We start from the raw sequence: 115,343 nt of genomic DNA on the forward strand, positions 1-115,343 counted from the left end.
CCGGGGGCCGCGCTGACGCGCGGCCCCTTTTCGTCGGGGGCGCCTCGCTACGCTCGGCGATACGGTGTCGAGGTGGGAAAGACCGACAGCGGCGCGCGTGTTGCGCCGCCGGGACATAACTTCTTGCCTCCGGCGGGGATATTTCGGACCGGAAAGCGGGCGGGGCCTGCCTAGTTACCCTTTGGCCGCACGAGGATGGCGCGGAAATCGTTCACGTTGGTCCCCGTCGGCCCAGGTGCGAACAGGTCCCCGAGGGCTTCGAATGCCGTGTAGGCGTCGTTGTCGGACAGGAGGGCAGCAGGGTCGTGGCCCGCTTCGCGCAGGCGCGTGGTGGTGGTCGCATCGGCATAGGCGCCCGCGTTATCCTCGCTGCCGTCGATGCCGTCCGTGTCCGCCGCAAGAGCGACGATGCCATCGGTCCCGTCAATCTCAAGCGCAAGTGACAGCAGGAATTCCGTGTTGCGGCCCCCGCGCCCCTGCCCTTTCAGCGTCACCGTCGTCTCGCCCCCGGACAGGATGACCACGGGCGGCTCAAAGGGCCGGTTGCGGGTCGCGCATTCGCGGGCGATGGCGGCGTGGACCCGGGCGACCTCACGCGCTTCGCCCTCAATCGCGTCGGACAGGATCACGGCGGGCAGGCCCCGGTCCCCGGCGCGGGTGGCGGCAGCCTCCAGCGATTTGGCGGCGGAGGCGATGACGCGCACCTCGTTGCCCGCGAAGACCTGGTCGGAGGGGTCCGGTGCCCGGCAGTCGCGGATCGCCGTCACCATACGGTCCGGCAGGTCGATGCCGTAGGTCCGGATCGCCGCGAGCGCTGCACGCGCGTCGGTCGCGTCGGGCACCGTCGGGCCCGAGGCGACCTGCGCCGGGTCGTCCCCCGGCACGTCGGACACGATCAAGGTCACCACTTTGGCCGGGTGCGCAGCGGCGGCGAGGCGGCCGCCCTTGGCGCGAGAGAAGTGCTTGCGGATGGCGTTCATGGCCGAGATGGGCGCGCCCGAGGCAAGCAGCGCTTCATTCAGGGCCTGTTCGTCGGATAGGTCGAACCCTTCTGGCGGCGCGGGCAGGAGTGCGGAGCCGCCGCCGGTGATGAGGGCGATCACAAGGTCGTCTTCGGTGAGGCCGGAGACGGCATCGAATAGCGCCGCGCAGCCGTCGAGGCCAGCCTCGTCCGGGACCGGGTGCGCGGCCTCCAGCACCCGGATGGTCCGGGTTTCGGCCCCGTAGCCGTAGCGGGTAACGACGACACCCTCGAAGGGCGCCTCCCACATATCTTCGAACGCGGCAGCGAGCTGGGCCGCCCCCTTGCCTGCACCGATTACGATGGTGCGGCCCTTTGGTGGGGCCGGGAGATGCGGGGCCAGTGCGCGGGCAGGATCGGCCGCGTCTATCGCAGCGTTGAACAGGTCGGTCAGGAGCGCGCGGTCGTCCGGGTCGATCATGCCGGGCAATCCCGTTGTCTAAATATGTATATAAGATTCAGGTACATATGCAGCCACATGGTGGGAAACCACCAATTGCATGTACCAGACATATCAATAGGTTTGGGAACGCTACGCGTCTTTTGGTCATGTGAGTGGTTCAATACCGAAAACGCGAAATGGAGTGCTCCCGGGTCGGGCAATTCGGTCTTCTGATCCACGGTCACGCAAAACCCCCTTCAGTCGTCATCGTTCGATCCGGGCGCTCCACCCCTGCCCTCGGGGCGTCACTCCTTGACGTAGGGCGAGCCATTGGCCGCCGGCGGCTTGGACCGCCCGATGAGGCCCGCGACCACGATGATCGTGGCGATATAGGGGGCCATCGAGAGGAATTCCGACGGGATTGGCGTGTTCAGAAGCGCGAGCTTCTGCTGGATCGAATCCGCGAAGCCGAAGATCAGCGCGGCGGACAGCGCCCCGACGGGATGCCAACGGCCGAAGATCATGGCGGCAAGTCCGATGTAGCCGCGCCCGTTGGTCATGTTCTCGTCGAACCGCCCGACGGAGCCCAGCGTGAACCACGCGCCCCCGAAACCCGCGACCATGCCCGCGAGCGTCACATGGATGTAGCGCGTGCGATAGACGTCGATGCCAAGCGTGTCGGCGGCGCGGGGATGCTCCCCCACCGCGCGGGCGCGCAGGCCGTTCTTGGTGTGAAAAAGGTAATAGGTCGAGACCGCCACCAGTATCAGCGCGCCGTAAACGAACAGGTTCTGGTTGAACAGCATTGGCCCGATCACCGGGATGTCACCCAGAAGCGGGATCTTGAAGGCCCGGAAAGTTGGCGCGTTGTTCAGGAAGCGGTACTCGGAAAACACCTGTGACGAGACATAGGACGTCACCCCCAGAACAAAGAGATTGATCACCACCCCCGCGATGATCTGATCCATTCGGTAGGTGACGACCAGTGCGGCCAGCAGGAGGCCGAAGCAGCCGCCCGTGAGGATCGCGGCGAACATGCCGACCCATCCGCCCAGGAGCGAGCCGACGAGCGCGCCAGCAAAGGCGCCGGCGAGAAGCATCCCTTCGATGGCGATGTTCACCACCGCCACGCGCTCGGACAGCACGCCGGCGAGACCGCCGAGGGCGATGGGCACGGCGCGCACCATCGTCGCCTGCAACATGCCGGTGAGCGAGAACGACTTGCCCGCCGTGGCCCAGACGAGGAAGGCCATGACGAGGATGGCGAGGCCGATGCCGAGCGAGATGTTCGTCCAGCGCGTGCCGCCCTTGAGGAACTGACGCACACCGAGGAAGGCGAGGAGCGCGGCGGCGATCATGTTGAACGGTCCGCCTGGAACGACGAGCGGGCTCATCTGGATCGCGTCGCGGGGCGTCGTCAGGCGGAAGGTGGCGCTTTCGCCCGGCGCCACGTCGAGGGCGAAGAGCACGAGGAGCGCGAGGGCGATGAGCACGCCGCCCATGATCCGCGCACGGCGCGAGGACGCGCTGTCGAGTTTCTCGGCCCGTTTCTCGGCGCCGGTGGTGGTCGTATCGCTCATGCCTCGCCCGCCTTCTTGCCGCGCTTCCTGAAGCCCCACGGGAAGATCGCCCGCACCAGAAGCGGCGCGGCGATGAAGATGATGATGAGGGCCTGGATGATGCCAATGAGGTCGATGGACACGCCCGCGTCCACCTGCATCTGCCGGCCGCCCGCCTCGAGCGCACCGAACAGGATGCCCGCGAAGAGGATACCGATCGGGTGCGAGCGGCCCAGAAGTGCCACGGCGATGGCGTCGAAGCCGATACCCGCCGAAAAGCCGGGACTGGCGCGGCCCAGAACGCCCGTGACCTGCGTGGCGCCCGCGAGGCCCGCGAGTGCGCCCGCGGTGCCCATGGCGAGGACGATGACGAAGGCCGCGTTCATGCCCGCGTAGTTCGCCGCGGACGGGTTCTCGCCCGAGGCGCGGAAGGCGAAGCCGATCTTCGAGCGAAACAGCATCCAGTAGACCAGCGCCACGGCGGCGAGCATCACGAAGATACCCGCGTGCAGGCGCAGGTTCACGTCGATGAAGTCGAGGATGCGCGGCAGTTCGGCCGAGGGCGGCACGTCCTTGGAAATCGGGTCCGACCGCCCCTCGCGCTGGATGAAGGGCTGGCGCAGCAGCCAGTCGAGCAGTCGGTAGGAAATGAGGTTGAGCATGATGGTCGAGATGACCTCGTGCGCGCCAGTGGTCGCTTTGAGAAAGCCCGCGATGGCGGCATAAAGCGCGCCGACAAGGGCACCGATGAGGAGCGTCACCGGAAGGTGGATGATCCACGGCAGGCCTGACAGGGTGAAGCCCGCGACCACGGCGGCGAGTCCGCCCATAAGGAGCTGGCCCTCTGCCCCGATGTTGAACAGTCCCGCGCGAAAGCCGAGGCCAAGCCCCAGCCCCGCGAGCACGAGGGGGATGGAGGCGGTCAGCGTCTCGGACCATGCCGAGAGCGAGCCGACGGACCCCACGGCCAGCGCCACGAAGCTGCGCCCGATCGTGGGCAGATCGACGGCGGTGGCAAGCATGATGAGCGCGCCGAAGACCAGCGCGACGACCACGGCGAAGAGCGGCACGATCACGAGATCCTCGAAATCGTCGCGCCCGTGGGTCGTGCGGGCCATCAGGCCGCGCATGCGTTCGTTCACGTCCTTGAGGTCAGGTCGCTTGTCGCTCATGCCGCCTCTCCTTCATACGACCCGGCCATCGCAAGGCCCACGGCGTTGCGGTCGGCCTTGCCGTCGGTGTTGTCGAATTCGGCGACGATCTTGCCGTCATACATGACGTAGATGCGGTCGGAGAGGCCCATGATTTCGTCCAGTTCGGAGGACACGATCAGCACCCCGTCGCCCTCGTCCCGGCTCGCGATGAGCCGTTCGTGGATGTATTCGATGGACCCGACGTCCACCCCGCGCGTGGGCTGCGACGCGATGACGAGCTTGGTTTCGCGTTCCAGTTCACGCGCCACGACCATCTTCTGCTGGTTGCCGCCCGACAGCGAGCCACCGGGCAGGAACACGGAGGGCGTGCGCACGTCGAATTCCACGCAGTAGCGCGCGGCAGTCTCATGCACCTTGGGCCAGTCGATGGCCCAGCCCTTGGAATATTCAGGGGCATAATAGCTGTTGAGCACCATGTTCTCGGCCACGGTGAAGCTGTCGACCATCCCCGACTTGTGCCGGTCCTCGGGGATATGGGCCATGCCCATCCTGTGCCGTTCGCGCACGCGGGCATAGGAGATGTCTTCGCCGTCGAAGGTGATGTGGCCCGAGGCGATGCGCTCCAACCCCGTGATCGCTTCGACGAGTTCGGTCTGGCCGTTGCCCTGCACGCCCGCGACGCCTACAACCTCGCCCGAGCGGACGGTGAGCGAAACATGGTCGAGCACCATTTCGTCGGTCTCATCCAGCATGGTTACGGCGTCCATTTCGAGCATGGTGCGACCCGGCTCGGCGACGTTCTTGGCGGTGGTGAAGGACACGGGGCGGCCCACCATCATCTCGGCAAGGTCCGCTTCGGTCAGCGTCTTGGGGTCGCCTTCGCCGGTGATCCGGCCCTGTCGCAGCACGCTGATCCGGTCGGAAATTTCCAGAACCTCATGCAGTTTATGCGTAATGAAAACAATGGCTTTCCCGGCCTTCTTCAGCGTCTCCACGATCCCGAAGAACTCATGCACCTCCTGCGGGGTGAGCACGGCGGTCGGCTCATCGAGGATGAGCACGTCGGCGGAGCGGAACAGGACCTTGAGGATTTCGACCCGCTGCTGGATGCCGACGGGGAGTTCCTCGATCAACTCGTCGGGGGGGACGTGGAGGCGGTATTTCTCGTTGATCTCCTCGACCTGCGCGCGCGCCTTCTTGATGTCGAGGGAGCCGAGCCTGCCGGTCGGCTCCACCCCAAGCACGACGTTCTCGGCAACGGTGAACACGGGCACGAGCATGAAGTGCTGGTGGACCATGCCGATCCCCGCCTCGATCCCGTCGCCGGGGCCGTCGAACTTCACGGGCTTGCCGTCGATCAGGATCTCGCCCTCGTCGGGCGTGTAGAGCCCGGAGAGCATGTTCATCATCGTGGACTTGCCCGCGCCGTTCTCGCCGAGAAGGCCCAGGACCTCGCCCGCGCGAATGTGCAGGTTGACGTTGTCGTTCGCGACGACAGAGCCGAAACGCTTGGTCAGACCGCGCAGTTCGACATCCATTGGCTGCCCTCCCCGACTGGACAGGTTTTGGACGAAAAACCGCCGCCGGAGGACCTCCGGCGGCGGCGATGGTTCAGATTACATGCCGACGGTGATGGACCCGTCGATGATGCCCGCTTTCACGGCCTCGATCTCGGCTTTCAGCTCATCCGGCACGGTGTCTTCGAAGGCGCCATACGGGGCAAGGCCCACACCTTCGTTTTCGAGCGTGCCGACGATGAGGCCGCCCTCGAAGGAGCCGTCCTGCGCCATGTTGATGACCTGCGTCACGGTGGAGTCCATGCGCTTGAGCACCGAGGTCAGGTAGACATCGGCCTTTTCCGGGTCGGTCTGCGTCTGGTCGGCGTCCACGCCGATGATCTTGAGTTGATCAGTGCCCATCTCGTCGGCGAGCTGAGCAGAGCCGAGGCCCACGGGACCGGCGACCGGCATGATGATGTCGGCGCCTTCCTGGCTCAGGTTCTCGGCGAAGGCCCGGCCGTCGTCGAGGCTGTCGAAGTTGCCGGTGAAGAGGCCTTCTTTCGATTCCGGGTTCCAGCCCAGAACCGATACGTCGGTGCCTTTCTGTTCGTTGTAGTAGTTCACGCCGTAGTAGAAGCCGTCCATGAACGCGGTGACCGGCGGGATGTTGATGCCGCCGAAGGTGCCCACGACACCGGTTTCGGACATGCCTGCCGCGAGGTATCCGGCGAGGAACGCGCCCTGCTCGGTCGCGTAGACCTGGCCCAGCACGTTGTCGATGGTCGGGTCATAGGCGAAGTCCACGATCGAGAACTTCTGATCCGGGTTGGCTTCCGCGGCCGCCTTGGTCGCGTCGCCCATCAGGAAGCCGACGGTGACGATGATGTCGCAGCCGCCTTCGATCAGCGAGTTCAGGTTGGCCTCGTAGTCGGTCTCGGCCTGACTTTCGAGGAAACGCCCTTCGACGCTGTCGTCGGCGGCCATCGCATCCTGAACGCCCTTCCAGGCGGTCTGGTTGAAGCCGGCGTCGTCGATGCCGCCGGTATCGGTCACCTGGCAGGCGGTGAAGGCCGAAGCCGTCATCACCGTGCCGGCGAGAAGCGCCGCGGCGAGCCCGGTCCGGGTGGTCATCTTATTGAGAAACGTCATGTAAACCTCCATGTCGCACCGCGCCCAGACGTGGGGGCCCGGCAGGTTGCTTTATTTTTTGGCAGGCAATGCGCGACCAGCGCGGCAGCGATTCCCCCTGCAGCCATGCGAAAGCCTAGCACGGGTTTTTTCAAGGTGGTTGATAGTTTTTGGCTTTTTCGCGGTATTTGACCCGACGTTCAAAAATTCACGAGCGCTTTCAAGCTGCTTTCAGCGCCGGACTGCCCGCGAAACCGGCAAGGTTGTCACCGGCGCGTCGGGTGACGTTACTTCCCCTTGCCGTCGCCCGGCCCGTCATCCACCCAAAAGCGCAGCCCCCGGTTGATCCGCGCCTGCATCCGCCACGGCAGAAGCGACTGGAACCGAAGGCCCCAGCGCAGGTGTCCCGGGAAGTCGATCTCGGACCGGCCACGGGCCAGCCCGGACAGGATGACCTTTGCCGCGCGGGCGGCCGGCATGATCCCCGGCAGGGGGCCGCGATGCACCTCGGTCTGGGGTGTCTCGATATGGCCCGGATGGGCGATGGCCACGCGCACGCCGTCGGGCGCGAGGTCTTCGCGCAGCGCGCGGGCGAAGGCGGTGAGCCCGGCCTTTGAGGCGGAGTAGCTCGGCGCGTCGGCATGCGCGGAAAAGGCCCCTAGTGAGGAGATAAACAGGATTGTCCCCTGCCCTGCGTCGCGCATGTGATCGGCAAGCCGCAGGCCGAGCGTCACGGGGGCGGTGAGGTTGGTCTCAACCTGAACCGCCGCGCGCATCGGGCTTTCAAGTGCGCCGTCGCGCCCGCGCCCGTCGAACATGCCCGCGTTCAGGATGGCGAGGTCGACGGGCTGCACGGCGCAGGTATCCACCCAGTCCTGCGCAGCAGCGACGTCGGTGAGGTCGACAAGCGCGGTCTCGACAGTCGCGCCCGCGTCCCGCAGTTCCGTCGCCACCGCCTTCAATGCGTCGGCGCGCCGCCCGCAGAGCAGGAAGGCCACGCCCGGACCGGCGAGGTGCCGCGCCATCTCCCGCCCCAACCCGGAGCTCGCCCCGGTCAGCAGGATGCGGCGCGGGGCGGTCAAGACGCCTTGCTCCCCATCGGCCAGTCGACCTTGATACCCAGCGACATGGCCTTGTCCACGCGTGGCGGGCGCGGCTCGTACAGGCCGTGCTGGTTGATGATCGGCCGCTCCAGCCGGTCGATGGCGTTGCGCACGAAGGCCGCGCGGCCCTCGGACCCATAGACCGCGCCGCGCACATGGATGCCATGCGCCATCGCGCGCACCAGCGCCGCGTGCATGTCGCGTGACGGTTTCTGCGGATTGGACCAGAACCCGTCAAGGTCGCCCTGATGGGTCAGCCCCTCCATGTCGTAGACGGCGACGCCCAGCACCTTGGTCGGCACGGACCGGCGCAGCGCGATGAGGCCGGTGGTGGAGTTTATGACGACGCAGCCCTGCACCAGCGAAAAAATCTTGGGCAGTTGCCCGCCGTCGAGAAACCTGACCCGATCACTGAGGCCGTATTCGGCGGCGAGCCGCGGGACGACCCGCTCCCACCGCTCGAGCCCGTTGTCCATCGGATGCACCTTGAACACGAGCTCGGCCTCGCCCGGCGCGTGGTCGCGGAACGAGGTCATCACTTGCCGGATGAAGTCCGTCTGAAACCCCTTGGGTGCGTTATCGCGCAGCTGGTAGTCGTTCTGCATCTGAAGCGGGACGAGGAACCGGGGACGCCGGTCGGTTTCGAACCCGTCCACCAGCGCCTCGGCCCGCGCGGCATTGAGGCGGCGGCGAAACAGGCGCGGAAGGTAGGCGGGGAATTCCACGAAGACCGGATAATAGCGGTCCGGCGTGTAACGCGGTGTCAGCCAGCCGAAGGCCCCGTTGGAGACGTGGAAGGCCGTCTCGCGGATCATTTCGTCGATGCTCGGGATGTCGTAAATCTGCGCCTCGTCCACGGGGTCGAGGTCATCCGCGATGGCGCGGATCTTGCCGGGATCGCGGGGGAAATGGGAATAGGTCGACTGCCCCCCTTCCTCGAGGATCAGCCAGTCGGGGCGCAGGTAGCCGTATTCCATCGACACGCTGCGCACGCCCTCGGCCCGCGCAACCTTTTGCGCGGCTTTGTGGTAGGGGAAGCGGTCGGCGAAATAGATGATGTCTGTCACGCCACGCTCGGCGATGAGCGCGCGCAGGTGATCGGGCCAGTCGTCGAGGGTGCCCTGATACATCTGGGTGTCGGACCCGCGCCAGAACAGCCAGTCGCCGGGGCAGAAGTTGACCTTGAGCACCTTGTGTCCGCGCTTGGCCAGCGACCGGCCCAACTCGCGAAAGACGCCCGAGGTCGGCCCCTGGAGAAACAGGAAACTGCGCGTCTCCGATTGTCCCTCCGCACCGCTCATTGGCTGTTCCATTTTCCGCTGTCGTGTCGCATTAAGGCTCCGGCCCTTTAATCATGACCGGGAGGCAAGATGCCAGACCTTCTCCGCGCCCACGACTCATTTGGCAAGCGGGTTTTCGGCTTTGCGTTCCACATGTTCGACCTCGCCGCCTACGAGGTGCTGTATCGCCTCTCTCCGGCCCGTCGGATGTGGTTCTTCAACGGCGGTTACCTGCCGGTCGACCCGGATTTCACCTCATACCCCGAGTTCGCGGGCGAGGATCATTCGGCCATGATGTATCATCAGGCCGGGCATACGATGGTGAAGGATTACGATCCGGCGCCCAAGAGCATCCTCGACGTGGGCTGCGGTCAGGGCGGCGGGATGGTCTACCTCTCGCGCCTGTACCCCGAGGCGAAACTGACCGGCACCGAACGCTCCGCCGCTGCGGTCCGACTCGCCAAGCGCCGCACCAGGCCGCATATCGACGCGACGATCGAGCGGGGGATTTCGGGCGGGCTGGCCTATGGTGACGCGAGCTTCGACATGATCGTAAGCGTGGGTGCGCCGACCTATTTCGGCCTCACGCTCTTCATCGAGGAAACCGGCCGGGTCGTGAAACCCGGCGGGATCATCAGCTTTTCCGGCGGCTACCGGCAGGGCGACCATGACCATGTCGAGGGCGAGATCCGCGAGGCTGCCGCGCGCGAAGGGCTGGAAATGCTCTCATATCGCGACATCACCCCGCATACTTTCGCCTCGCTCAAGGCCGACATTCCGCGTCGAAAGGCCGCGCTGAAGCGTGTGCCGTGGCCCTTCAGCCTCTATGCACACCGCTGGGCGGACATGCCCGGCAGCCCGGAATACGACGAATACGAAAAGGGCCTGCGGACCGACTTCGCGGCGGTGCTGCGCAAGCCGGCCTGAGCGCTCAGAAACGTCCGCGCGGCAGCTTGAAGAGTTCGTTCCAGCGGTCGCGCTGACGCCGGTCCTTGAGGTCGCGCGCGAGCGTGTCGAAATGGGATTTCGGCGTCAGGCCGTAGCGCGCACAGACCCAGAATGCCCGCAACATGATCGACCAGAGCGAGCCTACGCGGCTGCGGTAGAGGATATAGGCCTCCGCGCTCGGCGTCTTGGGCGCGATGTAGTCGTTCGCCCCGATGTTGTTCGGCATCGGCACGTAAGGAAAGCGCAGGGGCTTTTTCCAAAGCCGGGTAAGCCATTGAAAGTGCTGGCCGATGAAGCCGCTCACCGACATCCAGACCATCGCCGGGACCGAGGTGTCGAGCGGCGCTGTCGTCCCGGCCCGCGTCTCGGGCAGGTCGTCCGGCGCGAGTTCCTCGTAAGCCGGCATCCGCGTGACGCGCTTCATCAACCGCATGTGCCGGCTCTCGCCGTCCTCGCCAAGGGCCGTGTCCGCGCCCGCCAGCACGTCCTCGATGGCATGAAGGACCATGTCGGCGGTCCGGTAGCGGTGCTGGAACAGGAACACCATGCAGTAGCCCAGGAGGTAATAGGCCGCGGGACGCCAGACGAGTTCCGGATAGAGCGTCGCCACGAACAGGCGGTTGCGCATGTTGTAGTATTCGAGCCAGTCGCTCGTCTTGTGCTGAAAGCTCTCGTGCCAGACCGCGACGCCGGGGAGCGAGATCGTCTCCACCCCGCCCTGCGACATGAGGCAGCCATACTCGATGTCGTCGCCCCGGATGAAGATCGGGGTGGGCAGGCCAAGTCGGCGGATCGAGGCGGTGGGGATCACGCAGAACCACCACGCGTTGTAGTCGATCCGCGGGGCGTCGTGGAACAGCGCCAGCTCCTCCGGCGTGCCGAGCGCCACGTTCTCGCCAATCGACTGGACGTAGCGGGTGGGGTCGAGCTTGGCGCCGAATTCCCGCAGCGTGGTCGGGTCGTCGAGGTCGATCATCTGGCCGCCAAGCGCCAGCTCGCCATCGACATAGGACAGGAACTTGAGCCCCCGATCCACCACGCGTGGGTCGAGCACGATGTCATCGTCCATCAGGAGGTGATGGGTGGCCGTCTCATCGTCTGCCGTCGCCTCGGCCATCGTGCGGGTGAAGCCGCCGCAGCCGCCAAGGTTGGGCTGTTCGATCACGGTGATACCGGGTCGGGTCGCGAGGTCGGCAATCGTCGGATCAGTGAAGGACGCGCCCTGATTGGCAACCCAGATATGGCCGACCGCCGGGTTCGCAGCCTGAAGGTCCGCGAGGGCGGACAGGGTTACGGTGAACTCCCGCTCGCGGTTGAAGGTGCACAGGCCGACCGAAAGCGTGGGTGTCGTCACCGGTGCCACGTCCGTCACCCAGCCGAGATCGGCGAGTTGCGCATCCTTCTCGGCCGTCAGGCGCAGGACCACGCGACCCTCACGGGCCACATCGTCGAGCCAGAGCACGTCGCGCCCGTCGACCACCCGTTCGAGGAGCGGCTTGGGCGCCTGCGTTCCCTCGACGATGTCCACGCTCACACGGACCGGGCCAGTTGTCTCGACCTCAACGCCAAGGCTCCCGATCTGGGTGTGCTTGTGCCAGCTTTCCGGGAAGAAAGCATTGAAATAGCTGTTGAAATCGAAAGTTTCGCCCGCGCGGATCGCCCACGGCATCGGCCCTTCCACGGCGTCGCCCGCAGCGCGGTAGAGCACGGCGGGACGGCCGAAATCCGGCCCGATCACGTCCTGAATCCTGTAAGCGGTCATCCCCGTCCCTTCACGTCTTGCGACGGTGATATCCCGTCAGATCGTGTTGGATAGGGATTTCATCAGATCCTGCAAGGGCCCTTCCCGAAGGCGGGCGAGGATCTCGGCTGTCGTGGTCAGCGTGTGACGGATCTGGTCCTCGGTATGCTCCGAGGTGATGAAGTACCTGATCCGCGCCTGGTTCATCGGCACGCCCGGGAAGGCGATGGGGAGCGCGTTGATCCCGGCTTCGAGCAGCTCTTTGGAGGCCGCCGCCGCGAGCGGCGAAGACCCCACCATGATCGGTGTGACCGAAGAGCCCACGGAAGCGCCGGTGTCGAGGCCCAGCGACCTTGCGACGTCGAGGAAATACGCGCCGCGGGCGTGAAGCCGGGCCACACGCTCGGGCTCGGCATGCATGATCTGGAGCGCGGTGTTGCCCGCAGCGGCCAGCGCGGGGGCGAGGGCCACCGAATAGACCGAGCCGGGGGCTTCGTATTTCATCATGTCGATCATCGCGGCGCTGCCGGCCAGATAGCCGCCGGTGGAGCCGAGGGATTTGGACAGGGTCCCCATCCACACGTCGACCAGATCGCCGGGGAAATCGTAATACTCCCGCATCCCACCGCCGGTCTTGCCGATACAGCCAAGGCCGTGAGCCTCGTCCACCATGAGCCAGAAGCCGAAGCGCTGTTTCAGCTCGAGGATGCGCGGCAGGTCGGGGATGTCCCCGTCCATCGAATAATGCCCTTCGACCACCAGCAGCGTGTAGCGATAGCGCCCGGCCGTCTCGACAAGGATCGTCTCGAGCGCATCCGTGTCGTTGTGCGGAAAGCTGCGGCGCGTGGCGCCCGAGAGCGTCGCGCCAACGGAGGCGGAGTTGTGGATGTAGCTGTCGTAGATGACGAGGTCATCCTTGCCCACCAGCGTTGCCACAGCGGACACGTTCGTCGCATGGCCGGACACGAAGGTCAGCGCGTCCTCGACTTCGTAATGCGCGGCAAGCCGCTTTTCGAGTTCGCGGTGGATCGGACGCTCGCCTGCCGTGAGGCGGCTGGCGGAGGCCGACACGCCGTAAAGGTCGATGGCCTCCTTGGCCGCCTCGGCGGGCCTTGGGTCCGCGTTGAGGCCGATGTAGTCATAGGAGCCGAAGTTAATCACGTCGCGCCCGTCGATCCGCGACATGGCGCGGGGATGGCCCTCATGCTGGCGGAAGCTCGGGTCGCCCAGATCGTGCAGCTTGGAGATCTGGCGCAGCGCCAGCCGCTCCTTGAAGCCGGAAAGCTGGTCGAACGGCGGGTTCGGCTTGTGGTCGACAAGCGGCCCACCCTTTTTCGTGGACTTCTTCTGCGCCGCGCGCGCCGCGCTCAGAGCGCGGGCCCGTGCGTCACCGGACAGGGCGTTGGAGCCGCCGGAGGTCATTCCGCCGCCGCGCTCCGCGCCTGGCCCATGTGCGGGCTTGTGAGGGTCTTCACCGCAGCCGCCGTGTCGTCATCCTCCGCCCCGGCGCCCGACTGGATGTGCGTGACGAAGATACCGGCGATCTTGGTGATCGACAGGTCGTCGCCGAGCGAGGGCACCGGAAGGTCGTCGCCCAGAACCTTCTGCGCGGCGAGCGTGAGTTCGACGCCCATGAGGCTGTCCATCCCGTATTCGGCCAGTGGCCGGGTCGGCGAAAGTGTGTTCTCGGGCACCCGCAAGATCGCCGCGATCTCGGTCTTGAGATAAGCGGTCGCGCGTTTGACGGCCTTGTCGAACGGCAGCTTTTCCAAGTCCGCGCGCAGGGTGCCGAGGCTTTGCGACGCACCACCGGATTCGCCCATACGGCGCAGGAGGCTGAAGGTTGGACGTCGCAGGTTGCCAAGCGTGCCGATCGACGGGCCCCAGCCCATCGGTGTGACCGTGACGGCGTGGCCCCGCAGGTGCTGCGTGAGTGCCAGTTCCTGTGCCCGAAGTGCCTGATCGGCCGAGAATTTCACGTTGCCCGACATCTGGAGCAGCATGTTGCGCTTCTGCTCATCCCGGCGCAGGTAGCCCACGTCGGTAATCGCGCCCCAGCCCATCGCCTGAGCGTGCTGGCCCTCGGCGGCGCGCGCCTCGATCACCGCTTCCTGGAAGGCGTTGGCGGCGACATAGGCGGCCTGACCGTGGTTGCCGATCAGGTTGGCGAGGGACGTGTAGGCCACGAAGCACTGAAGGTTGTCGGCCCGCGTCGCCGTGTCGAGATTGGCGAGGCCCTTGGTCTTGACCGGCAACACCTTGTCCAGTTGCGCCTGATCGATCTCGGCCATCGCCCGGTCTTCGAGCACCATCGCGGTATGGAACACCCCGTGGATCGGGGCGCTCTTGCGCAACTCGTCGAGCGTGGCGTTCAGGCTGTCCATGTCGGTGATGTCGCAGGACATGACCTTAAGGCCCTCGAGGCTCGCCTCGAGCTTGTCCACGACCTCCTGCGTCTCGGCGTCCAGTTTGGTGCGGCGGCCGAGGAGCGCGATATGCGTCGCTTCGCCCCGCACCAGCCACTTGGCTGTCTCGAGCCCCATGCCGCCAAGGCCACCGGCCAGAACGAACCAGCCGCCTTGCTTGGGCTTGAACAGCGGTTCCCAGTCCACGGCGGCGTCGTTGGGGCGCACGACGATCTTGCCGATATGACCCGAGCGCTGCATGAAGCGGAAAGCTTCGATGACGTCTTCGCCCGCGAACTCGGTATAGGGCAGCGGCGCGTAACGCCCTTCGCCGATCCCCTCCATCACGCGGCGGAACTCGCGGCTCGCGATGTCCGGACGGTCGGCCAGAAGGCTGTCCACGTCGATGCCGTGGTAGGCGATGTTGTTCTTGAGCGGGCGCAGGCCGATGCCGGTATTGGTATAGTAATCCTGCTTCCCGAGCTCCAGGAACCGCCCATAAGGTCGCAAAAGTGCAAGGCTCTGTTCCATCGCCTGACCGGCGAGGGAGTTCAGGACCATGTCGACGCCCTGCCCGTCCGTGATGTCGCGCACGGCCTGAGCGAAGCCCGACTCGCGCGACGAGACAACGTGTTCAACACCCATCGAGCGCAGGAGTTGCTGCTTCACCGGGCTGCCCGCTGTCGCGATAATGCGCGCGCCGATGTCGCGGGCGATGGCGATGGCCGCGAGGCCCACGCCGCCGGCGCCACCGTGGATCAGCACGGTTTCCTCAGGCTGGAGGTTGCCCAGCGTCACGAGCGAGTAATAGGCGGTGAAATAGGCCACCGGCAGTGTCGCGGCCTGGCTCAGCGAAACGCCATCGGGCAGCTTCGCGACCCAGTGTTCCTTGCTGACAAGATGTGACGAGAAACAGGACGGGCCGAAGGCCACGACCGGGTCGCCCACCTTGAATGTGGTCACGCCCGCGCCGACCCGTGCCACGCGGCCCGCACATTCGAGGCCGAGTGTCGGACCGGCGAAGCCGGTTTCCAGCGCCTCTTCGGGAAGGAGGCCCATCGACCACATCACGTCGCGGTAATTGAGGCCGGTCGCCGCGATCTCCACCTCGACCTCGTCGTCGGCGATGTCCCCACGCTCGACGGATTCCCAGTTCAGGGCGTCCAGGCGTCCAGTGACGGATTTCGTCAGGCGCGTGCCCATGCTGTCGTCCCGCGCGGCATTCGCAGCAGGGTCGACCGGGAGGCCGGTTTCGACCCTGAGGCCCAGAACGCCTGTTGCGCCCAGAACGATCTCGGTCTCACGCGGTGCTTCGGCCTCGATCCGCCCGAGGAGGGCGGCGAGCGAGGCCGGTCCGGCGACACCGAGTGCATCGGGATCGATGGCGCGGATCGCGAGGCCCGGGTTTTCGTTGGCAGCGGTGCGCAGCATGGCCCAGATGGCGTGCTGAACCGGGTCGGCCACAGGGCCGCCGGCATATTGCGCCCCTTTGGGCAGGACAGCGATCAGGCCGCGACCGTGACTCACAGCCTCGGCGACGACGTCCCGTGTCTGCAGGACCCGCTTGCCGAGCGTGTCTTCGTCAGCGCCCGGCGCACCGATCAGCACATAGGGCGCGGCGGTCGCATCAGGGACGAGGACCGTCAGCTCTCCATCGCGGGTTTCAACGGCGCCGTACATATGCGTGACCGTCTTGGTCCAGAGCGGCTCGGTCTCGAGCCCGAGTTCGTCGGGCGCAGTGGCGGAGTCCTCCGCACCCTGCCCATCCTTGAGACGGGCGATCACGAGGCTGCCGCCCCCTGCCCCGTCCGGCAGATCGTGCGTCAGGACCGCGGTGAAGCCAAGCTCGTCCAGATGCTTCAGCAGCCGGTCCTGATCAGCGCTGCGCGCCAGATTGGAGCCGCCGAGGCGAACGGCGCGCTGGAAAGCGGACATGGCGGGCACGACGACCACGAGGTTGCCTTCCGGACCCATCAGACCTGCGAGGCGTTCATCCATCCCGTCTTCGAAGAGCTGGAGCGGCTGGGTCACGAGCACAGCGTCGAGTTTCGCCGTTTCGCCCCATTTCACCGCGCGCATCTGAATCGAAACCGGCCCCTCTTCGCCATCGGCGGACATGATCTGAACGCGTTCGAGGCCGGGATGCCCGGCGGTCACACCATCTTGCAGAACGTCGAAGCCGGACATGGCGCCGATCTGGACGCGCGCGCCCTCGGGCACGCTTGTGATGACGGTATCAAGTGCGGCGGCAACCATCCGGTTGCGGCGGGCCATGTGCGGGCCGGTGTCGAGCGCCTGAACCGCTTCGCGCCCGAAAAGCACGTCCGGCGTCGGCGCGGCCGCATCGGCGGCCACGGCGGCGAGCACATCGTCCAACGCGCCCGGAAGCCGCAGGATCAGCGCGATGAGGCCGATGAGGTCGGGCCGTTCTTCGAGCAAAGCCTGCCCGATCAGGTCGGCATCCGGCAGATCGCAATCTTCCGCGATATGCCAATCGCCGAGTGCGGCGCCCTGGCTGGCGAGGTCGAGGCGCGCGAGGACGTCGATCAGACCCGCTTCCACCCCGTCCTCGGGGCGGCGCAGCTTATAGATACCATCCTTGTCCACGACTTTGCGGAACGCGCTCCACACAGCCTGTTGCGCGGCGGCGTCGAGCAGGAGCAGCGCGTCGTCTTCGGCAAGGTCGTCCGGCAGGACGTCGCCCAGTGCCGCCTCGAAAGTGGCCGCGGCAATCTCGCCCGGCTTGCCGAGGATGGGATGCGCGTCGACGTGGAAGCCCTGACGGGCGAAGTCGATCTGCGGGACTATCTGGGTCGCGCGCAGGCGCAGCCCCTCGATCACCAGCGCGACCTCACCCGACGGGCCGAAACCGGTCACGTCGGCGTGGATCGACTGGTCGCCCCAGCGGCGGATGTGCACCCGGCCCGAGACGAGCTCGACCCCCGGCGCATGAACCTGAAGCCGTCCGATCCGCACCGGCAAAAGCGCTTGGCGGGCATCGGCAAATTCGGTGTTCGACGCGGCAGCAAGAAGACCGTGCAGGAGGCAGTCCGCCTGAACGGGGTCGAAGCCGTGAATCGCCGGGTCGGTCGCGATGGACAGACCCTCAGCGAGGATCACGTCCACGTCCTTGCCGCGCATGCGCGCATGTTTCAGGCCGCGGAAATTGGGGCCGTAGTAAAGACCGATGCGGTCGGCGTCGTCATAGAGCCAGCGGGCGAGGTCGTCGCCTGGCGCAATCTCGCCCGGTGCCACGTCTTCGGGCGCCGCCGGCGGCTTGGCATGCATGACGAACCGGGCGCGCATGTTTTCGCGGAACGGGTCTTTGGACAGGCGGGCGCGCGACAGGATTCGCAGCGTGCCGCTGTTCGCATCCGCTTCGGTCTGGATTTCGACGCCGGTTGACGTGGACAGCACGATCGGCGCGAAGAGGTCGAGGTCGTAGACTTCGACCGTCTGCCCTTTTGCTTCGACCGAGGCCGCCGCATAGGCCATTTCGGCGAAGGCCGTCGCGGGCAAAAGCACGCTGTCGCCGACCTTGTGATCGGCCAGCGCCGGGAAAAGGTTGTCGTCGAGGTCGCGACGCCACACGCCGGATTCGCCCGCAACGGGCGCGCCGAGAAGCGGGTGGTGGTCGCCGTCGGTGCCGAGGATCTTGCTCAGTTCCGGGCTGTTCGTGGCGCGCAGTTCCTCGTTCTGGAACGGGTAATGCGGCAGGTCGATCTTTGCGCCCGTCGTGGCGGCGAACGCGGTGTTGTCCTCGGTGCGGATGCCCGCAAGCACGGCCCTCAGCGCGCCGCGCGCGATCGGGTTCTCGCTGTCCGGGTCGCTCTTGGCCAGCGTGTGGGTCACGGCGCAATGGCGTGCGTCATCGTCCAGCGAATCCGAGATGTAGTTGGGCAGCACAGGCTGCGCGCCGACCTCGAGGAAGGCCGAATAACCGGCTTCGCGCGCCGCTTCCACGGCGCTCTTGAAAAGCACGGTCTGGCGCAGATTGGCCCACCAGTATTCCGCGTCGAGCGCGGCGCCGTCGACGACCCCGCCCGTGGTCGTCGAGAACATCGGCACCCGCGTCTCGGTCGGCGCCAGATCGGACAGCACGTCCAGCAGTTCCTGCTGCGACGGCTCGAGGATGGCCGAGTGGTACGGGTAGTTGATGTCGAGGATCACGCAGGCCTGACGGTGCGTGCGCTTGGCCCAGCGCGCGAAATCCTTCAACGCGTCCTGCGGGCCGACCAGCGTGACGCTGCGCGGCGAGTTGATCGCGGCGATATCGAGGTCCGGAACCCCGAACTCGGTGATGAGGGCTGCGGCCTGTTCCGCGCTCGTCTGGAGCGCGGCCATGTTGCCTTGCCCCGCGAACTGGCGCTGTGTGCCGGAACGGCCGACGGTCAGTTGCACCGCCTGTTCGAGTGTGAGGGCACCTGCGGCCCATGCGGCCGAAACTTCGCCGCCCGAATGCCCGATGACCGCCGCGGGGCGGATGCCCCGGCGGCCCAAAGCTTCGGTCTGAGCGATCTGATCGGCGATCACGAGGCCCTGGATGACCATGCAGTCGCCCCAATCCTGGGCGAGCGTGTCCGAATTCACCTTGTCGAGGATCGACCAGCCGGTGAGGTCGGTGAAAATCTCGTCAAATGCCTTGTAGGTCTCGCGGTATGCCGCGTCGTGGCGCAGGGCCAGCCGGCTCATGCCGAGGTATTGGGAGCCGTTGCCGGAATAGGTGAAGACCGGCGCTTCGTCGCGCTGGCGCCCCTCGAACTCGACCACGCGCGGGTCTTTCTGGCCGCTCGCGAAGGCACGCAGAGCTTCGGCAGCGCTGCCGCCATCCTCGGCCAGAACACCGATGCGCTTGGGAAACAGCCCGCGATGGTGCCACGCTTGTTCGACGAGCCCGCCCGGCGCCAGCGCCGCGGGTGCCTCCACCCGGTCGGCATAGGACTTCGCGAGATCCTTGAGGGCCGCTTCGGAGAAAGCGGAGGTCACGAGGATACGGTCGGGGCTGGTTGCCCCGGCGGGTGCCGCTGTCTTGGCGGGCGTCACGCCTTCGAGGATGACATGCGCGTTTACGCCGCCGAAGCCGAAAGAACTGATCCCGGCGACGAGCGGGCCGTCACCCAGATCGACCGCTTCGCGGGCGAGCGTCAGCTTCTGCTCTTCGAAGTCGATATGCGGATTGAGATTGTCGGCATGGAGCGAGGGCGGAAGCCGCCGGTCCTCGAGCGCGATCAACGACTTGAGCATCCCCACAAGGCCCGACGCGGGTTCCAGATGCCCGACGTTCGACTTGGCCGAACCGATGGGCAGCGCGGACTTGCGGTGCTTTGCGACGGCACGACCCAGCGCATGCGCCTCGATCGGGTCGCCGACCAGCGTGCCGGTGCCATGTGCTTCGACGAAGGACAGATCGTCCGGGGAAAGGCTCTGGCGGTCGTAAAGGCGCGCAAGCAGTTCGTACTGCCCCTCTTCCGCCGGGAGCGCCACGTTCATCGTGTAGCCGTCGGCGTTGGTCTCGGAATCGACAAGGCGGGCCTTGGCGGTCGCGGGCATGTCCGATGAGTTCTTGAGCACGAGCGCCACACAGCCCTCGGCGCGGACGTACCCGTCGGCCTTGTCCGAGAAGGACTGGCACAGACCCGTGGGCGACAGCATCCGCGCGGCGGAGAAGCCAAGAAAGCTCGACGGTGTGAGCAGGATGTTCACACCGGCCACGATGGCCGTGTCGATATCGCCGGCGGCAAGCGCCTGACGCGCCTGATCCATCGCGACGAGCGAGGAGGAACAAGCGGTATCCACCACGAAGGACGGACCGCGGAAGTCGAAGCCGTGCGAAATGCGGTTCGCCACGAGCGACAGGGTGTTACCCGTCATCATGTAGCTGTCCACGAGCGACGGATCGCGCCCGAGGATCGAGCCGTGGTCCATGCTGGAGGCGCCGACATAGACGCCAACGCGCTGCCCTTCGAGGTCGGCCGGATCGATGCGCGCGTCTTCCAATGCCTCCCAGACGACCTGAAGCAACAGGCGCTGCTGCGGGTCCATCTGGATCGCTTCGCGCGGCGAGAATTTGAAAACGGAAAGGTCAAAGCCCCAGATGTCGTCGAGGACACCGGCGCGGAACGTGTAGGACTTACCCGCCACGCCCTGCTTGGGATTCATGAAAAGGCTGTGCGCCCAGCGGTCTTGCGGAACCTCGGTCACAGCACACCGGCCGTCGCGCAGCAAACTGCGAAACGCGGAAACGCTAGACGCCCCCGGCAAGCGACACGCCTGTCCAATTACATAAGTGGCATCCATCGGCCGAACTTTCTGGCCCCTATCTTATTCCGATCCGGTTCGGATTCGTCTGCTGCGATATGAGTGGCATCTGATATCCCGGCTTAATGAAGATATCCACACAATCTGCCAAGACCCAGATCTCGTTTTGACGAACTCTTTCCGGCTGTCTATCAAACTCAGCGTGTTTCGCCCAGTCATGTCAACCAGATATGATGCACGGGCGCATCACTCGGCGGGTAACCCCGCGCAGTCATTGGGATCGGCATGAAAGCTCTACGAATACATATCCGCGTGATTCTCGCGCTGGTGCTGCGGGAGTCCCGCGTGCGCCACGGGCGGTCCCGGGCGGGATACACCTGGGCCATCGTCGAACCGGTGCTCCAGATCACAATTCTCACGCTTTTGTTCAGGGAGTTCCGGGGAGGCACCGGCGGCGGGACCGAATTCGCGATCTTCTTCGCAACCGGCGTGCTGTCGTTCAACATGTTCAAGAACACGGCGGGCTACGTCATGCACGCCTTCGAGCAGAACCGGCCATTGTTCAATTATCCAATGGTCAAACCGGTCGATTCCGTTCTCGCCCGGGTCCTTCTGGATGTCGCGACGAACCTTCTCATCATGTTCATCGTGATTTCGTTCCAGGTCTTCGTGCTGGGCGCGCCGGGGCCGAAACACGTCCCGCTCATGGCCCTGCCGCTTTTTCTGCTCGCGTCGATGGCGCTCGGGGCGGGGCTTTCACTGGCCGTCATCCGCCGCTTCCTTCCCTCGATCCTGAACTTCTATCACATCATCATGGGACCGGCGTTCTTCGTCTCCTGCATCTTCTATTCGATGTCGAGCATCCCGACGCGGTATCGCGAACTTCTCGCCTGGAACCCGTTGGTGCATGGAATCGAGGGGTTTCGCATCGGCTACTTCGCGGAGTATTCCGCCCCTGACGTCGACCTGTTTTACCTGTTCACATGGGTTGCCGTGCTCAATTGCTTCGGCTTCGTGGGCGAGAAACTGACAAGGTTCCGGCAACAATGATCGAGCTTCAGAACGTCTCAAAGACCTACCCCCTTCGAAAGGGCCGGCGCATCATCCTGAACGGTGCGACCATCACGCTGCCGTGGAAGAACATCGGCATCCTCGGGCGCAACGGTGCGGGCAAGTCCACGCTCCTGCGCATGATCGCGGGCATCGAAGAGCCTGATGGCGGGATCATCCGGCGCTCCAAGACCGTATCCTGGCCGTTGGGCTTTCGCGGCAGTTTTCATCGTGACCTGTCGGGACTTGAAAACGTGCGGTTCGTCGCCCGAGTCTATGGGCAGAACACCGAGGAAATGATCGAGAAGGTCCGGGACTTCGCCGAGCTGGGCCAGTTTTATTACGAGCCGTTGAAGTCCTATTCCTCAGGCATGGGCGCGCGGCTCGCTTTCGGCGTGTCTATGGCCGTCAACTTCGAGGTCTATCTCGTGGACGAGATCATGGCGGTGGGCGATGCCCGGTTCAAAGCCAAGTCGAAACAAGCCTTCATGGAGCGCCTGCCCCACTCCCGGATCGTCATGGTGTCTCACGCGATGAACAACCTTCGCGAGTACTGCGACACCGGACTCGTTGTTCACGAGGGAAAAATGACCTACTATGAAGACCTTGAAGAGGCGATTCAGGTTTACAACAAGCTCAATGAAGAATGAGCGCACGGACCGCGCAGTGGTTGCGGCAACACCCCAACATGCTTAGATAAAAGCGGTTTCGAACAAGGACCAAGGTCATGGCGGCTGACGGCCAGACGCAAAAGCGCGTAGAAGAAAACAAACCTGCGGAGGAGAAAAAGCCTGCTCCGCAGCAGAAACTTCACGTCATCAACGCCAACGAGGCCAACAAGCGGACGATGAAGGCGCAGCGGCGTCGGCGCGTTTTCGCTTGGGCCAGTTTCGTGATGTGCGTGATCATCCCGGCCGCGCTCGCCGCCGTCTACTGGTTCCATTTCGCCGCCGATCGGTATGCGGTCGAGACCAAGTTCGCCGTACGCTCCCCGTCGAGTTCGATGCCCTCGGGCGACCTTCTGAGCATGATGACGACGATGTCGTCCGCCGGATCTACGATGAGCGACAGCTACATGCTCGTCGATTTCATCGAGAGCCGTGACCTGATCGACCGGCTCAACGACAAGGTCGATCTGCGCGAAATCTATCAGACCGACAAAGCCGATTTCCTGACCCGCCTGCCCGACGACGTGACCGTCGAAGAGTTGCAGGACTACATGGGGCGCTGGATTTCGGTCTATTTCGATACGGCCTCGCAGATCCTGACACTTGAAGTGCAGGCGTTCGAGCCCGAAAGTGCGCGTCAAGTGTCCGAGGCGATTCTGGAGGTGGCCGACGACCTCGTTAACGAGGTGTCCGAGCAAGCCAGGTTCGACTCGATGGCCAGCGCCGAACGGGAAGTCGCCAGGATCGAAGAACAGCTTCAGGAACACCGCCGTGCCCTCGTCGCTTTCCGTGACGAGCGTCAGGACGTCGATCCCGAGGCCTCGGCCGGGGCCCAGATCGAATTGCTCGGGCAGTTGGAAGGCGACCTCGCGGCAGCGCGGACGCGCCTCAATTCGCTGCTGAATTACCTGAGCGACGACGCGCCCACGGTTCGGGTGCTGCGCAACGAAATCCAGTCGATGGAACGCCAGTTGGAAGAGCAGCGCGAGCGGCTCGGGACCGGTAGCTCCTCGAACGTGACGACGGACCCGGACGCGGTCGGCGAGGATGGGACGCAGAACCTCACGCTGTCCGAGCGCCTCGGCATGTACGAAGGGCTGTCGGTGGACCTCGAGTTCCTTCAACAGGCTTATGTGACCTCACTCGCCGCGCGCGAGGCCGCCCGGCTGGAAGCGGACCGTCAGCAACGCTACATCGCGTCTTTCGTGCGCCCGTCCCTGCCGGAGGAATCGCGCTACCCCAAGCGTGTGCAGAACATCCTAGTCTTCATCGGCTTCGCCGTGATGCTCTGGGGCATCGCTCTGATGATCGTCTATGTGGTGCGTGAACACTCCACCTGACGGATCAGGCGTCCAGTGCGCCCGCGATGCACATGGCTGTCATCAGGTCGAGATGGGCCCCACCCCCGTTCTTGTAGAGCGTGATCTCGTCGGCCCCTGCCCTGCCCGCGTGCGAACCGGGCACCAGGTCGTAAAGGTCAGCCACGAGGTCGGCTTCCCCGATCACGCCAGCCTTGAGTGGGATCAGGTACTCGCCGATGTGGTGCAGGGTCGTGTCGCGGCTATCCGCGAACAGCGTCGCGCGGGTGATGAGCGTATCGTCTGCCTCGCGCATATCTGCCTTGAACGCGCCGATCAGGTCCACATGGGTTCCCGGCGCGACCCAGTCCCCCTGAAGAAATGGCACCCGGGCCATCGTGGCTGACGCGACGATGTCCGCGGAGCCCACAGCCTGCGCGAGGTCCGTGGCCGCCGCGATCTCCACGCCGCCGCCGCTCAGTTCTGCGGCCAGCGCCTCGGCCTGTTCCGGGCGACGCGCCCAGAGCGTAATACGTTCCAGCCCCGGAAACCCTGCACTGTAGGCATGGACGAGACTGCGCGCGACAACGCCAGCCCCGGCGATGACGAGGTGGCGGCTCTCGGGCCGTGCAAGAAGCCGCGCGCCGAGGACGGAGTCCGCGGCAGTCTTGTATTCCGTCACCAGCCGGCTTTCCACGATGGCAGTCGGCGCGCCCGTGTCTGGCGCAAAGACCGTCATGGCGCCCTGCACGGTCGGCAGTCCGCGCGCGGCGTTGGCGTCCACCACGGTCACGGCCTTCACGCCATATCCCAGCCCCTCGATATAGGCCGCGCGGTTGAGAAGCGTGGCCTCCGCCGGGCCTAGAAACAGGTCGCGAATCTCGGCGCGCGGCCGCCTGTGACCCGCCTCGAGCGCAGAAATCACGTCGGGCCAGGATACTTTGCCCGCCGCGTCCTCGTAGGTAATGAACCGTGTCTGCATGTCTGCCCCCTTGTCCCCCTTGGATCGCCCGCCAGGCGCAAGGGGTCAAGCGGTCAGCCCATACGTTCGGACCGGTAGCTGTCGGGGCTTGCCGGAAAGACGACTGTCTTGTCGTCGTTGAGGAAGGAGCGCCGGTTGATATGGGCGTGAACCGCACGGGCGAGGACCTGGCTCTCCACGTCGCGCCCGAGCGAGACGTAGTCGCCCGGAGACTGCGCATGGGTGACGCGCACGGTGTCCTGCTCGATGATCGGTCCCTCGTCGAGGTCGGCGGTGACGTAATGCGCCGTCGCTCCGATGAGTTTCACGCCACGCTCGAACGCCTGCTTGTAGGGGTTCGCGCCCTTGAAGGACGGCAGGAACGAGTGGTGGATGTTGATGATGCGACCCGACATCTGCTGGCACAGGCTGTCGGACAGGATCTGCATGTAACGGGCGAGCACGACGAGGTCGGCGCCGGATTCCTTCACGACGTTCAGAAGGTGCGCCTCGGCCTCGGGCTTGTTCTCCTTCGTCACCTTGATGTGGTGGAAGGGAATGTCGTGATTCACGACGACCTTTTGATAGGTCATGTGATTGGAAACGACGCCCACGATGTCGATCGGCAGCGCCCCGATGCGCCAGCGGTAGAGCAGGTCGTTCAGGCAATGGCCGAAGTTGGACACCATGATGATGACCTTCATCCGCTCTGCACTGTCATGCAGTCCCCAGTCCATGTCGAACTCCGCCGCGATCGGGGTGAACCCTTCGCGCAGCGCGTCGAGCTCAGCGCCGGTCTCGGGGCGGAAGCTGATCCGGGTGAAAAAGCGGTCGGTCTCGGCGTCGTCGAACTGCGCGGCGTCGGTTATGTTGCAGCCGGTCTCGGCAAGGTAGCCCGAGATTGCGGCGACGATGCCACGGCGCGACTTGCAGCGGACGGTGAGCACATAGGTGGGCATGAGAGGGTCCAATGGGTTGAAGGTCAGTCCGGCTGACCAAACAGCGCCCGCCCGGTTTGGTCAACGCGCGCAGCGACACGAATCCGGCATGCACCGACGTTTGAACGAATGGAACGGCCCCACGCGTCGCCCAAGGGGGAATTCCGTTCCGATAGGCGTCCCGCGTTTCGCCGCGGTTACTCGCCGCGCTGGTCCTCGTGCTCGACCCCGGTGCCGCCCGGCGGGTCTTCGTAGACCGCCCAGCCATAGGCGCGATCCGTCTCGGGGATGTCCTCGGGCTTCACGTTCTGGGCGAGAAAGGTCTTGGCGATGAAGTTCGCCGTGATCGGAGCGGTCAGGAAGAGGAAGATCGAGATCAGCAGCTCGTGAAAACTGAGCGACTGCCTGATCAGCCCGAAATAGAGCATCGAGGCGATGAGCACGCCGCCCACGCCAAGGGTTGTTGCCTTGGTCGGCGCGTGAAGGCGCTGCATCGTATCGCGCAGCTTCACGAGGCCATAGGACCCGGCGAGCCCGAAGATGCCCGCGATGACCAGAAAGGCCGAGATCAGGATTTCCGCGAATTGCTCCATGTCGTCCTCACTCGATGATGTCGCCGCGCAGCAGGAACCGGCAGTAGGCCACGGTCGAAACGAACCCGACCATCGCCACCAGCATCGCCGCCTCGTAGTAAGTCGCCGTGTTCGCCTTGATCCCGTAGAGGATCAGGAGCGCGATGGCGTTGATGACCATCGTGTCCAGCGCGAGAATCCGGTCCGCCGCCTGCGGGCCGCGCAGGATACGCCAGAGGTTGAAGAACAGCCCGGCCCCATAGCAGGCCATCGCGAAGATCAAAGCCATTTCGATCATTGGAAAATCTCCTTCAACCGGCGCTCATACCGCTGCTTGATGTCCGCGCGCACGCTGTCGGGATCGTCGGTGTCGAGACAGTGGACGAGGATATTGCCGCCGTCCGCCGACAGCATCGCCGAGACGGTGCCGGGGGTCATGGTGATGGTCCCGGCCAACACGGTGATCGCCTCGGCCGACGTGAGCTCCAGCGGGACGTTGATCCAGTGGCTCTCGATCTTCTTGTTCGGTTTGAACAGGATGATCAGGGCCACTTCGACATTGGCCACGATGATGTCCCACAGGACGATCAGGATATATTCGAGCACCTTGAATGGGCGGTGGACCGTGGGCCGGTCGGGCCAGTACGGCGCGGTGATGACAGGGACGGCGAGCCCGAAGATCGCACCGAGGAGGAGATTGCCGACCGTGACCTTGTTGACCAGCATGATCCAGACGATGAGCAGGAGGACGCTGATGATCGGGTGCGGGACGAGACGTCGTGCAAGCATTGTCAGTGCGCCTCCTCGGTCGTGTGGCCCTCGGCCTTGGCCGCGTCCTCACCATACCCGGCTTCCTCGTCGCCGTGCGATTTGGGATAGGGTTTGAGCCCGTCGGGATTGCTCAGGACGGCGGCGACATAGCCGGTGCGATCGATGATCTGGTCGGACGTCGCCTCGAGGTAACGCGCGGCGGGACCGGCAAAGATCGAAAGCGCCGCCAGCGCGCCGATGGCGGCCATCGTGGGGGCGACCTCCCAGGCGCGCGCGGGTTCGTGGGTGATCGGGACTTCCTCGTCCTCTTCGCTCTCGGTGATCGTGTTCTCCGGCAGGACGAAGGCCGTGGATTTCCAGAACAGCGCACTACCTGCGCGCGCGAAGCCGACGATGGTGACGAGCGAACCGATCAGGATCGCGCTCCACGCCCATGCCATCTGACCGGGCGCGCGCAGGTTCTCGAGCACGAAGAGCTTGCCGAGGAACCCCGACAGCGGCGGCATCCCGGCCATGCCGATGGCCGCGCCGAAGAAAAGCGCCGCGAACAGGCCGTTCTGCACGGTGGCCGGCAATGTGGTCAGCGTATCGCCCGGTCGCCGTGTAATGACGAGATCGGCGATCAGGAACAGCGCGGCGGCCGCGAAGGTGGAATGGACGAGATAATAAAGCGCGGCCGTAGTCGCGCCGGGCGTGAAGGCCGCGATGGCGAGCATGAGCGTGCCCATCGACCCCAGCACGGAAAACGCGATCAGCGGCATCAGACGACGTGCGCCAAGAACGCCCATCGCGCCGATGGCGACCGTCACGATGGCGGCGGCGAACAGCCACAGCCCCGCCATGTCCCCCGTCGCCTCGATATCCGGGCCGAAGACGACATTGTGGATACGCAGGATCGCATAGGCCCCGACCTTGGTCATGATGGCAAAGAGCGCCGCGACCGGAGCGGGCGCGTTGGAATAGGCGCCGGGGAGCCAGAACTGAACCGGGAAGAGCGCGGCCTTCACCGCGAAGACGATCATCAGAAGCATCGCAGCCACGCGCACGAGTCCGGCCTCTTCCACCGGAATCTCCTGAAGCCGCACGGCGAGGTCGGCGATGTTGAGCGTGCCGGTTGAGGCGTAAAGCGTCCCGAGGGCGAAGAGAAACAGCGTCGAGCCAGCGAGGTTCATCACGACGTATTGCAGCCCTGCCCGCATCCGCGCGCGTCCGCCCGAGTGGATCATCAGGCCGTAGGACGCGATAAGCAGCACTTCGAAGAACACGAACAGGTTGAAGACGTCACCGGTGAGAAAGGCACCGGCGATCCCCATGAGCTGAAACTGGAACAACGCGTGGAAATGCACGCCCTTTGCATCCCAGTTCGTCGCGACCGCGTGGATCAGGACGATGAGCGCGAGGACGGAGGTGAGCAGCACCATGAGCGCCGAAAGCCGGTCGAGCACCAGCACGATCCCGAACGGCGCCGGCCAGTCGCCGAGGCGATAGACGGAAATGTCGCCACCGGCGGCGGTCACGAAAAGGCCGGCGGCAATGGCAACCATCGCCACGCTCCCGGCGATCGAGCCGATGCGCGCGATCGTCACGTCGTGACGCATGACGTAGCCCAGGATCGGGGCGAGCAGCGCGGGCAGGATAATGGGCGCGATGATCCAGTGGTTCATTTCACCGGGTCCTCCACGTCGCGGTCTTCCCGCGAAATGTTCACCTTGTCTGTTCCGCTATCGAGGAAGGCGCCGATCGCGATCATCACGAGCACGGCGGTCATGCCGAAGGAAATCACGATAGCCGTCAGGACGAGCGCCTGCGGCAGCGGGTCGGTGTAGCTCGCGTCACCGTACTTATCTAGGATCGGCGGCAGGTTCACGGCAAGCTGGCCCGACGCGAAGATGAAGACGTTCACGGCATAAGACAGGAGCGATAGACCGAGGATGACCGGAAAGGCGCGCAGACGCAGGACGAGGTAGACCCCTCCCGCTGTCAGGACACCGATTGCGCTGGCGACGACGAGTTCCACGTTATTCGCTCCCTTCCCGCTTCTTCACCCGGTCGGCCGGGTCGTAGTCCATCGGTTCGAGGTTCACCTGCTGACCCGCGTAACGCGCGATCCGGCTGAGGCTGTAGAGCATGAGCATCACCGCGCCGAGCACCGTGAGGAACACGCCAAGGTCGAAGAAGAGCGCGGTGGCCCATTCGAACTCCTCGATCGGCGGGCGGTGGATGTAGCCGTAGGCCGAGGTCAGGAACGGCTTTCCCGCGAGCCATGCGCCCGCCCCGGTCAGCCCCGCGATCACGACGCCGAAGCCGATCATGGCGTGATACTGGATTCTCTGGCGCATCTGGGTCCAGGCGAAGCCCGAGGCCATGTATTGCATGAGCAGCGCGATGGCGATGACCAGACCGGCGACGAAGCCGCCGCCCGGATAGTTGTGGCCCCGCAGGAAGATGTAGATGCCGACCATCACGGCGATGGGCATCATCACACGGGTCGCCACCACCATCATCAACGGGTGACGGTCACGCGACAGATCGCGGGTGAAATCGGTATTGCGCAGCTTGCGCCCGGCGGGACCATTCAGAAGCGCGGTCATCAGCGCATAGATGATGAGACCCGCGATGCCGAGCACGATGATCTCGCCATAGGTGTCGTAACCACGGAAATCCACGAGGATCACGTTGACCACGTTGCTACCGCCGCCTCCTTCGTAGGAATTGTCGAGGTGGAAACCCGAGATCGTGTCCACGTCGCGCAGCATGAACGTGTAGGCGAGCGCCCCGGTGCCAAGACCGGCGACCGCCGCGATGACCCCGTCGCGTGCGCGCAAGAGGCCGCTGGATTCTTTCGGCGTCTCCTTCGGGATGAAGTGAAGCGCCAGAAGGAGCAGCATGATCGTCACCGTCTCGACCGAAATCTGCGTGAGTGCGAGGTCAGGAGCGGAGAGATAGACGAAACCGGCCGAGATCATCAGGCCGATAATGGACAGCACGACGAGTGCGCGGAAACGGGTGCGGTGGAACACCACGACCGCGCCGACACCACAGACAAGCGCGAACCATCCGACGCCGACGAGGGGCGGAATGGGAAGCATCGCGCGCGTCTCGGGTCCGACGCCGCCGCCGGAATAGGCAGCGAAGCCCAGCGCGACAGAGGCCACGGTAAAGATCGCGACATAGCGCGAAATGGCACCGTTATGGGAGATTTCGGTGATCCAGCGTGACAGCGCCGCGAGCTTCTCAACGATCCATTCGAAGATGGCTTTCGCCTCGGGCCGGGGGGCGGCGAGCCAGACCCGGTCGAGCGGGCGGTGGATCAGGAGGAACACGATCCCGCCCCCGATGGCCGCGAGCGACATGAACAGCGCGGGGGTCACGCCGTGCCAGATCTTGAGATGCGGATGCAGCGCTTCGCCCGCGACGGCCGAGGCCGCGACGGTCACCAGCGGCTCGGCCAGGAAGGGCATGAGCCCGATCAGCACGACGAGCACCGCGAGGAGCGCGGGCGCGGCGTACATGCCGAAGGGCGGGTCATGCGGTTTGTGCGGATAGTCGTCGCGCACCGGCCCGCCGAAGGTGTGGAAGATGAAGCGCAGCGAATAGGCCACCGAAAAAAGCGCCCCGAGCGTGGCGAGCGCGGGCACGATCCACGGGTTCTCGAACCAATAGGTGTGCGACGCCTCTTCCAGCATCATCTCCTTGGACAGGAACCCGTTGAAAAGCGGGATACCAGCCATCGAAAGCGCAGCGATTGTGCCGATCGTGGCGGTGATCGGCATGAGCCGGGCAAGCCCGCCAAGCCGCTTGATGTCGCGCGTATGCGCTTCGTGGTCCACGATCCCGGCGGTCATGAAGAGCGCGGCCTTGAACGTCAGGTGGTTGATGATGTGGAACACGGCGGCGACGGCGGCGGCGGGGGTGCCGAAGCCCAGAAGCATCGTGAGCAGACCGAGGTGGCTGACGGTCGAGAAGGCGAGCAGCGCCTTCAGGTCGTCCTTGAAGAGCGCGATGACCGCGCCCAGAACCATCGTGATGAGCCCGACCGAAGCCACGATGTAGAACCAGATTTCGGTGCCCGCGAGCGCCGGCCACATGCGCGCCATCAGGAACACGCCCGCCTTCACCATCGTCGCGGAGTGCAGGTAGGCCGAGACAGGCGTGGGCGCGGCCATCGCGTGCGGAAGCCAGAAGTGGAACGGGAACTGCGCAGACTTGGTGAAGGCCCCGAGCAAGATCAGAACAAGCGCGGGCACATACCAGTCTGACGACTGGATCAGGTCGCCCGATGCGAGGATGTCCGTCAGGTTGTAGCTGCCCACGATATTGCCGAGGATCAGCATCCCGCCGATCATGGCCAGCCCCCCGGCCCCGGTCACCGCGAGCGCCATGCGCGCACCCTGCCGCCCTTCCGGCAGATGCTTCCAATACCCGATGAGCAGGAAGGACGAGAGCGACGTCAGCTCCCAGAACACCAGCAAAAGCAGGATGTTATCGGACAGGACGATCCCCAGCATCGCGCCCTGGAACAGCAGCAGGTAGGTGTAGAATTGCCCCATCGGGTCCTCGCCCGACAGGTAGAAGCGGGCGTAAAGGATGATGAGCAATCCGACGCCGAGGATCATCCCGGCGAAGAGAAGCCCCAGCCCGTCCAGGAAGAAGGAGGCCGACAGGCCCAGTTGCGGGAGCCACGAGAACTCGGCCTGAATCACCTCGCCCGCCATGACGTCGGGGGCCAGAAGCCCCAGCATGACGAGCGCCAGGATCGTGGGAATGGCCGTAAAGGTGGCGCAGGCATTGCGCCCCGCCCGTATCATCCATCCCGGCACCAGCGCCCCTACGAAAGGCAGGAGCGCCATGATGACCAGCAGATTACTCCCGTCACCCATCCAGTATCCCCGTGTCTGTCGACCGTATTCTTGTTATCCGTCGGAAATACTGGTTTGCGCGCCGGAAACCAATCGCAATCGGGGCACTTTTTCGATGAATTCTCCGTCAGATGGCCGTTTCCGGAGTCACGCGGTCGCCGACCGGACCATTCGTATTCTTACTTAGGAGCGCAAACTTGAACCCGTGGGTTGCCCCGGCTATTTTCGCGCGAGAACGGCGGATGGGTGACGGGAAGACCCTCTGGCGGGCCGCAAGGCACCTTCGATTTCAATAGAGAAAGAACGGAACATGCAGAAAGTCTATGAATCTGCGACGGCCGCGCTGGATGGCCTGTTGCGCGACGACATGCTGATCGCCGCCGGGGGCTTCGGCCTCTGCGGGATCCCCGAGCTGCTGATTGACGCGATTGTCGACAGTGGCGTCAAAAACCTCACGGTCGCCTCGAACAACGCGGGCGTGGATGGTTTCGGGCTGGGCAAGCTGCTCGACACGAAGCAGATCAAGAAAATGATGTCGTCCTACGTTGGCGAGAATGCCGAATTCATGCGGCAATACCTGTCGGGCGAGCTCGAGCTCGAATTCAACCCGCAGGGCACACTGGCCGAAAGGATGCGCGCGGGCGGTGCGGGTATCGCGGGCTTCTACACCAAGACCGGCTACGGCACGCAGATCGGTGAGGGTAAAGAGGTCAAGGTGTTCAACGGCGAGCACTACATTCTCGAAGAAGGCATCTTCGCGGACCTCGCCATCGTCAAGGCTTGGAAAGCCGACGACACCGGCAACCTCGTGTTCCGCAAGACCGCCCGCAACTTCAATCCGCCTGCCGCCATGTGCGGCAAGGTCTGCGTGGTGGAAGTGGAAGAAATCGTGGAGCGCGGCGCGCTGGACCCCGACCAGATTCACCTGCCGGGCATCTATGTGCATCGCATCATTCAGGGCGACCACGAAAAACGCATCGAGAAAGTCACCACACGCAGCCGGGAGGACGCATAATGCCTTGGGATCGCAATCAGATGGCGGCACGGGCCGCGGATGAACTCGAAGACGGCTGGTATGTGAACCTCGGGATCGGCATCCCGACGCTCGTCGCCAACTATGTGGGCGACAAGGACATCACGCTTCAGTCGGAAAACGGTATGTTGGGCATGGGCCCCTTCCCGTACGAAGGTGAGGAAGACCCGGACCTCATCAATGCGGGCAAGCAGACAATCACGGAACTCAACCGCACGTCTTATTTCGATTCAGCCATGTCCTTCGGCATGATCCGGGGCGGCAAGATCGCCGCCGCGATCCTGGGCGCGATGGAAGTGGCCGAAAACGGCGACCTCGCGAACTGGATGATCCCCGGCAAGCTCGTAAAGGGCATGGGCGGCGCCATGGACCTCGTCGCCGGTGTCGAGAAGGTGGTGGTCGTGATGGATCACACCAACAAGGCAGGCGAGTCGAAGCTTTTGAAGGAATGCACGCTGCCGCTCACGGGCACCGGCGTGGTGGATCGCATCATCACGGATCTTGGTGTGTTCGACGTGGTCGAAGGCGGCCTGAAGCTCGTCGAATGTGCGCCGGACGTGACCGAAGACGAGATCCGGTCCAAGACCGAGGCGACGCTGGTCTGATACGGTCGCAGCCGAAGGAACAAGGAAGGGGGCCACGCGGCCCCCTTTTTATTGCGGCGTATATCAGAGCAGCTCGCCGGTCGAAGTCACGCGGATCCGCTCGTGCCGGTGATCGGCCAACGCAGCACCTCTCGGCCACCGGCGCGACCGGAGGCGAGGCGCTGGGTCCGGAAAAATTCACATTGCGTCAGTTTCCGGCCAGTCTCCGCGCCCCTGCGGCCGTTCCGCCCCCGATAATCGCGTCCAGAGGGCCGTCGTAGAGGCCGCGGGACTGGAGGATCTTCTGGAACTCGAGCGCAGTGTCGCGGTCCCAGGTCGCGGGTGCGCCGTTACGCAAATCGTCGAAGGCCACCTTGCCGCTCTCCATTGCGCGGGCATAGAGCCCCGCAGCCACCGCCGGGTCGTAGTCCACGCCGCGCCCTGTCTCGTAAAACGTCCCCATCTGCGCAATGGCAGGCGGGTGGCCGGTCGAGGAGACCATACGCGTGAGCCGCACCTGTTCGTCGGGATCGTCCGGGAGACCGGATTCGGGATCGGCATACAGTGCGGAGAGTTCCAGAGCCGCCGAGAGGTTTCCGGCATCCGCCGCCATCGTGTAGTAGCGGACCGCCTTGGACGTGTCGGGTATGCCCAGCGCCGTGCTCGTGCGGCCCGGAATGCCGTCTCCTGAAAGGTAGGTCTGGGCGAGCCGGTATTGCGCGAAGTGATACCCGAGATCGGCGGCGTCGGTCATCAGCTCGACCATCCGCGTCGGGTCGCGCGGCACACCGCGACCAAGCTGGTAAAGCAACGCCAGGGTGGTCATGCCCGCGGCATCACCTTTTTCCTGCGCGGCCTGATAATGACCGACGGCTTTGGTCACATCTTGCCCTTCCGGTCCGACCCCGAACAGGAAGTAGTCGCCGAGCCGCGTCTCTGCCGCACCAAGACCGGCCTTGGCGGCGCGGGTGAGAAGATCGAACGTGTCGCCCGCCGCGCCGCGCGACTGCGCAATGGCGGCGGCGTGGAACAGAACTTCCGGGTCGGCATCCTCGGCCGTGGCCGCCTCGGTACAGGCTTCGGCAGCACGCGCGAGGGTGGCTTTCTGCGTGGCGGCATCGACCGCAGCGGCCGGAACGCCCGCATTCGCGGGACCCGCGATGTCGAGACAGGTCGCCGCGGCGACGTCGAGCGGATCAGGTTCTGTCGGTTCGGCGTCTGCCATCTCAGCTTCACCCGGGTCCGACCCTGTGTCTTCTGAGGCTGACGGCGCCTCGGCTTCGGTGGTGACGGTCGTGTCCGGCTGTTCGGCGTCGCGCGTTGGCGCTTCTTCGGCGGGCGGGTCCGCGACAACGGTTTCGTTCTCGGTCTCCGCCGAGATCTTATCAGTGGCGGCTTCCTCATCTGCGATGTCGCCGGCGTCTTCGGCCAGGTCTTCGGCTTCGGCGTTCGTCGCATCGGATTCGGTCGGCTGCGCTTCGTCGGCCATCGTCTCGTCGCTCGACCCCGCCATGTCCGATGTTTCCGCGTGAGCGTCTGTTGTCGCCTCATCACCGAGGGGTTCGGCAATTGCCGCACCAGCGTCGTCGTCTGCGGTGTTGGCATCTGCGGGTGACTGGACTTCCGCATCCGCCGTCTCTGCCACCGGCTCCGCTGTCGTATCCATTCCCGCATCCGAGCCAGCCGTTTCGGTGGCGTCGGCCTCGGCGGGTTCGGCCACATCCTCTACGGCCTGCTCGGACTCCTGTGCATCGGCGCTTTTTCCGCCGGGCGTAATGCCAAGGAGCTCTGCATCGGCATAGACGCCGTCCGACTTGCGCGGATCGCTTTTGACCTGATCGCGCCCGCCGAGCGTCGCGGGGGCAGGCATGACGTCACCTGCCGCGGCCGGCGCGCCCTTCAACTCGTCCGCAACGCGAGACACGTCCTGTGTCATGCCTTGGGCAGGACCGGTCTTGAGCTCTTCTGCAATGTTGGGCGCGTCTTGCGTGGTCATAGGCTCGCCCTGCCCGGCAGGCATCTCCCCCCCCGCATCCTGCGCAAATCCCGGAAGCGACCAGACAACGGCAGCGGCGGCGGCGAACCCTCGAAATTTCACGGCAAATCCCTCATGCAAAACACCCTCAATTGCTAGCCCGACCGTGGCCGCAAGTCTACAACTCCGCCTGCACGAACGCGGCAATCCATCCCCTGCATTGTCAGCACCGGCAGCGCACGGCAGGTTGAGCCGGACGCGCCAATCCTGAACCGTGACATATGAACACGACTTTCCGCCCCGGGGCCGAGGCCCTCGTGATCGACCTCGACCGCGACCTTCTGCGGGGCAATCTGGGTGCCGAGATGTTCTGGGCCGCGGCCGCCCACGACTGGCGCCACCTGTTCCAGAACGCCCGAGGCCCTCTGCCGGACGCCCGGCGGCTCCCCTATGATCCCGCGACCCTGACCGCGTGCATCGCCGCGCAGGAGGCCGGGCGCGAAGTCGTTCTGGCTGACAGCGGGCGCCCCCGGATGGCCGCAGCGGTCGCCGAGCATCTTTCCGTCGTTTCGCGCGTCGTGCCCGGGAGAACGCCGAAAGCCGAAGGGATCACGCCGACACGGGGACCGGTCGTCGGCGAACTTGTGCGCCAGCTGCGCCCGCATCAATGGGTCAAGAACGTCCTCGTATTCCTGCCCCTCGTCGCGGCCCATGCGTTCGGATACGAGCCGCTGATCAACGCCTTTCTCGCCTTTATCGCGTTCGGCCTGACCGCCTCGGCCGTCTATGTGCTCAACGATCTGGCCGATCTGGACGCGGACCGGCGTCACCGGACCAAGCGCGACCGGCCCTTCGCGTCCGGCCGCCTGCCCCTGCGCTACGGCGCGCCGGTCTTCGCGGCGCTCCTCATCGCGGGATTCGCGGTGGCGTTTTCGACCAACCCACCGCTGGTGTTCGTGCTCGCCGGATACTTTGTCCTGACGACGGCCTATTCGATGCGGCTCAAAGGGATGCTGGCACTGGATATCGTCGTGCTGGCGATGCTCTATACCATGCGCATCGTGGCCGGTGCTGCGGCGACCGGGATCAACCCGTCGGTCTGGCTACTGTCCTTCTCTATCTTCCTGTTCCTGTCGCTCGCCGCCGTCAAGCGCCTCGCCGAACTCGTCGAGCTGGATGCGAAGTCCGGCCCGAAGGGCGCCGCCGGGCGCGCCTACACCGTCGAGGATCGTCCGATCATCGCAATGATTGCGACGACGTCGGGTTTCATCGCGGTGCTGGTCCTTGCACTCTATCTCGATACGCCCGAGGTGCGCGCCCAATATGCCGAGCCGATGGCACTCTGGGGGATCGGGTTGATCCTGTTGTTCTGGGTCAGCCGGATCGTGTTGCTCGCACACCGCGGTTTGGTGAACGAAGACCCGGTGGTTTTCGCGCTGACGGACCGGATGTCGCGAATCGTCGGGCTGGCGATGGCCGCGCTTTTCGTGGTCGCGCTGATCGCCTGATCGCAGCGAGACCGGCGAAAACCGGCCTGAACTGCGACAGCCAGTCGCGGTTCGCACCTGTTTCCCGCCGGGTGTGAGCGGATTCGCGGCGGGTTTTCGCCAATGGGCCAAAAACCTCGCCCACACGGCGTCGTCCGTTTATTGTCATCTTAACTTTGGGGCGATACGAGCGCGGACCATGATCCGACTGAAACACGATGTTAAAGACACCGCGCCTGTACGCTTGCGCCCGACGCCCACAATCGCCCTTGCGGTCGTTGGCGTGCTGGCTGGCCTGGTCGTCTCCGCCTGGGGTAGCCTGTTTGCTGCGCACACCCTCTATCCCTCTTATGTCACGGCCTTCGTCATGACCGAGACACCGGGAGAAGAGACGCGCGCCGCTGCGCCTGACCTCGACCTTGCTGCCCAGACCGACAAAGTGTTGAGCGGGCTGCGCCTCGACGAGGGCATTGCGCCCGCGACGCCGGAGGTGGAGCTTGCCGCGATGCCGGGTCCCGTGACCGAACCCGCCCCCCTGCCGGCGGTGGAGGAAGGCGACACGACCTCGCCGCAAGCAATGGCCCGGTTGAGCGAGACCGACGCTGAAACCCGTGCCGCGGCTTCGCTGGCAGCAGGACAACGTGCCGAAACGGCCGACAGCGAGAGCCAGGCCCCGGCCACGTCGACCATCGATCAGGCCAGCGGCGCCGACGAAGCGCCCGGGGCCGACCCTGCCACGGGCCAACCGGACACAGAGCGTGCCATTGCGGAATCGCCGCGACCGATCTGGCGCCCCAGCGTCGAGGCGGAAGCTCCGTCCGACCTCGCCGAAGCGGAGACGGATGGCACGATCACCACCTCGTCCATGAACAACGCGACCGAACTGGCCGTGCTGACGTCGCCACGTCCGCGCGCTCTGCCCCGGACGCTGCGTATGTCGGCGCTCGCGCCGACCGCCCCGTCGCGCGACACAGTGGTCGAGGCTGCTGCACAGGCCGACACCGACACGCGCGCGGCTGCACCCCGTGTCTCGGGCAACGGCTGCGGCCGCAACCACGCGCGCAACATGCCCAATCGCCGTGCTGGCGCGCCGACCGGCTCGGCCTTCCTTGCTGCCGTCGGGAACGGGAGCGGCGGAAACCGCGACAATGCCATCATCAATGAGTTGGCGCGCGGCAACATGCCCGGCTTCCTCAAGGAACTGCAACCGGTGGTCTTCCGTGGACGCGATGCACGCGGCGCTTCGACGGAGATCGTGATCTGCGTCACGCCGGACTACCTCGCCCTTGGCTCCGACAGCGATTTCGTGCGGGTCCCGCTGGGCCTGCCGGCGGCCGCGACCATCGCAAAGCGCTTCGGCATGACGCTTCCGACCTCGCGCATGGTCGATGCGATCTACGCCCAGGCGCGGGTCAAGCTCAGCCCCGCGCCCATGCAGGCCGGTCCCCAGATGTCTTCGACCAACTATTTCCTGCGCCACAACGCGACCATCGAAGGTCAGCGCAAGGGACGCGCCGGGCTCATCTCCGGCCACAAGAAGGACGTGGTGATCGCGAGCCGTATGGCCTCCAACCCCGGTCGCGTCGCGATTTATGGCTGGCACCGCTCGCAGGGCAACCCAATCCAGCCGGTCTCGACAGTGCATGGTGCAAGCTATGCGGACTACAGCCACGGCATTCGCCTGGTGAGCCGCACGGCCTACCTCAACGGGCGCGCCGTGGATCTTGATGAGCTTCTGGCGTCGAACCGCTACGCCTACCTGCTCAACAGCGATGGGCCGCTGCCGGGCCCGGTGATCCGGATCGCCTCGCGCTGATCTCTTGTCACGCGCAAAGACAAAAGGCCGCGCTCCCAGCGCGGCCTTTCTCGTTCCGGCCGTAACACACCAACCGAAAAGCCCTGTGCCCAAAACCCCAGAGGGGAGCACCTTGCGCCGCTGTTATCGGCCGGGTGCCAGTCCGCTTGCCGGCGTCAGGGCGCCGGCAAGCTTGACTTGCGCGGCGCAGCCGCACCTTTTGGCAGTGCGCGTTACTTCACGTCGCGGAAGCAGCGAAACCCGAGGTGGTAATTGCGGTGCGATCCGGTCGAGAGGACGCGGGTGCCATGCCAGAACGGCGCACGCCAGCGTGCCCATTCTTCATGTGCACGGATCTTGTCCCAGATGAACCAGCTCCCCTTCATCTCGGTCACGCCCAGCGTGGTGGAGCCTCGGCTGGCCATCTGACCGGGCGCCAGAGGCAGGTTCATGTGTTCTGCCGCATTCCCTTCGAGGTCATAGACACCCAGCCCCGAGCGGCAGTTCGGAAAGCTTCCCACCGGATAGGTGTTGGTGCCACAACCCGACCAGCTACCGCCGTTGCACCCGGGACTCTTCGAACTGTTCTGCGCGCAAATCCCGCGCCGCCACTGCGGCCCATATGTCCATGACTTCGACTGCCCCCACTTCGCATTGTGCCACGACCGCATCGCGCCGTGAGAGCCCAGATCGAACCGGTAGTCGGGCGCGAGCAACGCCCCGGCCGCCGCGCCTTCCCACTCATGCGCGTCTCCAATCCGCTTGCCTTCCGCCGCGCAGGTCAGCGCGGCTTCACGCGCCGAAATCCATGTAACCGGATAGGCCATGGGGACGTTGGGATATTCGAACATGTCGATGCAGACGGTCGCGTCTTGCGGCCGCTCTGTCGCGGGATCGTACAGCGGCGCCATGTATTTGCGCCCGCAGATCCGCTCGAACTGCGCATTGCGGTAATACTGATAGGGATCGCCCGGCACCTTGGCCGCGGCCTGCGCCGGGGTCATCGGATGACGGGTGACGGCCGGATTCCCCTGCCCCGCCATGCCGGAGGCGTTGAAGATCTGGCGGATCCGGGAGATCTGCGCGGCCGTGACACCGCGCTTTTCCTGCATCAACCGGAACATGGCCTCGTTGTTCTCGGCCAGCGTCGCGGATGCCGCGGGACCACCCGCCAAAACCGCAAGACAGACCCCGATTGCCGCAATCGCTTTCCGCATCGCCCTATTCCTTTCTGAGCAGGTAGAAAAAGTCCCGGTTGTCCGCGAAGCCCACGAAACGCGGGATACGCCCGTCGTTCACCCACGGGTCGCTTTCGGCCATGTACCGGTTGAGGTGCATCGGCTCGAGCCCGTCACCATTCGAATTCTGCCGATAGACCGCCATGTAGGTCAGCTCAGGCGAGTTCATGTCCAGCAACATCGCGTAGTCGCATTCATAGGCCTGAAACACCCGCGCCATGGCCGAGGGGGTCACCGACGAGAAATAGGCGTAGAGCAGGAACTGTCGACCGCCCGCCTCCTTGAGGCAGGCGCCCGAGCGCAGCGTACGAAGTTGCGCATCCGCAGAACCGGACCAGTTGCCGCCGCCCCAGCTCGACACCCGGTCGCCCGGCACGCTCGCGCCCGTTTCCGCGTCGCGGGTGACGACCGCGACCCCGTTCTGGCGGGCATACATCAGGTCCGGCACGCGGGCATTGTCCGCGTCAGTCCAGGTTTTCATACCGATCTCGCCATCCACCGTGACGTAAAGCGTCGCAAGGTTCGGCACGAGGCGCGAAAAGGTGACGCCGTTGGAGATGAACCCGTAATGATGGCCCTTGTTGAATGTCGCATAGTCCGAGAACCGGTAAGCGCCGTGATCGCGTTTGAAGCCGCCTGCGAAGGCCGCGACCGCGCGGCCCGTCAGCGATGGCGAAAGCATCCCGTTGCGCACCAGCGGATCGGCCCGGTTGAACCCGTCAGGCCCCGGCAGTTGCCAGTCGCTCCCCGACCGCGAAGGCCGGGACGACCAGCCGACGCCCGGATGATCCGTGCCGAGTTCATATCCCAATTCGAATTGGGCGAGGTCGAAGGCCACGAGATAGACATCGGCATTCTGCTCGACACCATCGAGCCAGTTGGCCCCATTGCGCTCCTTCAGAATGTCCGCCGCGACATAGCCCGGTTTCATGACCGAGGCGAAGACCCCCTCGGCCCCGTCGACGGCATACCAGGCCCCGGCCTCCATGCCGCCTTCCGCGCCGGTGACTTCGATCGACATGTTCGGCCGCATGACCGGCTGGCGGTCGAGCCGGGCGGTGCCCAGCGCAGCCACCGCGTCACCCGCATCGCCACCGTCCACGGCTTCCGCATCTTCAAGGAAGGCATCCTCGAAAAAAGCGCCCTTGATGAGGTTCACAAGCTTGTCGCCGAAGACCACGTTCTTGCGCAGGAAATCCGACACGGCCTCACGGTTGGTGCGGCTTCCGGCGACCCGGTTACGCAAGTAGATCTTGCCGGCGCAGACCGGCGCATAAGGAAGCCCGCTCGCCGCCGCCGTCGCGAGCTCGGAGGTCTCTCCGGCCCAGGGCGTGCAGGTCTCTTCCCCGCCGTTGCCGGAAATCACGAGGCCGGGTGTCCCCCCCGTGCCAAGCGACAGGGTCCAGGCCTGCGCATCCGCGTTCTCGAAATGAAAGGTCTGCGCACGGCCCTCCGCCGGAGCAATCTCGAGCAGGTACCAGCGGTTCGCGTCTGGATGGAGGGATGTCAGCCGAAGCGTGCCCCCGTCGGCCATCGGTGCTTCCTGCGTCTGACGCATAGGTGAAAATGCCACCACGGACGCTACCGACGACTGGTTGTATGTTTCCCATTGTGTGGCGAGCGTATCCGCATCCGCGCCGGTCATCCCATCGGCCAACGCGGCCTGAGTAAGTACCGCGATCATACCTGCCGCCGCGAAGCCCCGCCCCGCGCCGGCCATTCGTCCCATTATGGTCAATTCCAATTGCCTCTCAAATCCCGGTCCCGAAGCGGAAGAGCATCACGGTCCGGCGGGTCAGGCCAAAAGGCGTGACCAACAATGCGGGCCTTCGGTGCTCGACCTCCCCAATTCACTGAAAAAGTGAATCATCACTATGCCGACCATATTAAGGCAGATCATCCGCAGGCCAAGCCCGTGCCAATCACTTTCCCGGCGTCAGGGACATGTGCTCACCCGCCGGCCAGTGCCGCAGCAGCCCGCGCAATAACCCGTTCCTCGTTGGTCGGGATCACATGGACCGTGACCGGCGCACCGTCGCGGCTGATGACTGGCGCGTTGTCCGCGTTACGCTCCGGGTCGAGCGCGATCCCGAGCCAGCCAAGGTCGGCGCAGACGGACGCGCGGATCGCGCCCGCGTTCTCGCCGATGCCACCGGTGAAGACGAGAGCGTCGAGCCCCTTCAATGCAGCGGCCAGCCCGCCGAGTTCGCGCCGGATACGGAAACAGAAATAGTCGATCGCCTCGGCCGCGTGCGGATTGTCCGAGGCCAGAAGCGTGCGCATGTCATGGCTTTCGCCGGACATGCCGAGCAGGCCGGATTCCTTGTAGAGCAAGCGCTCGATGGCATCAGCGTCCATCCCCTCGGCCGTCATCAGGTGGAGGACCACTCCGGGGTCAAGCTGGCCCGACCGCGTGCCCATCGGCAGACCGTCAAGGGCCGAGAACCCCATCGAGGAGGCGACCGATTTTCCGCCGTGAAGCCCGCACATCGATGCCCCGTTGCCCAGGTGCGCGATGACGACACGACCCGCGTGGTCATCAGGCGCACGCTCACGCAGGGCCCCGGAGACGTAGTCGTAGCTGAGCCCGTGAAACCCGTAGCGGCGCACACCGGACTCGTAATACCGGCGCGGCAGGGCGAAGGTGTCGTTCACGAACGGGTGGCCCCGGTGGAACGCCGTGTCGAAACAGGCGACCTGCACCGCCTGCGGAAAGGCCTCAAGCGCTGCGCGAATCCCGGCGAGGTTGTGGGGCTGGTGAAGCGGCGCAAACGGAATGAACCCCTCCAGATCAGCAAGGATTTCGGAGGTGAGCACGACGGGTTCCGCGTAATCCATACCGCCATGCACCACCCGGTGCCCGACGGCACTGATACGAGCATCGGGAAATCGCTCACCGATGGTCTCGAGCACGTCGGCGAGCGCTCCGGCGTGATCGACCGCGCGCTCCGGCGAAAGCTCGCGGGTGGTCAGCCGTTCGCCTTCCGGCGCGCGCAGGGTCACTGTGGCGGCGCCACCAATCCGGTCGACAAGCCCTCGGCACAGCATCTCCGGCTCGGCCCCTTGGTCATACAGCCCGAATTTGAGCGAGGACGACCCGGCGTTCAGGACCAGAAGATGGGCCATCACGTCGCCCCCGTCACCCGCGCATGATGGAGCGCGGCGACGGCGCAGGACGCAAGACGCGCCATTTCGTCATCAGCGCGGGAATTCAGGATGATCGGCACCCGCGCCCCGATGACCAGCCCGGCCGCTTCGGCATGGCTGATGTAGCTCAGTTGCTTGGCAAGCATGTTTCCGGCGTCGATGTCCGGCACGACCAGCACCTCGGCCCGCCCCGCGACCGGCGAGGTGATACCCTTGGTTCGGGCGGCAGCAAGGTCCACGGCATTGTCCATCGCGAGCGGCCCTTCCACCAGACCGCCGGTGATCTGGCCGCGTTCGGCCATTTTGGAAAGAAGCGCGGCATCGACCGATGACGCGATATCGGGGTTCACGGTCTCGACCGCCGAGAGGACGCCCACCTTCGGCTCGGTAATCCCGATGGAGATCGCGAGGTCGATGGCGTTCTGCACGATGTCCATCTTGGTCCTGAGATCCGGCGCGATGTTGATGGCCGCATCGGTCACGAGGATCGGATGCGCGATCCCCGGCACGTCCATCACGAAGACATGGGTGAATCGTCGCCCCGTGCGAAGCCCGTGGGTCCGGTCCACCGCGGCGCGCAGAAGTTGGTCGGTATGCAGATGGCCTTTCATCACGGCCTCGGCCCGCCCCTCATGCACCAGCATCACGGCCCGCGCCGCCGCCGCGTCGTGGTTGGATTCCGGCACGATCTCGATACCTGTCAGGTCCGCGCCAATCGCAGCGGCAGCGGCCGCGATCTTCTGCGGGTCGCCCACGAGGATCGGCTCGATCAGCGTGTGCTCGCGCGCCTTGAGAGCGCCACCGAGCGAGTTTTCCTCTTCCGGGCAGACGACCGCCGTCACCAGTGCGGGCAGCGGCTCGGCCTGTTTCAGGAGCTTTTCGAAATGACGGTGCCGCTGCACGATCAGGCCCGGGAGGTCATGGCTCGAATAGCTGAGTTTGCGTCGTGGCGCTTCCACTTCGGCCACGCCAGACAGGATCAGCGCATCGTCCGACACCCGCCGCACCTCGGTCGCAAGCGTCACGGTGTAGTCCCGGTCGTTCTTGCCGGTTACGGTCACACGGCTTTCGAGTTCGTCGCCCGCGTGGGCGCGGTTGTGAAAGGTGAAGCTCTGCGCACGGTAAAGCGTCCCCGCACCGGGCAGGATGTTTCCCAGGATCGCCGTAACGAGAGACCCGACGAACAGCCCTGGTGCGACCGCTTCGTTCACCCCGTCGCCATCCCCGTCCGCGTCGAAGATGTGCATCGGGTTGTGGTTGCCCGAGACATTGGCGAACACGAGCAAATCATCCTGCGTGCAGAGCCTGCGCAGGGTTTCCGTGTCTCCCGGCTTCAATTCGTCGAAAGTGCGGTTCTCGATCTTCATGCGTCAGTCCCTTTTCGCCGCGCCCTGCGACGTCGCCAGAAATACATGAAGCGAGAGGCGGATTACAGGGGCGTGTCGTTCGATTGTCCTGCCGTCAGGGGAATTGGAGCGCATCTCTGGAAAATGTCGGGAAAGTATAACTCGCAAGCCTATCAGAGCCACAAAAAGTGCCAATAACGTAGAGATCGTATAATGCATGGTTCTGCGCTATCCCTCCGGCGCCGCCTCCCGCCCATCCGTTACGCCGCTGATGAGGTTCGTTTCCACGAGCCGTTGCGCGAGCGAGCCGCGCGGTTTGCCGATCTCGTCAAGCGACCTCCGACGCTCCGCCAGTGCCACGCGCGCCAGTGCGACGGCTTTCTCCGGATCGACCAGTGCAATGCGCAGCGTGTCACCGGGACGGGCCTGCGCCAGACGGTCCGTCTCGGTCGACAATAGAGTGGCGATCTTGGGATAACCGCCGGTGGTCTGATGGTCCGCGAGCAACACGCTCGCCACCCCGTCGCCCGCGACCTGCACGGCCCCGCGCAGGAGCGGCTCCGACGGGATCGACAGCGCATCGCGCAAGGGCAGCTCGGGGCCGTCGAGCCGCACGCCCATCCGGTCGAAGGCGGAGGTCACGCGGAACGTCTCGCCGGTCAGCCGGTCGAGCGCGCCGGGCGCGAAAAGGGCTTCCTGCGGGCCGGCGACCGCCGAAAGGCGCAGGGGGGCGGTGGGCGGACCCGGCGCGGGGATGGCGCCCTCGCGGTCTTGCGTAACCCACGCGTCCCGCACGATCACGTCCTGCCCTGCCACGAGCCTGCCCCCACCGAAGCCCGACACCGCATGGGTCGCGGCCCGTCCGAGCCAGCGCTCGCAGACCAAATCGCCCGCCACGGCAACATAGCACCAGCTCCCCCAGGTTCCCGCGCGGATGGCGAGGGTTTGTCCGGGCTCCAGCCGCAGGACCGCCCATCCGTCGCGCCGCGTACCGTCGTGGTCGAGTGTGAAACCGCCGCCGCAGACCGCGATACTTACCGCGCCCTCACGACAGGACAGGGAGAGACCGCCCATCGACACCTCGATCGCCGTCGCGCCAGAAGGCTGGCCGAGCGCAAGGTTCGCGGCGGCATGTGCGAAACGGTCCATCGGGCCGGAGGCAGGCACGCCATAGCGCATCCAGCCGAACCGTCCCGCGTCCTGGAGGCTCACATGAGGTCCGGCCGCCTCGACCCTGAGCCGCGCTTCAGCCATCGGTCCGTCCGTTCAGCGCCCTACGCTCCACACGCTCGAACCGGACCCTGTCGCCCACGTCGAAGAGAAAGGGGTGGTCGGTGTCGTCGGTCAGGATGCGCGTGGGCGAGCGTCCGATCACCGACCAGCCCGTCGGCATGGTCAGTGTCGTGACGAGGCATTGGCCGCCCGCAATGATAACGCTCCCGGCAGGCACGTCGCGCACGGCTGCGGATTTGCGTGGCACCCGGATCGCCTCGGGCACCCCCGACATATAGGCATAGCCGGGCGCGAAGCCGTACATCCTGACGCGGTAGTCACCCGCGAGATGAGCCTCGATGACCTGGTCCGGCGTCAGTCCGGTGGCCTCGGCAACCCGTGCGAGGTCGGAGGCGAAGTCAGCGTCATAGCAGACCTCAACGACCCGGTCCTGTCCGGCAACCGGGGCGTCCTCGATGTGCCCAAGGCGTCCTTCGACCTCCTGCTGCACGCCCGCGTGGTCCGTCACTTCCGGGTCGAAGTCGATGAGCAGGTTGACCATCGCCGGGATGCACTCGGTCATCCCCTCGGGCGGCGTTTCTCGCAGAACGCGGTCGAGCGCGAAGACCTGCGCGCTGACCGTATCCGAGATTTCGTCGCCGAAACTCACGAGCAGCCCGTGATCGGCCACGGCGCGGAACCGGGGCCAGTCGCTCACGATTGCTGATCCCGCGCGATGAAGGGAGCGATGGTGAAGCCTTCCGTCGCAAGCGCTGCGCGGATCGTGCGCGCGGTTTCCACCGCCGAAGGGTTGTCGCCATGGACGCAGATGGAATCGACGTTCAGCGAGATATCTCCCCCGTCCTTCACCGGCATCTTGCCGGTCTTGAGGAAGTCGACAAGGCGCCGGGTCGCCTCCCGCGCGTCGTGGATCACCGCGCCCTCTTCCGATCGGGGCACGAGGCGACCATCGGCGCGGTAGGCGCGGTCCGCGAAAACCTCGCTGAAGACCTCGAGCCCGGCCTCCCGCGCGGCATCCTCCAGGGCGGTACCGGAAATCGCCAGAACCCCGAGGTCAGCTTCCATTCCCTTGATCGCGCGCACCACGGCGGCGGCGATTTCGGGCTCCTCACAGGAGAGGTTCGACAAAGCCCCGTGCGGCTTGACATAGCCCACGTCGGCCCCCGCCAGAGCGGCGACGCCCATGAGGCTTCCGATCTGGGCGGCGACCATTCGCGTGATGGCGTCCGCCGACATGGGAATCACGCGTCGCCCGAAGCCTTCGCGGTCGGGATAGCCCGGATGCGCGCCGATGCTCACGCCGTGTTCGGCGGCGGCGCGCAGGGTGTCGAACATCACGTCAGGGTCGCCCGCGTGCCCTCCACAGGCGACGTTGGCGCTCGTCACCAACCGGAACATATCGGCGTCCTGCCCCATCACCCAGGGGCCGTAACTTTCGCCAAGGTCGGCGTTGAGGTCGATCCGCATGGCGCTCTCCGTCTTCACGTCTCGCGCCCATCATGGACGAGCCCTGCGGCGGAGGCCACAGGGCATCGCCCGTTCGGTCAAACGTAGCGGTTCACGATGTTCTCAAGGATTTCCTGCCGACCGGAGCGGGGCTGCGGGTCGATCCCCTCAGCGAGCACGCGCTCGGCGATCGTGTCGAGATCGGAGGTGAGCATGGCTTTCGCCTCGGGTGTCTCCCAGCCAGCATAACGGGCCTTGCGCGCCTCTTCGAGCGCCCCATCCTCAATCATCCTTGCCGCCGCTTTAAGCCCGCGCGCACAGACATCCATCGCGCCGGCATGGGCGGCGATCAGGTCCTCGGGGTCGAGCGACTGGCGCCGCAGCTTCGCGTCGAAGTTGGTGCCGCCGGTGGCGAACCCGCCCGCCTTCAGGATCTCGTAATAGGCCAGCGCGACCTCCGGGACATTGTTGGGGAACTGGTCAGTGTCCCAGCCGGACTGATAGTCGTTACGGTTCATGTCGATGGACCCCAGAACACCAAGCTCCCGCGCCAGAGCCAGTTCATGCTCAAAGCTATGGCCAGCAAGGATCGCGTGGCCCTGCTCGATATTCACCTTCACCTCGTTCTCCAGCCCGAAACGCTGAAGGAAGCCATAGACCGTAGCGACGTCGTAATCGTACTGGTGCTTGGTCGGCTCCTGCGGTTTCGGCTCGATGAGGATCGTCCCCTCGAATCCGATCTTGTGCTTGTAGTCCACGACCATCGACAGGAAGCGGCCCATATGCTCCAGTTCTGCGCCCATGTCGGTGTTGAGCAGCGTCTCATAGCCTTCGCGCCCGCCCCAGAGGACATAGTTCTGACCACCCAGCCGGTGGGTCGCGTCGAGGCATGTCTTCACGGTCGCCGCCGACCACGCGAACACGTCCGGGTCCGGGTTGGTCGCCGCGCCGGACATGAAGCGGCGGCTCGAGAACATGTTGGCCGTGCCCCAGAGGAGTCGGACCTTGGACGCCTCCATCTTCTCTTCGAACAGGTCGATGATCGCGTCGAAGTTGGCCTTGCTCTCGGCGAAGGTGTCGCCTTCGGGCCGGATGTCGGCGTCGTGCCAGCAGAAAAACGGAACGCCCAGAATCTCGAACATTTCGAAGGCAGCATCGGCTTTCATCCGGGCGGCCTCCATCCCGCCATCGAACCAGGGCCGGTCGAAGGTGCGCCCGCCGAAGGGATCGCCCCCCTCCCACGCGAAGCTGTGCCAGTAGGCGACCGCGAAACGCAGGTGGTCTTCCATGCGTTTGCCCATGACGACCTCTTCCGGGTCATAATGGCGAAAGGCGAGGCCTTGGGCCTCGGGGTCGTAGGCAAGCGGGCTCTGTCCGTTGAAAAAGCTCATGTGGGTCAGTCTCCTGTATCGGCCGGCCCCGGCTGGGGTGGCAGGTTATCCTTGACGAAAATGGTGGGGAGGATCGGCTCCAGCTTTTCGGCCGGGCGACGGTCCGCGAGGGCACGAAGGGTGGCGACCACGCGGCGCACCGCCTCCTCCGGACGTTGGTCGAGCACCATGTCGATCTGCCCGGTTTCAAGCGCTGCGCGCGTATGGGCGACGAGTTCATGCAGCACGACGAAAGGACGCGGCCGGTCAGCGGGACGAGCGGCCAATGCGCGCACGAGGCCCGCATTTCCGGCGCCCGCGTTGTAGATTGCGGTGATGGTTGGATCAGCCGTGAGCGCGTCGCGCATCTTGCGCTCGACGATCTCGGAGCTGTCGCGCCCCTCGATCTCGGGGGCCAGCGAGAGCTGCGGGCCGTCGGCCAGCACCGCGCGCAGGCCCGAAAGCCGGTCGGCGTGGTCGCGGGCCGAAAGTGCGCCAAGGACCGGCAACACCCGCCCGGGACGACCGGCATGGGCCATGAGGATCATCCGCCCGGCCGTGCGCCCGGCAACAACGTTGTCGATCCCCACATAAGCTGCGCGGTCCGCCGCCGTCATATCGGAGACCAGCGTCAGCAGATGGACCCCTGCCCCGGCGAGTCGCTCCGCCGCCGCTGCGACCTCCGGCCCCTCGGTCCCGACGACAGCCACACCGTCGATGTCCGCGTCGGCCAGACCGTCCAGGTGGGACGCCAGCGTCGCGGAATCGAAGGCAGGGACCGTGTCGACACGCAGATCGAACCGTTCTGGCAAAAGGCGGTCGCGTGTCTCGGCCAGAATCGCACGCATCCGTGCGAAAAACGCGTTCTGACCGTCGGGCAGGATGACGGCGAAGCGGTAGATCCTTTGTTGGGCAAGGTTCGCCGCTGCGACGTTCCGCACATACCCCAACGCCTCGATTGCTTCGAGAACCCGGCGCGAGGATTTCTCGGCCACCCGGCCCCGACCGTTCACCACGCGATCCGCAGTAGCATAGCTGACACCGGCGCGGCGCGCGACGTCCGTCAGTGTGGGCAGCTTTCCGTCCATTCGGCTCCTCCGCGGGCACATTGGCGACGCGGGGACCACGGGTCAAATCATTTTTGCAATACGTCTATCATTTTACTGCCAGGCAAGGCGCCGGTCGCGATGTTGTCCGTTTCAGGAGCCGGTCGTCTCAGCGCGGATGCGGCGGCGCATCTGGCGCTCATAGAGACAGGGAGACAGGCGCATCAACAGCGACGCCAGCGTGGCCACCCGCCCGACCGGGATGAACGCCCGCCCCTTCGCGACACCGCGCAGGATGATGTCGGCGGCGGCGTCGGGCTGCATGTAGTCGATCCCGTCCTCAGCGGCACCCGGGCGCAGGATTCCGTCGTCGCGGCGCTCGGCCCGTCCGATATTCGTCGCCACGAAACTCGGTGCCGCGATCAGGCAGCGCACACCGAACGGAGCCTCCTCTGAACGCAGCGAAGCAAAGAATCCCTGCATCGCGTGCTTGGAGGCGGCATAAGCCGTGCGGTGATGAAGCGGCGCAAACCCGGCGACCGAGGTGATGGCGAGGTGCGTGCCGCCGCTCTCGCGGATCGGCTGGAGAAAGGCCCGCGCCATGTCGACGGCCGCGAAATAGTTGATGTCGAATACGCGCCGATGGCTCGCACCATCCGCCTCGCCGAATGGCACGATCTGGGACACGCCCGCGTTGTAGATCACCATGTCGATGCTTGGGCGGTCCGCAACGACTTGCGCGGCCGCCCGGTTCAGCGCGGCGGCATCGGTCAGGTCCACACGGACCGGTGTGCGGCTTTCGCGGGCCTCCAGTCCCGTGATGTCGATGTCCAACAACACACAATGCCAGCCACCGGCCTCCAGCCGGTCTGCGAGCGCGCGGCCCAGCCCGCCATTTCCGCCCGAGATCACTGCCGTCTTCACAGTCCCGCCTCCCGCTGCCATAGATCAAAAACCTCCGCCGAGGTGAGTTCAGGCGTGTAGCCGAAGTCGCGCTTGAGCCGGTCGTTGTCCAGCACAGGTCGAAATTGCAGGAACCGCACCTGTTCCGGTCCATACTGGATCAGACCCAGCGGATGGCCCACCGCGAGCGCGGTTTTGAGGACCCACGCTGGCAGCCGCAAGACAGGTTTGCCCAGTTTTTCGGCCAGGTCCTCAACAGACAGCCAGCCGTCGCCTGCCACGTTATAGATACCCGCCGGACCGACGGTCGCGGCTTGTTCCACGATCCGGGCGAGGTCACGGGTCCAGATGAAGACGAACGGGCTGTCGGCCCCCCGGATCGCGAGCAGCCGGGGCCGGTGAAAGAGCGCCGTGATCTGGTTCTCGACCCCTGCGCCCAGCACAGTGCCGACGCGCAGGACGACCTGTTCAAGCGCAGGATGCCGCACCCGGGCCTCCGCCAGAATCTCCTCCATCTGCCGCTTGTGGTCGGCATAGGCGAATTCGGGATTGCCACGACACGGCGCGTCCTCGGTCAGCGGCACGGGATTGTCGGGGTGGTAGCCATAGGCTGCGCCGGAACTCGTCACCACAAGGCGCCGTACACCGTGCCGGATGCAGGCCTCCAGCACGTTGCGGGTTCCGGTCACGTCGACCGCATAAGCCTGCGCGCGCGTCATGCCCGGCGGCGGCGTGACGATGGAGGCAAGGTGGACGACGACGTCGGGACTCTCTTCGCCGATTACGGTATCGGGGTCCGCACCCGTCACATCCATACGGCGAAACCGCACGTCTTCCGGCAAGGCACCGCGCGCGAGATCGGTGGCGACCACGTCGTCGCGCGGCAAAGCCTCGGCCAGCGCGCGACCGACCATGCCTGCCCCGCCGGTCACGAGAATACGGCTCATCGCGCAGCCTCGGTCCGCCCCAGGACGCTCGCCAGTGCGAGGCCTGAGATCGCGTGCCAGATGCCCCAGAAGGCCGCGACCACGGCCATGCCGCCGAGTCCACCGAAAAAGGCGAAGATCAGGACGAGGCCGAGGCCCGAATTCTGGATGCCAGTCTCGATGGTGATCGACCGGCGGTCGAACGGGGAAAGCCGGGCGAGCGTGGCCGCGGCGAACCCACCGCCCAGCGCGAACGCGTTGTGCAGAATGACGAGGCCGATGATCCCGCCGGCGTAAGCGAGGAACTGCGTCCAGTTGGACGCGAGCGCAACCGCGACGAAAGCCACGAAGATCGCCATCGACAGCCATTGCAGCGGCTTGCGCAAACGGCGCGTGATCTCGGGCCGCTTGGTGTTGAGCGTGACACCCAGCACGAGCGGCAGGACCAGCATGAGCCCCACCGTGATCGCGATGCGCACCGGGTCGATTTCGGTTGCGCGCAGTATCTCGGCGGAGGGGCCGTACAGGCTCCCCCAGAACGCGATGTTGAGCGGGGTAAGGATGATGGCCCCGACCGTCGCGAAGGCCGTCAGGGACACGGACAGCGCGGCATTGCCCCCCGCCCGGTGCGTGATGAAATTGGAGATATTGCCGCCCGGACACGCCGCGACAAGGATAAGCCCGAGCGCGACCGAGGCTTGCGGCTGGGCCGCCAGAACAAGCAGAAAGGTCAGTGCAGGCAGCACCAGGAATTGCGACACCAGCCCGACCACCAAGGGTTTCGGCGCGCGCGCAAGGACCCGGAAATCGCGGGGCGTAAGGTCGATGGCGATGGAAAACATCACCACCGCGAGGATGCCGTTCAGCAGCGTGAGTGAACTTGCCGAAAAGTTGAATACCGCGTCGTCAATCATGCCCGTGACCCTTTCAGCTTGCCGATCCAACGGGTCACGGCGCTTCGGTATGTCGCCTTATCGACGTAGTAGGCCATGCGCGGCAGGTCGATGTAATCCATCCCCCCGGTCGCCCGCGTGAAGCCCTCGGCCTTGGTTTTTTGCAGTTCCTGCGCCTCGGGCGCCCCGGCCCTGAGCCCTTCGATGTAGCGCACGACCATCTCGGCCTGTTCATGCCGCCCCTGCCAGCCCAGCCCCGAGGCCTCGACCATGCCGAGAACGAAGAGGTCGTCGCGCTCCGGGTGCATACAGTTGAGATAGAGATGCGGCGCGTCGCCCTGCCAGTTGAGCAGCGCATCGTCGATAAACGGGTAGTCCAGCTTGTAGCCGGTGGCCGCGAGGATCATGTCGTAGTCCGCATGGCTGCCGTCCTTGAAATGCACGCGCCTGCCATCGAACCTGTCCACGTCGGGGCGGATCGTCAGGTCGCCGTGGCCCGCGTGGTAAAGCACCAGCGAATTGACGATGGGATGGCTTTCGTACAGCCGGTAGTCGGGCTTCGGGAACCCGTATTTCTGAGGATTGCCGACGAACCATTTGAGGATCGTCCCGTCCACAATCCGCTTGAGCGCCATAGGCAGCTTGATCGCGCCGCCCAGCGTATCGGCGGGTTTGCCGAAGACGTATTTGGGAACGAAATAGTAGCCGCGCCGCATCGACAGGTCGCAGGACGCGCCGTGGTGGATCGCATCCACCGCGATGTCGCAGCCGGAATTGCCCGCGCCGATCACCAGAACACGCTTGCCGTCGAACTGGGTCGCGTAGCGGTAGTCGGAGGAGTGGATCATCTCTCCGCTGAACTGTCCTTCAAACGTGGGCATGTTCGGGGTCGAGAGTGTCCCGTTCGCGATCAGAAGCCCCGTGAACTCTTCGGAATGCTCTCCGTGCGCGTCGCGCCACGTCACCCGCCAGCCGTCTCCCGACCCGCCAAGCGGTGTGCACGAAAGGACCTCGGCCCCGAACCGGAAATGGCGGTTCAGGTCGAACTTGTCCGCGAATTCATCAAAGTAGCGCTTCATCTCGCGATGGGACGGGTATTCCGCGACTTCCTCGCGCATCGGGAAATCGGTGAACTCGGTCATCGTCTTGGACGAGATGAGGTGCGCGGTTTCATACATGGTCGAGCGGGGGCCATCGATGTCCCACAAGCCGCCGACCCCGTCGTTGATCTCGAATCCCTGAAAATCGATCCCGTGCTGGGCGAGCAGCTTTGCAGTTGCCAGCCCCATCGGCCCGGCCCCGATCAGGGCGAGGCGCGCGCGCGCTTCTGTCATATTGTCCTCCCGTTCTGCCTGTTAGATTGAACAAATGTTCAAAATAAGACAAGCTTGGACTATGACCGCGGTCCAACCACAGGAATCCAAACGACAAAGAGCGCCCTCCAAGCGGTCTCTGGCGACCCGCGAGAGGGTGCTCGACGCTGCCGAGGCGGTCTTTGCATTGCGCGGATTCGAAGGTGCGACGATTCGCGATATCGCGGCCGAGGCCGGCGTGCCCGTCGGCACGATCCACCACCACGGCGGGGGCAAGGAGGCCCTGTTTCACCAGACCATCGCGCGGCGGGCCGAGACCCTCTCTCGCGCACGGCTCTCGGCCATTCAGCGGGTGCGCGCGGAAGGCCCCATGACACTCGAGGCGGTTCTGGCAGCCTTCATCCGGCCCTTCTTCGAATTGACGGACCAAGACGGGGGATGGCGGCACTATGCCCGGTTGGTTGCATTCGTCTCGGTAGACGACCGGTGGCGGGCGCTTTCGGCTAAGTTCTTCGACCCGACGGCCGAAGTATTTTTCGCCGAGCTTCTCGCGCTGCTGCCGCGTGCATCACGGCCGCAGATTGCCGAGAGCTTCGTTTTTTCCGTCTCCGCCATGCTGGCGCTGCTCACGTCACGCGAGCGAATCGGGGTGTTGAGTGGCGAAGACGCCGCACAGGAGGACCAGATCGATCATCTCATCCGCTTTTGCGCGGCGGGACTGCGGGGCTGATAGGGCAGATCAGGAATAGGCCGCAGGCACCAAACGCGTAAGGTGAGCCAGGTTCTTGAGTCCGATCTTGATGTGCGCCATCGGGCGCGCGCGGACCAGTTCCTTGTTCATGTAGGCCTCGAACGTCAGGCGCTGCACATCAACGTCATGGCACAGTGAGACGAAGCGCTCGCGGCGTTCGTCGGACCGGTAATAGGCGTTCTGCATCGAAGCGAGCACGCGAAAGACCGTCTTGTGTTCCTTCATGAATAGACGCCGCGCAAGCGTCAGGTCGCGCACCCGGCCTGTCGAAAGGCAGGCGGCCGCCGCCGTCGCTGCCACGCGGCCCCCGACCATGGCGTAGTAGATCCCCTCGCCCGAGCTCGGCGCGACGACACCGGCGGCGTCCCCGGCCAGCACCACGTCTTGCCCGTTGTCCCAGCGATCCAGCGGCTTGAGCGGGATCGGCGCGCCTTCGCGGCGGATGGTCCGGCACGCGGACAGGCCGCTCGTGGCCCGAAGGTCCGCGGTCGCCTTCTTCAGGTCGAAGCCGCGCACCATCGACCCCATGCCGACACTGGCCTTGTCGCCATGCGGAAAGACCCAGCCGTAGAAATCGGGGGAAATGCGGCCGTCGTAAACCACGTCGCAGCGGTCCGCGGCATAGGCGCCCGCCGTTGCGGGCGCTTCGATGATCTCGTGATAAGCAATGACGTAGGGGATTTCCGCGCCACCGGGCACTTCCTGCCGCGCCACCTGCGAGCGGGCTCCGTCCGCGCCGATCACCAGCCGCGCCGCGATGGAATTGGTGCGCCCGCTGTCCTTGTCGCGGTATTCGACACGCAGTTCGGGATCGCGGATGATACGCTCATAGGTGCCGGTGAAGAAGTCAGCCCCGGCATCCACGGCGCGGGCGCGCAGGAATTCGTCGAAATCCTCGCGGTCGACCATGCCGACGAAGCCGTCGTCGATGGGAATGTCGACCCTGCGCCCGGTGGGCGAGACCATTCGCGCCGTGCGGATGCGGGCGACGATCAAGTGTTCGGGAATGTCAAAATCGGCGATCAGGCGCGGCGGGATCGCGCCACCGCAGGGCTTGATCCGCCCGGCCCGGTCCAGAAGTGCGACAGTCAGGCCCGACCGCGCGAGGTCTTCGGCAGCGGTGGCCCCTGCCGGCCCCCCTCCCACAACGGCGACATCATACATGGTCATTCTCCCGGAACGAGGGTTGCGGTGGCAATCGGCCTTGGCGCCATCACGCGGAACGCCATGACCGCGGTGAGGACGAAAAGCGTGGCTTCGAAAAGGAACACGGCGCCAAAGGCCGGTGCGTCCGACATCATTGTGCGTGCGATGTCCACGGCACCGGCGCCCATCAGGCCGCCGAAGCCGGCCGCGAGGGCTTGAGCGGCACCCCAGAGACCCATGCGGGTACCGACGCGACCGCCCCTTCCCTCACCGGCCAGCGCCATCATCGAGGCGATTGCAGCGACGGCGAACATACCGTTGAAGAACCCGAGAAGGACGACCGCCGGCACAAAAAGCTGCGCGAACGCGGAACCACCAAGAGCGGAGATCACGGCGAGCGTTCCAGCTGAGCCGAGGCAGCCTGCGATAACCCAGCTCCGGAGACTGCCGAGCTTGAAGCCGGTGGCCGCGACGCCAACGGTCAGCATACCTAGGAAAACGCCGCCGTTCTGGGCTCCGGAGAGCGAGGTCGACTGGCCCGGCGTGAAGCCGAAGACGAGCCCGGCATAGGGTTCGAGGATAAGCTCCTGCATGAAATAGGCCGTCATGGACAGGAATACGAAAATCGTGAAGTTGCGCGCGCGCGGTTCGGACCAGACCTCGCGCAGACCATCGATGAAACGGGCATTCTCCTGCGGTTCCGTCTCGACCCGCGCCCGACGTTCGACACGCCAGACCGCGAGGATCGTAAGCAGAACGGCACCACCGGTTACGCAGGCGACCACTTCAAGAAGGCGGGCGTGGGTGTAAGGGTCCAGGAATGCCCCGGCTGTGCCGGCCGTGACGGCGATACCGGCGATCATCATGAGCCATGTGATCGTGGCGGCGGCCGCGCGCAGACGGGGTTCCGTGACCGAAGCCAGAAGCGCGAGGAGCGACGTTCCAGAGGCCCCGACGCCAAGACCGATGAGTGCGTAGCTCGCGATAGACAGGGCGAGCCCTGCTGCGAACGAGGTCTCGAAGAGCACCACCCCGAAGGCCGCACCGAAAGCGCCCAGCGCCAGGGCCGCCATGCCCCCGATGATCCAGGTCGTGCGCCGCCCGCCCGCGTCGGACAGGAAGCCCCAGTTGGGCCGCGTGATCTGGATGCCGTAATGCAGCGCCACCAGAAGCCCCGGAAGGACGGCAGGCAGCGCCATCTCGATCACCATGAGCCGGTTGAGGGTGGAGGTCGTCAGGACGACGATGGCACCCAGCGCCATCTGAACAAGCCCCAGTCTGAAGATCGTCACCCAGCCTTGCATATCCTAGCCTCCCATACCGCGTAGGGCGAAAGCCGCGATCATCATTCCACTGACGTAGAACATCACGCCGGTCGCGTTGTACCAGGGCGCACGGCCCTTCGGATCCGTGAGCAGCCGGCGCATGGCCCAGCCTTGTGCGCCGAGCAGCGCGGCGATGGCGAGTGCGTGCCACGGACGGTCCCAGTAAGCGAGCAGAGCAACCACCAGCACCTGCGGCACCGCCATGACGATGCAGGCGACCCGCGCGGCCTTCTCTGGCCCGAGCGCAACCGGGAGCGAGCGCACGCCGGTCTGCAAGTCACCTTTCAACGCCTTGAAATCGTTGAGCGTCATGATCCCGTGCGCCCCGAGTGCATAGAGCAGCGCAAGGATGACGACGGGCCAGGCCGGAGCGCCTGCTGACAAGACAGCGGCGCCCGTAAACCAAGGCAGGCCCTCATAGCACAGACCGACGAGCCCAGGCCCCCAAACGCCGGAGCGTTTGAGCCGGACGGGTTCCGCCGAATAGGCCCAGGCGGCGATCACGCCGAAGACGGTCGCACCAAAGCCCCAAGGGCCGAGTTGCCAACCCAGCGCGAGCGCAAGGCCGGTCATGGCCAGCGCGACCCAGAGGCCCCAGCGGCCCGGAACGGCCCCCGACGGGATCGGGCGGTGCGGTTCATTGATCGCGTCGACATGCCGGTCACACCAGTCGTTCGCGGCCTGGCTCATGCCGCAGACCACCGGACCGGCAAGGATAACACCCAAGATGACGAGGACCGGCGCCTGTCCGACAGGCACGCCGGAGGAGACGACACCGCAGAGATAGGCCCAGATCGGCGGAAACCAGGTAATAGGCTTGATCAAGGTCAGCAGCGCACGCGGCTGCGGCCATGTCTGAGCGGGATGTAACTCGGTGTGTAATTTTTCCGTGACACTCATAGTGTCAACTTAAACATACACTTCGATTCTGGAAAGTGAATTCGGCAGCGACGCCTATTCGTCGCTGTCCGAGCCGTTCAGCAGGCCATGTTTGCGCAGTTTGACGTAAAGGCTCTGACGCGACAGGCCGAGCATCTCCGCCGCAGCGACGCGGTTGTTGCCGGTCAGCCGGACTGCCGTCTCGATGCAGAGCTTTTCCACCACGTCCGACGTCGCGGACACCAGCTCCTTGAGAGAGGCCGTGCCGACGAGGTCCATGACGTTCTTCATCGCCTCTTCGCTGACGGGCGTGCCGCCAAGATCGGGCTCGAAGGCCTCTCGCTGGGAAGCGTCGCGGACGATGAAGCCAAAGCCGAGGTCGCCGCTGCGTTGCGAGAGCCGCGCGACCGAAATCTCCACACTGGCGCGCGTGCCGGTAAGGCTGGCGATCTGTGCGGAATAATTCCGCATGGATCCGGCCTTGGCCGCCGACTCGAGCATCAGCTTGAGGTCGATGGCGCCGCGAACGAGGAACTCGCCGAAGGATTTGCCGCGCACGTCCCGGATTTGCGATGCGTCCGTCAGTATCAGGAAGGCATCGTTCGCGTCGCGCAGCGTCCCCTTGGTGTCGGTGAGCACGATGGCATCGCTCGCCGAAGCGAAAAGCGCCGCCAAGGATTGCGCGAGTTCGGGTCCGGTCGTCGACTCCTCGTCCAAAGGGTCGAGACGGCAGAGCATGAAATGATCGCCCGCCGCGCGGAAATTCTCAGGATAGATCATCAACTCGCGGCCATTGCGGCGCGCGACAGCGTCGATTCCCTCGACTTCCTCCGAATCCGCGGACGACTGAAGGCTCTCCATGAAGCTCGCGGTTCGCCGGCCTTCGAACAATTGCCCGAAAGAGGTGCCGACGAGCGTGTCGACCTTTGACCCCAACAGGAGCGCGGCCGACGTGTTCAGGTCGCGGATGCGCCCCTTCTGCGGCTCGAGGATGAGAATCGGCGCTTCCGCCGCGTCCAGCACGACCCGGTAAAAGGTATTCTCCGCACGAATCCTGAGCTGGTCGCGCTCACGGGCGAGCTGTTCTTTGACGAGTTGCTGCTGCACCTCGGCAATCGGCTGCATGTCGCGGCCCAGAAGAAGGATTTCATCGCTGGCGCGCACGCGGTGCAGCGTGTAGCGCACCGGAAACTCCCAGGTCGCGTTGTCGACATGATTCAATTCGATGGGACGCGGCGTGCTTTCGGGAGAAGCGCTCATCTCGGCGAGGCGGGACGCTAACTTGGACTCGCTCTCTTCGGTCAGAAAGCCCGCGATGTCGCGGCCGACCCAGTGGTCGAGACACCCAAGCGACGGGCAGTTCGCGCTGACGGAGATGCCGGTCACCACGCCGGCTCCATCCACCGAAATCGCGAGATCGGCGGCTTGTTCAAAGGCGCTTTCAACTGTGCCCGGTTCAGGCAACTTGCCTGCGTAGAACAGTGCAGCAGAGGGTCCTTGGCGTGTCACTCAGTGTTCCTCGTCACGGACCTTAGAACGTAGGACTTAGCCTAGATTATGAAAGTCCAGTTCTGGAGCGATCGTAGAAAGACCGCATTTTTCGATAGCTTCACGCGGCGTGCGCGCCACGAAATCGGCACCCGTGCGCTCGATTACCTTGTCTGCTGTCTCCGTAACTCGCCCTCCGATAACGATCGGCGGAACTTGTTCAAGCCTAGTCCGGAGATAATCTACAACATCCGTAATCTTTTCAACCGTGTTCCACGTCGCCGCGGAAAAGCCAACTGCGGAAAAGTGTCGCTGTGACAGAAGTTCGCCGACTTCTTCGGCGTTCATGCCCACACCCATATGGACCCAGAGACCGTGCTGGCGCAATTTGTCCGCCGCGACGAAGGCTCCGAGGGAGTGATCTTCGAAGTCGAGCGTCACCATCAGAAAGCTCTCGCCCAGCGGGATGGTTCCGTCGAGGCGTTGACCCGTCTCGCGCTTTCGTGCCCGGAACAGCGCCTGAAGCCGCGCCGCACCGATCGTTACGTCGACGAAGCTCGCCTCGTCCTTGACCCAGAGCGAACCGAGGTATCGCGCCGCTTCCGGCACATAATAATCGTAGATCTCTTCGCTGCTGGTGCCCGTGGACATCAGCGCGGCGATAGCCGAGTGATGACTCGTCTCGGAGTCCGAAACCAGCGACGCGGCGATGTACTCCACCCAACCTCGTCTTGTTTGCGGCACGCCGTTCTGACGGGTCGATTTGACTGTCTTCAGCGCGGATTCAACGAGAAGTCGGATGGCCGGCTGACTGACGGCGCCCTTCTGTCCCTGACGCGGATTTCCATGATCATCCATGAGCCCCTCCCTCGGACGCACTGGACGCTGTCTGAGCTACAGTGGGTATGCATCAGACCGGCGGCTAGATCAGTCTGACCCGGAATTTCTTATGTGTCAATTTTGGTTGACATCGCCAGCGCACTTTTCACTCAAGCCCCGGAAAACGCCGATCAATTGTTACCGCTGTCACTCAAAGGTCAAACTGCTAACAGGCCTTGGGGTGAGTCGCGATCTTCGCAATTGTCCAATTGGTCTGACAATTTCGATACCCGCAAAGTGTAAATTTTGATTGACACTTTTGAGGCCCGGCTTCTAGCATCCGAGGGTAGACAGGATCGAGAGGACCGCATGTCTGACCCCTCAAAACTACCTGGAAACGGCCTCGCCCTGTACACAGCGGAACAGCGTTTGCGTCGTGATGAGAGCGGCTGGACCCTGGTTCAGGGAATCCTCGCGCCGGTCCAGTTTCTTGTCTTCCTGGTGTCGGTTGCGCTCGTTCTGCGATTCCTCGCAACAGGCGCGGGATACGAGGCTGCGACGATCTCCATCGTGGTCAAGACCGGGGTTCTTTACCTGATCATGGTCACCGGGGCGATCTGGGAGAAAGTCGTTTTTGGTCAGTATCTTTTTGCCCCGCCCTTCTTCTGGGAGGACGTCTTCAGCTTCGCTGTCATCGCGTTGCACACCGCCTACCTCGTCGCCCTGTTCACTGGCTCCGTCTCGCCCACCGGGCTCATGGTGATCGCGCTGGCAGCCTATGCGACATACGCCATCAACGCCGGGCAGTTCCTGCGCAAGCTTCGCCTCGCGCGGCTGGAAGCCGAGGCTCTGTCATGACCCGTCAGGACCCGCCCCCACCGACCCTCGGATGTCGCGATACGCCGGTCATAAAAGAGCGCGGGCAGCACGAAGTGTTCTGCGGACTCACGGGAATCATCTGGCTCCACCGCAAGATGCAGGACGCGTTCTTCCTTGTGGTCGGCAGTCGCACCTGCGCGCATCTTCTGCAATCCGCCGCCGGCGTCATGATTTTCGCGGAACCGCGATTCGGCACCGCGATTCTGGAAGAGACCGACCTTGCCGGTCTCGCCGATGCGCAGGTTGAACTGGAGCGCGAGGTGGAACGCCTCCTCTCGCGCCGCCCCGATATCCGCCAGCTTTTCCTCGTTGGCTCCTGCCCTTCCGAGGTGATCAAGCTCGACCTGTCCAAAGCCGCGCAACGCCTGTCGGCCAAACACGCGCCACATGTGCGCGTGCTCAATTATTCAGGTTCAGGCATCGAGACGACATTCACGGAAGGTGAGGACGCCTGCCTTGCCGCGATGGTCGAGGCTCTGCCCCACACCAACGCACGGCAGCTCATCGTGGTCGGCGCCCTGCCCGATGTTGTCGAGGATCAAGCGCTCGGCCTGCTGGACGCCCTTGGCATCGAGAACGTGCGCGTCCTGCCAGCCCGCCGCCGTGACGACACACTCGCGGTCGGCCCGAACACCGTCTTCGCCCTGACACAGCCCTTCCTTGGCGGCACCGCTGCCGCTCTGGAAAGGCGCGGGGCGCGTCACATTCCTGCGACTTTCCCATTCGGCGAAGAGGGCACCACTGCGTGGCTTCGAGCCGTTTCAAAGGAATTCGGCGTCGAAGCCCAACTCTTCGATGCCGTCACCGACGCGCCCCGTGACCGAGCCAGACGCGCCGTGGCGCAGGCCGCCGAAACGCTGCGCGACAAGTCCGTCTTCTTCTTCCCCGACAGCCAGCTCGAAATCCCACTGGCGCGGTTCCTGACCCGCGAATGTGGCATGACGGCGCTGGAGGTGGGGGCACCCTATATCCACAAGGGCCTCGTCGGTCCGGACCTCGACCTTCTGCCCGAAGGCCCGCGCCTTGCCGAAGGGCAAGACGTGGACAAGCAACTCGACCGGTGCATGGCAGGGCGTCCCGACCTCACGGTCTGCGGCCTCGGCCTCGCCAATCCTCTGGAGGCGGAAGGGTTCGCGACGAAGTGGGCCATCGAACTCGTCTTCTCCCCCGTGCATTTCTACGAACAGGCAGGCGACCTCGCCGGCCTCTTCTCCCGCCCGCTCCGGCGGCGAGAGTTGCTCCGGCTGGAGGCGGCGGAATGAAGCTGTCGGTCTGGACATACGAAGGCCCGCCGCATGTCGGTGCGCTGCGCGTGGCCACCGCCATGACCGGGCTGCACTATGTGCTTCACGCGCCGCAGGGCGATACCTATGCCGACCTGCTGTTCACTATGATCGAGCGGCGCAACCATCGCCCGCCCGTGACCTACACGACGTTTCAGGCCCGCGATCTGGGGTCTGACACCGCCAACCTTTTCAAGACCGCCTGCCAAGCTGCCTATGACCGGTATCAGCCGCAGGCCATGATTGTGGGAGCTTCTTGCACCGCCGAACTGATCCAGGACGATCCGGGCGGGATGGCCGAGACGATGGGTCTGCCCATCCCCGTCATCGCGCTGGACCTGCCCAGCTACCAGAGGCGCGAAAACTTCGGCGCGGACGAGACGTTCTTCCAGATCGTACGTACGCTTACCAAGCCGATGGAACGGAGCGAAAATGTCACCGCCAACCTGATTGGCCCCACAGCGCTCGGGTTTCGTCACCGCGACGACATCGCTGAAGTGACCGCCCTCCTCGGGCACCTTGGAATCGACGTGAACGTGGTCGCCCCATACGGTGCGTCGCCCGCGGACGTCGCGCGGCTCGGCGCTGCGCATTTCAACGTTCTGATGTATCCTGAAACCGGTGAGAGCGCCTGTCGTTGGTTGGAGCGCGAGCTCGGCCAGCCTTACACCCGTGTCGTGCCCATCGGGGTCGGCGCCACCCGCGATTTCGTCCGCGAGGTCGCGGATCTGGCAGGCGTTGCCCCGAAACTCGACGAGGGCCGGCTTCGCCTTCCCTGGTACTCGGCCAGCGTCGATTCCACTTATCTCACCGGCAAACGCGTTTTCATTTTCGGCGACGGCACGCATGTCGCCACCGCTGCGCGCATCGCCCGAGACGAGATGGGCTTCGAGGTTGTCGGGATGGGCTGCTACAACCGTGAGCAAGCCCGGATGATCCGCGCGTTGGCCAGGGACTACGGCGTTCCGGCATTGATCTCGGACGACCATCTCGAGGTCGAGGAGAAGATCGAAGAGCTTTCGCCCGAGCTGATCCTTGGCACGCAGATGGAGCGCCACATCGGCAAGCGCCTTGGCATTCCCTGCGCGGTCATCTCGGCCCCGGTCCATGTTCAGGATTTTCCCGCCCGCTACTCACCCCAGATGGGGATCGAAGGCGCGAACGTGATCTTCGACACCTGGGTGCATCCGCTGGTCATGGGTCTGGAAGAACACCTGCTTCACATGTTCCGCGACGATTTCGAGTTCAACGACGGCGCCGGGGCCAGCCACCACGGCGGCCACGGAGCTGCAGCACCCGCAGAGCCGCGCGTCGAGGCAGAGACCTCAGGCACAGATGGCCCGATCTGGTGCGCCGACGCCGAGCGGGAATTGCAAAAGGTGCCCTTCTTCGTGCGTGGCAAGGCGCGGCGCAACACCGAGAGTTTCGCGGCCACGCAGGGATTGCACCGTATCGAGGTCGATACGCTTTACGAGGCAAAGGCCCATTATGCGCGATGATGTCCATACCCCTGCGGCCTACCGCATCGCGCTCCTGACGCTGGACCAGCACGCTGCCGGGCCCAGCGCCCGCGCCGCCCTGCGCCTCTCCGCCGATTTCCCGGGGCTCGAGATCACTGTTCACGCCGCCGCCGAATGGGGTGAAGACCCCGCGGCGCTGGACGAAGCCCGTGCGTCGATCGCGCAGGCCGACATCGTTGTCACCAGCCTCTTGTTCCTCGAAGATCACATCGAGGCGATCCTGCCCGACCTCGAACGCCGCCGCGATGACTGCGACGCAATGATCGGCATCATCGCCGACGCCAAGCTCGTGCGCCTCACCCGCATGGGCACGCTGGATATGTCCGCCCCGGAAAGCGGGACCAAGAAACTCCTCAAGATGCTTCGGGGTGGCGGCGGGGCCGGCAAACCGGACAGTGGCGCGCGCAAGATGCGAATGTTGCGTCGTCTGCCCCGTATCCTTCGCCTCATACCCGGCAAGGCGCAGGATTTGCGTGCCTGGTTCCTGGTGATGCAATACTGGCTGGGTTCCTCCGACGAAAACATCGAGGCGATGATCCGCCATCTGATCTCGCGCTACTGCCGCCATGAAGAGTGGCGCGGCGCGAAGGCGCCGGCCCCGGTCGAGTATCCCGAAACGGGGCTTTACCATCCGGATCTTTCCGAGCGGATCACGACCGATCCCGCCGACCTTCCGAGCCACGCGGCGACCGGCGGGACCGTGGGCATCCTGATGATGCGCAGCTATGTGCTTTCCGGCGACACTGCGCACTACGACGCCGTCATCCGCGATCTGGAAGCGCGTGGCTTGCGCGTATTGCCCGCCTTCGCGGGGGGCCTCGATTCCCGCCCGGCGATCGAAGGGTTCTTCCTTGATGCGACCGGATCGCAGATCGATACGCTCCTCTCTCTCACGGGCTTCTCGCTTGTCGGGGGACCGGCCTACAACGACAACGACTCCGCGGTCGCGCTACTCAAGACGCTGGACGTGCCTTACGTTGCCGCGCATCCGCTGGAATTCCGGACGCTGGGCGAGTGGGCAAAGTCAGATCAGGGGCTTGGCCCGGTCGAAACGACGATGCTCGTCGCCCTGCCCGAACTGGACGGGGCGACCAACCCGGTGGTCTTCGCCGGCCGCCACAGCCAGGCCGGATGCGACGGCTGCGCGCGGGCCTGCCGGCCCACGACGTCCAAGGAGCTTGCGCCCTGCCATGAGCGCGTCGCGCATCTTGGCGACCGTGTCGCGCGTCTCGCCGCGCTGCGCCGGTCACGGATCGCGGAGCGCCGGGTCGGCATTGTCCTCTTCGGCTTCCCGCCCAACGCAGGCGCGGCCGGAACCGCTGCCTACCTCGACGTCTTCCGCTCACTCCACAATACGTTGCACGCGATGGCCGCGCAGGGATACGACGTGACGCCGCCGCCGACCGTCGAAGATCTGCGCGAAGCCGTGCTCGAGGGGTCCGCCCGCCAGTATGGGCAGGACGCCAACGTAGCGGCCCACGTCCCGGTCGATACGATGGTGGCGAAGACGCCGTGGCTCGCCGAGATCGAGGCACAATGGGGCCCCGCCCCCGGCCGTCATCAATCCGACGGGCGCGGTGTCTTCGTGCTGGGCGCGAACTTCGGCAAGGTCTTTGTCGGGCTCCAGCCCGCCTTCGGGTATGAGGGTGACCCGATGCGACTCCTGTTCGAGCGCGGTTTCGCCCCGACCCATGCCTTCGTCCAGTTCTACCAGTGGCTGCGCCATGACTTCGGCGCCGATGTCCTGCTCCACTTCGGGATGCACGGAGCACTCGAATTCATGCCGGGCAAGCAGACGGCACTGTCTGGACAAGACTGGCCCGACCGGCTGATCGGCGACATGCCGAATGTCTATCTTTATGCCGCCAACAACCCGTCCGAGGCGACGCTCGCAAAGCGCCGGTCGGGCGCGGTGACCGTGTCGCATTTGACCCCGCCTCTGGCGAGCGCCGGGCTGTACAAAGGCCTCGCCGAACTCAAGGATAGCGTGACGCGCTGGCGCGAAACGCCGCCGGACGCATCGGAGCGCGACGAGATCGCCGTCCTGATCGTCGAGCAAAGCGCCGCGATCGACCTGGACGGCTCTGACCCCGACGCCCTGTGGCGTGTGCTGCTCGATACGGAATCCGCGCTGATCCCCGAGGGGCTGCATGTTGTCGGCGCACAAATGAGCGACGCGCGCCGCGCCGAGTTTCTCGCCCATCTCGACGGGGCCGATGCGGCTGCCCGCGCGAAGGCGGATGCCCTGCTTCAGACCGACTCCGAAATCCCCGCCCTTCTCCACGCTCTGGGCGGTGGCTTCACCGCGCCGGTGCCCGGCGGCGACCTGATCCGCTCGCCGGACATCCTGCCGACGGGCCGCAACATCCACGCTTTCGACCCGTTCCGGATGCCGACCGCCCACGCATGCCGTAAGGGCGCGAAACAGGCGCAGCTTCTGCTCGACACCCACGCGTCGATGCCACGCAGCATCGCCCTGGTCCTGTGGGGCTCGGACAACATCAAGTCGGATGGCAGCGCCATCGCCCAGGCGCTGGCTCTCATGGGCGCGACCCCGCGCTTCGACAGTTTCGGCCGCCTGTGTGGCGCTGACCTGCTTCCGCTCGCTGAACTGGGGAGGCCTCGCATCGACGTGGTGATGACCCTGTCCGGCATTTTCCGCGACCTGCTGCCGCTCCAGACCAAGCTTCTTGCCGAGGCCGCGCTCAAGGCCGCGACAGCGGATGAGCCGACCCATATGAATTTCATCCGTGCCCATGCGCTGGCCCACATGGACAAGACCGGCTGTGACCTCGAGACCGCTGCGCTGCGCGTCTTCTCGAACGCCGAAGGTGCTTACGGCTCCAACGTGAATATGCTGGTCGACTCCTCGGCCTTCACCGACGAAGACGAACTTGCCAACGCTTATGAAGCGCGCAAGAGCTTCGCCTATGGCGTAGATGGCAAACCCGCCCCACGCGCGGACCTTTTGCAAGCCGCGCTTGCCGATGTCGACGTGGCCTACCAGAACCTCGAAAGCGTCGAGTTGGGCGTCACGACGGTCGATCACTACTTCGACACGCTGGGCGGGATCGCCCGTGCCGTGAAACGGGCGCGCGGCGGCCAGGAAGCTGCGATTTACATCTCCGACACGACCCGAGGCACCGGCAAGATCCGCACGCTGGCCGATCAGCTCGCGTTGGAAACCCGGTCGCGCTCGCTCAACCCGAAATTCCACGAAGCCCTTTTGGAACACGGAGCCGAAGGCGTGCGCCAGATCGAGGCCCATGTCACCAACGTGCTGGGCTGGTCGGCCACGACCGGACAGGTTCAACCCTGGGTCTATCAGCGGATCTCCGAGACTTTCATGCTCGACAAGGACATGCGCGACCGTATGGCCGCGCTCAATCCCGTCGCGTCCTCCCGGATGGCGAACCGCCTGCTGGAAGCCAGCGACCGAACGTACTGGACCCCCGACGACGCCACCCTTGCTTCGCTGCGCGAAGCGGCGGACGCGCTCGAGGACCGGGTCGAAGGGGTGGCGGCAGAATGACGATGCAACCGAAACCGAACCGGCACAGCGCCGCAACCAACCACGGGACGGGTCACCGCCCGGGAAAGGACACGAAATGAGTCCGCGCGACGACATACCGAACCTTCGGGGGCAGGACGGAGAAGGCTCCGTCCAGGTCCAGCAAGATCCCGACGCGAAGATCGAGGGGGCCAAGGTGTTCTCGGTCTACGGCAAGGGCGGGATCGGCAAATCCACCACCTCGTCCAACCTCTCCGCGGCCTTCGCGAAGATGGGAAAGAGGGTGCTTCAGATCGGCTGCGATCCCAAGCACGACTCGACCTTCACGCTCACCGGGCGCCTGCAACCGACCGTGATCGACATCCTGAAGGACGTAGACTTCCACCCGGAAGAACTCCGCCCCGAAGATTTCGTGACCGAAGGCTGGGGCGGCGTCCAATGCGTCGAAGCGGGCGGCCCGCCCGCCGGCACCGGCTGCGGCGGCTATGTCGTCGGCCAGACCGTCAAGCTGCTCAAGCAGCACCACATGCTCGAAGACACCGACGTGGTGATCTTCGACGTGCTGGGGGACGTGGTGTGCGGGGGCTTCGCGGCCCCGCTTCAACACGCCGACCGGGCCCTTATCGTGACGGCGAACGACTTCGACTCGATCTACGCCATGAACCGCATAATCGCGGCGGTGCAGGCGAAATCGGCCAACTACAAGGTGCGCCTCGCCGGCTGCGTGGCGAACCGGTCCAAGGACACCGACGAGGTCGACCGCTACTGCGACCGCGTCGGCTTCAACCGGATCGCACATATGCCCGACGTGGACGCCATCCGTCGTTCGCGGCTCAAGAAAAAGACGTTGTTCGAAATGGATGACGAGGACGACATCATCGCGTGCCGGGCCGAATACATCCGGCTGGCCGAGACGCTTTGGCGCGGCACCGATCCGCGCGCACCTGCGCCAATGGAAGACCGGGACATCTTTGAAATGCTGGGGTTCGATTGATGCGTGACGTCGCCACCATATCGCGCCGTTTCCAGCGCCTGACGCTTGGGAGAGCCGGATGAGCTACGGAACCACCCTGTCCCGTGTCGAAACCTATTTCGACAAGACCGCGACCCGGACGTGGGAACGGCTGACCAGTGATGCGCCCGTCTCTCGCATCCGTGAGACGGTGCGGCAGGGGCGTGATGCCATGCGCGACCAGATCCTCGGCCGCCTGCCTGCCGATCTCACGGGCGTGCGGGTCCTCGACGCGGGCTGCGGCGCAGGTCAGATGACCCAGGCGCTCGCCGCGCGCGGAGCCCATGTGGTGGCGGTGGACATCTCTCCGTCACTGGTCGAGATCGCGCGCAAGCGGTTGTCACCCGACCTTGCTGCGCGGGTGACGTTCCACGCGGGCGACATGCTCGACCCCGCGCTCGGACGCTTCGACCACGCGGTCGCGATGGACAGCCTGATCTATTACGACAGCACTGACGTTGCGGGCGCCCTCAAGGCACTCGGCGCGCGGACGCAATCGCGTATCGTCTTCACCGTCGCGCCACGCACACGGCTCCTCATGGCCATGTGGCGCATGGGCCAGTTGTTTCCGCGCTCGGACCGCTCGCCCACGATGGTTCCGCAGTCGCCGACCCGGCTCGCCACAACCCTGCGCGATGCAGGGTGTCCCGGCCATCTGCGCGAATTGGAGCGCGTCTCAAGCGGCTTCTACATCAGCCAGGCGATGGAGTACGCATCATGCTGATCCCCCGCAGCCTCCTCCTCAAGATCCCGATGAAGGCGCTTCCGTTCGCCGACGCGGCGAGTGAGGGGCTGCCTATGAGCCAGCTACTCCGGCTCTCGCTTTTCCAGGTTTCCGTCGGCATGGCAACAGTCATGCTGCTGGGCACTCTGAACCGCGTGATGATCGTGGAACTGTCGGTTCCTGCGATCATCGTCGCGCTGATGATCGCCATTCCGGTTCTGGTCGCGCCGTTCCGCGCTTTGCTTGGGTTCCGCTCCGACAACCACCGCAGCGCAATCGGCTGGAAACGTATCCCTTATCTCTGGTTCGGGTCTCTGTGGCAGATGGGCGGGCTCGCCGTCATGCCCTTCGCCCTGCTCGTGCTGTCGGGCCAGCAGACGACCGGCCCGGCCTGGGCGGGCGAGGTTCTGGCGGCTTTCGCCTTTCTCATGACCGGCGTTGGCTTGCACATGACTCAGACCGCTGGCCTCGCACTGGCCACGGATCGCGCGGATGATGAGACCCGGCCGCGTGTGGTCGCGCTCCTCTACACCATGTTCCTGCTGGGAATGGGCCTGTCGGCCATCGTCATCGGCTGGCTGCTTACAGACTTCACGCCCCTCACGCTCATCCGCGTGGTTCAGGGTGCGGCGCTCGTCGGCATCCTTTTGAACCTCGTGGCCCTGTGGAAGCAGGAAAAGGTCCGCCCGATGAGCCGCGAAGAACGCGCGGCGCCACGCCCGCTTTTTCGCGAATCCTGGGCCGATCTCATCTCAGGCGGGCAAGCCGGACGCCTGCTCGCCGTCGTCTTCCTGGGGACCATGGCCTTCAACATGCAGGACGTGCTGCTCGAACCCTATGGCGGTGAAGTGCTTGGCCTGTCAGTCTCGGCGACCACGTTGCTCACGGCGCTCTGGGCTGTTGGCGCGATGGCGGGATTCCTTCTCGCGGGCCGCCGCCTCGCCCGCGGACGTGACCCGTTCCGGATTGCAGCGAGTGGCCTGCTTGTCGGAATCGCAGCATTCTCCTGCGTCATTTTTTCGGCGCCCATGCAGGTGCCGGCCCTGTTCTTCGGCGGATCGTTCCTGATCGGTCTGGGTGCCGGACTCTTCGCCGTGGCTACGTTGACCGCAGCCATGGCCCTGCCCGCGACAGGCAAGGCCGGACACGGGCTCGCGCTCGGGGCTTGGGGGGCTGCTCAGGCGACCGCCGCAGGGCTCGCCATCGCCTTTGGCGGCGGCATCCGAGACAGCGTCAATCATCTGGCCAAGAGCGGCGCGCTCGGCGAGCCGCTCGCAAATGCCGCGACCGGCTACTCGGTCGTCTATCACATCGAAATCGGACTTCTCTTCGTCACGCTCGCGATCATCGGACGCCTGATGCGCCGCGCGTGGCCCAACATTCAGACCAATCCCGCGGAGACCAACCGCCTCAACCTGGCGCAATTTCCGACGTAACCGCCCCGGAAAGGAAACACCATGACCGGAACGTTCTTTGCAAACTTCGACCTCGCGAGCCTCTCGCTGTGGATGTTCTGGGTCTTCTTCGCCCTGCTCGTCTATTATCTCCAGCGCGAGAACATGCGCGAGGGCTATCCGCTCGAGGATGACGACGGCAAGCGCGCGCCGAACAGCGGGCTGATCGGCGCGCCCGAGGACAAGACCTTCCTGCTGCCCCACGGGCGCGGAACCTACGCTGTACCGTCCGGCCAGAATCCGGAGCGCGCCAACCTCGCCCTCGCCAAGACCGCCGCCGGAAACGGCTTCCCGATGGCCCCGACGGGCGATCCGATGATTGACGGTGTTGGCCCGGCCTCCTGGGCCGAGCGTCGCGACAGCCCCGAACTCGACGGCTCCGGCCACCCAAAGATCGTCCCGATGTCCGCCATCGACGGCGTCACGGTCGCCGCTGGCCGCGACCCGCGCGGGCTTCCGGTCGTCTCCGGCGACGACAAGGTCATCGGCACCATCACCGACATGTGGATCGACGAGCCCGAGCAGATGGTCCGCTACCTCGAATACGAACTGGCCGCTGAATTCGGCGAAGGCAAACGCCTGGTCCCGATGACCCTGTCAAGCATCAAATCCGACCGGGTCCGCGTGCGCACGCTGTTCGCGCATCAGTTCGCAACCGTGCCGCAGCACGCATCGCCCCGGCAGGTGACCTTGCTCGAGGAGGACAAGATCTCGGGCTACTACGCCGGAGGCCTCCTTTACGCATCCGAAGCCCGCCTCGAGCCGCAACTGGGATAACCAGCGACCCCGGTGACGGGCCGCAACGAGAAGAAAGACCGCGCCATGCCCCATGATGATTTCGCTTTCGAGCCGGTGAAGGGCCTTCCGGAACGGCTGCCCGAAGGGGAGCACATCCTGTGGCAAGGGCGGCCCGATACGGGTGCGCTGGCCCGCGAAGCGCTCAACATGAACTGGATCGCCGGATATTTCGCCTTGCTGGCCGTTTGGCGATTCATCGTCCTGCTGGGTCAGGTCTCTTTCGGCACGGCTGTCGCGGGCGCCCTGCCCTATCTGCTGGCGGGCGCGGTGGTCTGCGGTCTTCTGTGGATCGTCGCCTTCGTGCAGGCGCGAGCCACCGTGTACACCATCACCAACCGCCGGGTGGCGATGCGGATCGGGGCGGCGCTGACGCTGACACTTAACCTGCCGTTCACCCGCATCCTGAACGCCGATCTCGATTTGAGGGCCGGCGGCACCGGCACGATCGCGTTCGACATCGAGGGTGATACACGCCTGTCTTACCTCATCTGCTGGCCGCATGTGCGACCATGGCGGATGCGCCGGCCGGAACCCGCGCTGCGCTGCATCCCGGAAGCTGAACGTGTGGCGGCCCTGGTCGCGCAGGCCGCCGAAGCGCGCGTTTCCACGCCGGTTCTGGGCCGCGCTCCGATGGCGGCTCCGATGGCGGCGGAATGACATCATGACCCAGTTCACAGCCTCAGCCGAACGCCGCCGCCCGCCGCAGGACGAGCTCGTCCCGCGCACCCTCGTTCGGGCCGTCGGTCTGATGATGTTGGCGGCGCTGGTCCTCGTGACCTATGCGCGCACGACTGGCAAGGCGCCGGTCTCGGCCCCGCCTGAAAGCCCCGTCGCCGTCCGGATGGAGGTCCTGCTCACCGGCGACCTCGCCGGTGCGGCCACGGTCACATCGACCGACGGCACGCTCATCGCGGATCTGTCGCCCGAAGAGGGCGGTTTCATCTCGGGAGTCTGGCGCGTCATCCAGCGCGAGCGGATCAAGCACCGCGTCACTGCCGACGGCCCCGTCATCATCGCGGGCCACGAAAACGGCCGCGTTTCAATTTTCGACCCATCCACCGGATGGAGCGCCGATCTGATGGGGTTCGGCGCGGACAATGCCAGGGCCTTTTCGCGGCTCCTGGCCCAACAGGGAGGACGCCAGAATGGGATGGCTGACCAAGGACATTGAACACGCACCCTGCACAGTGGAGGTAAGCCACTGTTTCGAGAGCCTGCACGCACATGTGCGGTTCGACAACGGTGCGACGATCAACCCCGGTGACGAGGTGCGGGTGAGCGGCCCCGAAATCCTCGCCCCTTTCGGCGAGATCGTGCGCGAAGCGCGTGAGGCCACGATCATCCGGGCTTCGCGGCTCGAACAGATCTGGACCCGGTTGACCGGCGACGTGGAAGTGATGGAGCTCTGCGAGTTCTCGTTTTCCGAGGAGGCCACGCTATGAATATGCACGCCCCTGCCCCCAAGCACACCGCCGATGCGACCACCGCCGAGGAAAGCCTCGCCATCCAGGAGGCGCAGTCGAAGCTCGACGACCAGTCCGCCACCGACGTCGCGATGCAGAACACGCTGCTCACCCCGCGTTTCTACACCACCGATTTCGACGAGATGGATGCGATCAACGTGGAACCGGTCCGCGCGGACTGGGACGAGTTGATCGCCGAGATGGTCAGCGATCCCAACAAGGGCCATTTCCGCAAGAACGAGGACTGGGACCACGTCGACTGGGACAATATGGAGCCCGGCCTGCGCAAGGAGTTCATCGACTTCCTGATCTCTTCCTGCACGGCCGAGTTCTCGGGCTGCGTGCTCTACAAGGAAATGAAGCGTCGCGGCGCGAACCCAGACATTACACAGTTGTTCCAGCTCATGGCCCGCGACGAAGCGCGCCATGCCGGCTTCATCAACGACGCGCTGCGCGAGGCTGGCGTCGCCGTGAACCTCGGTTTCCTGACGAAAGCCAAGAAATACACCTACTTCCGGCCCCAGTTCATCTACTACGCGACGTACCTGTCCGAGAAGATCGGCTACGCCCGATACATCACGATCTTCCGCCATCTCGAAGCACACCCGGAGCAGCGCTTCCACCCGATCTTCAAGTGGTTTCAGGAGTGGTGCAACGACGAGTTCCGCCATGGCGAGGCTTTCGCGCTGCTGATGAAGACCGATCCGAAGCTGACGCGTGGCGTCAACGTGCTGTGGATCAAGTTCTTTCTCACCGCGGTCTTCTCGACCATGTATGTCCGCGACCACCAGCGCCCAGCCTTTCATGAGGCCCTTGGCGTGGATACGGACTGGTATGGTCAGGAGGTGTTCCGCAAGACCTCGGAAATCTCCAAGCAGGTATTCCCCATTACGCTGGACATCGACAACCCGCGCTGGATGTCGGGGCTGAAGCGGCTGCAAAAGGCGAACGCCGATCTCGCCGCGTGCCAGGGCGATACCGGACCGGGGGCCCTCCTTCGCAAGACATCGGCACGGATGCGCGCGGCCGCGGCCTTTGCCGGTCTATATTTCATACCCGCGAGAAAGCACGATGTGCCTTCGACGACGCGGCTGGAGCCGGCCTATTGAAACAGGCCTGCGCGCATATCCGGCTGCCACGCCACGGAGGGGTGACATGACGTCTCCGTGGATCGCAGCCCTTGCCGCGCTTTTCCTGTGGTGGTTTTCCACAGGCGCGATCATGGTCGCAGCGCGGCGCGCTGACCAGTCGGGGCGCCATCCCTTGCGTATCACGCTCTTGTCCCTGCCGCTGCTGATCCTCGGGCTCTTGGCGTTCCACTTCACGCGCGACAGCGCGACGGCGGGTGCCATTTACGGCAGTTTCCTTTCGGTTCTGGCGATCTGGGGTTGGGTCGAGCTGGCCTTTCTCACCGGGGTCATCACGGGCCCGAACCCGCACCCCTGCCCCAAGGGCCTGCCGGAGTGGGAACGGTTCATTCGCGCTTGGGGAACCATCGCCTATCACGAAATGCTGCTTGCGGCCCTGCTGGTGCTGATCTGGCTCCACGGCGCAGGCGCAGTGAACGAAGTCGGTCTGTGGACCTTCGCGACGCTCTACCTCGCGCGGGTTTCGGCCAAGCTGAACCTCTATTTCGGCGTGCCCCGGATCAATACCGAGTTCCTGCCGAAGGCGCTTGGCCACCTGGCCAGCCATTTCCGCCTCGCCCGGCTCAACTGGATCTTCCCGATCTCGGTGACCGGGCTGACGGCCGCAACGGCCTGGTGGCTTTACGAGATGACCGGGGCCGTGTCCCCGACCGAGACGACGGGGATCGCACTCGTCGCGACTTTGACCGCGTTGGCACTGCTGGAGCACTGGCTCATGGTGCTTCCCCTGCCTGACGCGAAACTCTGGCGCTGGATGCTTCCCGCGCCCAAGCAGACAGGCCATACGGCCGGACCGGAGGGACCCAATGGACTTTGACGCGATGTTCACCAGGCAGATCGACACGCTGAAGGAGGAGGGCAACTACCGCGTCTTCGCCGAGCTCGAGCGGACCTGCGGCGCATTTCCCAAGGCGCGCAGTCATGACGAAGAGGGTCCGGACGAAGTCACCGTCTGGTGTTCCAACGACTACCTCGGCATGGGCCAGCATCCCGCGGTGCGCCAGGCGATGAAGGATGCCATCGACAAGTGCGGCACCGGCGCCGGGGGGACACGCAACATCTCGGGTACGAACCACACCCATGTGCAGCTCGAAGCCGAGCTTGCAGACCTTCATGGCAAGGAGTCGGCGCTTCTCTTCACCTCCGGCTACGTTTCGAACTGGGCGGCGCTCTCGACGCTGGGCAGCCGGTTGCCGGACGCGATCATCCTGTCGGACTCGCTCAACCACGCCAGCATGATCGAGGGGATGCGCCATTCGCGCGCCCGCAAGGTCATCTGGAAGCATAACGATCCCGAGGATCTCGACCGCAAGCTCGCGTCCTTGCCCGCCAACGCCCCCCGGATCGTGGCGTTTGAGTCCGTCTATTCGATGGACGGTGACATCTGCCCCATGAAGGAAATCGTCGAAGTGGCCGAGAAGCACGGCGCGATGACCTATCTGGATGAGGTGCATGCGGTCGGCCTCTACGGCCCGCGCGGCGGAGGCATTTCCGAACGCGAGGGGCTGGCGGACCGAATCACGCTGATCGAAGGCACACTTGGCAAGGCCTATGGGTGCATGGGCGGCTACATCACCGGCTCCGCCGCGTTGTGTGACTTCATCCGAAGCTTTGCCTCCGGGTTCATCTTCACGACAGCCCTGCCCCCCGCCGTCGCGGCCGCGGCGAAAACCTCGATCGCGCATCTCAAGACGAGCAGCGCAGAGAGGCAGAACCAGCGCCGACAAGTGGCCCGGTTGCGAGCAGCGCTCACCGCGCGGGGCATCCCGCATCTGGACAACCCGAGCCACATCATTCCCGTGATGATCAAGGATCCGGTAAAGTGCCGGATGCTGGCTGACATCCTGATGCGCGACTGGGGTATCTATGTGCAGCCGATCAACTATCCGACGGTCCCGAAAGGCACCGAGCGGCTGCGTTTCACGCCCTCTCCGCTTCATTCCGACGCCGACATCGACCACCTCGTCGAGGCGCTGACCGTGCTGTGGAGGCAATGCGCCCTGGCTCACGCAGTGGCCTGAGCGCGACGCAAACTGAACCGCGCGGGAACGCCGAACGTAACATACATTCAAGAATCAAATTAAGGGAGGTTCTCATGAAAACCCTGTACGCCGGTCTCGCCGGCGCCTTGCTTATCGCGCCTGCTGCATTCGCGCAGGACGCAGGTGACCCCGCCGCCGGTGAGGATGACTTCCGCCAGTGCCGTTCGTGCCACTCGATCCAGACGGATGAGGGCGACGACATCGTCAAGGGCGGCCGCACCGGGCCGAACCTTTACGGCATCGTCGGTCGTCAGGCCGGGACATTCGAGGATTTCAGCTATTCCGACGCCATGGTCGCCGCGGGCGAGCAAGGGCTGGAATGGAACGTCGACGACTTCACAGTCTACGTTCAGGATCCGACGGCGTTCCTGCGCGACTACACCGGCGACGACTCCGCGCGTGGCAAGATGACGTTCAAGCTGCGCCAGGCCGAAAAGGCCGCCGATCTCTGGGCTTATCTCGAGTCCGTCGGCCCCGACGCGGAAAGCTGATCCGACAAGTGCTTCCGGACCGGGCGACCCGGTCCGGCGCTCCGTCTTCTAGCTCACCACAGACAGCGACCGGTCCAGCGACCGCGGGCTAAACGCTTGCCGCGCCGTTGCGGCGATGTCCGCGGCCGTCATCCCCGCATCCTCGTACATCTGAGCAGGGCTTGCCTGCTGAATGAAGCGGTCAGGGAGGCAAACGTTGCGGATCGCAATGCCACGGTCGAAGCCGCCCGTGCGCGCAAGGTGGTGCATGACGAGCGAGCTGAATCCGCCTTCGGCCCCCTGCTCAACGGTTATGAGTACCCTGTGCCGCCGCGCCAGCGCCGAAACCAAGTTGGTGTCCAGCGGCTTGGCAAAACGGGCATCGGCGAGCGTGACCGACATGCCTTCGGCCTCGAGCAATGCGACCGCCGCGCGACATTCCGTCAGATGCGCTCCGAAGGACAGTATTGCTATGTCCTCGCCCTCCTGGAGGATGCGCCCGCGCCCGATGTCGAGCGGTTCGCCCCGATCAGGAAGCGCAACACCTGTTCCCGCTCCGCGCGGATAGCGGAACGCGATAGGTCCGGCATCATGGGCGGCCGCCGTGGCGACCATGTGAACCAGTTCCGCCTCGTCCGCGGCAGCCATGACAGTGAAGCCGGGCAGGCAGGCGAGGTACGCGACATCGTAAGCGCCCGCATGGGTGACGCCGTCGGCCCCGACGAGTCCCGCACGGTCGATTGCAAAACGCACCGGCAGCCCCTGGATCGCGACATCATGCACGATCTGGTCGTAGCCCCTTTGCAGGAACGTCGAATAGATCGCGCAGAACGGTTTGAGCCCGCTGGCCGCCATCCCGGCTGCGAAGGTCACCGCGTGTTGTTCGGCGATCCCGACGTCGAAGACCCGCTTGGGGAACCGCTCGGCCATCTTGGTAAGCCCGGTGCCGTCTGGCATCGCCGCCGTGATCGCGACAATACCTGGGTCACGCGCAGCCGCATCCGTGAGGGCCGTGCCAAAGACCGAGGTATAGCTCGGCGCGCCGCCCGAAGATTTTTTCTGCGTTCCCGTGTCGACGTCGAAGGTGGAAACGCCGTGATACTTGTCCGCGCTCGTCTCGGCCGGGGTGTAGCCCTTGCCCTTCACGGTGCAACAATGGATGAGCACGGGCCGCTTGGCGCGCGTGCGCGCGGCGCGCAGGACCGGCAGGAGTTGTGTCATGTCGTGGCCGTCGATCGGACCGACGTAGTCGAAGCCCAATTCCTCGAACAACGTGCCCGCACCCGGCAGGCCGGTGACGAGCTGGCGCGCACGGCGCATGCCTTCGCGCATCGGTTGCGGCATGGCGTCTTCGAGCCCGCTCGCCATCGAGCGCATACCCGCCAGCGGGTCCTGCGCCCACAGTCGGCTGAGATAGGCAGACATCGCGCCGACGGGCGGCGCGATGGACATTTCGTTGTCGTTCAGGATCACGAACAGGCGGCGACCTTCGGCTCCCGCATTGTTCAGCGCCTCGTAGGCCATGCCCGCGCTGATCGCTCCGTCCCCGATGACGGCGATGGAATCGCCCACCGGCTGGCCCATGTCTCTGCCAACGGCAAAGCCCAGCGCCGCGCTGATCGAGGTGGAGGAATGGGCGGCACCGAACGGGTCGAATGGACTCTCGGCCCGCTTGGTGAAGCCGGACAGCCCGTCCTGCTTGCGCAGTGTGCGGATGCGGTCGCGGCGACCCGTCAGGATCTTGTGCGGATAGCATTGGTGGCCCACGTCCCAGATAAGCTTGTCCATCGGCGTGTTGAACACGGCATGGATCGCGACGGTCAATTCGACAACTCCGAGCGACGAGCCCAGGTGCCCGCCAGTCTCAGACACGACCGAGATAAGCTCGGCCCGCAATTCGTCGGCCAGTTGGCCCAGTTCGGTGTCGGACAACCCGCGCAGATCGGCAGGGCCGGCGACGCGGTCGAGGCGTGGGGTCTGTGGGTTGGCATGGGTCATCGCGGCCTCCTCAGGTTCGAGTGTCGGGCGTCGCCGACGTCGGTCCGGCGCGGGCGGCGCGATGGTGTCGGGCGGCCCTGTGCGGGCCGCCCGTTATGTCAGTCGGCGGCGGTGTAGTCCGGCGCGCCGCTCGCTGCGAGTTCCGGCCAGTCGCCGATCACATTGGCGCCGCGCAGCGGCTGCTGCTGGCCCTTGTGGCATGTGGCGCAGGCGGCCTTGGGGGCATCGCCGTGGTCGCCAAGGCGTTCCTCCGGCAACAAGTCCTTGAGCGGGAGGAGGTATTCCTCGTTCAGCTCCTGCACCATCGCGATCCCAAGGCTGGCCGTGTTCCACTGGGGCGTCACCTGCACCCCATCGTAGAAGGCGCGCGTGTTGTGACACAGCGTGCAGTTCACACCCAGAGAGTTCGCAATGTAGTTCATGAAGGCGTAGGTCCGCTCGGCATTCTGGATGGCAGGATAGCCGTCCTGACCCGGAACGCCTGCGACACGGGACTCGAGGTCATGAACCGCGATCGTCTCGTAGTTCAGGAGGTAAGCTTCGAGCGCGTCTGAAGGTAACGACGTGTATGTGCTCAGAGGCGTCACGGCATTCTGATTGGCTGACCAGCCGCTCGCGGCCATCACGGTTGGCGTTTCGAGGAACCAGATGTCGCTCGGCACGTTCTCGCCCCGGTGGCATGTGTAGCAGGTGACGCCCACCTCCTTGTTGGCGTTGACGTGGATGTCCCAGTTTTCATTGATATTCTGGGTCATCTCGAGCATCCGGCGCGACACCACCTTGGTGTAGAGGTCGTCGTTGCCGTAGTCTTCAAGATCAACGTCGCCATGGCAGTAGGCGCACCCCTGCTCCGGGGCGACCCAGCGGGTCATGGCGGCCATCACGCGGTTGAAGTTGTCCTCGGTGAGATCGCCCAGCACCTCTACATTGTCATAGATATCACGGGCCAGGTCCTCCCCCCCTTCCGGAACGAAAGGCGGATCTTCGAAAAGGTCCGCAGCGCCCGGGTCGGGCGTGGCGAGGGTGCTTTCGAACTTCACCACCGCCATGCCGGTGCCACGCGGACCGGTCTGGAGGCCGTCAGTCTTGAACGGCTGACCCAGGACCACCAGGGCCGTCGCGGCGATGACGAAGACACCGACCGCGCCGAAGATGAAAACCGGCCTCTCGACGTCGATCGGGTTTTCACGGTTCCACTTTGAATACCAGTCAAACATGACTCACTCCCCCTGCCCGTTGAAGGCTTCGTAGGAGCCGTAGGCGTCGTAGCCGTAAGATCCGTCGTAAGCCGGGGCGAAGTTGTGTTCCTGCGCCCAGATGAACCAGTTGTCGACGACCGTGCCGGTGAGCAGGATACCGATCCCGCCGGTGATCGGCGTGAGGACCGCGAACCACCACGCCCAGCGGTGGATGCCCTCCATCGTCGCATTGAACCCCATCGTCCAGCGCCAGAAGAGGGCGGCGCGTTCGGTGGCGGTGCCCCGGTCGACGATCTGCTCGAGTTCCCGGTCGCCGCCGAAGCGGCTGACGGCAAGGATCGTGGCGCCGTGCATCGCGAAGAGCAGGCAGGAGCCGTACAGGAACACGATCGAGAGACCGTGGAACGGGTTGTAGTAGAGGTTACCGTAGCGAATGCTGAAGGCCGTGGTCCAGTCGAGGTGTGGGAAGATGCCGTAGGGCACCGCCTCGGACCAGGAGCCCATCAGGATCGGCCGGAACAGGCCAAGCACGAGAAAGAGCCAGATGGCGGCGCCAAAGGCCCAGAAAACGTGTTTGCCCATCTTGTGGTCCTGCGCGAGCAGGTAGGTTCTCGCCCACCAGCTCATCACGCTGACCAGAAGCAGGAACGAGGCGATGATGTACCACCCACCCTCTTGCAGTGGCGGAATGGAAAGCCCCCATTCCGGGCCCGGCGGTTCGAGCGCGAGCCAGAAGCCCTGGCGCAGGAACTCGGTGATCGACCAGTCGACCTGAGCCAGCATGTTGATCCCGATGATGTTCATGCAGAGCACGAATGTCGCCGCCGAGACCATGCCGGTCCATCCGAGGTAGATCGGCCCGATCTGCGCGTTCCCGAACCAGCCGATCAGGCGGCTGAAGCCGGGTTTGCCCAGCCGCTCGGCGGCCATGTTGTTTTCGTTGTCCATGCCCATTTCCGGGGCGCCCTGGACCTGGACCTGCGTGAATATGTTTTGATATTCGGCCATTGTTCAGTCCCCCTTCACGGCCACAGCGGCAGTTCGAGCCACCAGTTCCACCACTCCGGCCAGCCCTTGGTCCAGACGGGGCCCGAGATGATGATGCACACGGCAGAGAAGAACACCGCGTTGATGGCGAGCAGGAAGCCCAGCCGGTGAATGCCCAGCGTTCCGATCGAGTACCCGATGAAATCGCGGAAGAACGTGTCCTCGTGATCGGGCGTCTTCATCTCTTCGCCCTTTTCGGGGTTCGCAGCCGACAGGATCAGGCCGCCGTGGAGCGCCAGGGCGAAGCAGGTCGCGAAGAACAGCGACACCGCGAGCATATGCGCCGGGTTATAGTGGAAATGCAGGTAGGCGTAGCCGGTGTTGGACACCCAGTCGAGGTGACTGAAAATCCCGTATGGGAAGGCATAGCCCCAGGCGCCCATGAGAAGCGGGCGGAAGATCACGAGCGTGACATAGGCGAGGATCGCAAAGCCGAAGGCGAAGGGCACATGGTATCCGATCCCCAGTTTTCGGCAGATCTCGACCTCTCTGAGCGCCCAACTTATGAAAGCGCCTGTCGCGCAGATCGTGATGATCTGCCACAGGCCGCCCTCCATGAGAGGCGCGGCGCCCAGACCATATGACAGGTCCGGCGGCGCGATGTTGATGAGCCAGGGGTTCCAGGTCCCCTGATGAGCGGCGCCCCAGAAGATCAGGATCGTGCCAAGGGCCGCGAAGAAGATCGTGGTGACTCCGAAGAAGCCGACATAGAAGGGTCCGACCCAGAAATCGAAGAGATCGCCGCCTACCAGCGTCCCTCCGCGGACCCGGTATTTTCGTTCGAAACTGAGTAGCGCCATGGATCACCTCCCGTCCGGCCTGCCGACGGACTTAGGCGTCCGCGCAGCCGGAATGAAACCGAATTGGTCGCCGCGGGCGGGCGAACCCGCCCGCAGCCGTATCAGAGCAGTTGGCTCGCGTTCATTCCGCAGCCATCGAGCGCGCTTCCGCGGCATTCTCGAACCAGTTCACGCCGTTCGACAGAACCACCAGGTGGATCATGACGGCCAACAGGAAGAGAAAGACCCCTTGCGCGACGAAGACTCGACGCGGATCGAAAATGAGCCAGATCTTATAGAAGTTGGACATAGTCGATCCTCCTCAGAACCAGGGGGCCCAAATGTACGTCGCGATGTGCGCGAGTATTGCAATCGCCGTGAACAGCCAGAGGCCGCTCATGTAGACAGAATGCAGCTCTTGGGCCTGCTCGTCAGTGAGACCTGTGAAGGACAGGTCGTTCTTATCAGCCATGAACTTTCCTCCGGAACGTTATGCTGACGCCGCGTTCCCCGCGGCCGGGTCCATCGGCTCCGCCAGAGCGGGGCTTCCGGGCACCACCCACCCATTCAGGCAGGTAGAACGGATCTCGACATCCGGGCCTTGCGGCTCAGACCGAGAAAATCATGGGCGTGATCCGGTCGGCATCCGACCAGGCCCGCGCGAGCGGTCCCAGATGGTTGAGCGACCTGAGCCGGATCACGTCGCGCACCCAGGCCAGCCAGGCCATCGGGATCGCGAGACAGAAGATGAGCGTGAAGTAGATGATGAACTCCGGGCTTCGGCGGCTGTGCGCGCGACGCCTCGGGGGCGGGTTGGAAGAAAAGACCGTCATGGATCAGCACTCCTCTCTGCTGGGTGCCGCATCGGGCGACAGGGCGCGTACCGTCTCGAGCACGACCCGATCTGCCCCGTCACGCAGCGCGGCCGTCTCGGCAGCGTCGCGCAGGGTCTTCGCGGCGGAAATTCTTGTCAGAACCGGATGGCTCGCGACGATCTCATCGAGTGCGCGGGCGGCATCTTCGTCCCAGGGGAAGTCACGCTTGAGCGGCGTCGGCGTCGCCGAGACCGCATCCATGTCGCTCGCGAGCGGCAGAATGTGGAACAGCGCGTCGAACAGCCCGTTACAAACTTCCTGAAGCAGATAGGTCGCCCCGGCATAGCCCATCATCGGCGTGCCGGTGGCGCGGCGGATCGCGGCGCCCGGAAAACTTGCCGGGATGAAGGCGGGCTTCGGCCCGTGGCCCCCGGCGCTTTCGGCCAGGTACATCTTCTCGTTGATCGAACCCAACACGATCAGCGGGTGTTTCTGCGAAATCATCGCACGCACCGCGACGTTGTCAGTCTTGGTCCCGGCCGAGCGGGCGACAGCGAAGGCGCAAGGCAGTCCCATGTCGCCTTCAAGGAAATGGCGGATACCGCGGGCATAGGTTTCGTTTGCGACAATCGCAAAGCTCGCCGTCGCGAAGAAGTCTTGCGTGACCGACCGCCACAGATCCCAGAGCGGCTTGATCGTCGAGTGCTTCTCGCGCTCGATGAACGGTTCCGGGTCGAGGCCTGTCAGATCACCGAGCTTGCGCAAGAAAAGCGTGGTCGACTCGACCCCGATGGGCGCTTGCAGATAGGGCTTGCCCAGCACCTCGCACAGTCCACGACCGAATTCACGATACATGCAGAGGTTGACGTCGGCATTCACCAGCTTGCGCATTTCGGCGACATGGGAGCCCAGCGGCATCACCATGTTGACCTCGGCCCCGATGCCTTCAACCAGACGCCGGATCTCGGCAAGGTCCGAAGGCATGTTGAACGTGCCGTACATGGGTCCGAGAATGTTCACGCGGGGCTTGTCACCTTCGGCGCGCTTGGCCTCGGTCGGCATCCGACCCTTTGTCATCCCGAACTCGGTAAAGGCCCAGGTCATCGCCCGGTCCGCCGACTGCCATTGATCCTCGTCGATCGTGCGCGGCAGGAACCGCTGAATCGAGGTGCCCTGAGGCGTGACGCCGCCGCCGATCATCTCGGCGATCGACCCCGTGACGACCACCGCAGGCAGCGCGGGGTCCAGCGCCTCCCAGGCGCGCTTCATCGCACCCTCGGTCCCGGCCCGACCAAGTTCTTCCTCGCCAAGTCCCGTCACGACGATGGGCAGCTCATGCGGCGGAAGGGCATCGGTATAGTGGAGAACCGACGTCACCGGCAGGTTCTCGCACCCGACCGGTCCGTCGATCACGACCTGAAGGCCCTTGATGGCGCAGAAGGCATAGACCGCCCCCCAGTATCCTCCGGCCCTGTCATGATCCTGGATCAGCATCAGATCATCTCCTGCGCCTTGCGGGCGCGTTCTTTCTTTTCGAGTTTCTTCTGGTTCAGCGCGCGGAAATCCGGACGCAGGTTCGGTGCGCCTTCCCAGATCCCGGCGGTGTCGCCCTGACCCACGCCCTCGAAGAAATCGCGCATCCGGCCCATCCGGGCCTTGCCCGCGATGGCCGCATTGACCACTTCGGCAAGGCTTCCGGCACCCGCCGGCCCCATGAGGGGGCGCGCGGAAATCAGATTGGTGAAATAGAGCGCCGGCGTTCCACGCTCCTTGGCCTTCTGCACCACCGGCGTCGTGCCGATGGCGAGGTCAGGAGCGAACGCTTCCATCGCGGCGCAATCGTCTTCGAGCGAGGCCCGGAATTTGACGGTCGCCCCACGGGCGCGCAGCCACTCGGCATCATCCGCCGACCAGGGCGACTTGGCGCAGGCTGTTCCGACGTACGGCACCTCGGCCCCGCTTTCGATAAGGAGGCGGGCGACGATGAGTTCGCTGCCTTCGTACCCCGAGACCGTCACGCGGCCGTTGATCGGCGCTGCGGCGAGCGCACCCTTGATCGCGGGCAGGAAAGCGTTTTTCGCAGCGGCGATGTCTTCGGCAGAAACGTTGAACGCATTTCCGACGGCTTCGAGCCAGTTGGCGGTGCCTTCGACGCCGACCGGTGCAGAGCCGATGATCGGACGTCCGGCGGCTTCGAACTCGCGGATGGCGGCGGTGTAGAACGGGTGAATCGCAGCGACCGCGCCGCAATCGAGCGCGGCATATAGCTCGCGCCACTCGCGACACGGGACCACGGGTCCAGCTGCGATGCCGAGTGGGGCGAGCATCTGGCCGATCATCACGGGATCGGCCGGGAACATCTCTCCCAGAAGCGTGAGTGTCGGACGATCCGATACACCGCCTTCCGGGGCGGGAACCGGACCGGCCTCGACCTCGGCGCGGGCGTAGTTGAGCATCGCACCTGCGAGCACGTCCTTCGCTTCCGCGTGGGTCGGCACACCGAAGCCCGGCACGTCGATCCCAATGATGCGCACGCCGTTGATCTCGGAAGGAAGAAGCCGAAGCGGCACACCCGATGCCGTCGGCACGCAGAGATTGGTGACGATGACGGCGTCGAACTGGTCCGGGTCTGCGAGTTCGTGAACCGAGTCTCGGATGTCCTCGAACAGCTTGCCGGTCACGAGCGTTTCCGAATTGAATGGGACATAGCCCACCGACCGGCGCGCGCCGTAGAAATGCGAGACAAAAGTCAGCCCGTAGACGCAGCAGGCGGAGCCGGACAGGACCGTCGCGACGCGCTTCATCCTGAGACCCACGCGCAGGCTTCCGAATGCCGGGCACATCGACTGCGGCTTGTCATGCGGGCCCTGCGGGTAGTCTGCGGCATATTGATCGAGGATTTCCGACGATCCCGCCGCGCGGGCGGCCTTTTCGAACTCGGCACCGGACTGGCACGAAAGCCCGTCCACGGCCTGAGGCGCGGCTTGTGGCGTGGCGGAAGTTGCCTCCTCGCCGCGGATCACGTCGACCTCGGCGCTGTCGTCATATGTGACTTCGCCTGTCATGCCGCCCCCTGAACGGGCGGAAACCCGTCGGTGCCCGTCTTGGCGATGTCCTTCAGAAGGCGCAGAATCTGCTCCGGACGGGCGTTTTGCAAAAGTTGCCGGGTGATCTCGTCACGCGCCGGTCCGCGCAGGGCGTCATGCGTCGTCATAGATCACCTCCAGGCTTTCGGTCGGGACTGCGTTCTTGCCGCGCATGTCGGCGTCCGTCGCGGGTTCAAGCGTGATTCCCTCGCCGGTTTCGGACCCGTCGAACAGGCCGAGCAGCCCGTCTTGGTCGAGCGGCGTCGGGCGCACCGGGGGTGCAAGCGAGACGGCCTCGGCCAACTCGGCGAACAGGCCACCCCATTGGCTCTTGGCGGAGCCGACGATCTGGTAATTTGCCGACTTCTTGCGCAGGTCATCGTCCTGCGGGATCGCGGCCAGCACGGGGATGCCCGCGACTTCGGCAAAGGCCTGCGCCTCGCCCGAGCCGTCGTCCTTGTTGATGACCAGCCCGGCCACCCCGACGTTGCCGCCCATCTTGCGGAAATATTCCACCGCCGAGCAGACGTTGTTGGCGACATAGAGCGACTGAAGGTCGTTCGACGCGACGAGGATGACCTTCTGGGCCATGTCGCGGGCGATGGGCAGGCCGAAGCCGCCGCAGACCACGTCGCCGAGGAAGTCGAGCAGAACGTAGTCGAAGTCCCAGTCGTGGAACCCGAGCTTTTCAAGAAGTTCGAAGCCATGGATGATCCCGCGACCGCCGCATCCACGGCCGACCTCCGGCCCGCCAAGCTCCATCGCGAAGACACCGCCGCGCTTGAAGCAGACATCGCCGATCGCAACCTGCTCGCCCGAGAGGTTCTTCTGTGTCGAGGTCTCGATGATCGTCGGGCAGGCCTTGCCGCCGAAGAGAAGGCTGGTCGTGTCCGACTTGGGATCGCAGCCGATAAGCAGGACGCGTTTGCCCTGCTCGGCCATCATGTGGCTAAGATTGGCCAATGTGAAAGATTTGCCGATGCCGCCCTTGCCGTAGATCGCGATGATCTGGGTCTTCTTGGTTGGCTCCTGCGTCACCTGATCGGCGAGGTCTTCGTTGGCCTCGTCGCGCAGGCGTTGGGCGAAGTCCGTAAGTTGCGGGACGTCGTCTTTCATGCCGTTTCCTTCCAGTTCAGAACCATTTTGAGGCAGGCCGCCTCGCCGAACGCGGTCTGATAGGCGTCCGGAGCGGAATTTGCGGGGGCGGTATGCGTGATCAGGCCACCGAGGCTGAGCGCACCGCTGGCGACCAGCGACGCCGTTGCGGTCAGGTCGTCGCGCGTCCATTCGGCGGCAATCCTCAGCCGCGCCTCCTTCATGAAGGCGGGGGGATACTTGAAATGCACGTCGTTTGCGTAGAACCCGGCCAGAACAACCTCACCGCCATGGGCAAGCCGTCCGATCAGGCTATCGAGCACGTCCGGGTCGCCAGTGGCGTCGTAGATCGTGTGATAGTCGCGGCGAGGATCTTCTTCGGGCGCCAGAACCTCGTAACCCAGTGCGCCTGTGCGCCGCTCCGGCGCTGTGTCCCAGACCGTGGGGGCCGGCGCGCCGGCGGCCAGCGTCAGGCGGGCAAGAAGCCGGCCCATGACGCCATGGCCAACGATGAGCTCAGGCATGGCGTGGCCGAGACCCGCCATCGCGTGCCGCGCAGTTGCCGCGAGCGCCAGAAGCGCGCCGTCGGCGCCGAGCGCCGGATCGACCCGGACAACCCGGTCCGCGCCGGTTACGACCCGACCGGCCGCGCCGCCGAACAGTCCGAAGGCTCCGTCGTAGCAATTCGCGCCAGGCACGAAGACCCGGTCGCCGGGTCGGTATCCCGATGCGCGGTCGGCTTCGACCACTTCCCCGGTCGCCTCGTAGCCCGGAACGAGCGGATAGCCCATGCCTGGGAACGGGGGCATCTCGCCGGTCCAGAACAGTTTTTCGGTGCCCGTGGAAATCCCCGAGAAGTCGATGTCGACCACGACGTCGCCTGCTCCCGGAGCGATCAGGGCAACGCTTTCCAGCGTCAGATCCCTGGGTCCGTTCAGCACGACAGCCTGTGTTCTCATGGTGACCTCCCGTGTCCGGGTCCGTGTCGCAGATTGCTGCGGCAAATTGGCCCAAACGCTGAATGTCAGTGTATCGAGACACTTCCGTGTGTCAATCTAAGTTTACATTTTTGAGGTTAGACTGTCAGGTTGGCTTTACGGCCGTCACGACAGACGTGACGAAAGACCGCCGGGTGCGCGGGGTCTCGATTCCGTCGAAACCGGCCTCGCGCAGCATCCCGGCAACCCGGGCTTGAGACCGGACCCGGCCGGTTCCCATCGCCATCGTGTAGAAGGCGAAATAGACGTCAGTGGCGCGATCCGGACGCCGCCCGCCGGACATCGGCTCGGACACGATCAGCCGACCGCCCGGAGGGAGCGCAACGAACGCGCGGGCGAGCAGATCAGCGACCGTCCGGTCCTCATGGTCGTAGAGAACGCGCACCAGCGATATTGCATCCGCGCCCTCCGGCAACGGCCCCGTCCGGAAACTGCGCGGGTAAAGCGTGACACGCGAGTCGCGGCCGGATTGAGAGAATCGGTTGCTGGCGAGGCGGACCACGTCCGGAAGATCGAGCAACATCGCCGACAGGTCGGGATAGGCGGTGAGCGCGGCATCGAGAAAGGCGCCCGCACCACCGCCCACATCCATGAGCCTGCCAACACCCTTGAGCGAGACCTGCCTCAGCGTATCCTCCGCAACGAGTGCCTGCGACCCCGCCATGAGCTCGGAATACCGCTGAGCTTCCTCGGCTTGCACACCATGCCCCGCGTCGAGCACATAGGACCAAAAGCCCGCGAGTTCGGTCTCGCCCGACCCACGCAGCAACGCCGCAGGATCGCTCATGTCACGGTAGAATGCCCGGTTGTGAGCGATCATCGCTTCGAGCCCCGGCACGCCCAGAATAGCCGCGCCGCGCCGGGCGAGCGCATATCGCCCGTTGCGCTTTTTCTTGAGCAGCCGCAAAGCGACACCGGCCCGCAGAAGAAGATCCATTTTCTCCCGTGACAGCCCACACGTGAGCGCGAGGGATTCCAGCGTGTCCGGGCGATCGAGCAGGCGATGGAGCACACCGAACTCCATCAGGGCTGACAGCACTTGTGATGCTACAAACCCCTGCAATATATCGAAAATATCCGCCCCATCGCGACGCGCCATCCAGCGGGCGACAGGCAATCGGGCCAATAAGCTTTGAACGTCAGGCCGGGCTATCGCCCGGTCGAGCCGAAAGCCGCGCGCGCGCCTCATGGGACCGCGCCCGGCTTCCATTTTCAGGCCCGTTTCCGGGCCAGCTGACGCGGTACGATCCGGTCGGCCTGCGCTCGCACCATACGCGCGAGGGCGGCTTCACCTGGACAGGAGGGGATCGAGGCAATGGCCCCGGCAAGGATGTCGTTCAATCGGGCGAACGCCCCATCTACGCCCAGTTCGGCCACCGCGTTCGGCCGTCCATGGAGCGCGTCCTGCTGCACGGGCTTGCCGAGGCTTTCGGCATCCTGCTCCGCATCCCTCAGATCATCGGCGACCTGGAACGCCTCGCCGATCAAGGCGCCCAGATCTTCCCATGCCTCCGGATCGTGACCGGCCGAAATGGCACCCATCTGTGTCGCGGCGACAAAGAGCGCGGCGGTCTTGGCGCGGTGGTATTCAGCGAGGTCCATCTCCGGCTCACTCTCCCACCCCTGCCCCGCGCAGATGCCGAACGGCATGCCGGTGCGCTTGGCGAGCACGCGCACGAGCCCGACAACGCGTGCGTCGTCACCGGCCTGGGCGACCACGTCGAAGGCAAGCAGGATCAGGCTGTCGCCAGTGAGAACCGCCAGCGGCTCCGAATAGGCACGGTGAACGGAAGGCTTGCCGCGACGGGTATCCGCATCGTCGAAACAGGGCAGGTCGTCATGGACGAGACTCGCACAGTGAATGAGTTCCAATGCTGCGGCGGCCGAGTCGGACAAGGCCGGTCGATCGTCACCGCAAGCGGCAGCCACGGAGAGGAGCAAGGTAGGTCGGATTCGCGCCCCGCCAGGGAGTGTCGCATACGACAGGGCCTTGGCGAGTCGTTCGGGCGGATGCCCGCGATTTGCGCGTGCCAGTGCGGCAGTCACCGCTGAATCGATGCGGTCCGTCAGGTCCATGAGGCACTCCAATCCTTATGTGTAAATTCTAACTTACACTATTTGTGTAATATAGACTGGACACAGGACAGTCACGAGTCAACACTTCCCGCATGGCACCGACCATCTTCAAGGAACGCGCGCGGGTGGTCGTCGTTGGCGCCGGTGTTGCCGGTCTCGCGGCGGCGCTGCGCCTGTCGCATGCTGGTTATGCCGTCACCGTGCTGGACCGCCTTGCCGCGCCCGGCGGCAAGATGCGCGCAGTTCCTTCATCCGCCGGTCCAATCGACGCGGGGCCGACGGTGCTGACGCTGCGGTCGGTGTTCGACGCGCTCTTCGAGGCTGTCGGCGCGCGCCTTGAGGACCATATCACTTTGATCCGGCAGAACCTCTTGGCGCGGCATTTCTGGCCCGACGGCAGTTCCCTCGACCTCTTCGACGACCCGGAGGCAAGCTGCTCGGCGATCCGCACGTTCTCGGGCGCGCGCTCGGAGCGGGAGTTTCGCGCCTTCAGCGCACGCGCCAGGCGCCTGTTCGATGCCTTCGACGACCCCGTCATGCGCGCCCCGCGCCCCAATTTCCTCGCGATCTCCCGGAAGATGCTGCGGCACCCGGGCCTTGTCGGTGCGACGGCTCCGGGCCGCAGCCTCGCCGCCCTGCTGGACAACAGTTTCTCGGACCCTCGACTCGCGCAGCTTTTCGGGCGCTATGCGACCTATGTCGGTGGCGCGCCCGACCGCTCCCCCGCCCTGCTCGCACTCATCTGGCAGGCCGAGTCCGAAGGCGTCTGGGCCGTGAAGGGCGGAATGCACCGACTTGCCGCGGCGATGGCCGAGCTCGCCACTTCCTACGGTGCCGAGATCCGTATGGGCACACATGTCGACAGGCTCGAAGCCGCCAGCGCGGGCGTCTGCGGTGCCCTCCTCTCAGATGGCTCCCGGATTCCCTGCGACCGGGTCTTGTTCAATGGCGATCCCCGGGCGCTCGCGATGGGTGGGCTCGGGCCAGACGTCGAACACGTCGCACCGCAGACGCGGCGGATTCCGCGCAGCCTCTCGGCCGAAGTCTGGACGTTTGCGGCCCATCCCCAAGGCCCGAACCTCGCTCTTCACAACGTCTTCTTCCGCGACGACCCCCAGACAGAGTTCGATGCGCTCGGACAAGGGCGGCTGGCACCTTCGCCAACGTTGTACATATGCGCGCTTGACCGCGCGACCGCAGCGCCGCCGCCGACAGAGCGGTTCGAAATCATCGCCAATGCGCCACCAATCGACATTAGTGCGCGCCATGAAAGCCCTCAGACATGCCAGACACGCACCTTCGACGCGCTCGCCCGCTTCGGCCTGACCTTCAATCCGATGCCGGGAGCACAGGCTCTGACGACGCCCGCGGATTTCGAGAGAATGTTTCCGCATTCGGCGGGAGCGATCTACGGCCAGAGCCCGCACGGGATGATGGCGGCGTTTCGCAGACCGACCGCGCGCACGGCGATCCCGGGACTGTATCTCGCGGGGGGCGGAACCCATCCGGGGGCGGGCGTGCCGATGGCGGCGCTCTCCGGCCAGCACGCGGCCGAGGCGATCATGACCGACCACGGTTCGACCTCAGTGTCCCGGCGAACGGCTACGCCTGGTGGTACGTCGACGCCATCAACGCAGACGAAACCCGCGCGCTCAGCGTCATAGCTTTCATCGGTTCGGTCTTTTCGCCTTGGTACGCATGGTCGGGACGGCGCGCGCCCGAGAACCACGTCTGCATGAATGTCGCGACCTACGGCTCCGGCGGCAGGTTTACCATGACCGACCGGGGACGTTCGGCGCTGCGTCAGACCCCGGATACGCTGACCATCGGCCCCTCGCAGATGCGATGGGCGGGCGGGCAGCTCCTCATCGATATTGACGAGCGCGGGGCGCTTCCCCTGCTAGGACGGGTGCGCGGGCGCATCACGGTCACGCCCAGCGCCGTAACCCATGTGGAACTCCCCCTGACAGATGACGGCGCGCATGTCTGGCGTCCGTTCGCGCCCACTTGCACCGTCGACGTGGCCCTGGATGCGCCCGGATGGGACTGGCAGGGCCACGGTTACTTCGACGCGAATTTCGGCACGCGCGCGCTTGAGGCGGATTTCAGCGACTGGACCTGGGGGCGATTCCCGTTGTCCGGCGGGGCGACTTGTTTCTACGACGCAACGCGTCGGGACGGCAGCACCCTGAACTCACAGATGCACTTTGCCACCGATGGAACAGTAGGTGCGTCAGCGGACATACCCCCGGCGCCGCTCAGCCGCAGCCTGTGGGGGCTCGCGCGCTCAACCCGCGCCGATCCCGGCTACCGGCCCCGGCAAGTCAAGCCGATGCTGGACGCGCCGTTTTATTGCCGGTCTGCCGTGCGTACGCAAATCGACGGAGAGGAGACGACCGGAGTGCATGAGACGCTCGACTTGCGGCGGTTTCGCTCGCCGCTGCTCAAGCCAATGCTTGCGGTCCGTGTGCCGCGGCGTGAAACCTGGCACGTCGACTGAGGGTCAGGCAGTGCGCACCGATGCGTCGGCGTTCGGGTTCAGGCGCATCACCGAGAAGTTGAGCGCAGAAGCGATCGTCACCCAGACGAGGTAGGGTGCGAACAGAAGACCCGAGATCGGGTCGATCTGGAAGCCCGCAATCATGCACCCAGCGACGGCGATCCAGAGCCCAGAGATCACGATCATCCCGTCCCGCATGCGCCCCAGCCCGAAAAACATCGGAGTCCAGAGCACGTTCAAGGCGATCTGAAGCGCCCAGAAGGCCATCGCAATGGCATTGCCTTCGGTGACCGCAAGACGCGCACCTGCGGCTGCAATGCAGAGATAAAGCGTGGTCCAGACCACCGGGAAAACCCAGTTGGGCGGAACCCAGCGGGGCTTTTCGAGGTCTTCGTACCATTTGCCGGGCGGAAACAGACTCCCGGTCGTGCCCGCTGCGAAGCAGGCGGCGAGAAATATGAAGAAGCAAATCCAGATCATATGATGGACTTGGGGTCGAACCCTCCACCGATCAATGCACCCTTCGCCTCGAGGTCCTGGGCCTTGAGGCGGGCGAAGGTATTCAGGAGCACCTCTCCGCGCCAGGAGTTCGGAGCCGGGCGGGCCGCCGCCTGAACCAGAAAAGCGGCTTCGGGAAGAGCGGCGGCGTGGATGACGGGGGAGCGTGGCATTAGGACGGTCGCACCAGCCCGCAGTCCCGAGAGGAAGAGCCAACCCAGTTTTTGCGAACCATTCGTGCGCGCGCGGTGTTTTACGGAATCGTGCCCCAAGGCCGCGAGTTGCGTCCCGATCCCAGCATAGATGAACCGCGCGGCGAACAGCCCCGGTCGGCAGGAAAGTGGCACCGCGCCGATCCCGGCCTCGGACCGAACATAAAGCGCGTCAGCCTCGCGCAGGAGGCGCTTCACGAGGTCCGCGAGGGCGGCCGACGGTTCCGGCCGGTGAAGGATACACTCTCGGTGAAGGCCAACTTCGTCGAGCCAGTCCAGGGGCAGGTAAAGCCGCCCTTCACGCGCATCTTCACCCACGTCGCGGGCGATATTGGTGAGTTGCATTGCGACGCCAAGGTCGCAAGCGCGCGCAAGCGCGTCGGCGTCGCGCACGCCCATCAGCACACACATCATCGCGCCAACGGTCGCGGCCACGCGCGCAGCGTAGGCGCGAAGATCCGCCAGACTGCGGTATTCACGGCTCTCGGCGTCCCATTCGAAGCCTTCGAGCAGGGCTTCGGGCAGCGCTCGTGGCATGTCGAAGGTCTCGATGATACCGGTGAAAGCCCGGTCCTCGGGCGCGTTGCGAGGGCGGCCTTCATAGCACAAGTCAAGGCGGGTTCGCAGGCTTGCGACAGCCTGCGCCTTGCTATCATTCAAATCGACAGCGTCGTCCGCGCAGCGGCAGAACGCATAAAGCGCCAGCGCCGGGTCGCGAAGGCTGCGCGGCAGAACGCGGGACGCAGCGTGAAAGGAGCGGGAGCCGTGGCGGATCGCGCCGGCGCAATAGTCGAGGTCACTCTGGTCAATCATGGGATGGCCACCTCCGCCGCATCCGGCACCAATTGCCCGAGCACTTCCGCGCTCGAAATCACACCCGGCAGACCTGCACCGGGGTGCGTTCCGGCGCCGACAAGAAACAGCCCCGGCACCTCTTCGACCACGTTATGCGGTCGGAACCAGGCGCTTTGGAGGATGCGCGGCTCGATCGAGAAACCGGAGCCGAACGGGCTGAGATACCGGTCGCGAAACGTCTCGGGCGTGAACACTTCGCTCGCTGTCAGGTGCTGACGCAGGCCCGGAAGCAGCTGGCGCTCGAGCGTGTCGAGCACTTTCTGCCGGTAGGGCTCGGCTTCGGTCTGCCAGTCCACCGGATCGGCATGGCCCAGGTGCGGCACCGGACTGAGCGCATAAAACGTGTCATCACCGTCCGGTGCGACTGTCGGGTCGGTCACGGCGGGCCGGTGGACATAAAGGCTCATGTCGTCTGACAGGCGTCCATTGCGAAAGATGTCGCGCACCAGCCCCTCATACCGAGGGCCGTTCAGGATCGTGTGGTGGCCGACGTCCTTCCACTTGTCCCGGGTGCCCTTCGTGCCGAAGTACCAAACGAACAACCCCATGGACCAGCGGCTCTTGCGAAGTTTCGCCTTCGTCCACCGGCGGCGCGGCGCGTTGCGAAGAAGAGTCTCGTAAGTATGACCTGCATCCGCGTTCGAGACGATCAGGTCGGCCTCGACCGTATCCCCGCCGCGGGTTCGCACCGCGCACGCGCGTCCTTGCTTCAGGATGACCTCGTCGGCCTCGGTCTGCCACAGGAACCGGCCACCCTGCCCTTCGATCACACGCGCCATCGCGGCGGCGAGTTCGGCAACACCGCCGATGACATAATGGACGCCGAAGGCCTTCTCCAGATGGCTCACCAGCGTATAGATCGACGTGACGCGGAACGGGTCGCCTCCGATGAACAGCGGGTGGAACGACAAGGCCATGCGCAGGCGCGGGTCGCGGATACGGCGCGCGACATGGGCATGGACAGAGCGGTCGGCACGCAGCGTGGCGAAGGTCGGTAAGACCTTCACGATATCCATGAGCCGGTGCATCGGCCGCCGTCCGAGGGTTTCGAATCCGAAGGTGTAGCGTTTGGCGCTGTCGGCCACGAACCTGGCGTACCCTTCGCGGTCTTCGGGCGACAGCCGTGCGACTTCCGCTTCTATATCCTGCGCATCCTGCCGCGCGGTGAAGCGCGAACCGTCCTCCCATCGAATTTCGTAGAACGGATCCAGCGCCCGCAGATCCACCTCGGAATCGAAGTCTCGTCCACAGGTCTGCCAGAGCTCACGCAGAATCTGCGGGGCCGTCACGATGGTAGGCCCGAGGTCGAAACGGTGGCCCTCGCGACGCAGGCATGTGCCGCGCCCGCCGGGCTGGTCGAGCCTGTCCATGACCGTGACGCGGTAACCCTTGGCGCCCAGCCGCATCGCCGCGGCGAGCCCGCCCAGCCCAGCGCCGATGACGAGCGCACTGGGCCCCGTCCGAAGCGGGATTTGTGTGGATGGGCCGGAGTCCAGACGTGTAAACATAAGAAATCCTACGACTGTCTAGTTAAGTTTACAAGTTGGATGATTTCCCTTTTCCGCTGGGCACACTCATGTCAGAGTAATTAGACAGGGAGGTGCGCCATTCAAACTGTCAGCCTCAGCTTCTTTCGCTTCGATAGCGGGCGGGATCGCCTTTGGGCCTTCGCAATGATGGGTCTCGCACGCGGCCGGATGCGGCGGATTCCCGGCATCGGGTTCTGGAAATTGTGCGGCTCCGGCACAGGCGAGGGCTTTACGCCCGTGCCCAACACCGCTGTCTACGCCATCCTCGCCGCATGGCCAGACGCGGCAACGGCACATGATCGCCTCGCACACGCCCGCATCTTTCAACGCTACCGCGAAAGATCGCGCGAACACTGGACCGTTTTCCTTTCGCCTGTCTCGGTGCGCGGCGCGTGGTCCGGAGTGACACCGTTTCAATCCGGCGACACCTCTGCTGGCCCCATCGCTGCTTTGACCCGCGCCACGATCCGTCCCGCTGCCGCGCTCCGGTTCTGGCGGCGTGTGCCCGACATCAGCGCCGTGATCGGCGAGGATGCCAACGTGATGTTCAAGATCGGGATCGGCGAGGTCCCCCTCCTGCACCAGATCACCTTCTCGATCTGGCCGGACGCCGACGCGTTGGACGCCTTCGCCCACGCAGACGGCCCCCATGCCCGCGCGGTCCGCGCGGTCCGCGCGGGTGACTGGTTCCGCGAGGAACTGTTCGCCCGCTTCCGGGTCCTCGATGACATCGGGAGCTGGCATGGGACGTCCCCGCTCTCCAACCAGAAGGCCGCCGCATGACCGCCCCGTTTCCGTTTTCCGCAATCGTCGGTCAGGACGAAATGAAGCTGGCGCTCGTGCTGGCCGCAATCGACCCCGGTATCGGCGGCGTTCTCGTCTTCGGGGATCGCGGCACCGGCAAATCAACCGCCGTGCGCGCTCTGGCCGCCCTCCTGCCCCAGATCACGGCGGTCGAAGGCTGCCCCGTGAACTCGGCCACGCCGGAGGAATGCCCCGACTGGGCTCGCGTCACCTCAACGGCGCTCGTCGAAAAGCCGACACCCGTCGTCGACTTGCCGCTGGGCGTCAGCGAGGACCGGGTGACCGGGGCGCTCGACATCGAACGGGCGCTCTCGCGCGGTGAAAAGGCGTTCGAGCCAGGGCTGCTCGCCCGCGCCAACCGCGGCTTTCTCTATATCGACGAGGTGAATCTGCTCGAAGATCACATCGTGGATCTCTTGCTCGACGTGGCCCAGAGCGGCGTCAACGCGGTCGAACGCGAGGGGCTGTCGATCCGCCACGCCGCCCGGTTTGTTCTGGTCGGGTCCGGCAATCCGGAAGAGGGCGAACTGCGCCCCCAGCTTCTCGACCGGTTCGGCCTGTCGGTGGATGTAGGTTCACCCGACGATATTGAACAAAGAATCGAAGTGATCCGGCGTCGCCACGACTACGAAACGGCGACCGAGTGCTTCCTGTCACGCTGGCAAGCCGAGGACGCGACTTTGCGCGAGGCAATCGTCGCCGCGCGCACCCGCCTGCCGCTTGTCGAAACCCCGGACGAAACACTGCGCGATTGTGCGCAGGTCAGCATGGCTGTGGGCACGGATGGTCTGCGGGGTGAACTCACATTGCTTCGTGCGGCACGGGCGCTGGCGGCCTTCGACGGCGCGGCAACACCCGACCGTTCCCACCTGCGACGGGTCGCACCAATGGCGATGGGTCACCGGTTACGCCGTGATCCGCTGGACGAAAGCAGCGCCGTAAGCCGCGTCGTCAGGGCGGTCGAGGACGTTCTGGGATGATCGCGCCTGCGTGGTCCACGCTCTTGCGCGCGCTGACGCTGCTGGCCGTCGACCCCGAAGGCCTGAAGGGCGTGAAGGTCAGGGTACGCGCCGGGCCGGTCCGAACGGCGCTCGACACGGTCCTCACCCGGCTTCCCGGAGCGCAACGCCGCATCCATTCAGACCTGCCTGATACGCAGCTCTTCGGCGGGCTGGACGTGGTGCGCTCGCTGACCGAAGGGCGGATGGTCGAGGATGCCGGGATCGTGGCACGCCCCGCCACACTCGTGCTGCCGATGGCAGAGCGGACACCGCCGAGCCTCGCCGCGCGGTTGTCGCAGGTCTTGGACGCAGATCGGGGTCACCGGCTCATCCTGTTGGACGAAGGCGCAGAGCCGGAGGAACAGGTTCCCGCAAGCCTGTCCGAACGCCTCGCGTTCGCGGTCGACCTGACCGGGCTGCGCCATTGTGAGGTGACCGGCCAGCTGCCTGCCCCCGGTGATCTGGATGCCGCGCGCGCAGCGCTTAAGCACGTCCGGATACGCCATGAGGATGCAGCGGTCCTGACCGCACTCGCGCTGCGTTTCGGGATCGTGAGCCTGCGCGCGCCGCATCTCGCACTGCGCACCGCCCGCGCCCTTGCGGCGCTGGAAGGGAGAGATGAGATAAACGACGAAGACCTGTCGGAGGCCGCCAAGCTGATATTTGCACCTCGTGCGACCCAGCTTCCGGAAACTGAAGACGATCAGCCGCCTGCCGACGCCCCTCCTGAAACTCAGGCCGACGCCGATGGTGAGGAACAATCGCAGGAAATACCCGAAGACCTGATGGTCGAAGCGGTTCGGGCTGCCGTGCCCCATGACCTTCTCGCTCGCCTGGACCCGGGCACCGGCGGCGTCCGCGGCGCCACCGGCAGCGGCGCGGGCACCAAGCGGAAGGGCAACCGGCGGGGCCGCCCCCTCCCCTCACGCCCCGGCCGGCCGGACGGGCGCGCGCGGATCGACGTGGTCGCCACGCTTCGCGCCGCGGCCCCGTGGCAGGCGTTGCGGCGAGAGGCCCGACCGGACGCGTCCGGCGTGATCGTCACCACCGACGACATTCGGTTGAAGCGGTACGAGGACAAGTCAGACCGACTGATCCTGTTCATCGTGGATGCCTCGGGGTCGGCGGCCATGTCCCGGCTCGGCGAGGCGAAAGGCGCTCTGGAGCTCTTGCTGGCGCAGGCCTACACAACCCGGGATTTCGTGGCGCTCGTCTCCTTCCGGGGAACCGGGGCCGAGGTTCTTCTGCCCCCTACCCGATCGCTCGTTCAGGCCAAGCGTCGGCTCGCAGCCCTGCCCGGTGGGGGCGGAACGCCGCTCGCGAGCGGATTGCGCGAAGCTCTCGGCCTCGCGGCCCAGTCCCGCCATCATGGCCTGACCCCCGCTTTCGCCTTGCTCACCGACGGCAAGGCGAACCTCGCGCTCGACGGGAGCGCGAGCCGGGTGCAGGCCGCCGAGGACGTGGCGGTCATCGCGCGCCACATCGCCGCCGACGGGATGCCCGGTCTCGTCATCGACATCTCGCCGCGTCCCGGACCGGAAACTGCGGCGCTGGCCAAGGCTCTCGCCGCGCGCCACCTCGCACTTCCCCGCGCCGATGCCGCGCGCATTTCCCACGCTGTCACTTCAGCACTCTCGGGCTGAGCCCGTGGACCGCGCCCGCGACCTGCCCGGCTGGCCCAATTCCGAGGCCTCCCGCTTCATCCGAAACGGCCATCACGACTGGCATGTGCAGGAGATGGGATCGGGACCGGACCTGCTCTTCATTCACGGTGCAGGCGCTTCGACCCACACCTGGCGCGACGTGTTGCCGGACCTCGCGGGTCAATGGCGTTGCCTCGCGCTGGACCTGCCCGGTCAGGGTTTTACCCGGTCACGCAGCGCGCAGCGCTGGACTCTACCGGACATGGCCGCCGACATCCGCGCGCTTTGCGATGCGCAAAGATGGCGCCCCCGCGCCATCGTCGCCCATTCCGCCGGTGTGGCCATCGCCCTCGCCATGGCAAGGGACATGCCTGACCCGCCGGCCGTCATCGGAATCAACGCGGCATTGGGACGGTTTCGCGGCGTCGCCTCCTGGCTCTTTCCCCTTCTCGCGCGCGTCCTGTCGCTCAACCCGCTCACGCCGACGCTGTTCACGCTGGGCGGCAAGAACATCCCGCGTGCGCGGCGGCTGATCGAGAGCACCGGCTCAAGGCTCGATGCGCGAGGGATGTACCTGTACGCCACGCTGATGGCGGACCGGGATCACGTTCACGGCACACTCCAGATGATGACGAACTGGAAAATCGACCCCCTGCTCGCGGACCTCCCGCAAATCAGCGTCCCTGTGCGGCTTATCACCGGGTCTGGCGATACTTCGGTGCCGCCAGATACCTCACGGGAAGCGGCCGCATGCCTGCCGCACTCATCGGTCGTGTCCTTTGAGGGCCTCGGCCACCTCGCCCACGAAGAAGCCCCCGAACGCGTGTGTCGCGAGATTTCGGGCTTTCTGTCCGACGAAGCAAGAGCCGGATAACGCGCAGATCAGGGCCGGTCACACGCATTAAGTCGGCAAAAGATTCGGCTCATACAATCCCTAGCTCCCCGCACGGGAACGACCCGAAAACACGACGCGTGGCGATAGTCGCCTGCGTGAGACAGAATGTAACATTCTGAAAAAATGTGATATTTTTGGATTCCTCACATCACCGTTACAAAAATCGTTTACAATAGTCATAAAGTAATACTTAATAAATCCCACGAACAAATACGTTCTTTGGGAGGAACCTATGAACATCAAAGCAACGCTCCTTGCGAGCGCAGTCGCCCTGACTCCGGCCTTCGCCGTGGCGCAGGATCTTACCATCGGCTTTAGCCAGATCGGGTCCGAATCCGGTTGGCGTGCCGCCGAAACGACGGTGACGAAGCAGGAAGCCGAAAAGCGCGGCATCGACCTCAAGTTTGCCGACGCGCAGCAGAAACAGGAAAACCAGATCAAAGCGATCCGCAGCTTCATCGCTCAGGGTGTTGACGCGATCCTTCTGGCGCCCGTCGTCGCCACCGGCTGGGACGAAGTGCTCGAAGAAGCCGCCGACGCCGAGATCCCGGTGGTGCTGCTCGACCGCACGGTCGACGCCCCCGAAGACCTCTACCTGACCGCCGTCACCTCCGACCTCGTCCACGAGGGCCGGGTGGCCGGACAGTGGCTGGTCGACGAAATGGCCGGCGAACCCTGCCGCATCGTCGAGCTTCAGGGCACGACGGGCTCATCGCCCGCCATCGACCGCAAGCAAGGCTTCGAGGAGGGCATTGCCGGCGCCGAGGGACTTGAGATCGTGCGCAGCCAGACCGGCGACTTCACCCGCAGCCAGGGCAAGGTCGTGATGGAAAGCTTCCTGAAGGCCGAAGGTGGCGAGAACATCTGCGCGCTCTACGCTCACAACGACGACATGGCCGTCGGGGCGATCCAGGCGATCAAGGAAGCGGGTCTGAACCCGGGCGAAGACATCAAGATCGTCGCGATCGACGCCGTGCCGGATGCGCACCTCGCCATCGCGAACGGCGAAATGAACGCGACCATCGAGCTGACGCCGAACATGGCCGGCCCGGCACTCGACGCGCTCGAAGCCTACCTCGCAGACGGCACCGCCCCTGCGAAATGGATCCAGACCGAAAGCAAGCTCTTCACCGCAGCGGACGACAACGCGGCGATCTACGAAGAGAAAAAGAACCTCGGCTACTGAGCTGACCGGGACGGGCCGGGATCCTCACGCCCTGCCCGTCTTCTCCCTCGGTGGTCCCGTGCTAACATGGCGCAGGGCCACCGCTCGGGAGGACGCGATTTGACCAACAGGACAGCCATGACCACGCCGCAGGCCCCGCTGCTCCATGCGAGCGGCATTTCCAAGTTTTTCCCCGGCGCCGTCGCCCTCGACGAGGTGGAGTTGAAGCTCTATCCCGGCGAAGTCCATGCCCTTCTGGGCGAGAACGGCGCGGGCAAATCGACCCTCATCAAGTGCCTGACCGGCGCGTACCGGCGGGACGGCGGCACGATCACGCTGGACGGTGAGGACATTGACGCGAAGTCGACCGCCGAAAGCCAGGAACTGGGGATCGGCACCGTTTACCAAGAGGTCAACCTCCTGCCCAACCTGACCGTTGCGGAAAACCTCTTCATGGGACGCCAGCCCACGCGGCTTGGGCTCGTGAACCGGCGGCAGATGAATACGCAGGCCCGCGAGGCACTTCTGGGCTACGGACTCGACCTCGATCCGGGTGAACCGCTCAACAGTTTTTCCGTGGCCGTCCAGCAGGTCGTCGCCATCGCCCGCGCCGTAGCGCTGTCGGGCAAGGTGCTGATCCTTGATGAGCCCACGGCGTCCCTCGACCGCGACGAGGTCGACCTCCTGTTCGGTGTCATCCGGCAGCTGAAGGACAGCGGGCTGTCCATCGTCTTTATCACTCACTTTCTCGACCAGGTCTTCGAAATCTCCGACCGCGCCACCGTTCTGCGCAATGGCCGGGTGGTGGGCGAGCGACTGCTCGCGGACGTGACGCAGCATGACGTGGTCACGCTCATGCTCGGTCGCCAGCTTGAAGCCACGGTTCAGGACCGGAAGGCCGGCAAGCCCGGCGCGCTCCTGCTCGAAATCAACGACCTCGCCAAGCGCGGCATGATCGAACCGTTTTCGATGAACCTCCACCGGGGCGAGGTCGTGGGCCTTGCCGGCCTGCTCGGCTCGGGCCGGACAGAGACGGCCAACCTGCTTTTCGGCGCCGTTCAGGCCGATCACGGCAAGATGCTGATCGATGGCCGCGAAGCACGGATCGCCAACCCGCGCGATGCCGTGGCGCAGGGCTTCGCCATGTGCCCCGAGGATCGCAAGACCCACGGGATCGTCGGCGACCTCTCGGTCCGCGACAACATCATTCTGGCGCTCCAGGCGCGACAGGGTTGGATGCGTCCGATCCCCCGCGCCAAGGTCCACGAAATCGCGGAACACTATGTAAAGGCGCTGGATATCCGGCTCGCCTCCCTCGACATGCCGATCCGGCTGCTCTCGGGGGGGAACCAGCAAAAGGCGCTGCTCGCCCGATGGCTTGCCACCGAGCCTGACGTTCTGATCCTCGATGAACCGACCCGTGGCATCGACGTGGGCGCCCATGCCGAGATCATCGCCCTCATCGAGAGACTGCGCGAGAACGGTATGGCGCTTCTCGTGGCCTCGAGCGAACTTGAAGAACTCGTGGCCTACTCCACGCGCGTCGTCGTTCTGCGCGACCGTCATCAGGTCCGCGAACTCACCGGCGACGAGATCACGGCAGACAACATCGTGCACGCGATTGCCGCCGAACCCGAAAAAGGGGCTGCCTGAATGCCCGCAACCACCCCCTCTCTTTTCAAACGGATCACGCCGCAGCTGCTGATCCTCGCCGTCGTCATCGGGCTCAATTTCCTCGTCTTCCCGGACTTCTTCGACGTGTCCTTCCGAAACGGACGGCTCTTCGGGAACCTCGTGGACGTGTTCAACCGCGGTGCGCCTGTCGCGCTTTTGTGCATCGGCATGACTCTCGTGATCGCCACGAAGGGGATCGACCTGTCGGTCGGTGCGGTCATGGCCATCGCCGGGGCGACTGCTGCAAGCCTCGTCACCGACGGCTACGGCTGGGGCACAGCCCTGCTCGGGGCATTGGCGACAGGTGCGCTGTGCGGTTTCTGGAACGGCTTTCTCGTCGCCGTCCTGCGTATCCAGCCTATCGTCGCGACCCTCGTGCTCATGGTGGCCGGGCGCGGCATCGCGCAGCTTATCACCGAGGGCACGATTCTGACCTTCAACAACGAGGGGCTGATCCGGCTTGGTGCCGGCACCTTCATGGGGATACCCACGCCGATCGTGATCTGGCTCGCACTCGGCACCCTCGCCACGATCGGTGTGCGGCGCACCGCGTTGGGGATGCTGATCGAATCCATCGGCGTCAACGAGGCCTCGTCCCGGCTTGCCGGCATCAACTCCCGCGTCCTGCTGATCTGCGTTTATCTGGCCTCCGGTCTCTGCGCCGCGCTGGCCGGCGTGATCGTCGCCGCCGACATCAAGGGGGCGGACGCCAACAACGCGGGCCTCTGGCTTGAACTCGATGCCATCCTCGCGGTGGTCATCGGCGGCAACTCGCTTTTGGGCGGGCGCTTTTCCATCGTCGCGTCGCTGATCGGCGCGTTGATCATTCAATCGGTGAACTCGGTCATCCTGCTGTCCGGGATGCCGCCCGAATTCAACCTGGTGATCAAGGCGCTTCTGATCCTTGCGATCCTCGTGATCCAGTCGCCAAGGGTCGCACACCTGATCTACATGCTGCGCGCCTCCGGTCCTGAAAGGCTGCCGGAGCGACAACGACCATCCGTTCAAGAACCCAAGGAGGACGCGCTGTGATCCGCTCGACCCACCTGCCGCTTATGGTGACGCTGGCCACCTTCGTCCTGGCCTTCGCCCTGTGCGGCTGGCAGTACCCGTCGATGCTGTCCACTCGTGTCGTGGCCAACCTGCTGACCGACAATGCGTTCCTGGGAATCGTCGCGGTCGGCATGACGTTCGTGATCCTGTCCGGGGGGATCGACCTGTCGGTCGGGTCCGTGATCGCGTTCACAGGCGTCTTCCTTGCCGTCATCCTGCGCGATACGTCCATTCATCCGCTCGCGGCCTTCGTGCTGGTGCTGCTCATCACCACGATGTTCGGCGCGGCCATGGGCGCCGTCATCCATTTCCTCGAGATGCCACCTTTCATCGTCACGCTGGCGGGCATGTTCCTCGCACGCGGTGCGGCCTATGTGCTCTCGACCGACTCCGTGCCGATCACGCACGAATTCTACGACACGCTTCAGGACATCTACTGGAAGGCTCCCGGAGGCGGTCGGTTCCGGCTGATCGGGGGCATCATGCTACTGGTCTTCATCTGCGGGGCACTCGTCGCGCACCGCACGCGCTTCGGGCAGAACGTCTATGCCGTCGGCGGAGGCGGCCCGACCGCCCGCCTCATGGGGGTTCCCTTGGCGCGCACGACGGTGGGCATCTACGCCATTTCCGGCGGGCTCGCCGGCCTCGCGGGGATCATCTTCTCGCTCTACACCTCCGCCGGCTATTCTCTGGCCACGGTCGGGGTAGAGCTCGACGCCATTGCGGCGGTGGTCATCGGGGGCACGCTGTTGTCCGGCGGCTACGGTTTCGTCGCCGGTACGTTTTTCGGTATCCTCATCATGGGGCTGATCCAGACTTATATCGTTTTTGACGGGACATTATCGAGTTGGTGGACCAAAATCGTCATCGGCGCGTTGCTGTTCTCGTTCATTCTGCTCCAGAAAGGCCTTACTTGGGCAACGATAACCCGAAAAAGAACCGCGACTGGCTCCGCACAGCAATCATGACGGTTGCCGCATCGGGCTCGCCATCCGCGCGGGCCTCGAACCACACGCATTTCGTGGTGGACCAGATCGGTCGTGCCATCGTCGCGGGGGAATACCCTGCCGACACCATGATCCCGCTTGACCCGGACCTGTGCGAGATGTTCGACGTCTCGCGCACCGTCGTCCGGGAGGCCAAGAAGACGCTGGCGGCCAAGGGGTTGATCCAGTCCAAGGCCAAGGTCGGCACGCATGTGCGCCGATCGGACGAATGGAACATGTTCGATGAAGACGTTCTGCGCTGGCACACCTCGGTCAAGAACCCGGGTCGGTTCTATGACGAGCTGTTCGAGATCCGCCTGATCTTCGAACCCGCCGCTGCGGCCGCGGCGGCACGTCGCGCGAACGAGGTCGACTGCAACCTGCTGTTCGACCTGTGCGACAGACTGGCCGGGGCGACCAGCCGCGCGGATTTCGCCGTGGCGGATTACGAGTTTCATCATCATGTGCTGAAGTTGTCAGGAAACCGGTTCCTGCATAGCCTCGGAGACATGGTGCAAACGGCGCTCTACTCGCTCTTCCTGATCGAAGCACAGGAGAACCTTTTGGCAATCAAGGCCGAGGTTGTCCGCAACCACCGCGACATTGCCAAGGCCATCGCCTCCGGTGTTCCGGAGGCCGCGCATACCGCCATGCTCAAGGTCATCCGCGAAGGCCACGCCCGCGCCAATCCCGGGCCTGCCTGAACAGGCCTCCTTACCGACAATTTGATGAGACAGATGGAACGCGGCGGTGCCAGCGGTCCGGTGCATGAGCATCATGCGGGAGAGGTGGAGCACGCCGTGTCGGCGTGCCCCCGTTTCGCGATCGATCAGAGGTTGGCCAGCAGATCGTTGATGCGGTTCTGGGCCGCTTCCAACGCTTCGTCGACCGTCTTGTCACCATGAACGGCCGAGTTGAATTCCTCGCCGATGATGTCCTGGATCGAGAACTGGCGCAGAACCTGCGGGTTCAGAGATTGCCCGGTCTGGGCCACTTCCGCGATGTTGTCTCGGTGCGGCAGCGACTGGAACTCGTCCATCTCAAAGACCGAAGCGACGGCCGGCAGGTGGCCGGTGCGCGCCCACTGGAAGTCGTTCTCGGCCAGATAAGCCATCAGCTTGCCGATGGCAGCCGTTACATCATCGTCGCGCCCCGGATTGCGCGGCACGGCCCAGCCGTGACCATCCGCATAGGTGGCATCCTGCGTCGCGAACAATTGCGGGATGGGATACACGGTGTAGCCGTCGGACAGGGCGTTGCCCTCTTCTTCGGACTGCGCGGTGTAGTCGCCGATCAGCCACGTCCCGTTGACGCCGATCCCGCCTTCGCCCGAGCCGAAACCCGCGACGGCGGCCGCGTAATCCATGTCGGTGGTCGTGGCGCCCTCGTCCGAGATCTTCTTGAGGAACTCGACGACCGCTTTCGCCTCAGGCGTCATCAGGTCGATCTGCGTCGGGTCCGAGAACGGGTCGGCGCCTTGCTGGAGCATGAAGGTATAGAACAGACGCGCATAGGCCGCCGTTTCGTTGGCGAGGATCTGAACGAGATAGGGTTTGCCGGTCGCCTCCTCGAACGTCGCGGCATGTTCAAAGAACTCATCCGTGTTCGACGGAAGGATCGGAGCGCCGCTGTCGTCGACGAGCCCGGCCTCTTCCATCAGGTTCATGTTCAGATGCCAGAGCATCGTCCAGTTGTCGAAGGGCAGCGCATAGATCTGCCCGTCCTTCGTGACACCGGCGAGGGCAGCGTCGGTAAAGCTCGATGTTTCGATCCCTTGCTCGGCCAGCAGGTCGTCCAGCGGCTCAAGCAGGTTGCGCGAGGTGTAGTCCGAAATCACCGAGTAGTGCATCGACACAACGTCGGGCGCATTGCGGCTGGCAAGTTGGGCATTGAGCTGGTCGTAGCCCGGCCATTCGACGGTCGTGACCTCGACATCGATGTCTTCGTTCTGCGCTTCGAAGTCGTTGATCAGCGCGGTGATGATGCCGCATTCGCCAACGGCAGAGCTCACGTCGGTGACGTCGCCATAGTCGGCGTCGCAGGCCCCGAAGAACCGTTGCAGTTCAATGGTCGTTTGGGCCTGTGCCCCGGTCGCGAACAGGGTCGCTGCGGTGCTGGCCAGCAGTAGTCGTTTCATTCTGGGTCTCCTCCCTAACATGCGGGGCACATGATTGGCCCCTATTGCCGGTCCCGCCTGCATGGCGCAGAGCCGGAATTCCATTATTTCACTGCGCCGCCGGATACGGCCGTCACGACGTGGCGCTGGAAAATGATGTAGACGATCAGGACTGGGATGGCGGCGAACACCGCCTGCGCGGCGAGAAAGCCCAAGCCCTCGGTCTGAGCAAAGTTCACCTGAGACGACGCGATGCCGATGGTCAGCGTGTACATTTCCTTGTCGGTGCCCGAGATCAGCGGCCACCAGTAATCGTTCCACGCCATGAGGAAGGTAAAGATGCCGAGCGTCGCCTGAGCAGGTAGGGTGAGCGGCAACAGCACCTTCCAGAAAATGCGGAATCGGGACGCGTTGTCGAGCAACGCGGCCTCGTCGATTTCCGACGGAATGGCCCGGAAGAACTGGGTCATGAGGAAAACGCCGAACGGCAAGGACATGCCCGGCAGCATCAACCCGATATAGGTATTGTGCAGATTCAGAGTGGTGAAAATCTGGTGGCGTGGGATGATGACGGCCTGCTCGGGCACCGCAAGGCCGAACAGCACGATGACGAAGATCACCTTGCGCCCCGGCCACTCCAGCCGGGCGAACGCATAGCCTGCGAGCGAGGACATGATGAGCACGCCCGAGGTCTGGCCCACCGCCACGATCAGCGAATTGAGAAACCACCGGAACACGCCGGAGTTGCCCGCGATATCGCTGTAGTTCTTGAGGGTGAAGTGGCCACCAAAGGCCGCTTCGGTGCCGCGGGACAATGCCTCGTTCTCGGTGAACGACAGAAGCAGGACCCAGGCCATCGGGGCCAGCATGAGGACCGACAGGACAACGGCGAGCCAGAACAGGATTCGTCCCTGATCGCGTGAAATGGGTGCGGCGGCGCTCATCTGTTTGCCCTCCGCGTGACCCAGAATTGCAGCATGGCGGCGGCGAGGATGATGAGGAAAAGAAGCTCGGATGCGGCGGCACCCCGGCCCACGTCCCAATTCTCGAACGCCGTGCGATAGATATAGAGGACAAGCGGTCGCGAGCTTCCGTTCGGCCCGCCGTTGGTCATGAGCTGCGCCTGCCCGAAAAGCTGGAACTGCATCACGATCTGGATCACCGCGACGAGGATCAAGGTGCCCGAGATCTGTGGAATGGTGATGCGCGAGAACGTGCGCCAGCGCGAGGCGTTGTCGAGTGCGGCGGCCTCGTACAAATCTGCGGGGATCTGTTGGAGCGCCGCAAGGATCAGGATCATTGGCAGGCCGAGGCACCACCAGACGGTCGCGATGCCGACCGAGAACAGCGACCAGCCGCGTGTCGACAGGAACCCGATCGGCTCCCACCCCATCGCCTCGAACCCGATGGACAGAAGCCCATCGCCAGGGATGAAAACGAAGCGCCAGATGAGCGTGACGATGGTCACGGACAACACAGTTGAGCTGAAGAACGCGCCGCGCAGGATCGCCGAGCCGCGTGTGCGGCGATTGAGCGCGAGGGCAAGGAACAGGCCAAGCCCCACCAGCACCGGAACCGTCGTCGCGACAAACAGCAAAGTGACCCGGACGGCCTGCCAAAACAGCGGGTCGTTCAGCACGCGGACGTAGTTGTTCGTCCCGATGAATCCGTACAGGCCGAACAGGTCGGCTTTTTGCATCGACAGGTAGACGCCCCAGCCAAGCGGGAAAGCAAGGAGCGCCGCGAATACGACCAGATAGGGCAGCGCGAACAGCGCATTCGAAAGCCGTTTCTGTCGGTGCAGCGCCGCCATTACGCCTCCTCCGGCGCGTGGAATGCACGCCCCGTGCCGTCAAAGAGGTGAACGGCAGACGGGTCGACCGCGATGCGGACCTCATCGCCCGCCTGCACCGTGGTGCGGCCCAGATCCTGCGCGACGAGGTCGGATCCGTTCGGCAGCCGGCCATACAACAGCGTCCGGTCGCCCAGCCGTTCGACCACCTGAACCGTCAGCGGCAGGCCCGTGTCGGACGGGCGCGTGTCCTCCGCGCGGATGCCGACGCTTGCCCCGTCCGCGTTGAACCCTTCGGGGAGCGGAATGGCGCTGTCGATCGTGCCGACGCCATCGACCTCGATCGACGCACCCTTGGTCCCTGCCGAGACTGAGGCGGCAGGCAGGATCGACATAGCCGGGGACCCGACGAACTCGGCGACAAAGCGGGTCGCCGGGCGCTGGTATACCTCCATCGGTGCGCCGATCTGCTCGATCTTCTTATCGTGCATGATGACGATCCGGTCGGCCAGGGTCATGGCTTCGATCTGGTCATGGGTGACGAACACCATCGTAGCGCCGAGCCTTTGGTGAAGCTGGGCAAGCTCAAGCCGGGTGCGGCCACGCAATGCTGCGTCGAGGTTCGACAACGGCTCGTCGAACAGGAACGCCTTGGGTTCCTTGACGATGGCTCGCCCGATGGCGACGCGCTGGCGTTGGCCGCCAGAAAGCATCTGCGGTTTGCGGTCGAGCAGGTGGTCGATCTCGAGCACTTTCGCCGCGTCCATGCAGCGCCTCTCGATCTCGTCTTTCGAGATGCCGACGTTCTCCAGCCCAAAGGCCATGTTCTGCCGCACCGACATGTGCGGGTAGAGCGCGTAGGACTGAAACACCATCGCGACGCCGCGCTTACCGGGCGCCAGCCCGTCGATGCGGTCGCCGCCCAGATGGATTTCGCCCGCGTCCACGTCTTCCAGCCCCGCGATCATGCGCAAGAGCGTCGATTTCCCACAGCCCGAAGGACCGAGGAAGACGACGAACTCCCCCGCCGCGATGGACAGGGAAATATCGTCAAGCACCGTCAGACCGCCGTAACGCTTTGTCAGGTTGCGAATATCGATTTCAGCGGACATCAGGTCTCCTCCACCCCGTCCCGGCTTACCTAGCCGAGCCGTATCATTCTGTAACTCAGCGGCGGCAGTTCAGCGGTCAGGCGCCCGTCGTTGACCGCTGCGCCGTTGCCATCCACCGGCGCGACGGGTCCCCCATCGGGACCGTTCGTCGCGTCGAGCTCGTGACCCGCGATGACCTTGTCCATCACGACCTTGGATTGGCTCAGCCCCTCAAGGCTCATGGCGAGGCTTACCGCCTCGCTCTCGTGCCGGTTCACGCAGAACACCGTCAGTACGCCGTCTTCGCCAACCACGGCGGACAGGTCGAGATAGGGCACGTCACTGGCGGTCTGGCTGTCGTATCCGGGGCAGTCGACCGCGAGGTTCAGCGCCGTTCCGCGCCCATACCGGGACGCGAAGTAATAGGGCCAGAAGGTCGTCTGACGCCATGCCGTGCCGCCCTTGACGGTCATGATCGGCGCGATGACGTTCACCAGTTGCGCGAGGCAACCGACCTTCACCACGTCCGAACGGCGGATGAAGGTGTTCAGGATCGCACCGACCTGCAGCACGTCGGCGAAGTCGTAAATATCCTCGAGCAGCGGCGGCGCAAAGGGCCAGCCTTCGTTGCCCTCCAACGTCGCCCGGTCCTGCTCGCGCGAGTGATACCAGACATTCCATTCGTCGAAGCTGATGTAGACGTCTCGCTTGGACCGCTTCTTGGCCTTGGTCATCTTGAGGATGCCCGCCACGGTCGCGATGTAGTCGTCAAGCTTGGCCGGCAGCGACAGATACTCAGGCAGATCGCCCGCGTGGTTTTCGAAATACATATGGAGCGAGATGAAATCGACGCTGTCGTAGGTGTAGTCGAGCACCGTCGCCTCCCACTCAGGGTAGGTCGCCATGTTCGGTGTCGATGAGCCGCAGACGACAAGTTCGAGCGACTTGTCATAAGCGCGCAAGGCCTTGGCGGTTTCAAACGCGATGCGGCCATATTCGTCGGCGGTCTTCTGGCCGATCTGCCACGGACCGTCCATCTCGTTGCCAAGGCACCACATCTTGACGCCCCAGGGCGCCTCGCGGCCGTTTTCGCGGCGCAAGTCGGACCAGTAGGTGCCGCCGGGGTGGTTGACGTATTCGACAAACGCCCGCGCCTCGTCGAGCCCGCGTGAGCCGAGGTTGACGGCCAGCATCATCTCGGTGCCCGCCGCTTCAGCCCAGTCGGCAAATTCGTGGATGCCGACTTCATTGGACTCAGACGTATGCCATGCGAGATCAAGACGAACCGGGCGACCCTCTTTCGGACCGATCCCGTCCTCCCAGTTATAGGCCGAGACGAAATTGCCGCCGGGGTAACGCACGACGGGCACGTCAAGCTCGCGCACCAGATCCAGAACATCGCCGCGGAACCCGTTCTCGTCCGCGGTTTCATGACCGGGCTCATAGATGCCGGAATACACGGCGCGACCCAGATGCTCGATGAACGAGCCGTAAAGACGCGGGTCGATTTCGCCGACGACAAAGTCAGCATGTGCCGTGGCGCGCGCACGCATGGCTCCTCCCATTTTTTTGTATCCTCCAAGCCGGTATGTACCGACCCGGTGGATGATAAAATGGCGAATGAGGCCTCGTCAATATTTAGATTTAGCTATTTACATCCATTTTTTGGATATTGTTAAGTCCTTAAGATCAGGGAGATATCCTGATCGTGATTGCCGAAGCCGCGACCAAAGATATTGATCCCACCCGGATGCTCGGCACGCTCGGGCACGGCGATGCGCAAACGAATCGAACGATGGTCGTCGATGGCAAGGTCAGAGAGGGTCACGTCAGACAGTTTTTCGCCGTCCAGAAACGTGCCGCGATGGGTGACACGAAAGCTTTTCAGGAGACCATACTGGCTTCCCGCCAGTTTCCACCACGAGGGCGTGAAGGTCCCGCGCTTGTCACCGTAGTCGCCCGGCGCGGTCCAGGTTCCGATACTCGTTCCGTTGATCTCAATGGTGATGTCGGAGGGCCAGTTCGCGGATGTGCCGGGCACTTCGGAGCTCAGCTCCAAGGACAGCTCCAGCTCGGTCACGGCGCGGCCAGCGATGCGCGCATTGTTGGGAAACTGGTAGTCAACATGCCCCCGCGTGAACCACAAAAGCCCTGCTTTCATGCGATCCGGGTTCAGGAACGTCTCGGGACTGTCGAGGTATCCGATGATCCCCGTGTCGGCGCAAAGACCGCAAGGCGCGCTGACCTCGGCACCGGAATAGAGGCCCACGGGCATAAGCACCTCGATCTCGTTCTCAGCCCGTTTGGGCACCCCGAAGGATAGCACGATTTCATCGCGAACGGCCCTGCAGATCTTTTGCGACCCCTTGCGCGCCTTTCGGCTTTCGGTCTCGATCAGACCGACCGCTTCGAGCGCAGCGACATGTGTCGACGTCGAAGACTGGGGCAGGCCGAGTTCGGCGGCGATGTCGTTGACGTTCATAGCGCCCTTCTCATGCAGCAGTTTAAGGATATCGAGGCGGGCCGGCAGGGCGAGGCTGCGAAGCACTTCACGCCCGGTTTCGGGCGTAATGAGCAGAAAGCTGTTGGTCATGATGTCTCCTTGCATTGAGACTTCATATCCACATACAGGATATAAATCAATCGGATCCGCATTTGCTGTGAGCAGAGCCCGTATGTCGGTCACAACACCACCCTTGCCTCGGCCCTCCCCTGCCCGACAGCCGTCGCGCAATAGACCCGCCCCTCGGCGGGTCCGGGGTTTCGCAGGCCCTCCTGCGCGGTCGTCACGAACAGGGTCGTAAGATCCGCGCCGCCGAACGCCGGGCATGACGCATTCCGGCCCCCGACCTCGACCTCCTGAACCAACGTCCCATCCGGTCGATACCGCGCGACCCGCCCGGCCCCCCAAAGGGCGAGCCATAGATGATCCTCGGCATCGATCACGGCTCCATCGGGGTTCAGACCATCCTCGGTCAGGTCAAGAAACACCTCGGCCGGTCCCTCGGGCCAGCCATCGGAATCGAGCGCATGGCGATACACGCGTTTTTCGATCGTGTCGGCATAATATCCGGTCCGGCCATCGCCCGAAAAGCACAGCGCATTCGGGATCGTGATGCGATCCGTGATCTGGCGCAGTTCCCCTCGGTAATAGCGGTAGAAGGCACCAGCATGGGGTTCGGCGCTTTTGCCCATCGTACCGATCCAGAACCCGCCCATGGGGTCCGCGCGTCCGTCGTTGGACCGCGTGACCGGGTTGTCGGCCTCGAGTGCGGCAACAAGCTCACGGTCCCCCGAGGCAATGTCGAACCGCCACAGGCCGGTCTCTGACGCGATCAGCAATGTCTCGCGGTCGATCCAGCCCGCCGCCGAATGATGCTCATCGAAGGACCACGACAGCGCGTCCTTGCCGTCGCGCGTCATCAGTCGGTTGCCTACGATGTCGAACCAGAAAAGTTGCTGACGTTCCGGGTGCCACAACGGCCCCTCGCCCAGCTCGCAGGCGCGCGTGTCGTAAACCTCGGCCCTTTGGGTCATCGCATCACCTCGTCATATTGCATCACCAGTGCGGCGGCCCTGGAGCGGACCTGTTCGGCGCTGTCGCCGGGCCGGAACACAGCCGATCCGATGCCGAACCCGTCGACGCCGGCCTTGGCCCAGTCGGACATGGTCTCAGGTCCGACGCCACCGACAGCCCAGATTTGCGTGCCCTTTGGCAGGACAGGTCGGAGCGCCCTGACGCCAGTCGGGCCGATCAACTCGCCCGGAAACAGCTTCAGCCCGTCGGCCCCCGCCTCGAGCGCCGCGAAGCACTCCGTCGGCGTCATCGCGCCAGGATAGCAGGCAAGGCCCGCCGCCTTGGCCGACTGGATTACCGCCGTGTTCGTGTTGGGCGACACGATCAAGCGCCCGCCGTTCGCCGCAACCGCGCTCACCTGATCCGGGGTGAGAACGGTGCCCGCGCCGATCAAGGCGCGGTCGCCGCAGGCTTGGGCCAGTCGGGCGATGGATGTGAGGGGATGGGGCGAATTCAGGGGCACTTCGATCATCGAAATGCCTTCCGCGATCAGGGCTTCGGCAATGTCGACAACCTCGTCCGGGGACACGCCGCGCAGGATCGATATGATGTTTCGGGTCATGGCGTTTCACCGTTCAAAGCATGGGCGGCCACGAGCCCGGAAAGGGTCGCGTCGCGCGCGTTGGTATGTTCGACACGGGCACCGGCCCGGGTCAGGAGCGCACCCCGGTCGCCCTCGTCCGTGCCCCCGACGATCAGCACGCGGTGCTTTTCCCAGAACGGGCGCGCACCGGCGAGTTCGATGCCGGTCAGCAGACCGGAGAGCCGCGCGCGTGCCGAGCCAGCCGCCACATCGCCAAGAAGCGACGCAGCCCGCAGGGAAAACAGCGCTGCGGTCATTCGTTCGGGGGCAGCAAGCGCCTCGCCCCCGGCTGCGAGGAAGGCCTGCGCGCTCCAGCCATCGTCGAAGCTATGCTTCAGCACGGACTGCGTGGAGAGGAGCGCAAACAGTTCACCGGTCATGAAGGTGCGGAACCGCACGACCTCGCCGCCCTGAACGCGCACCCATTTCGTGTGTGTGCCCGGCAGGCACATGACACCATCGAAGTCGGGACGCGCCGCCAGAACGCCCGCGATCTGGGTTTCCTCGCCCCGCATGACATCCTCGGGCTGCGTCTGCGACAGGCCGGGCAGGATACGCACCCGAATGCGGGGGTCGGCGGTTGGCACGGTCACCGCCCCATCGGCGGCAGGCCGTGCCGGAACCGGCAGGTAAGGCGCCTCGCACCACCCCTGCCGCGCGCCCGCCATACCGCAGATGACGACGTCGCGCGGCCCCGCGCCGATCAGGTCACCCGCGAGGTCGAGGAAGGCGGCCTCAAACTCGGACGCGGCAAGGCGCCCCATCCCCTGATCCGAAACGCGCGCGTCCCGAACAGCACCGCCTGCGTCCAGCGCCCAGACCCTCAGGTTGGATGTGCCCCAGTCGCAGGCGATCCAGTCGGCCCGTTCCATATCAGGTCAGATCGTCCGGCAGCAGCGCGTCGGGCAAGTTCTGATAGCAGACCGGGCGCAGGAAGCGCCGGATTGCCAGTGTGCCGACGCTGGTCGCGCCGAAGTTGGTGGAAGCCGGAAAAGGCCCGCCGTGAACCATCGCGTCAGCGACCTCGACACCTGTCGGGAAGCCGTTGGCAAGCAGACGGCCCGCCTTGCGCTCAAGCACCGGCATCAGACTTTGCGCGAGCGCGGTGTCGCCATCGTCCATGAAAAGCGTGCAAGTGAGTTGCCCTTCGAGCGAGCGCGCCACCGCGCGCATCTGGTCGGCATCCTTGACGCGCACGATCAGGCCGAGCGGGCCGAACACTTCGTGGCCCAGCGCCGTGTTCGCGAGCCATTCGTCGCCTGTGGTGGCGAAGAGATAGGGGGTCGCGTTGCGCATGTCGCAGGTCGAAGTGAGCAGTTCCTGCACGCCCTTGGTGCCTGCCACCTTGTCGCGCCCGGCGCGGAAGTTGTTGGCGATGCCTTCCGTCAGCATGACCTGTGCGCCGATGTCGCCCAGCGCCGCGGTCGCCGTTTCGATGAAGGCGTCTGTCTCCGCGCCTTCGATCGCGATGAGAACACCGGGGTTGGTGCAGAATTGTCCGGCACCCATCGTCAGTGAACCGGCCCAGCCCTTGGCGATGTCGGCACCGCGCGCGGCGAGCGCCTCGGGCAGCAGGAACATGGGGTTCACGCTGCCCAACTCGCCATAGAACGGGATTGGCGTGGATCGCGCGGCGCAAAGATCGTAAAGCGCCCGCCCTGCCCCCAACGAGCCAGTGAACCCGACCGCCGTGATCAGCGGATGCTGCACGAGCGCGGCACCGAGATCATTCGTGTTGCCCTGAATCAGGCTGAACGTGCCCGCAGGCATCCCGGTTTTCTCGATCGCAGCGTGGATCGCCTCGGCGATGATCTCACCCGTCCCCGGATGGGCCGGATGGCCTTTGACCACGACCGGGCAGCCGGCGGCGAGGGCCGAAGCGGTGTCGCCCCCGGCGGTCGAGAAGGCCAGCGGGAAGTTCGAAGCACCAAAGACGGCCACGGGACCGAAGGGGCGCTGCATCATCCTGAGGTCGGGACGCGGCAGAGGCGCGCGGTCCGGCAGCGCTTCGTCATGGCGACGATCAAGGTAGTCACCGGATTCGATATGGCTTGCGAACAGGCGAAGCTGGCCCGTGGTGCGCCCGCGCTCCCCTTCGAGCCGGCCTTCGGGCAGACCGCTTTCGCGCGTGCCGATCTCGGTGATCTGCGGGCCACGCGCCTCGATTTCGTCGGCGATGGCATTGAGGAAGGCCGCACGCTCGGCCCGCGAGGTGTAGCCGTAGGTCCAGAACG

At 64.9% G+C, this 115,343-nt stretch carries 99 protein-coding genes (1 of these 99 running past the window's edge); 35 read left to right on the forward strand and 64 right to left on the reverse strand.

Translation table 11 applies throughout. The features are described 5' to 3' along the window. Positions 1 to 170: 170 nt before the first annotated feature. The 7 genes from B2585_RS08680 to B2585_RS08710 all read right to left on the reverse strand — a co-directional run bounded on the left by B2585_RS08680 (position 171) and on the right by B2585_RS08710 (position 9,147). Positions 171 to 1,439: a glycerate kinase type-2 family protein gene (locus B2585_RS08680; protein WP_292022774.1), complete on the reverse strand. Its 1,269-nt coding sequence runs from the start codon at positions 1,437 to 1,439 to the stop codon at positions 171 to 173. A 269-nt stretch (positions 1,440 to 1,708) separates the two neighbouring features. Then, a complete protein-coding gene (locus tag B2585_RS08685) occupies positions 1,709 to 2,983 on the reverse strand; it encodes an ABC transporter permease (RefSeq protein WP_292022019.1) in 1,275 nt (424 codons plus the stop codon). Further along, positions 2,980 to 4,134: an ABC transporter permease gene (locus B2585_RS08690; RefSeq protein ID WP_292022021.1), complete on the reverse strand. Its 1,155-nt coding sequence runs from the start codon at positions 4,132 to 4,134 to the stop codon at positions 2,980 to 2,982. Before B2585_RS08690 ends, B2585_RS08685 begins: the two co-directional genes overlap by 4 nt. Beyond that, positions 4,131 to 5,654, reverse strand: a complete 1,524-nt coding sequence (locus tag B2585_RS08695; RefSeq protein WP_292022024.1) for an ABC transporter ATP-binding protein — start codon at positions 5,652 to 5,654, stop codon at positions 4,131 to 4,133. The genes B2585_RS08690 and B2585_RS08695 overlap by 4 nt, the downstream gene beginning before the upstream one ends. A 78-nt stretch (positions 5,655 to 5,732) precedes the next feature. Then, the gene (locus B2585_RS08700; protein ID WP_292022026.1) at positions 5,733 to 6,764 is read right to left on the reverse strand and encodes a BMP family lipoprotein; all 1,032 of its coding nucleotides are present in this window, start codon (positions 6,762 to 6,764) and stop codon (positions 5,733 to 5,735) included. Between the two features lie 266 nt (positions 6,765 to 7,030). Next, complete coding sequence (locus tag B2585_RS08705; protein WP_292022027.1) at positions 7,031 to 7,825, reverse strand: SDR family NAD(P)-dependent oxidoreductase; 795 nt, start codon at positions 7,823 to 7,825, stop codon at positions 7,031 to 7,033. Continuing rightward, entirely contained in the window at positions 7,822 to 9,147 is a 1,326-nt protein-coding gene (locus B2585_RS08710; RefSeq protein WP_292022029.1) for a capsule biosynthesis protein, read from the reverse strand. Before B2585_RS08710 ends, B2585_RS08705 begins: the two co-directional genes overlap by 4 nt. Positions 9,148 to 9,216: 69 nt before the next feature. Between B2585_RS08710 and B2585_RS08715 the strand changes: the two genes are divergently transcribed. Further along, positions 9,217 to 10,053 carry a class I SAM-dependent methyltransferase gene (locus B2585_RS08715; RefSeq protein WP_292022031.1) on the forward strand — a complete coding sequence of 279 codons (837 nt, stop codon included), beginning with the start codon at positions 9,217 to 9,219 and terminating at the stop codon, positions 10,051 to 10,053. A 4-nt stretch (positions 10,054 to 10,057) separates the two neighbouring features. On the opposite strand, the gene B2585_RS08720 is transcribed toward B2585_RS08715, so the two are convergent. From B2585_RS08720 to B2585_RS08730, 3 genes are read right to left on the reverse strand one after another with little or no spacing between them, the layout of a single operon-like run. Next, the gene (locus B2585_RS08720) at positions 10,058 to 11,836 is read right to left on the reverse strand and encodes a glycosyltransferase (RefSeq protein ID WP_292022033.1); all 1,779 of its coding nucleotides are present in this window, start codon (positions 11,834 to 11,836) and stop codon (positions 10,058 to 10,060) included. A gap of 36 nt (positions 11,837 to 11,872) precedes the next feature. Next, a complete protein-coding gene (locus B2585_RS08725) occupies positions 11,873 to 13,237 on the reverse strand; it encodes an aminotransferase class I/II-fold pyridoxal phosphate-dependent enzyme (RefSeq protein ID WP_292022035.1) in 1,365 nt (454 codons plus the stop codon). Continuing rightward, the gene (locus tag B2585_RS08730; protein WP_292022037.1) at positions 13,234 to 20,517 is read right to left on the reverse strand and encodes a type I polyketide synthase; all 7,284 of its coding nucleotides are present in this window, start codon (positions 20,515 to 20,517) and stop codon (positions 13,234 to 13,236) included. The genes B2585_RS08725 and B2585_RS08730 overlap by 4 nt, the downstream gene beginning before the upstream one ends. A gap of 246 nt (positions 20,518 to 20,763) precedes the next feature. Here B2585_RS08730 and B2585_RS08735 point away from each other — a divergent pair, with 246 nt between their 5' ends. The 3 genes from B2585_RS08735 to B2585_RS08745 all read left to right on the forward strand — a co-directional run bounded on the left by B2585_RS08735 (position 20,764) and on the right by B2585_RS08745 (position 23,536). After that, a complete protein-coding gene (locus B2585_RS08735; protein WP_292022040.1) occupies positions 20,764 to 21,528 on the forward strand; it encodes an ABC transporter permease in 765 nt (254 codons plus the stop codon). Further along, positions 21,525 to 22,178 carry an ABC transporter ATP-binding protein gene (locus B2585_RS08740; protein ID WP_292022041.1) on the forward strand — a complete coding sequence of 218 codons (654 nt, stop codon included), beginning with the start codon at positions 21,525 to 21,527 and terminating at the stop codon, positions 22,176 to 22,178. Before B2585_RS08735 ends, B2585_RS08740 begins: the two co-directional genes overlap by 4 nt. 77 nt (positions 22,179 to 22,255) lie before the next feature. Continuing rightward, a complete protein-coding gene (locus tag B2585_RS08745) occupies positions 22,256 to 23,536 on the forward strand; it encodes a hypothetical protein (protein ID WP_292022044.1) in 1,281 nt (426 codons plus the stop codon). Between the two features lie 4 nt (positions 23,537 to 23,540). On the opposite strand, the gene B2585_RS08750 is transcribed toward B2585_RS08745, so the two are convergent. From B2585_RS08750 to B2585_RS08785, 8 genes are all read right to left on the reverse strand, one after another. Further along, positions 23,541 to 24,476 carry an ornithine cyclodeaminase family protein gene (locus B2585_RS08750; RefSeq protein WP_292022046.1) on the reverse strand — a complete coding sequence of 312 codons (936 nt, stop codon included), beginning with the start codon at positions 24,474 to 24,476 and terminating at the stop codon, positions 23,541 to 23,543. Positions 24,477 to 24,529: 53 nt separating this feature from the next. Then, positions 24,530 to 25,414 carry a formyltetrahydrofolate deformylase gene (gene purU / locus B2585_RS08755; RefSeq protein ID WP_292022049.1) on the reverse strand — a complete coding sequence of 295 codons (885 nt, stop codon included), beginning with the start codon at positions 25,412 to 25,414 and terminating at the stop codon, positions 24,530 to 24,532. A gap of 176 nt (positions 25,415 to 25,590) precedes the next feature. Continuing rightward, complete coding sequence (locus B2585_RS08760; protein WP_292022051.1) at positions 25,591 to 25,986, reverse strand: Na+/H+ antiporter subunit G; 396 nt, start codon at positions 25,984 to 25,986, stop codon at positions 25,591 to 25,593. Between the two features lie 7 nt (positions 25,987 to 25,993). Next, on the reverse strand, positions 25,994 to 26,263 hold the full coding sequence (locus B2585_RS08765) for a K+/H+ antiporter subunit F (protein WP_292022053.1): 270 nt from the start codon (positions 26,261 to 26,263) through the stop codon (positions 25,994 to 25,996). After that, the gene (locus B2585_RS08770; RefSeq protein ID WP_292022055.1) at positions 26,260 to 26,754 is read right to left on the reverse strand and encodes a Na+/H+ antiporter subunit E; all 495 of its coding nucleotides are present in this window, start codon (positions 26,752 to 26,754) and stop codon (positions 26,260 to 26,262) included. The genes B2585_RS08765 and B2585_RS08770 overlap by 4 nt, the downstream gene beginning before the upstream one ends. 2 nt (positions 26,755 to 26,756) lie before the next feature. Then, entirely contained in the window at positions 26,757 to 28,400 is a 1,644-nt protein-coding gene (locus B2585_RS08775) for a monovalent cation/H+ antiporter subunit D (RefSeq protein ID WP_292022057.1), read from the reverse strand. Further along, on the reverse strand, positions 28,397 to 28,753 hold the full coding sequence (locus B2585_RS08780; protein WP_292022059.1) for a Na+/H+ antiporter subunit C: 357 nt from the start codon (positions 28,751 to 28,753) through the stop codon (positions 28,397 to 28,399). Before B2585_RS08780 ends, B2585_RS08775 begins: the two co-directional genes overlap by 4 nt. A 1-nt stretch (position 28,754) precedes the next feature. After that, positions 28,755 to 31,616 carry a monovalent cation/H+ antiporter subunit A gene (locus tag B2585_RS08785; protein ID WP_292022061.1) on the reverse strand — a complete coding sequence of 954 codons (2,862 nt, stop codon included), beginning with the start codon at positions 31,614 to 31,616 and terminating at the stop codon, positions 28,755 to 28,757. A 289-nt stretch (positions 31,617 to 31,905) separates the two neighbouring features. Between B2585_RS08785 and B2585_RS08790 the strand changes: the two genes are divergently transcribed. Together B2585_RS08790 and B2585_RS08795 are read left to right on the forward strand one after the other, a co-directional pair. After that, the gene (locus B2585_RS08790) at positions 31,906 to 32,610 is read left to right on the forward strand and encodes a CoA transferase subunit A (RefSeq protein ID WP_292022062.1); all 705 of its coding nucleotides are present in this window, start codon (positions 31,906 to 31,908) and stop codon (positions 32,608 to 32,610) included. Next, entirely contained in the window at positions 32,610 to 33,233 is a 624-nt protein-coding gene (locus B2585_RS08795) for a 3-oxoacid CoA-transferase subunit B (RefSeq protein WP_292022064.1), read from the forward strand. The genes B2585_RS08790 and B2585_RS08795 overlap by 1 nt, the downstream gene beginning before the upstream one ends. A gap of 187 nt (positions 33,234 to 33,420) precedes the next feature. Here the strand turns inward: B2585_RS08795 and B2585_RS08800 are convergent, their stop codons facing one another. After that, a complete protein-coding gene (locus B2585_RS08800; protein WP_292022066.1) occupies positions 33,421 to 35,208 on the reverse strand; it encodes a tetratricopeptide repeat protein in 1,788 nt (595 codons plus the stop codon). Between the two features lie 260 nt (positions 35,209 to 35,468). Between B2585_RS08800 and B2585_RS08805 the strand changes: the two genes are divergently transcribed. Both B2585_RS08805 and B2585_RS08810 read left to right on the forward strand, forming a co-directional pair. Then, positions 35,469 to 36,695 carry a UbiA family prenyltransferase gene (locus tag B2585_RS08805; protein WP_292022068.1) on the forward strand — a complete coding sequence of 409 codons (1,227 nt, stop codon included), beginning with the start codon at positions 35,469 to 35,471 and terminating at the stop codon, positions 36,693 to 36,695. A 223-nt stretch (positions 36,696 to 36,918) separates the two neighbouring features. Continuing rightward, complete coding sequence (locus B2585_RS08810) at positions 36,919 to 38,490, forward strand: hypothetical protein (RefSeq protein ID WP_292022070.1); 1,572 nt, start codon at positions 36,919 to 36,921, stop codon at positions 38,488 to 38,490. 212 nt (positions 38,491 to 38,702) lie between these two features. On the opposite strand, the gene B2585_RS08815 is transcribed toward B2585_RS08810, so the two are convergent. The 13 genes from B2585_RS08815 to B2585_RS08875 form a co-directional block, all read right to left on the reverse strand. Further along, a complete protein-coding gene (locus B2585_RS08815; RefSeq protein ID WP_292022072.1) occupies positions 38,703 to 39,686 on the reverse strand; it encodes an SUMF1/EgtB/PvdO family nonheme iron enzyme in 984 nt (327 codons plus the stop codon). 4 nt (positions 39,687 to 39,690) lie between these two features. Then, the gene (locus B2585_RS08820; RefSeq protein WP_292022074.1) at positions 39,691 to 41,436 is read right to left on the reverse strand and encodes a hypothetical protein; all 1,746 of its coding nucleotides are present in this window, start codon (positions 41,434 to 41,436) and stop codon (positions 39,691 to 39,693) included. A 221-nt stretch (positions 41,437 to 41,657) separates the two neighbouring features. Next, the gene (locus tag B2585_RS08825; protein WP_292022076.1) at positions 41,658 to 42,833 is read right to left on the reverse strand and encodes an acetate/propionate family kinase; all 1,176 of its coding nucleotides are present in this window, start codon (positions 42,831 to 42,833) and stop codon (positions 41,658 to 41,660) included. Continuing rightward, positions 42,833 to 44,221: a bifunctional enoyl-CoA hydratase/phosphate acetyltransferase gene (locus tag B2585_RS08830; protein ID WP_292022078.1), complete on the reverse strand. Its 1,389-nt coding sequence runs from the start codon at positions 44,219 to 44,221 to the stop codon at positions 42,833 to 42,835. The genes B2585_RS08825 and B2585_RS08830 overlap by 1 nt, the downstream gene beginning before the upstream one ends. Positions 44,222 to 44,428: 207 nt before the next feature. After that, positions 44,429 to 45,454 (reverse strand): biotin-dependent carboxyltransferase family protein, encoded by a 1,026-nt coding sequence (locus B2585_RS08835; RefSeq protein ID WP_292022081.1) that lies wholly within the window; start codon positions 45,452 to 45,454, stop codon positions 44,429 to 44,431. After that, positions 45,447 to 46,130, reverse strand: coding sequence for a 5-oxoprolinase subunit B family protein (locus B2585_RS08840; RefSeq protein WP_292022083.1), 684 nt, complete (start codon positions 46,128 to 46,130; stop codon positions 45,447 to 45,449). Before B2585_RS08840 ends, B2585_RS08835 begins: the two co-directional genes overlap by 8 nt. Further along, positions 46,127 to 46,900, reverse strand: coding sequence for a LamB/YcsF family protein (locus tag B2585_RS08845; RefSeq protein WP_292022085.1), 774 nt, complete (start codon positions 46,898 to 46,900; stop codon positions 46,127 to 46,129). Before B2585_RS08845 ends, B2585_RS08840 begins: the two co-directional genes overlap by 4 nt. A 77-nt stretch (positions 46,901 to 46,977) precedes the next feature. Beyond that, positions 46,978 to 48,270, reverse strand: a complete 1,293-nt coding sequence (gene xylA / locus B2585_RS08850; RefSeq protein WP_292022087.1) for a xylose isomerase — start codon at positions 48,268 to 48,270, stop codon at positions 46,978 to 46,980. Between the two features lie 5 nt (positions 48,271 to 48,275). Then, entirely contained in the window at positions 48,276 to 49,337 is a 1,062-nt protein-coding gene (locus B2585_RS08855) for a LacI family DNA-binding transcriptional regulator (protein WP_292022089.1), read from the reverse strand. A gap of 111 nt (positions 49,338 to 49,448) precedes the next feature. Next, on the reverse strand, positions 49,449 to 50,219 hold the full coding sequence (locus B2585_RS08860; RefSeq protein WP_292022091.1) for an SDR family NAD(P)-dependent oxidoreductase: 771 nt from the start codon (positions 50,217 to 50,219) through the stop codon (positions 49,449 to 49,451). Next, positions 50,216 to 51,145, reverse strand: coding sequence for an SDR family oxidoreductase (locus B2585_RS08865; RefSeq protein ID WP_292022094.1), 930 nt, complete (start codon positions 51,143 to 51,145; stop codon positions 50,216 to 50,218). The genes B2585_RS08860 and B2585_RS08865 overlap by 4 nt, the downstream gene beginning before the upstream one ends. Then, a complete protein-coding gene (locus tag B2585_RS08870) occupies positions 51,142 to 52,038 on the reverse strand; it encodes a bile acid:sodium symporter family protein (protein WP_292022096.1) in 897 nt (298 codons plus the stop codon). Before B2585_RS08870 ends, B2585_RS08865 begins: the two co-directional genes overlap by 4 nt. Then, positions 52,035 to 53,351 carry a flavin-containing monooxygenase gene (locus B2585_RS08875; protein ID WP_292022098.1) on the reverse strand — a complete coding sequence of 439 codons (1,317 nt, stop codon included), beginning with the start codon at positions 53,349 to 53,351 and terminating at the stop codon, positions 52,035 to 52,037. Before B2585_RS08875 ends, B2585_RS08870 begins: the two co-directional genes overlap by 4 nt. A 61-nt stretch (positions 53,352 to 53,412) precedes the next feature. On the opposite strand from B2585_RS08875, the gene B2585_RS08880 reads away from it, so the two are divergent. Continuing rightward, positions 53,413 to 54,060 (forward strand): TetR/AcrR family transcriptional regulator, encoded by a 648-nt coding sequence (locus B2585_RS08880; protein WP_292022100.1) that lies wholly within the window; start codon positions 53,413 to 53,415, stop codon positions 54,058 to 54,060. Between the two features lie 9 nt (positions 54,061 to 54,069). On the opposite strand, the gene B2585_RS08885 is transcribed toward B2585_RS08880, so the two are convergent. Genes B2585_RS08885 through B2585_RS08905 form a run of 5 tightly spaced genes read right to left on the reverse strand, consistent with a single transcriptional unit; the run spans position 54,070 to position 59,777 of the window. Beyond that, positions 54,070 to 55,245 carry a geranylgeranyl diphosphate reductase gene (locus tag B2585_RS08885; RefSeq protein WP_292022776.1) on the reverse strand — a complete coding sequence of 392 codons (1,176 nt, stop codon included), beginning with the start codon at positions 55,243 to 55,245 and terminating at the stop codon, positions 54,070 to 54,072. A gap of 2 nt (positions 55,246 to 55,247) precedes the next feature. Beyond that, on the reverse strand, positions 55,248 to 56,531 hold the full coding sequence (locus tag B2585_RS08890; protein ID WP_292022102.1) for a BCD family MFS transporter: 1,284 nt from the start codon (positions 56,529 to 56,531) through the stop codon (positions 55,248 to 55,250). 3 nt (positions 56,532 to 56,534) lie between these two features. Then, on the reverse strand, positions 56,535 to 57,452 hold the full coding sequence (chlG, locus tag B2585_RS08895) for a chlorophyll synthase ChlG (protein ID WP_292022104.1): 918 nt from the start codon (positions 57,450 to 57,452) through the stop codon (positions 56,535 to 56,537). Positions 57,453 to 57,506: 54 nt separating this feature from the next. Further along, entirely contained in the window at positions 57,507 to 58,940 is a 1,434-nt protein-coding gene (gene ppsR, locus B2585_RS08900; RefSeq protein ID WP_292022106.1) for a transcriptional regulator PpsR, read from the reverse strand. A 36-nt stretch (positions 58,941 to 58,976) separates the two neighbouring features. Continuing rightward, a complete protein-coding gene (locus B2585_RS08905) occupies positions 58,977 to 59,777 on the reverse strand; it encodes a cobalamin-dependent protein (protein ID WP_292022108.1) in 801 nt (266 codons plus the stop codon). 330 nt (positions 59,778 to 60,107) lie between these two features. On the opposite strand from B2585_RS08905, the gene bchF reads away from it, so the two are divergent. The 15 genes from bchF (at position 60,108) to B2585_RS08980 (ending at position 76,063) form a co-directional block, all read left to right on the forward strand. Beyond that, complete coding sequence (gene bchF / locus B2585_RS08910) at positions 60,108 to 60,596, forward strand: 2-vinyl bacteriochlorophyllide hydratase (protein ID WP_292022110.1); 489 nt, start codon at positions 60,108 to 60,110, stop codon at positions 60,594 to 60,596. Then, positions 60,593 to 61,879 carry a ferredoxin:protochlorophyllide reductase (ATP-dependent) subunit N gene (locus tag B2585_RS08915; protein WP_292022112.1) on the forward strand — a complete coding sequence of 429 codons (1,287 nt, stop codon included), beginning with the start codon at positions 60,593 to 60,595 and terminating at the stop codon, positions 61,877 to 61,879. Before bchF ends, B2585_RS08915 begins: the two co-directional genes overlap by 4 nt. Then, on the forward strand, positions 61,876 to 63,399 hold the full coding sequence (bchB, locus tag B2585_RS08920; RefSeq protein WP_292022114.1) for a ferredoxin:protochlorophyllide reductase (ATP-dependent) subunit B: 1,524 nt from the start codon (positions 61,876 to 61,878) through the stop codon (positions 63,397 to 63,399). Before B2585_RS08915 ends, bchB begins: the two co-directional genes overlap by 4 nt. Beyond that, positions 63,389 to 66,952 carry a magnesium chelatase subunit H gene (locus B2585_RS08925; RefSeq protein ID WP_292022117.1) on the forward strand — a complete coding sequence of 1,188 codons (3,564 nt, stop codon included), beginning with the start codon at positions 63,389 to 63,391 and terminating at the stop codon, positions 66,950 to 66,952. Before bchB ends, B2585_RS08925 begins: the two co-directional genes overlap by 11 nt. Before the next feature lie 76 nt (positions 66,953 to 67,028). Beyond that, complete coding sequence (bchL, locus tag B2585_RS08930; RefSeq protein ID WP_292022119.1) at positions 67,029 to 67,925, forward strand: ferredoxin:protochlorophyllide reductase (ATP-dependent) iron-sulfur ATP-binding protein; 897 nt, start codon at positions 67,029 to 67,031, stop codon at positions 67,923 to 67,925. Between the two features lie 58 nt (positions 67,926 to 67,983). Then, the gene (gene bchM / locus B2585_RS08935) at positions 67,984 to 68,667 is read left to right on the forward strand and encodes a magnesium protoporphyrin IX methyltransferase (RefSeq protein ID WP_292022121.1); all 684 of its coding nucleotides are present in this window, start codon (positions 67,984 to 67,986) and stop codon (positions 68,665 to 68,667) included. Further along, positions 68,661 to 70,103, forward strand: coding sequence for a PucC family protein (locus tag B2585_RS08940; protein ID WP_292022123.1), 1,443 nt, complete (start codon positions 68,661 to 68,663; stop codon positions 70,101 to 70,103). The genes bchM and B2585_RS08940 overlap by 7 nt, the downstream gene beginning before the upstream one ends. A 21-nt stretch (positions 70,104 to 70,124) precedes the next feature. Beyond that, positions 70,125 to 70,898, forward strand: a complete 774-nt coding sequence (gene puhA, locus B2585_RS08945; protein WP_292022125.1) for a photosynthetic reaction center subunit H — start codon at positions 70,125 to 70,127, stop codon at positions 70,896 to 70,898. Positions 70,899 to 70,943: 45 nt separating this feature from the next. Continuing rightward, complete coding sequence (gene puhB, locus B2585_RS08950; RefSeq protein ID WP_292022127.1) at positions 70,944 to 71,576, forward strand: photosynthetic complex putative assembly protein PuhB; 633 nt, start codon at positions 70,944 to 70,946, stop codon at positions 71,574 to 71,576. 4 nt (positions 71,577 to 71,580) lie between these two features. Continuing rightward, positions 71,581 to 72,090 (forward strand): photosynthetic complex assembly protein PuhC, encoded by a 510-nt coding sequence (gene puhC / locus B2585_RS08955; protein ID WP_292022129.1) that lies wholly within the window; start codon positions 71,581 to 71,583, stop codon positions 72,088 to 72,090. Beyond that, on the forward strand, positions 72,065 to 72,361 hold the full coding sequence (locus B2585_RS08960; protein WP_292022131.1) for a hypothetical protein: 297 nt from the start codon (positions 72,065 to 72,067) through the stop codon (positions 72,359 to 72,361). Before puhC ends, B2585_RS08960 begins: the two co-directional genes overlap by 26 nt. Continuing rightward, on the forward strand, positions 72,358 to 73,491 hold the full coding sequence (acsF, locus tag B2585_RS08965; protein ID WP_292022133.1) for a magnesium-protoporphyrin IX monomethyl ester (oxidative) cyclase: 1,134 nt from the start codon (positions 72,358 to 72,360) through the stop codon (positions 73,489 to 73,491). Before B2585_RS08960 ends, acsF begins: the two co-directional genes overlap by 4 nt. Positions 73,492 to 73,537: 46 nt before the next feature. Further along, positions 73,538 to 74,347, forward strand: coding sequence for a putative photosynthetic complex assembly protein PuhE (gene puhE, locus B2585_RS08970; protein ID WP_292022135.1), 810 nt, complete (start codon positions 73,538 to 73,540; stop codon positions 74,345 to 74,347). Then, positions 74,337 to 75,551: a 5-aminolevulinate synthase gene (gene hemA, locus B2585_RS08975; protein ID WP_292022137.1), complete on the forward strand. Its 1,215-nt coding sequence runs from the start codon at positions 74,337 to 74,339 to the stop codon at positions 75,549 to 75,551. Before puhE ends, hemA begins: the two co-directional genes overlap by 11 nt. Before the next feature lie 74 nt (positions 75,552 to 75,625). Further along, positions 75,626 to 76,063, forward strand: coding sequence for a c-type cytochrome (locus tag B2585_RS08980; protein ID WP_292022139.1), 438 nt, complete (start codon positions 75,626 to 75,628; stop codon positions 76,061 to 76,063). Positions 76,064 to 76,111: 48 nt separating this feature from the next. On the opposite strand, the gene dxs is transcribed toward B2585_RS08980, so the two are convergent. The 14 genes from dxs to B2585_RS09050 form a co-directional block, all read right to left on the reverse strand. Further along, positions 76,112 to 78,040, reverse strand: a complete 1,929-nt coding sequence (gene dxs / locus B2585_RS08985; RefSeq protein ID WP_292022140.1) for a 1-deoxy-D-xylulose-5-phosphate synthase — start codon at positions 78,038 to 78,040, stop codon at positions 76,112 to 76,114. A 98-nt stretch (positions 78,041 to 78,138) separates the two neighbouring features. Beyond that, positions 78,139 to 79,257, reverse strand: a complete 1,119-nt coding sequence (pufC, locus tag B2585_RS08990) for a photosynthetic reaction center cytochrome PufC (protein WP_292022142.1) — start codon at positions 79,255 to 79,257, stop codon at positions 78,139 to 78,141. Positions 79,258 to 79,260: 3 nt separating this feature from the next. Beyond that, a complete protein-coding gene (gene pufM, locus B2585_RS08995) occupies positions 79,261 to 80,247 on the reverse strand; it encodes a photosynthetic reaction center subunit M (protein WP_292022144.1) in 987 nt (328 codons plus the stop codon). A gap of 14 nt (positions 80,248 to 80,261) precedes the next feature. After that, a complete protein-coding gene (gene pufL, locus B2585_RS09000) occupies positions 80,262 to 81,086 on the reverse strand; it encodes a photosynthetic reaction center subunit L (RefSeq protein WP_292022146.1) in 825 nt (274 codons plus the stop codon). 121 nt (positions 81,087 to 81,207) lie between these two features. Continuing rightward, a complete protein-coding gene (gene pufA / locus B2585_RS09005; RefSeq protein ID WP_292022148.1) occupies positions 81,208 to 81,375 on the reverse strand; it encodes a light-harvesting antenna LH1, alpha subunit in 168 nt (55 codons plus the stop codon). A gap of 12 nt (positions 81,376 to 81,387) precedes the next feature. Then, entirely contained in the window at positions 81,388 to 81,537 is a 150-nt protein-coding gene (gene pufB, locus B2585_RS09010) for a light-harvesting antenna LH1, beta subunit (RefSeq protein WP_292022150.1), read from the reverse strand. 136 nt (positions 81,538 to 81,673) lie between these two features. Further along, positions 81,674 to 81,898 carry a cytochrome PufQ gene (gene pufQ, locus B2585_RS09015; protein WP_292022152.1) on the reverse strand — a complete coding sequence of 75 codons (225 nt, stop codon included), beginning with the start codon at positions 81,896 to 81,898 and terminating at the stop codon, positions 81,674 to 81,676. 3 nt (positions 81,899 to 81,901) lie between these two features. Then, complete coding sequence (gene bchZ, locus B2585_RS09020; RefSeq protein WP_292022153.1) at positions 81,902 to 83,374, reverse strand: chlorophyllide a reductase subunit Z; 1,473 nt, start codon at positions 83,372 to 83,374, stop codon at positions 81,902 to 81,904. Then, positions 83,374 to 84,945: a chlorophyllide a reductase subunit Y gene (bchY, locus tag B2585_RS09025; RefSeq protein WP_292022155.1), complete on the reverse strand. Its 1,572-nt coding sequence runs from the start codon at positions 84,943 to 84,945 to the stop codon at positions 83,374 to 83,376. Before bchY ends, bchZ begins: the two co-directional genes overlap by 1 nt. After that, complete coding sequence (locus B2585_RS09030) at positions 84,942 to 85,094, reverse strand: hypothetical protein (protein ID WP_292022158.1); 153 nt, start codon at positions 85,092 to 85,094, stop codon at positions 84,942 to 84,944. The genes bchY and B2585_RS09030 overlap by 4 nt, the downstream gene beginning before the upstream one ends. Further along, positions 85,081 to 86,082 carry a chlorophyllide a reductase iron protein subunit X gene (locus B2585_RS09035; RefSeq protein WP_292022160.1) on the reverse strand — a complete coding sequence of 334 codons (1,002 nt, stop codon included), beginning with the start codon at positions 86,080 to 86,082 and terminating at the stop codon, positions 85,081 to 85,083. Before B2585_RS09035 ends, B2585_RS09030 begins: the two co-directional genes overlap by 14 nt. Beyond that, positions 86,079 to 87,020 (reverse strand): chlorophyll synthesis pathway protein BchC, encoded by a 942-nt coding sequence (bchC, locus tag B2585_RS09040; RefSeq protein WP_292022162.1) that lies wholly within the window; start codon positions 87,018 to 87,020, stop codon positions 86,079 to 86,081. The genes B2585_RS09035 and bchC overlap by 4 nt, the downstream gene beginning before the upstream one ends. A 124-nt stretch (positions 87,021 to 87,144) precedes the next feature. After that, positions 87,145 to 88,269 carry a methyltransferase gene (locus tag B2585_RS09045; protein ID WP_339717918.1) on the reverse strand — a complete coding sequence of 375 codons (1,125 nt, stop codon included), beginning with the start codon at positions 88,267 to 88,269 and terminating at the stop codon, positions 87,145 to 87,147. A 2-nt stretch (positions 88,270 to 88,271) separates the two neighbouring features. Continuing rightward, the gene (locus tag B2585_RS09050) at positions 88,272 to 89,135 is read right to left on the reverse strand and encodes a polyprenyl synthetase family protein (protein WP_292022167.1); all 864 of its coding nucleotides are present in this window, start codon (positions 89,133 to 89,135) and stop codon (positions 88,272 to 88,274) included. Positions 89,136 to 89,227: 92 nt separating this feature from the next. Here B2585_RS09050 and crtD point away from each other — a divergent pair, with 92 nt between their 5' ends. Next, entirely contained in the window at positions 89,228 to 90,799 is a 1,572-nt protein-coding gene (crtD, locus tag B2585_RS09055) for a 1-hydroxycarotenoid 3,4-desaturase CrtD (RefSeq protein WP_292022168.1), read from the forward strand. Further along, positions 90,763 to 91,635 (forward strand): carotenoid 1,2-hydratase, encoded by an 873-nt coding sequence (gene crtC / locus B2585_RS09060; RefSeq protein WP_292022778.1) that lies wholly within the window; start codon positions 90,763 to 90,765, stop codon positions 91,633 to 91,635. The genes crtD and crtC overlap by 37 nt, the downstream gene beginning before the upstream one ends. Positions 91,636 to 91,638: 3 nt before the next feature. Here the strand turns inward: crtC and tspO are convergent, their stop codons facing one another. The 3 genes from tspO to B2585_RS09075 are packed head-to-tail and all read right to left on the reverse strand — an operon-like array spanning position 91,639 to position 94,708. Further along, positions 91,639 to 92,115: a tryptophan-rich sensory protein TspO gene (tspO, locus tag B2585_RS09065; protein WP_292022171.1), complete on the reverse strand. Its 477-nt coding sequence runs from the start codon at positions 92,113 to 92,115 to the stop codon at positions 91,639 to 91,641. Continuing rightward, a complete protein-coding gene (gene crtB, locus B2585_RS09070) occupies positions 92,112 to 93,158 on the reverse strand; it encodes a 15-cis-phytoene synthase (RefSeq protein WP_292022173.1) in 1,047 nt (348 codons plus the stop codon). Before crtB ends, tspO begins: the two co-directional genes overlap by 4 nt. After that, positions 93,155 to 94,708: a phytoene desaturase gene (locus B2585_RS09075; protein WP_292022175.1), complete on the reverse strand. Its 1,554-nt coding sequence runs from the start codon at positions 94,706 to 94,708 to the stop codon at positions 93,155 to 93,157. Before B2585_RS09075 ends, crtB begins: the two co-directional genes overlap by 4 nt. A 99-nt stretch (positions 94,709 to 94,807) precedes the next feature. On the opposite strand from B2585_RS09075, the gene crtA reads away from it, so the two are divergent. The 9 genes from crtA (at position 94,808) to B2585_RS09120 (ending at position 104,654) form a co-directional block, all read left to right on the forward strand. Continuing rightward, a complete protein-coding gene (gene crtA / locus B2585_RS09080) occupies positions 94,808 to 95,512 on the forward strand; it encodes a spheroidene monooxygenase (RefSeq protein ID WP_349678303.1) in 705 nt (234 codons plus the stop codon). Then, on the forward strand, positions 95,509 to 96,513 hold the full coding sequence (gene bchI / locus B2585_RS09085; protein ID WP_292022179.1) for a magnesium chelatase ATPase subunit I: 1,005 nt from the start codon (positions 95,509 to 95,511) through the stop codon (positions 96,511 to 96,513). The genes crtA and bchI overlap by 4 nt, the downstream gene beginning before the upstream one ends. Beyond that, complete coding sequence (locus B2585_RS09090) at positions 96,510 to 98,177, forward strand: magnesium chelatase subunit D (RefSeq protein WP_292022182.1); 1,668 nt, start codon at positions 96,510 to 96,512, stop codon at positions 98,175 to 98,177. The genes bchI and B2585_RS09090 overlap by 4 nt, the downstream gene beginning before the upstream one ends. A 4-nt stretch (positions 98,178 to 98,181) precedes the next feature. Continuing rightward, entirely contained in the window at positions 98,182 to 99,051 is an 870-nt protein-coding gene (gene bchO / locus B2585_RS09095) for an alpha/beta fold hydrolase BchO (RefSeq protein WP_292022184.1), read from the forward strand. A 253-nt stretch (positions 99,052 to 99,304) separates the two neighbouring features. Further along, a complete protein-coding gene (gene ytfQ, locus B2585_RS09100; RefSeq protein ID WP_292022186.1) occupies positions 99,305 to 100,258 on the forward strand; it encodes a galactofuranose ABC transporter, galactofuranose-binding protein YtfQ in 954 nt (317 codons plus the stop codon). A gap of 99 nt (positions 100,259 to 100,357) precedes the next feature. Beyond that, a complete protein-coding gene (locus tag B2585_RS09105; protein WP_292022188.1) occupies positions 100,358 to 101,890 on the forward strand; it encodes a sugar ABC transporter ATP-binding protein in 1,533 nt (510 codons plus the stop codon). Further along, complete coding sequence (locus tag B2585_RS09110) at positions 101,891 to 102,943, forward strand: ABC transporter permease (RefSeq protein ID WP_292022190.1); 1,053 nt, start codon at positions 101,891 to 101,893, stop codon at positions 102,941 to 102,943. Continuing rightward, positions 102,940 to 103,932: a galactofuranose ABC transporter, permease protein YjfF gene (gene yjfF / locus B2585_RS09115; RefSeq protein ID WP_292022191.1), complete on the forward strand. Its 993-nt coding sequence runs from the start codon at positions 102,940 to 102,942 to the stop codon at positions 103,930 to 103,932. The genes B2585_RS09110 and yjfF overlap by 4 nt, the downstream gene beginning before the upstream one ends. Next, positions 103,929 to 104,654: a FadR/GntR family transcriptional regulator gene (locus tag B2585_RS09120; RefSeq protein WP_292022195.1), complete on the forward strand. Its 726-nt coding sequence runs from the start codon at positions 103,929 to 103,931 to the stop codon at positions 104,652 to 104,654. The genes yjfF and B2585_RS09120 overlap by 4 nt, the downstream gene beginning before the upstream one ends. Before the next feature lie 125 nt (positions 104,655 to 104,779). Here B2585_RS09120 and B2585_RS09125 read toward each other — a convergent pair whose 3' ends face one another. The 10 genes from B2585_RS09125 to B2585_RS09170 form a co-directional block, all read right to left on the reverse strand. Continuing rightward, a complete protein-coding gene (locus B2585_RS09125) occupies positions 104,780 to 106,087 on the reverse strand; it encodes an ABC transporter substrate-binding protein (protein ID WP_292022197.1) in 1,308 nt (435 codons plus the stop codon). 83 nt (positions 106,088 to 106,170) lie between these two features. Then, the gene (locus B2585_RS09130) at positions 106,171 to 107,010 is read right to left on the reverse strand and encodes a carbohydrate ABC transporter permease (RefSeq protein WP_292022199.1); all 840 of its coding nucleotides are present in this window, start codon (positions 107,008 to 107,010) and stop codon (positions 106,171 to 106,173) included. After that, positions 107,007 to 107,879: a carbohydrate ABC transporter permease gene (locus B2585_RS09135; RefSeq protein ID WP_292022201.1), complete on the reverse strand. Its 873-nt coding sequence runs from the start codon at positions 107,877 to 107,879 to the stop codon at positions 107,007 to 107,009. The genes B2585_RS09130 and B2585_RS09135 overlap by 4 nt, the downstream gene beginning before the upstream one ends. Next, positions 107,879 to 108,970, reverse strand: a complete 1,092-nt coding sequence (locus tag B2585_RS09140) for an ABC transporter ATP-binding protein (protein WP_292022204.1) — start codon at positions 108,968 to 108,970, stop codon at positions 107,879 to 107,881. Before B2585_RS09140 ends, B2585_RS09135 begins: the two co-directional genes overlap by 1 nt. 29 nt (positions 108,971 to 108,999) lie before the next feature. After that, a complete protein-coding gene (locus tag B2585_RS09145) occupies positions 109,000 to 110,502 on the reverse strand; it encodes an alpha-N-arabinofuranosidase (RefSeq protein ID WP_292022206.1) in 1,503 nt (500 codons plus the stop codon). Between the two features lie 122 nt (positions 110,503 to 110,624). Continuing rightward, complete coding sequence (locus B2585_RS09150; protein WP_292022207.1) at positions 110,625 to 111,542, reverse strand: ArsR/SmtB family transcription factor; 918 nt, start codon at positions 111,540 to 111,542, stop codon at positions 110,625 to 110,627. 89 nt (positions 111,543 to 111,631) lie between these two features. Next, on the reverse strand, positions 111,632 to 112,486 hold the full coding sequence (locus tag B2585_RS09155) for an SMP-30/gluconolactonase/LRE family protein (protein WP_292022209.1): 855 nt from the start codon (positions 112,484 to 112,486) through the stop codon (positions 111,632 to 111,634). Continuing rightward, positions 112,483 to 113,088: a 2-dehydro-3-deoxy-6-phosphogalactonate aldolase gene (locus tag B2585_RS09160; RefSeq protein WP_292022211.1), complete on the reverse strand. Its 606-nt coding sequence runs from the start codon at positions 113,086 to 113,088 to the stop codon at positions 112,483 to 112,485. The genes B2585_RS09155 and B2585_RS09160 overlap by 4 nt, the downstream gene beginning before the upstream one ends. After that, positions 113,085 to 113,981, reverse strand: a complete 897-nt coding sequence (locus tag B2585_RS09165; RefSeq protein WP_292022213.1) for a 2-dehydro-3-deoxygalactonokinase — start codon at positions 113,979 to 113,981, stop codon at positions 113,085 to 113,087. The genes B2585_RS09160 and B2585_RS09165 overlap by 4 nt, the downstream gene beginning before the upstream one ends. Before the next feature lies 1 nt (position 113,982). After that, positions 113,983 to 115,343, reverse strand: partial view of an aldehyde dehydrogenase (NADP(+)) gene (locus tag B2585_RS09170; protein ID WP_292022215.1) — the 3' portion only. Its footprint extends 154 nt past the window's final position; 1,361 of the gene's 1,515 nt are visible here — the last part of the coding sequence; its start codon lies off the right edge, out of view; its stop codon occupies positions 113,983 to 113,985.

The organism is Maritimibacter sp. UBA3975, from assembly GCF_002384975.1.
Taxonomy (GTDB): domain Bacteria; phylum Pseudomonadota; class Alphaproteobacteria; order Rhodobacterales; family Rhodobacteraceae; genus Maritimibacter.

Excerpts from the sequence above, each read along its gene's own strand:
- B2585_RS08685 (WP_292022019.1), bottom strand. The coding sequence starts at position 2,983 with ATGAGCGATACGACCACCACCGGCGCCGAGAAACGGGCCGAGAAACTC.
- B2585_RS08690 (WP_292022021.1), bottom strand. The coding sequence starts at position 4,134 with ATGAGCGACAAGCGACCTGACCTCAAGGACGTGAACGAACGCATGCGC.
- B2585_RS08695 (WP_292022024.1), bottom strand. The coding sequence starts at position 5,654 with ATGGATGTCGAACTGCGCGGTCTGACCAAGCGTTTCGGCTCTGTCGTC.
- B2585_RS08700 (WP_292022026.1), bottom strand. The coding sequence starts at position 6,764 with ATGACGTTTCTCAATAAGATGACCACCCGGACCGGGCTCGCCGCGGCG.
- B2585_RS08710 (WP_292022029.1), bottom strand. The coding sequence starts at position 9,147 with ATGAGCGGTGCGGAGGGACAATCGGAGACGCGCAGTTTCCTGTTTCTC.
- B2585_RS08715 (WP_292022031.1), top strand. The coding sequence starts at position 9,217 with ATGCCAGACCTTCTCCGCGCCCACGACTCATTTGGCAAGCGGGTTTTC.
- B2585_RS08720 (WP_292022033.1), bottom strand. The coding sequence starts at position 11,836 with ATGACCGCTTACAGGATTCAGGACGTGATCGGGCCGGATTTCGGCCGT.
- B2585_RS08725 (WP_292022035.1), bottom strand. The coding sequence starts at position 13,237 with ATGACCTCCGGCGGCTCCAACGCCCTGTCCGGTGACGCACGGGCCCGC.
- B2585_RS08730 (WP_292022037.1), bottom strand. The coding sequence starts at position 20,517 with ATGGATGCCACTTATGTAATTGGACAGGCGTGTCGCTTGCCGGGGGCG.
- B2585_RS08735 (WP_292022040.1), top strand. The coding sequence starts at position 20,764 with ATGAAAGCTCTACGAATACATATCCGCGTGATTCTCGCGCTGGTGCTG.
- B2585_RS08740 (WP_292022041.1), top strand. The coding sequence starts at position 21,525 with ATGATCGAGCTTCAGAACGTCTCAAAGACCTACCCCCTTCGAAAGGGC.
- B2585_RS08745 (WP_292022044.1), top strand. The coding sequence starts at position 22,256 with ATGGCGGCTGACGGCCAGACGCAAAAGCGCGTAGAAGAAAACAAACCT.
- B2585_RS08750 (WP_292022046.1), bottom strand. The coding sequence starts at position 24,476 with ATGCAGACACGGTTCATTACCTACGAGGACGCGGCGGGCAAAGTATCC.
- purU (WP_292022049.1), bottom strand. The coding sequence starts at position 25,414 with ATGCCCACCTATGTGCTCACCGTCCGCTGCAAGTCGCGCCGTGGCATC.
- B2585_RS08760 (WP_292022051.1), bottom strand. The coding sequence starts at position 25,986 with ATGGAGCAATTCGCGGAAATCCTGATCTCGGCCTTTCTGGTCATCGCG.
- B2585_RS08765 (WP_292022053.1), bottom strand. The coding sequence starts at position 26,263 with ATGATCGAAATGGCTTTGATCTTCGCGATGGCCTGCTATGGGGCCGGG.
- B2585_RS08770 (WP_292022055.1), bottom strand. The coding sequence starts at position 26,754 with ATGCTTGCACGACGTCTCGTCCCGCACCCGATCATCAGCGTCCTCCTG.
- B2585_RS08775 (WP_292022057.1), bottom strand. The coding sequence starts at position 28,400 with ATGAACCACTGGATCATCGCGCCCATTATCCTGCCCGCGCTGCTCGCC.
- B2585_RS08785 (WP_292022061.1), bottom strand. The coding sequence starts at position 31,616 with ATGGGTGACGGGAGTAATCTGCTGGTCATCATGGCGCTCCTGCCTTTC.
- B2585_RS08790 (WP_292022062.1), top strand. The coding sequence starts at position 31,906 with ATGCAGAAAGTCTATGAATCTGCGACGGCCGCGCTGGATGGCCTGTTG.
- B2585_RS08795 (WP_292022064.1), top strand. The coding sequence starts at position 32,610 with ATGCCTTGGGATCGCAATCAGATGGCGGCACGGGCCGCGGATGAACTC.
- B2585_RS08800 (WP_292022066.1), bottom strand. The coding sequence starts at position 35,208 with ATGACCACGCAAGACGCGCCCAACATTGCAGAAGAGCTCAAGACCGGT.
- B2585_RS08805 (WP_292022068.1), top strand. The coding sequence starts at position 35,469 with ATGAACACGACTTTCCGCCCCGGGGCCGAGGCCCTCGTGATCGACCTC.
- B2585_RS08815 (WP_292022072.1), bottom strand. The coding sequence starts at position 39,686 with ATGCGGAAAGCGATTGCGGCAATCGGGGTCTGTCTTGCGGTTTTGGCG.
- B2585_RS08820 (WP_292022074.1), bottom strand. The coding sequence starts at position 41,436 with ATGGGACGAATGGCCGGCGCGGGGCGGGGCTTCGCGGCGGCAGGTATG.
- B2585_RS08825 (WP_292022076.1), bottom strand. The coding sequence starts at position 42,833 with ATGGCCCATCTTCTGGTCCTGAACGCCGGGTCGTCCTCGCTCAAATTC.
- B2585_RS08830 (WP_292022078.1), bottom strand. The coding sequence starts at position 44,221 with ATGAAGATCGAGAACCGCACTTTCGACGAATTGAAGCCGGGAGACACG.
- B2585_RS08835 (WP_292022081.1), bottom strand. The coding sequence starts at position 45,454 with ATGGCTGAAGCGCGGCTCAGGGTCGAGGCGGCCGGACCTCATGTGAGC.
- B2585_RS08845 (WP_292022085.1), bottom strand. The coding sequence starts at position 46,900 with ATGCGGATCGACCTCAACGCCGACCTTGGCGAAAGTTACGGCCCCTGG.
- xylA (WP_292022087.1), bottom strand. The coding sequence starts at position 48,270 with ATGAGCTTTTTCAACGGACAGAGCCCGCTTGCCTACGACCCCGAGGCC.
- B2585_RS08855 (WP_292022089.1), bottom strand. The coding sequence starts at position 49,337 with ATGGACGGAAAGCTGCCCACACTGACGGACGTCGCGCGCCGCGCCGGT.
- B2585_RS08865 (WP_292022094.1), bottom strand. The coding sequence starts at position 51,145 with ATGAGCCGTATTCTCGTGACCGGCGGGGCAGGCATGGTCGGTCGCGCG.
- B2585_RS08870 (WP_292022096.1), bottom strand. The coding sequence starts at position 52,038 with ATGATTGACGACGCGGTATTCAACTTTTCGGCAAGTTCACTCACGCTG.
- B2585_RS08875 (WP_292022098.1), bottom strand. The coding sequence starts at position 53,351 with ATGACAGAAGCGCGCGCGCGCCTCGCCCTGATCGGGGCCGGGCCGATG.
- B2585_RS08880 (WP_292022100.1), top strand. The coding sequence starts at position 53,413 with ATGACCGCGGTCCAACCACAGGAATCCAAACGACAAAGAGCGCCCTCC.
- B2585_RS08885 (WP_292022776.1), bottom strand. The coding sequence starts at position 55,245 with ATGTATGATGTCGCCGTTGTGGGAGGGGGGCCGGCAGGGGCCACCGCT.
- B2585_RS08890 (WP_292022102.1), bottom strand. The coding sequence starts at position 56,531 with ATGCAAGGCTGGGTGACGATCTTCAGACTGGGGCTTGTTCAGATGGCG.
- chlG (WP_292022104.1), bottom strand. The coding sequence starts at position 57,452 with ATGAGTGTCACGGAAAAATTACACACCGAGTTACATCCCGCTCAGACA.
- B2585_RS08905 (WP_292022108.1), bottom strand. The coding sequence starts at position 59,777 with ATGGATGATCATGGAAATCCGCGTCAGGGACAGAAGGGCGCCGTCAGT.
- bchF (WP_292022110.1), top strand. The coding sequence starts at position 60,108 with ATGTCTGACCCCTCAAAACTACCTGGAAACGGCCTCGCCCTGTACACA.
- B2585_RS08915 (WP_292022112.1), top strand. The coding sequence starts at position 60,593 with ATGACCCGTCAGGACCCGCCCCCACCGACCCTCGGATGTCGCGATACG.
- bchB (WP_292022114.1), top strand. The coding sequence starts at position 61,876 with ATGAAGCTGTCGGTCTGGACATACGAAGGCCCGCCGCATGTCGGTGCG.
- B2585_RS08925 (WP_292022117.1), top strand. The coding sequence starts at position 63,389 with ATGCGCGATGATGTCCATACCCCTGCGGCCTACCGCATCGCGCTCCTG.
- bchL (WP_292022119.1), top strand. The coding sequence starts at position 67,029 with ATGAGTCCGCGCGACGACATACCGAACCTTCGGGGGCAGGACGGAGAA.
- bchM (WP_292022121.1), top strand. The coding sequence starts at position 67,984 with ATGAGCTACGGAACCACCCTGTCCCGTGTCGAAACCTATTTCGACAAG.
- B2585_RS08940 (WP_292022123.1), top strand. The coding sequence starts at position 68,661 with ATGCTGATCCCCCGCAGCCTCCTCCTCAAGATCCCGATGAAGGCGCTT.
- puhA (WP_292022125.1), top strand. The coding sequence starts at position 70,125 with ATGACCGGAACGTTCTTTGCAAACTTCGACCTCGCGAGCCTCTCGCTG.
- puhB (WP_292022127.1), top strand. The coding sequence starts at position 70,944 with ATGCCCCATGATGATTTCGCTTTCGAGCCGGTGAAGGGCCTTCCGGAA.
- puhC (WP_292022129.1), top strand. The coding sequence starts at position 71,581 with ATGACCCAGTTCACAGCCTCAGCCGAACGCCGCCGCCCGCCGCAGGAC.
- B2585_RS08960 (WP_292022131.1), top strand. The coding sequence starts at position 72,065 with ATGGGATGGCTGACCAAGGACATTGAACACGCACCCTGCACAGTGGAG.
- acsF (WP_292022133.1), top strand. The coding sequence starts at position 72,358 with ATGAATATGCACGCCCCTGCCCCCAAGCACACCGCCGATGCGACCACC.
- puhE (WP_292022135.1), top strand. The coding sequence starts at position 73,538 with ATGACGTCTCCGTGGATCGCAGCCCTTGCCGCGCTTTTCCTGTGGTGG.
- hemA (WP_292022137.1), top strand. The coding sequence starts at position 74,337 with ATGGACTTTGACGCGATGTTCACCAGGCAGATCGACACGCTGAAGGAG.
- B2585_RS08980 (WP_292022139.1), top strand. The coding sequence starts at position 75,626 with ATGAAAACCCTGTACGCCGGTCTCGCCGGCGCCTTGCTTATCGCGCCT.
- dxs (WP_292022140.1), bottom strand. The coding sequence starts at position 78,040 with ATGACCCATGCCAACCCACAGACCCCACGCCTCGACCGCGTCGCCGGC.
- pufC (WP_292022142.1), bottom strand. The coding sequence starts at position 79,257 with ATGTTTGACTGGTATTCAAAGTGGAACCGTGAAAACCCGATCGACGTC.
- pufM (WP_292022144.1), bottom strand. The coding sequence starts at position 80,247 with ATGGCCGAATATCAAAACATATTCACGCAGGTCCAGGTCCAGGGCGCC.
- pufL (WP_292022146.1), bottom strand. The coding sequence starts at position 81,086 with ATGGCGCTACTCAGTTTCGAACGAAAATACCGGGTCCGCGGAGGGACG.
- pufA (WP_292022148.1), bottom strand. The coding sequence starts at position 81,375 with ATGTCCAACTTCTATAAGATCTGGCTCATTTTCGATCCGCGTCGAGTC.
- pufB (WP_292022150.1), bottom strand. The coding sequence starts at position 81,537 with ATGGCTGATAAGAACGACCTGTCCTTCACAGGTCTCACTGACGAGCAG.
- pufQ (WP_292022152.1), bottom strand. The coding sequence starts at position 81,898 with ATGACGGTCTTTTCTTCCAACCCGCCCCCGAGGCGTCGCGCGCACAGC.
- bchZ (WP_292022153.1), bottom strand. The coding sequence starts at position 83,374 with ATGCTGATCCAGGATCATGACAGGGCCGGAGGATACTGGGGGGCGGTC.
- bchY (WP_292022155.1), bottom strand. The coding sequence starts at position 84,945 with ATGACAGGCGAAGTCACATATGACGACAGCGCCGAGGTCGACGTGATC.
- B2585_RS09030 (WP_292022158.1), bottom strand. The coding sequence starts at position 85,094 with ATGACGACGCATGACGCCCTGCGCGGACCGGCGCGTGACGAGATCACC.
- B2585_RS09035 (WP_292022160.1), bottom strand. The coding sequence starts at position 86,082 with ATGAAAGACGACGTCCCGCAACTTACGGACTTCGCCCAACGCCTGCGC.
- bchC (WP_292022162.1), bottom strand. The coding sequence starts at position 87,020 with ATGAGAACACAGGCTGTCGTGCTGAACGGACCCAGGGATCTGACGCTG.
- B2585_RS09045 (WP_339717918.1), bottom strand. The coding sequence starts at position 88,269 with ATGGAAGCCGGGCGCGGTCCCATGAGGCGCGCGCGCGGCTTTCGGCTC.
- B2585_RS09050 (WP_292022167.1), bottom strand. The coding sequence starts at position 89,135 with ATGGACCTGACGGACCGCATCGATTCAGCGGTGACTGCCGCACTGGCA.
- crtD (WP_292022168.1), top strand. The coding sequence starts at position 89,228 with ATGGCACCGACCATCTTCAAGGAACGCGCGCGGGTGGTCGTCGTTGGC.
- tspO (WP_292022171.1), bottom strand. The coding sequence starts at position 92,115 with ATGATCTGGATTTGCTTCTTCATATTTCTCGCCGCCTGCTTCGCAGCG.
- crtB (WP_292022173.1), bottom strand. The coding sequence starts at position 93,158 with ATGATTGACCAGAGTGACCTCGACTATTGCGCCGGCGCGATCCGCCAC.
- B2585_RS09075 (WP_292022175.1), bottom strand. The coding sequence starts at position 94,708 with ATGTTTACACGTCTGGACTCCGGCCCATCCACACAAATCCCGCTTCGG.
- bchI (WP_292022179.1), top strand. The coding sequence starts at position 95,509 with ATGACCGCCCCGTTTCCGTTTTCCGCAATCGTCGGTCAGGACGAAATG.
- B2585_RS09090 (WP_292022182.1), top strand. The coding sequence starts at position 96,510 with ATGATCGCGCCTGCGTGGTCCACGCTCTTGCGCGCGCTGACGCTGCTG.
- ytfQ (WP_292022186.1), top strand. The coding sequence starts at position 99,305 with ATGAACATCAAAGCAACGCTCCTTGCGAGCGCAGTCGCCCTGACTCCG.
- B2585_RS09110 (WP_292022190.1), top strand. The coding sequence starts at position 101,891 with ATGCCCGCAACCACCCCCTCTCTTTTCAAACGGATCACGCCGCAGCTG.
- B2585_RS09120 (WP_292022195.1), top strand. The coding sequence starts at position 103,929 with ATGACGGTTGCCGCATCGGGCTCGCCATCCGCGCGGGCCTCGAACCAC.
- B2585_RS09125 (WP_292022197.1), bottom strand. The coding sequence starts at position 106,087 with ATGAAACGACTACTGCTGGCCAGCACCGCAGCGACCCTGTTCGCGACC.
- B2585_RS09130 (WP_292022199.1), bottom strand. The coding sequence starts at position 107,010 with ATGAGCGCCGCCGCACCCATTTCACGCGATCAGGGACGAATCCTGTTC.
- B2585_RS09135 (WP_292022201.1), bottom strand. The coding sequence starts at position 107,879 with ATGGCGGCGCTGCACCGACAGAAACGGCTTTCGAATGCGCTGTTCGCG.
- B2585_RS09140 (WP_292022204.1), bottom strand. The coding sequence starts at position 108,970 with ATGTCCGCTGAAATCGATATTCGCAACCTGACAAAGCGTTACGGCGGT.
- B2585_RS09145 (WP_292022206.1), bottom strand. The coding sequence starts at position 110,502 with ATGCGTGCGCGCGCCACGGCACATGCTGACTTTGTCGTCGGCGAAATC.
- B2585_RS09150 (WP_292022207.1), bottom strand. The coding sequence starts at position 111,542 with ATGACCAACAGCTTTCTGCTCATTACGCCCGAAACCGGGCGTGAAGTG.
- B2585_RS09155 (WP_292022209.1), bottom strand. The coding sequence starts at position 112,486 with ATGACCCAAAGGGCCGAGGTTTACGACACGCGCGCCTGCGAGCTGGGC.
- B2585_RS09160 (WP_292022211.1), bottom strand. The coding sequence starts at position 113,088 with ATGACCCGAAACATCATATCGATCCTGCGCGGCGTGTCCCCGGACGAG.
- B2585_RS09165 (WP_292022213.1), bottom strand. The coding sequence starts at position 113,981 with ATGGAACGGGCCGACTGGATCGCCTGCGACTGGGGCACATCCAACCTG.